Origin of the sequence: Sphingomonas antarctica, assembly GCF_965137005.1 — a bacterium.
In the GTDB taxonomy this organism is placed as follows: domain Bacteria; phylum Pseudomonadota; class Alphaproteobacteria; order Sphingomonadales; family Sphingomonadaceae; genus Sphingomonas_O; species Sphingomonas_O antarctica.
The window spans coordinates 111,799-220,058 of the sequence record NZ_CBCRXM010000004.1 but is presented as its reverse complement, the minus strand read 5'-3'; the positions used below and the strand labels follow the sequence as shown (position 1 = coordinate 220,058).

Sequence of the window (108,260 nt, the reverse complement as noted above, 5' to 3'; positions counted from 1 at the left end):
AAGCCCAGCGGCACTGGCGGGCTGCCGAGCACCGGCGACATGATCAGATCCTGATCGGCGAACCACGCATCATGCGCGCCGCCGAGGCCGGACAGCGCCTTGGTCGCGGCCTCGAGCGCACCCGGGGGTGCCCCGTTCACCGCCGCCGCCATCGCCAGGCTGAACGGTTCATAATCGTCGAGCCCGACCGGCCGTCCCAATGTCTCACTGGCGTCGGCAAGGAGTTTTGACGCCCCTGCCGACCAGATCGTCAGGAAATGCTCACCGATCGCGCGAAAGGCGTCGGGCCATTGCGTGTCGACCACTTGGTGACCGAGTTTACGCAAGGTGTCCGCCATCGCAGCGACCGTCGCCGCCACATCCGCATCGGGTTGCTGCCCGCCGACACCGGGCAGGACCATGCCGATGCGCAACCGGCGCGTCGCGGGGCCAGTGACATGGCCGATGCGCGGCAAGGCGTTGCCCTCGACCGCCGCGAGCAAGGCCGCGCTATCGCGCACGCTGCGTGACACGCAGAGCTGGACGGACAGGTCGATGCTGAATGCGCCCGGCGTCGTCGCGACGGTGCGATTGCGCGATGGCTTCAGTCCGAACAGCCCGCAACACGATGCGGGGATGCGGATCGATCCGCCGCCATCGCTGGCATGCGCGAATGGCACGACATGCGCCGCAGTCGCGGAGGCCGCACCACCTGACGAACCGCCCGAAGAACGCGCCGTATCCCACGGATTTCGCGTCGGTTCGAAACCGGTCGGTTCGGTCGTCGGCAAAAAGCCATGTTCCGGCGTGGAGCTCTTGCCCAGCGGGATCAGCCCGGCGGCGAGGAGCACATCGACGAACGCCGTCTGGCTCTCGGCGGGCGGAAAACCAGCCGTATGCCGCGATCCCTTCCGCGTCGGCAGTCCGCGATAATCGTCCAGATCCTTGATCAGAAACGGCACGCCGGCAAACGGCGCATTTCGATCCGCCTTGCCCGCCAGTTCGCGCGCGCGGTCGTAATCGGGCGTGACCATGAAGCCGAGCTTGGGGTCGAGCGCTTCCGCCCGCGCAATCGCGGCATCCACCGCTTCGAGCGCGGTGATGTCGCCGGACTTGACCGCCGCTGCCGTCGCCAGCGCGTCCATATCGCCCAAATTCACGCCTTCATCTCCCGCGCGATCGCCTTGTCGGCAGCCTTGCCATAAGGCGGCTTGAACCCCGCCAGCTTGGCGACGTCGATCTTCGGCTGGCGATAGATTGCGCGCGCGTGGCTGAATGTTCTGAACCCGTCGCGGCCGTGGTACGCGCCCATGCCCGACGGGCCGACGCCGCCGAACGGCAAATCCTCCATGCTGACATGAAACAGGACGTCGTTGACCGTGACGCCGCCCGATACGGTCCGGTCGAGCACCCGCCGCTCCTCCCCGCCATCGCTGCCGAAATAATACAACCCGAGCGGCCGATCGTGCGCGTTGACATACGCCACCGCCTCCTCGGTGCGGCCGTAGGTCTTGACCGGCAGGATCGGTCCGAAAATCTCCTCCTGCATCACCGTCATGTCGTCAGTCGGATTGCGGATTATCGTCAGTGGCAGCTTGTTGCCGTTCGTCGCCGCGAAATCCTCGTTCGCCGGGTTTATCTCGATCAGTTCGGCGCCCTTGGCCTTCGCGTCGTCGAGATAGCCCTTCAACCGGTCGCGGTGCCGCGCGTTGATGACGCTGGCATAATCGTCATTCGCCAACAGCTTCGGATAAAGCAGCGAGACCGCGGACTTCAGCCCGTCGATGACCTCACTCTCTTTTTCCTCCGGAACCAGCAAATAATCGGGCGCGAGGCAGATCTGCCCGGCGTTCATCATCTTGCCGATCGCGACGCGTTCGGTCGCGGCCTTCACATCGGCGCTGCGCCCGATGATCGTCGGCGATTTGCCGCCGAGTTCGAGCGTGACCGGCGTCAGATTGTCGGCGGCGGCATGAAGGATGTGTTTGCCGATCCCGGTCGCGCCGGTGAAGATCAAATGATCGAACGGCAATTTGGCAAAGGCTTGACCCACGTCCGGCCCGCCGCTGAACACCGCGACCTCGTCGGGCGCGAAGAATTCGGCGATCGAACTTTCGGTCAGCGCGGCGACGGCGGGCGTGAATTCGCTGGTCTTGATCATCGCGCGGTTGCCCGCGGCAAGCGCCCCGATGAGTGGGCCGAAGCTCAATTGCACCGGGAAATTCCACGGCGCGATAATGCCGATCACCCCCTTGGGCTGAAATTCGACGCGTGCCTTTGCGCCCAACAGGCCGAGCGGAAAGTCGAGCGGCCGCTTTTCCGGCTTCATCCACGCCGACAGATGCTTTTTGGCATGTTTGGCGGAGCGGATCGTCGCGACGATATCGGTGAGCAGCGACTGGACCCGGCTGCGATGGCCGAAATCCTCGCTCAACGCGGCGGCAAAAGCCTCGCCATGTTTGCGCATCAGCGCGATCACGCGGTCGATGCGTTCGCGGCGCACCGCCTCACTGACCGGCATGTCCGCCTCGAATGCCGCCCGCTGGCGCGCCAGCGCAGCCTCCATTGCTTCAGCCATCCCGCTCTCCTTTTTCGGGAGAGTGCGCGATCAGTGCAGCGCCGTCCAGTATATCGCGGGCAACGCCGCCGCCGCGAGCAACGTCCCGAACGGCAGTCGCGTCGTGGCCGCAACCCGCCGCCCGGCAACCAGCATCGCCGCCGCTACGGCAAGGCCGAGCACGCTGGCTCCGAGGAGAATGAACGGCAAAATTTGCCATCCGGTCCACGCCCCGATCGCACCGAACAATTTGCCGTCCCCCGCCCCCAGTCCCTCACGCCCACGCACCCGGCGATAGGCCAAGGCGACCAAAACAAGGCTCGCCCACCCCGCCACCAGCCCAACGAGTCGGTCCGCGATACCCGGCGCGCCGCTCGACGCCGCCAGCAGCCCGAGCCCCGCCAGCGACAGCGTCAAGCGGTCGGGCAGCCAGAAATGCCGCAGGTCCAGCAAGGCGAGCGTCAGCAACAGCAAAGACGCCCCCCCAACCCACGGCGCCACGGTCAGCGGCAAAACCGCAAACGCGAAACCCGCCAGTACGGCACTGGCCAGTTCCATGATCGGATGCACCGGATCGATCGGCGCATTGCAATCCGCGCACCGGCCACGTGCCACCGCATAACTGAGCAACGGGATCAGGCTCAACGCGCCGATCGGCTTGCCGCACTCGTCGCACGCCGAGCGCCCGCCCAAGCTACGCCCCGCCGGCCAGCGCACCACCAAAGTTGCCAGAAAACTGCCGAGGATCGCGCCCGCGACGGCCGCGAGCAGCACGATCAGGGGAGCTGCTCCCCGGGTGCCAGCCCCCACAGCCCGCCGCGCGGCACAAAACCGACCTTGCCCGCCGTCTCGAACCGGCACCAGCGGCTGTCGCATTCGCTGACCGCGCCGACCACGCCGGGTGCAACCCGCCAGGCGATCTTCGCCGTGTCGTCGGCGTGTTCGCGCATTTCGCGCGCGCTGCCGATGACCAAAGCGGTGCGTTTATCGCTGAGCATGTTCGACTGGATCCAGCCGGTAGCGCCGTCGGGATCGGTGATCTTGCGCCAATTGGGATAGGTCGCGATCACGCGCACCGGCAACCCGCTGCGCTGATACAGCCACGCCCCCGGAAAATTCCGTCCCGGGCCCGTCCGCGTCCGCGCCTTGTTCGGCACGATCGATGCCCAATAAGGCGGCGCTTTCTCAGCGGCCTGAGCCGGCAGCGCGACGGCCAGCGCGGCCATGACGAGAACGGCGCGCATCATTCGCCGGTCAGGATCCGGTCGACCAGCTGCTTCACGCTGGGGACGAAGCCATTGGAGTAGAACGGGTCCTTCTTGAACCGGAACGCCGAATGCCCGGCGAACATCAAATTTTCGTCGACCGGTCCGCCATGCGCGATGTCCTGCAGCGTTTTCTGGATACAAAAGCTGCGCGGGTCGGCGAGATAGCCGGTCGACCAATCGTCATGGTCCTTCCACGCCGAAAACGCGCAATGCGACAGGCAACCCATGCAATCCGCCTGATCCTTGCGGATCACGGTTTTCTCTTCGGGAGTCACGAAAACCAAGGTGTTATCGGGCGTTTTTAACGCATCGGTGTAACCCAAGCCAAACCACTCGCGGGCATGTTGCAGGTCGCCGAGCGTCACCCAGAAATTCTTGCCCTTCACGCCGACGTCGAGCTGGTGCGTGTGATCGCCGATCTGGTCCTTGGAAAAGGCGATCTGCCGCTGCGACCGCGCCTCGAGGTTGCGCAGAAACGGTGTGCGCACCGCACTCGAGTAAAATCCGGTCGGTGAGAAGCGGTGTAGGAGGATGTCGCCCTCCTCCAATGTCATCAGCCGGTCCTTCCAGCCTTGCGGGATGGGGCTTTCAGTCGTCAGCAGCGGCCGGGTGCCGAACTGGAACGCGATCTGGCCGAGTTCGGGATTGTCGATCCAGTGAACCCATTCGTCGAGGCGCCAAACGCCACCGGCCATCACGATCGGCGTCTCATCGGAAATGCCGCCTTCGCGCATGACGTCACGCAACGCCTTGACGCGCGGATAGGGATCTTCGGGCTTGAGCGGGTCTTCGGCGTTGGACAGGCCATTATGCCCGCCCGCCAGCCACGGGTCTTCATACACCACCGCCGACAACAGGTCCGCCGCCTTCGAATAAGCCCGCTTCCACAGCGCGCGAAACGCCCGGCCCGAACTGATGATCGGCAAATACGACACGCCGTGCTTCGACGCTATTTCGCTCAGGCGATACGGCATCCCGGCACCACAGGTGACCCCCGCGACCAACCCTTTGGTGCGTTCGAGGACCTGATCGAGAATGGTCTGCGCGCCGCCCATTTCCCACAACACGTTGATGTTGATCGCGCCCTTGCCGCCCGAAATGTCGTGCGCGCGCTTGACCTGTTCCACCGCGCCTTCGACGGCGAAGTGGATCAATTCCTGGTGCCGCTCCGCCCTGGTGCGCGAGATGTAGACCTGCGGAACGATCTTGCCGGTCGGGTCGTAACTGTCCGCATTGACCGCGCTGACGGTGCCGATGCCGCCCGCCGCGGCCCATGCGCCGGCCGACGCATGGTTGGTTGCCGACACCCCTTTGCCGCCCTCGACCAATGGCCAGACTTCGCGGCCCTGATAGACGATCGGCTTCAAACCCTTGAACAAACTGTCGCTCCCAAAGCTCGCTTCGCCTTATCGCAGGCGCTGAAGTTTACCTAATGTCGATCAACGCCGCGGCGGCATAAATGTCCCGAAATGCCGCGATCATCCGCGTGGCGTCATGCCCCGAAATCGCTGCCGCTCGATTGGCCTCGCCGATCCGCATGCGCAGGTCGCGATTGCCGGCCAGCCGCAGCAAATGGTCCCGCAGTTCGTCGGCACCGGCGTAACGCGGGTTTTCGGCCGGCAGCTCGGTTCCCGCGGGCGCGACGACGGGCAGACCCGTCGCCATCGCCTCGATCAGCGTGAACCGGTCGATCCCGCCCGATGGCACCGCCAGCAAATCGAACTGACGCAGCGCGCGGGCCGTGTCGCGCACACGCCCGGGCAAGACCAGCCGGCTGCCCAGGCCGGCGCGCCGCGCCTCGCCCGCCAACGCGTTGGCATCGGGCCCGCCCCCGACGACCGCCAGCTTGGCATTGGGAATCACCGCGACTGCGCGCACCAAGGCGGCGAGACCCAGCCCCGAACGCAGCGGGCTGATGCACCCGATCACGAAATCGCCACGATGGCGTTCCAGTCCCGCCAGCGCCGCACCCGGCTTGCCCGGCGCGAATGCTTTCAGATCGACCCCGTCCTCGATCAGGTCGCTATCGATCACGGTGGCAGCCGCGGGGATCACCAGCCACCGCACCAGCCGGTCGTAACCCGAACGGCGTGCATCGCTCGTTTCGTGATGGACCAGCGGCGGCATCTTGCGCCCGAAAATCCGCCGCGCGACCATGACGTCCAGAGTGTCGGGCCCATAGGTCAGGATCAGGTCCGCATCGGCAACCATCGTTGCGATACGGGTGTAACGCGACAGCGACGCCTTGCCGTGGAGCGGCAGTGCTTCACGCAACCCCGTCGCACCCGGCACGTCGAATATCGGCAGCAAAGTCTCATTATCGATCGTGTGCCGCAACGTGCGCGGCAATCCCCGGGCGACGCGCCCGGCACGCTCGACGATCCCCGGCGGCACATCCGCCCCGAACACGTGCAGCACCCGCATCACGCGGCCCGGGCGATCAGCGCGTCGATCGCTGCACGCGCCTCGGGTTCGTCGAGCGTCGGCGCATGACCGACACCGGGCACCGTCACCGCCGCGCCACCGCCACGCCGGATCATCTCGTCCAGCGTTGCAACCGACAGGATATCGGACAGCGCACCCCTCAGATACAGCGTCTGCACCGCGCGGACCGCCTCGAACAACGGCCACAAATCGACCCCCGCTTCGCCTCCCGGCGCGCGCAGCGGTTCGGCGATCGCCATGTCGTAATCGAACACGATCCGGCCCGAGGATTTGAGCCGACAGACCCGCTTGGCCATCGCGATCCAGTCGGGCAGCTCGAACTGCGGATACGACGCGGCATTCGTCCCGCCGATATCGCGCGCCGCATGAACCCAGGTCGGCCATGTCGCGCTTTTGCCGACATAGGACCGGATACGATCGAGCCCCGCCGCGTCGATCACCGGGCCGACATCGTTGAGCACCAGTCCCGCTAGCCGTTCGGGCCGGGCCGCGCCGAGGATCAGCGACACGATCCCGCCGAGCGACGTGCCGATCGCGATGAATGTGCCGATTTCCCGATCGGTCAGCAACGCCTCGACATCGGCGGCGTAGGTCATCGGCATATAGGTCGCCGGGTCCTTGGCATAGTCGCTGCCGCCCCGCCCGCGAAAATCGATCGCATAGACCTGGCGGTCATGCGCCAGATGCGCCGCCAGCGCGGCATAATCGCGGGCATTGCGCGTCAACCCGGGCAGGCACAGCACCGGCGCTTTCTCACTGGCGCGACCGTACAGCCGGTAATGCAGCCGCAGTCCGTCGGTCGATTGCCAGTAACCGTCGCTTGCCGCTTCGCCCATCGCATCGCATATCGCCGCATGGTGTCGCCCGATCAACCGTTCATCCCCGCGAAAGCTATCGATGAAATCGCGGACTTCCTCGCCGACCCCGTCGCGGCGGCGGATTTCCCTGAACATCGCCTGCGCTTTCGCAACGATCGCGCGGCGGCGGAGATCGGTCTGGCCACGATGTCCGACGATCGCTGGATCGATCATTTCGGGCGGTTTCAGCCATTTGACGGCAGTCTGCGGCAACCGCTCGCGCTGCGGTATCACGGGCATCAGTTTCGCAGCTACAACCCGCAAATCGGCGACGGTCGCGGGTTCCTGTTCGCGCAATGCCGCGACGGCGACGGCCGCCTGATGGACCTCGGCACCAAGGGGTCGGGCACCACGCCGCACAGCCGGTTCGGCGATGGTCGTCTGACGTTGAAGGGTGCAGTCCGCGAAATCCTCGCCACCGAAATGCTCCAGGCCTTGGGCGTGGAAACCTCGCGCACGCTGTCGGTGATCGAAACCGGCGAGCGACTGGTTCGCGGCGACGAACCCTCCCCGACCCGCTCCGCCGTGCTCGTCCGGCTGAGCCACGGGCATATCCGCATCGGCAGTTTCCAGCGCCTCGCGACGCTGGGCCTCACAGACGAACTCAGGCGCCTGACCGCTTATTGCCTCGAACATTATTTCGGCGAACAGGATGGCCCCGATGCGCCGCAGCGCCTGCTGGCGCACACCGTCCGGCGTACCGCGCGCCTCGCCGCCAGCTATATGGCGGCGGGCTTCGTCCACGGCGTGCTCAATACCGACAACATCAACATCACCGGCGAAAGTTTCGATTACGGCCCGTGGCGATTCGCGCCGGGCTTCGACCCGGACTTTACCGCCGCCTATTTCGACGAGCGCGGGCTCTATAGTTTCGGTCGCCAGGCCGAGGCGATACACTGGAATCTGGTGCAACTCGCCATCGCGCTCAACCCGATCTGCGATTCCGACGCGCTGGCCGCCGCCATCGAACCGTTTGGCGACCATTATGTCGATGCGCTGGTCGAACGCTTCCTGTGGCGTCTGGGCGCCGCATCGCAGGGCCGCGACGCCGATATCGCCCGTGTGCAACAGATCGAGCGCGACCTGACCGACAGCGGCGCGTCGATCGACCGTTATTTCTTCGACGCGCGCGAACGGCGCGACCATTCCTATTTGTCGAACCCCGAACCCTGTTCGATGCTGATCGAGGAGGTCGAGGCGCTCTGGGCACCCATTGCCGCCGACGACGACTGGTCGCCCCTGACCGCCAAGATCGCAGCGATCCGGTCTATGGGCGAAGCGCTGCGAACCGCCTAGAGTTCACACATGGCCGAACTGCAATCCTTCGAACCCGCGACCGGCGCATTGCTGTGGTCCGCCCCCATCGGCGATGTCGATGTGGAGGTCGCCCGTGCCCGCGCGGGCCAGCGCGCCTGGGCGATGCAGCCACCGACGTACCGCGCCGAAACGCTGCGCCGCTTCGTCAACGTCGTCCGCAACCGCCAGGTGGCGCTGGCCGACACCATCGCGCGCGAAACCGGCAAGCCGTTATGGGAGGCCGAAACCGAAGTCGCCTCGGTCATCGCCAAGGTCGACATCTCGATCCGCGCCTATAACGAACGCACCCCGACGCGGCGGCAGGATGGCGACATGGGCCTGCGCCAGGTGTTGCGCCACCGGCCACACGGCGTGCTCGCGGTGCTCGGCCCGTATAATTTCCCCGCGCATCTGCCCAACGGCCATATCGTCCCGGCCTTGCTCGCCGGGAACAGCATCGTCTTCAAGCCGTCGGAAAAAACCCCCGCCACCGCGATGATCCTAATCGAATGCTATCATGAGGCGGGGGTGCCCGAAGACGTCGTCCGCCTGCTGATCGGCGGGGCCGAGGAAGGCCGTGCGCTGGCCGGGCATCCCGACATCGACGGCCTGTTGTTCACCGGCTCGGCGCGCACCGGGGTGGCGCTCAACCGCCAGTTCGCCGACGATCCCGGCCGGATGCTCGCGCTCGAAATGGGCGGCAACAACCCGATCGTGGTGTGGGACGCGCCCGATGCCGACGCGGCGGCGAGCATCATCGTCCAGTCGGCCTATCTCTCCGCCGGACAACGCTGCACCGCCGCGCGCCGCCTGATCGTCCGCGACGGCGCGCATCAACCGCTGGTCGACGCGATCCGCAAACTGGTCGCGCGCATGATCGTCGATCACCCGCACGCCGACCCCAAACCGTTCATGGGGCCGCTGATCGACAACCCGGCGGCGGACGCGTTGCAGGATGCGGCGCTGGTGCTGGTCATGGCGGGCGGACAGCCGCTGATCCACATGCTGCGCCCCGACGCCTATAAACCGTTTCTCACCCCCGGGCTGATCGACGTCACCAACCTCGCCAACCGCAGCGACGACGAATTGTTCGGCCCGCTGCTGCAACTGGTCCGCGTCCCCGATTTCGACGCCGCGATTGCCGAAGCCAACGCCACCCGCTTCGGCCTCAGCGCCTCGCTGATCGGCGGATCACCCGAATTGTTCGACCAGTTCTGGTGGGGTGCCCGCGCGGGCATCGTCAACTGGAACCGTCCGACCAACGGCGCGTCGTCGGCGGCGCCGTTCGGGGGCGTAGGCTTGTCCGGCAATCACCGGCCCAGCGCCTTCTACGCCGCCGATTACTGCGCCTATCCGGTCGCGTCGGTCGAGGAGGACAATGCCCGGCGCGCCGGCATGATCGGGCTGCGCGACGGCTAGGCGGCGAGCGTCGGCCGCATCGGCAGGAAATCCTCGATCTTCAGATCGGGGTGCGGATAGTGAAATTCGTTGATGTTCATCGGCAGGACAAAGCCCTCCGGCGCCTCGGGCATGAAGTAATTGCCCTGATACTGGTTGGGCGCGGTGCGATTGTCCTCGAAAGCATAAGCGGCGCCGATCGGGGCATAATTCAGGTCGAGGCCGAACACCGCATACATCGCCATGTCGACGAAGTTCATGTGCTTCAGGGTGCCGCGCAAATGCGTGTCCTGGGCGATGATCGCGCACAGTCGTTCGCGCACGAATGACAGCGCCGCCATGTCGTGGACGACCTGATTGAAATCATGCGCGCCATCGTGATGGACGATGGTCCGGCACGCCCGCTCCGCCATGATCGCCTGAACGTAGGACGGCACGTCGCCATGAAACAACCGGATGCGCTTGGCCGCTTGCGGGTACATGCGGCGGACGCGCTCGTGCGCGAATTGCAGGCACTCGGCATTGATGTCGACCATGTCGAGGTCGAAGCCGAACGCGTCCATACACCCCGCGATCACCCCCGACGCCCCGCCGAGGTAGACGCCGACTTCGACCACCCGCTCAAACTCGCCGTTAAAGTCGCGCAACGTCCGGACCAGATCGAAATAATATTGCGGCGAACACTGATCTTCATACCGCAGGTCGAGAACTTGAGACCGGTCGAGAATCGTGTCGAAGAGGCGATTTTGCCCACGACAATGCGCCGCTTGGTCGAGCGCATGATATTCCGAATAAACCGGCAGCTCCAGCGTGCGAGCCGGGTCCGCATCGCCCGCAAGACCGGGATGAGGCTGAATGAAGGTGCCGAAAGTCATGGAAAGCGCGCTCCGTGAGGTCGGTGCAACGCTAAACCAGGATGGTTAACCCCCTGTTATCGACACCGCACGACGGTTGCGCGCCACCTGAAGTTCCACACGCGCCAAGACCTCGGTTGCGACCAGCGCGACGCCCGCGACCACCGCGCCGATGATCAGGTCGATCAGATAATGCGTCCCTTCGACCGGCGTCGCGACCAGCATCGCCACGTTGAGCGCGATCAACGGCCAGCGCAGCGCCCGCGCGCGCCACGCGAAATTGATGAACAGCACGGCGGCGGCGGCATGAAAGCTCGGTGCCGACACCAGCCCGCGCAGATGCGCCAGATCGACGACGCCCAGTTCGTGCGCGCGCAGCATCGGGATCAGCCCCGCCTGCCACATCTCGCTTTCGGGCAGATAGGGCGCCGCGCCACGCCACAGATAGGAAAACGGACCGACCGCGGGAAGGAACACATAACCGCCCAGCGTCAGGATCGCGGCGATCTGAAACGCGACGATCAACCGATATGCTTCGGTGCGCTGGCCCGTCCCGGCATACCAGGCGAGCAACAAGGCGGGCGTGACATAGATGCTGCGATACACCGCGACGCCAAGGGTCTGCAGCACCGGATGCGCCGCGACCACCCGATACCAGGCAAGCCAGTCGAACCCCATCAACTGGTCGATGCGGTTGAGCGTCTCGTCATGATAACCGTGGGTCAGCGCCGCGACCGGATAGCTCGCCACCGCGCCGATCAGCATCGTCAGCGTCAGCACGGCGTAATATTCGGCACCTTCGATCATTGCGCGACCATGCCGCCAACTGTCCGGCACACCGATGTAAATGGCAAAGGCCAGCGCCCCCGCCAGGTAATAAGGCAGATTGTCGAGCGCCCAGGGACTGATCCGCAAACCGGCGGCGAGCATCAGCAAGGCGAGAACGACGGCGCTGACGGCGAGATTGATCGCGACGATACGAGGCAACAACGTGTCGTGGCGGTCGGTGTCCATTATTCCCTTTCGCGCGGTGGCCGCGCTTCGCGTTGCGCCGCTTAAGCGGCAATGAACGGCGGCGCTATGACCCTGCGGACACAGGGTGCTGCTAAAGCGTTGCTAGCCCGGCCCAAAGCATCGCTCGCTTGAGCGCAGCTCTGCCACGCTGCATCGCAACTCTATGGCTAGTCTCCTTGATCCCGAAGCGCGCGGGCGCGTCATCCTGGTCGGCGCGGGTCCGGGCGACCCCGGCCTGCTGACCGTCAAGGCGGTCGAAGCGCTGCGCGAAGCCGATGTCGTCGTGCATGACGGCCTCGTCGGCGAAGGCGTGTTTGCCTATGTCCGCGCCGACGCGCAATTGATCTCGGTCGCCAAAAAGCGCGATCGCCACACCCTGCCCCAATCGGCGATCAACGCGCTGATCGTCGCGCACGTGAAGGCGGGCAGCATCGTCGTGCGCTTGAAGGGCGGCGACCCGTTCATTTTCGGACGCGGCGGCGAAGAGGTCGAGGCGGTGCGCGCCGCCAATTTGCCGGTCGAAGTCATACCCGGCGTGTCCGCGGCGCTCGGCTGCGCGGCCGAAGCGATGTTGCCCCTCACCCACCGCGACTGGTCGTCGGCGGTCAGCTTCGTTGCGGGCACGTGTCAGGGGCTGGCCGAACAAAGCTGGGCCGGGCTGGCGGGGGCCGGTCGCACCTTGGTCATCTATATGGGCGTCACCGCCGCACGCGCCATCGCCGACAAATTGATGGCCGAAGGGGTCGATCCCGGTACCAGCGTCGCGGTGCTCGAACGCGGCACCCTCCCCGGCAGCCGCGCGATGCGCACCTTGCTCGCCGACTTGGGCGATCTGGTCGAGCGCGAAAAAGTCCTCAGCCCGGCGATCCTCGTCGTCGGCGAGGTCGTTCGCCTGTCGGATGCCGAGGACAAGTTACGCGCCTTTGCGGTTCAAGCGGAGCAATTGGTGTGAAACTGTTGACTGGAAACGATCTGAAGTCGGGCGCCGTGACCTGGTGGACGGGCAGCAACTGGTCGATCCATGTCGAGGACGCTGTCGATGTTGGCGATCATGGCGACACCATTCTCGCCGCCGAAGAAGGCGCGCGCCGGGTCAACGTGCCGTATGCGATCGAAGCCATCGCCACGCCGGAAGGCCCCCGCCCGGCCCATATCAAGGATCGCGTCCGCGCGCTCGGGCCGACCGTGCGGCCTGACCTCACGCTGAAACCCGCCGATCCTGCGGCGGGCGAGTGGGTGATTTGATGGGCGCTCACCAATTCCCCGCCTCGAGGCGGGGTGGCGGCGAAGCCGACGGGGCGGTGCAAGCAACTCCGCGCGGCAGCGCGGATCGGCGCCTTCGCGCCGAGTTTACGCACCACTCCGTCAGCGCTGCGCGCTGCCACCTCGCCTCAAGGCAAGGATCGATGGACACAACCCATGTATAAATACGACCATTACGACCAGGCGATGGTCGATGCCCGCGTCGCCGAATTTGCCGATCAGGTGCGCCGCCGCATTTCGGGCGAATTGAGCGAAGACCAGTTCAAGCCGCTGCGGCTGATGAACGGACTTTACCTGCAACTCCACGCGTACATGCTGCGCGTCGCCATTCCCTATGGTACGCTCGACAGCCGCCAGATGCACACGCTGGCCACCATCGCGCGCAAATTCGACCGCGGTTACGGGCATTTCACCACGCGCCAGAACATCCAGTATAACTGGATCAAGCTGGAGGAGTGCGCTGACCTTTTGGCCGAACTCGCCAAGGTCGAGATGCACGCGATCCAGACCAGCGGGAATTGCATCCGCAACATCTCGTCGGATCAATATGCCGGTGCCGCGGCGGACGAGGTCGCCGACCCCCGTCCCTGGGCCGAATTGCTGCGCCAATGGTCGACCTTCCACCCTGAATTCTCGGCTCTTCCGCGCAAGTTCAAGATCGCGGTGATCGCCAGCGACGAGGATCGCGCGGCGATGCGGCTGCACGATATTGGCCTCCAACTGGTCGAGCGCGACGGACAGCTCGGTGCGCGCGTGTTCGTCGGCGGCGGCATGGGACGGACGCCGATGATCGCCCCTGAAATCAACGAGTTCGTCGGTGCGGACGACATCATCTCTTATGTCGAGGCGTGCCTTCGCGTGTACAATCGCTACGGCCGCCGCGACAACATCTACAAGGCGCGGATCAAGATCCTCGTCCACGAACTCGGGGCCGACGAATATCGCCGCCAGGTCGAGGAAGAATATGTTCATGTGAAGGCATTGGGCATCGACCCGCCCGCCGCCGAGCTCGCGCGCATCACCGCGATGTTTGCGCCGCCCGCCTTCGTCACCCCGGCGCAGGCCGGGGCCGCTGGCGACGGTCGCGCTGAATCGCTAACGGCCCCGGCCTCCGCCGGGGCGACGGACGAGCTGGATTTGTCCGACCCCGACTTCCGCCTCTGGGTCCAATCGAACGTCAAACCACACAAGCAACCCGGCTACGCCATCGCCAATATCAGCCTCAAACCCGTCGGCGGCATCCCCGGCGACGCCTCCGCTGATCAGATCGACGTCATGGCGGACTTGGCCGAACGCTACAGCTTCGACGAATTGCGCGTCACGCATGCCCAGAACATCGTCCTGCCGCACGTCCGCAAGGCCGATCTCTATGCCTTGTGGCAAGCCCTCGATGCAGCGGACCTCGCCAGTGCCAATCTCGATCTGGCGTCGGACATCATCGCCTGCCCGGGCCTGGACTATTGCAGCCTGGCCAACGCCCGTTCGATCCCAGTCGCGCAGAAAATCGCACAGCGCCTCGCGCCGCGCGAACTCGAAATCGGGGAGCTGAAGCTGAAGATCAGCGGCTGCATCAACGCCTGCGGCCACCATCATGCGGGCCATATCGGCATTCTCGGCGTCGATAAAAAAGGCACTGAAAACTATCAGTTGCTGCTCGGCGGATCGGGCGCGGAGGATGTCAGCCTCGGCAAGATCACCGGCCCCGGTTTCGACGAGGACGGCATCGTCGATGCGGTCGAACGCGTGACCGACAAATATCTGCAATCACGTGAAGCCGGCGAACGCTTCCTCGACACCTATCGCCGCCTCGGCTTCGCCCCGTTCAAGGAAGCCATTTATGGCTGAGCAACCCGCCGTGACCCTCGACGCCTTCCTCGCAGGGCAAACCGACGCCACCGCCGTGCGGCTGGAAGCGGGCGACGATGCGCGTGCGTTGATCCCTCATCTCGGACAGCTGGAAACGATCGAAATCGCTTTTCCCGGGTTCAAGGACGGCCGTGGCTATTCCGCCGCGCGTATCCTCCGCGAAGCCGGTTACACCGGCGAGCTCCGCGCGCAGGGCGATGTGCTGGTCGATCAGCTCGCTTTCATGCGCCGCTGCGGCTTCGACAGTTTTGCTCCCGAAAAACCGCTCGACGAAGCGGGGTCACATCCCTTCCCTTACGCCTATCAAGCGGCGGCCGACGACACCGTGCCGATCTGGAAGCTGCGTCATGGGTGAAGCCCTGCGCCGCGCCGACAGTATCGACACCGCTCCCGCTTTCACGGCCGCCGATGCCGCGGCGCTCGAGGCGCAATGGGCGGGCGTCGAGACCGCCGACATGCTGCACGGGCTGTTCGCCGATCCGCCCTGGGCCGACATCGCCCTGGTCAGCTCGTTCGGCTCGGAAAGCGCCGTCCTGCTCCATCTCGTCGCCGAAATCGACAAGACGGTGCCGTTGATCTTCATCAACACGCAAAAGATTTTCGGCGAGACGCTGGCCTATCGCGACGAACTCGCCGAACGCCTCGGCTATCTCGATCTGCGCGTGTTCCGCCCCGATCCATACCGCCTCGCGCTGAAGGATCAGACCTCATTGCGCTGGTCTTACGACCCCGACGGCTGCTGCGATCTGCGCAAGGTCGAGCCGCTGCGCCGTGCCCTTGCCCCATTCGACGCGTGGATCTCGGGCCGCAAGGCGTTCCAGGGCAAAACCCGCGGCGCCCTGCCCCGCTTCGAGGAAGACGAAGGACGCCTTAAAATCAATCCCTTAGCCGATTGGGACAAGGCCCGCCTCGACGCCTATTTCGAAGTACACAGACTCCCCCGACATCCTCTCGAAGCGCAAGGCTATCCCTCGGTCGGCTGCGCGCCGTGCACGTCGAAAGTGCTGCCGGGCGAAGACCCGCGCGCAGGGCGCTGGCGGGGTTGGGACAAGGACGAATGCGGCATCCATACCGGGCCACAAAGCGATGACCCGGTCTTCTAGCTAACTCCGGTCGGGGTAATATTGATCCTCGGCCAGATCGCTGAACTTGGTGATCTTGGCCTCGAAGGCGAGGTTGACCTTGCCGGTCGCGCCGTGGCGCTGTTTCGACACGATCAGTTCGCACTTGCCGAACACGCGTTCCATCTCGGCGGCCCATTTGGCGTGGTCTTCGAACACCTTGACGTCATCGCTCTGTCCCGCCGCCTTCGGCTCGCGCGCCGCGACGTAATATTCCTCGCGATACACGAACAGCACGATGTCGGCGTCCTGCTCGATCGAGCCCGACTCACGCAAGTCGCTCAGTTGCGGGCGCTTGTCCTCGCGTTGCTCCACCGCGCGGCTAAGCTGCGACAACGCCAGCACCGGGACATTGAGTTCCTTCGCCAAAGTCTTGAGACCGCGCGAAATCTCCGAAATCTCCTGCACGCGATTGTCGCCTGCATTGCGTCCCGATCCCTGCAACAGCTGGAGGTAATCGACGACGATCAGCCCGATGCCATGGCGTCGCTTCAACCGCCGCGCGCGCGTTCGCAACGCGGCGATCGTCAGACCGGCGGTATCGTCGATGAACAGCGGCAGCGTCTCCAAATCCGCCGCCGCACGCGCAAGATTGCGGAAATCGGTCTGCCCGATCTTGCCCATGCGCAGATCCTCGGACGAAATCCCCGATTGCTCGGCGAGAATACGTGTCGCCAATTGATCGGCGGACATTTCGAGGCTGAAAAAAGCCACCTTCGCGCCGACCGAGCGTTCCGGCTCTATACCGTCCTCATCGACATCCCGGACCCAGCGGCGCGCGGCGTTGAACGCGATATTGGTCGCGAGCGCGGTCTTGCCCATGCCCGGACGTCCAGCGAGGATCAGCAGATCGCTGTGATGCAATCCGCCGATCTTGGCATTGACCGTGTTCAGGCCGGTGGTGATCCCCGACAACCCGCCGCCTGCGTTGAGCGCCTTTTCCGCTTGTTCGACCGCCATCTTGGTCGCCTGGGCAAAGCTTTTGACCGTACCTTCGCTGCTGCCATCCTCGGCGACGCGATAGAGCTCAATCTCGGCCACCTCGATCTGACCGCGCGGGTCGACGTCCTCCGACGTGTCCATCGCGCGGTCGACCATGACCCGCCCAACACCAACCAGCGCACGCAGCATCGCCAGATCGTAGACCTGGTTGGCAAAATCGCGCGCGCCGATCAGCGCGGCGCTGTTGCCTGTCAATTGCGCCAGATAGGCCGGGCCGCCCAAGCCTTTGAGCGTTTCATCCGCCTCGAACAACGGCCGCAGCGTCACCGGATTCGCCACCATATTGCGGTCGAGGGTGCGTAGAATGGCGTCGTAAATCCGCCCGTGCACCGGCTCGAAAAAATGTTCCGGGCGTAGTTTTCCTTGGAAATCCTCGGCAATCCGGTTGTCGATCATTAGCGCGCCGAGCAACGCCGCCTCCGCCTCGACATTGTGCGGCAGCGACTGACCGGGGGTTTCGGCGGGGGGTGTGACGAGTCGGATCGGGTCGGCCATACCCAATGCCATGCGCGTCCCGGATCAGCGACGCCACCGCCGTTTCAAGTCGCCCCCGATATCCACAGCCAAATCGCGGGTTGATGCGTTGCACAAAAGGAACCAAGTGGAATTGACGTGAACGACAGCACCGCCATCGACACCGCGACCGCAATCGACGCCGTACCCGCGCGCCGCCCGTGGTGGCGCCTGCCGCTGATGTTCGGCGTGCCGGTGCTGATCGTGGCGGTCGGACTGTTCTTCTGGCTGACTTCCGGGCGAACGGTGACCACCGATAATGCCCTGATCGATGCTCCGGTTTCGAGCGTGGCCCCCGAAGTGACCGGGCGGATCGTCGACGTGCGGGTCAAGGAAAACGACGTCGTCAAGGCGGGCGACCTGCTGTTCACGATCGATCCTGCGCCTTTTCGTATTGCGGTGCTGCAAGCCGAAGCGGCGCTCGCCACTGCGCGCGTCAATTATGCGCAGCTTGAGGGGCAAGCGGCGGCGCGAGGCGCGGATATCGGCTCGAAGCAGGCCGACGTGACCGCCAATCACGCCGCAACCGCGCTGGCACACGACAATTTCGACCGTCAGGCGTCGCTTTTGAAGCGCGGCTTTACCACCCGCGCGGCGTATGACGCGGCCCAGGCCGCCTATGTCAAAGCGCGTCAGGACGAATTGGCGTCCAGCGCGGATATCACCGCAGCACGCGCCACGGCTCAGGCGGCAACTGCCGCGCTGGGCAATGGTGGTGGCAGCGTTCCACCTGCGGTCGCCGCGGCCATGGCTCAGCTCGAACGGGCGCGCCTCGACCTTGCGCGTACTCAGGTTCGCGCACCGATGGCGGGGCGGATCACCCAGACCGATCGCCTCGAACTCGGCAATCTCGCGCCTCAGCAATTACCGCTGATTTCGATTGTCGCCGACAAGGGCTATTGGATCGAAGCCAATTTCAAGGAAACCCAGCTCGCCAAAATTCGCCCGGGCCAACGCGCGACGGTCGAAATCGACGCGGTGCCGGGTCGCAAATTCGCGGCGCACGTCACCAGCATCGGCGCGGGCACCGGCTCGCAATTCTCGCTGCTGCCGGCGCAGAATGCGACGGGCAATTGGGTCAAGGTGACGCAGCGCGTGCCTGTGCGGCTGGTCCTCGACGAACAGCCCGACCGTCCGTTGGTCGCCGGATGGAGCGCCAACGTCACCGTCGACGTCCGTCAGTGAGCACGAGTGAAGGCGTTGGCGATCCGCGCCTGATCGCCATCGACCTCGACCAGCAATCGATCGTCTGGCGCAGTGCCGATATCGAACAGGAACGCCGGGTTGCGATTTTCGACCTGCTCGAAGGCAATCATTTTGCGCCGTGCAAACTCTATCCGGAGGGCTATGCCGGGCCCTACCGTCTGAAGCTGGCGGTTCAGGAGGGCCGCCTGTGCTGGCATATCGCCAGCGAGGACGGTCAGCATCTCGAAACGCTGATGCTGGCAATGGGCCGGTTCCAGCGCCCGATCCGTGAGTATTTCGCGATCTGCGACAGCTATTTCTCGGCGGTGAAAACGTCGACGCCGGCGACCATCGAGACGATCGATATGGCGCGGCGCGGCATCCATGACGAAGCCTCGCACCTGCTCAAGGAGCGGCTGGCGGGCAAGATCGACATTGATTTCGACACCGCGCGGCGGCTGTTCACGCTGATCTGCGTGCTGCATATCCGGGGCTGACATGACCGAAGCATTGTTCCAGGCCGCGCGCGACGCGGCGACCCGCGCTTATGCGCCCTATTCGCGGTTTCATGTCGGCGCGGCGTTGCTGATGACCGACGGCACGATCATCACCGGCGCGAATGTCGAAAATGCGAGCTATGGCCTGTCATTGTGTGCGGAGACCGTTGCGCTGGCCAAGGCGGCAAATGACGGGCGCCTGGCCGACGTGGTGGAGATCGCGGTGGTTGGTGGCGATGGTGCCGAGCCCTGCCGCCCGTGCGGACGATGTCGTCAGCTGATCAACGAGGCGGCGCAACTGGGCAAACGCGACATCCTGATTCACTGCCTCGCCGGCGGAAGCGACGCGACCGAGCAGCACCGGCTGTCGATCCTCCTGCCCCACGCGTTCGGCCCCGCGGATCTGGGTATCGGATGAGCTTGTCACGCGCTGAACGGTTGGCCGAACTCCACGCAGCGGAGGCGCGCGCCATGGCCCTGCTCGACGCGATCGAGGCACGCGGCTTCGTCGCTGCGGGCCGGACCGAACGTGAGGTCGAAAAGGATATTTACGCTCTTGCCGAACTGGATTTCGGCGTCACCGAGCATTGGCACAAGCGCATCTGCCGTGCGGGCGCCAACGCGAAATGTACCGCGCGCGACAACCCGCCGGTCCTGACGATCGCGGCCGACGATCTGGTCTACCTCGATCTCGGGCCGGTGTTCGAAAACTGGGAAGCCGATGTCGGACGCAGTTATGTCGTGGGCGACGATCCGCTCAAACACGCCTTGGTTGCCGATCTTTCGCGTGGCTTCGATGCGATGCAGGCGGCTTACCAAGGCAATCAAGACATCACCGGGGCCGCGTTATATGCCCTCGCAACCGACTGGGCGGAACAGCAAGGCTGGCGTTTCGGCGGCGTGATCGGCGGACACATCGTCGGCGAATTTCCGCACGCGCACTTGCCCGGCGAAAAGGACTTCTACCGCATCAATCCTGCGAACACCGGCCGGTTGCGCGATCCCGATCCATTGGGTCAGGACCGCTTATGGATCGGCGAAATCCACCTCGTCAGCGTGGACGGCAGTTTCGGCGGCTTTTACGAACGCCTGCTCGACTGATAGGCGCGCGCCATGACCATTCAATCCGACCGCTGGATTCGCGAACAGGCTCTGACCAACGGCATGATCGAGCCGTTCGTGGAGTCGCAAAAACGCGACGGCTGCATCAGCTATGGCCTGTCGTCTTACGGCTATGATGCGCGCGTGTCGGACGAGTTCAAGATCTTCACCAACATCGACAGCGTGATCGTCGATCCGAAGGACTTCGCCGCCAACAGCTTCGTCGATCGCAAGACCGATTGCTGCGTCATTCCGCCGAACAGCTTTGCCCTTGCCCGCACCGTCGAATATTTCCGTGTGCCGCGGGATGTGCTGGTCATCTGCCTCGGCAAATCGACGTATGCACGCTGCGGCATCATCGTGAACGTGACCCCGCTGGAGCCGGGCTGGGAGGGTCACGTGACACTCGAATTCTCGAACACCACACCGCTACCCGCCAAGATCTACGCCAATGAAGGCGCCTGTCAGTTCCTGTTTCTGCAGGGGAATGAACCCTGCGAAGTCAGTTACGCCGACCGCGCGGGGAAATATATGGGGCAGCGCGGGGTGACCTTGCCCAAGCTGTGACGGGGTCACAACGACGCAAGGTCACTGCCCAGGCTGTAATCGACTAACGAACCTGCCGTTTGTGGATCAGCGCAGTGCGAGCGTGACCGGCCGCGCCGTCACGTTCTGCGCCCAATCGTGCGTCCAGACGTCGTCGCCGAACTGGTTCTGCACGACCGCATTGCCGAGCGCCATCACGCGCTCGACGGCTTGCTGCGCTTCCGCTGTACGCCCGGCGTGTTTCTGAAGAATGGCGATGTTGAGCCACGCGGTCTCGTCGCCCGGCGTCGCCGCAACACGCGCCTGATACTGCGCAAGCGCCCCAGCCGTGCGTTCGCCGGTCACCGTGAGCGAGTTATCCACAGGCTGAGCAACGGCCGGGGACAATGGCATTATGATCGATACGCCGAGGGCAACTACCGCAAAAACAGCATTCCGCATGAGACGTCCCCTATCGTTATTGGGGAAAGCTATGCCTCTGTTTCACTAAAGTGAAGTGAAAATGTCATCGAAATGTCATTTTCTCTTTCCGCCCTTGTGACGGATGCCGGCGGGGCGACCGCGCTTGCCCATCGCGGGCCGCCGCCCGTCGCCCACTGGCCGACGCGGCGCCGACCCACCTTCGGGCAATTCGAAACGCAGCGATCCGCTGATCGGATCGGCCTCGGCCAGCCGCAACGGCAGGGTCATGCCCGACGCATATCGCGTGCCGCTATGGTCGCCGATCAATGTCCGCGCGCCTTCGTCGAAGCGATAATAATCGTCGCCCAGCGTCGAAACCGGCACCAAGCCATCACCACCGATACCGTCTACGGTTGCGAAGAACCCGAAACTCGCGACGCCCGTGATCCGCGTTTCGAGCACCGTCCCGACACGTTCGGAAAGATAGGCCGCGACATAACGATCAACCGTCTCCCGCTCTGCCTCCATCGCGCGGCGCTCGGCGGCGGAAATCGCTTCGCCGATGCGCGGCATCGACCCCGCTTCGTCGTCGGTCAGCCCGCCGGGGCCGAGCGCATAGCTGCGCACCAGCGCGCGATGGACGATCAGATCGGCATAGCGCCGGATCGGCGACGTGAAGTGCGCATAACTCCCCAATGCGAGCCCGAAATGGCCCAGATTGGCGGGCGCGTAATAGGCTTGGGTCTGCGTCCGCAGCACTTGCTCCATCACCTGTTGCCGGTGCTCAGCATCGCCGACCAGTTCGAGCAGCCGGTTGAACGTCGCGGGCGTGACGACTTGCCCCAGCGCGAAATTGACGCCGAAGGTGGCGAGATAATCCTTGAGCGTGACCAGCTTTTCGCGGCCCGGCACCTCGTGGACACGGTACATGACAGGCGATTTCTTGGCTTCGAGCGCCTTCGCCGCGGCGACGTTGGCCGCGATCATGAAGTCTTCGATCAACCGGTGCGCGTCGAGGCGTTCGCGGACGGCGACGCTGGTGATGCGCCCCGCGTCGTCGATCTGCACGCGGCGTTCGGGCAGGTCGAGGTTCAGCGGCGCGCGATTGTCCCGCGCCTTGGCCAGCAACGCCCAGGCCGACCACAAATCCTTCAGGTGCGGCTCGGCCTCGCCCGCATCCATGCGCCGCTGCGCCTCTTCGTAAGCCAGGTTTTCGCTCACCCGGATTTTCGCCCGCGTGAAACGCCATGACGCCAGCTTCCCCGCCTTGTCGATGACGAGATGGCAGGCGAGCGCCGCGCGATCCTTCCCTGCTTTCAGCGAGCAGATGTCCGCCGATAATTCCTCGGGCAGCATGGGCACGACGCGGTCGGGGAAATAAGCACTATTGCCGCGCTTGCGCGCTTCGCGGTCGAGCGGCGATCCGGTGCGGACGTAGAACGACACATCGGCGATCGCGACGATGGCGTCGAACCCGCCATCGTCGCGCGGCGACGCCCACACCGCATCGTCATGGTCACGCGCGTCGATCGGGTCGATCGCGACGATCGGCAGATGCCGCAGATCCTCTCGTTCGCCGAGATCGAGTTTGGCAACCTTGTGCGCTTCCTCGATCACGTCCTCGCCGAATACGTGCGCCAGGCCGTATTTGTGGATCGCGATCAGGCTGAAACTGCGCGGGGCGAATGGATCGCCCAGCACTTGCGTGACCCGCGCGGTGATCCGCGGTGGCCGCCCGGCTTTTTCCGCCAGCACCAGATCGCCGTCGCGCGCATCGCCCAGATCGGAGATCATCGTCTCGCGCCGCTCGCGCTTGTCGACGGGTTTCAGGTACGCCCGCTCGCCCTCCTTACGCACCACGCCGAGCATCATCTCCTCGCCTCGCGCGAGTTTCTTCATCGGGTGGGCGACCAGACCTCTGCCGGCCTCTTCCGTCCGCGCCAGAATACGGTCGCCGATCCCTAGCGCTGTCCGCCGCCCCTTCTCGACCACGCGTAGCCGTGGCGGCGGACCATCGCCTTGCCACTGGTCGGGCACCGCGAACACGCTATCGCCATCGCTGTCGACGACGCGCAGCACCGTCACCTTGGGCACCCCGCCCATCTTGTGGAACGCGCGGCCCGGCGCGGCGTCGATCAGCCCTTCATCGGCCATATCCTTGAGCAGCACCTTCAATGCGATCTTGTCCGCACCGTGCAACCCGAAGGCGCGGGCGATTTCGCGCTTTCCCGCCGGTTGATCCGACGACGCGATGAAATCCAGAATTTGCTGACGCGAAGGCATGCCGATGGGTTTGCGCATCTTGCCCATCTAGGGAGCGCAGGCGTTGCCGTCGATGCGCCGCGCCATTAGCGAGGCCGACATGAGAATCGGGAGGAATATCGATGCGTCTGTTTGCCGCTGTCTTGCTGCTGTCCACCGCCACCCCCGCGCTCGCCGCGTCGTTCGACACCGCGCCGCGCCTCAACCCGGCATCGGCTGACGAAGCCAAGGCCAATTGCGACCAGTTCCTCAACGAAGCCGTGCGCCTGCGCACCGCGTTCGAGACGGGCAAGCCGACCGGCGCCTACGCCACCGCGCACGAATTCGACGAGATTCAGCGCTTCCTCGACGATGGCGGCAACGACGCCGGCATGCTCGCTGAAATCGCCCCCGACGATGCCCGCCGCAACGCTGGCCGCGCCTGCCAAGCGCGTGCCTCGGACGCGCAGGACGCGTTGTATCTGTCGGTACCGGCTTATAAGCGGCTGAAGACCATCGACGGCAAACGGCTCGACGCCGCGGGTCAGGTCGCCCTCACCCGCGCACTCGGCCAATATGATCGCAACGGCGTGTCGCGCGACGAGGCAACCCGCGCCAAGGTGACGGCGCTGAAAAGCCGGATCAACGAACTCGGCATCGAGTTCGACAAGGCGATTGCCGACGGCCGCAAGACCGTCACCGCCAAGCCCGAGGATCTGGCCGGCCTGCCCGCCGACTTCATCGCCGCGCACAAGCCCGGCGCCGATGGGCTGGTGACCATCTCGACCGATTATCCCGATCTCGGCCCGGTCATGTCCTACGCGCAGAATGAAGACCTGCGGAAGCGGCTCTATTTCGCCAACCTGACCCGCGCCTATCCGGGCAATGACGCGATCCTGACCGAACTGTTCGCCAAGCGTGACGAACTCGCCAAACTCCTCGGCCGTCCCGACTTCGCCACGCTGGCGCTCGAGGACAAGATGATCGGCACGCCGACCAAGGCGCGGGAATTCCTCGCGCAGATCGACACCGCGGCCAAGGACGCCGCAACGCGCGACTTCGGCAAGATGCAGGCGCGTTATGCCCTGTTCAACCCCGGTGGCCAGATCAATCCGTGGAGCACCGGCTACGTCCAGCAGCTGATCCGCAAGGAAGCGTACACCGTCGATCCGCAGGAGGTGCGCCAGTATTTCGCATACAACAACGTCCGCGACGGCATCCTGCAATGGACCCGCGACCTGTTCGGCGTGGAAATCAAGCCGTGGAAGACCGCGACCTGGGATCCGTCCGTCGAACCGTATGAAATGTACCAGGACGGCAAGCTGATCGGCCAATTCTATTTCGATACGCACCCGCGCCCCGGCAAATATAATCACGCCAATGTCGTGCCGATCCGCATGGGCATTACCGGGCGGCAAATCCCGACCTTCGCGCTGGTGACGAACTTCCCCGCCGGCGATCACACCACCGGCCTGATGGAGCACCGCGACGTGGAAACGTTCCTCCACGAATATGGCCATCTGATCCACGGCATCTTCGCGGGACAGCAGAATTGGGAAGGCGCCAACCCGTTCAACATCGAATGGGATTTCGTCGAGGCGCCCTCGCAAATGCTCGAAAACTGGGTGTGGGATTACGGCACGCTCAGCAAATTCGCGGTCGACAAGAACGGCAAGACCATCCCGAAGGATTTGGTGGAGCGGATGAACAAGGCCCGGTATTTCGCGGAAGCCTATGGCGATCGCCGCCAGTTGGGCCTGTCGAACATCAGCCTCGGTTTCCACTCGGGTCCGCCCCAGGCCGACCTGAGCGCCGAAGCGCGCGAACTCGACCGGCCCTACACCTTCATGCCGTACCCCGAAGGCACGCACATGCAGGACAGCTTCGGCCACCTCAGCGGCTATAGCGCGTTTTATTACACCTACATGTGGTCGAAGGCGATTGCGGTCGACATGTACAGCCGCTTCGAAAAAGACGGCCTACGCAACACCAAAACCGCCGCCGCGTATCGCGCCGCGGTCCTCGCGCCCGGCAGTTCGAAGCCCGCCGCCGAACTGGTTTCGGGCTTCCTCGGGCGTCCGTTGTCGGTCGAGGCGTACAAGGCGCGATTGGCGAAAGGCAACTGACGAAACGCTGTCCTACAGGCGAGCGGATATGCGATGAGCCTTATATGCTGATCTCATCCTCACCGGCACGAACAATCGCGGAAAATTGCGGTGTGGCACGTGTGAACCGTGTGAATCGCTGGGCCGTTCGCGCATGACATTAGCAGATGTGAATCGTGTGAACCGGTCGGTGGATCTGCTCGTCGTCGGCGGGGGAATCAACGGCACCGCGATCGCCCGCGAAGCCAGTTTGCACGGGTTGAACGTGCTGCTGGTCGAGCGCGACGACCTTGCCAGCCACACCTCCTCCGCCTCGACCAAGCTGATCCATGGCGGGCTGCGCTACCTCGAATATTACGAGTTCGGGCTGGTGCGGGAGGCGCTGCAGGAACGAGAACGGCTGCTCAAGGCCGCGCCGCATCTGATCCGCCCGATGCATTTCGTGCTGCCGCATGAGCATTCGGTCAGACCGTGGTGGCTCGTGCGGCTCGGCCTGCTGCTGTACGACACGATCGGCGGCCGGAGTTCGCTGCCGCGTGCGCGGGGCCTGCGGAAGACCGACGCGAAATATCTCGCCCCCCTGAAGCGCAAGGGCAGCGGCTTCGTTTATTCGGATGCGTGGGTCGACGATGCCCGCTTGGTCGTTGCCAATGCCGTGGACGCGCATGCGCATGGCGCCGAAATCGCCACGCGCACCGCATTGGTTTCGGCGCGACGCGACGGCGGCGTGTGGCGTGCCGACCTGTCTGGTGGCGGGACGGTCGAGGCGCGGATGCTGGTCAACGCCGCCGGTCCGTGGGTTGCCGAAACTCTCGGCCTGACCGGCGCGAATGCGAAAGCGGGGGTGCGGCTGGTCAAGGGCAGCCATATCATCGTCCCCAGCCTGTTCGACGGTGACCACGCGTATATGTTGCAGCAGCCCGACAAACGCATCGTCTTCGCCATCGCTTACGAACATGGCTTCACCCTGATCGGTACGACCGACATCGCAGTCGAGCGACCCGAGGATGCGCGGATCAGCGACGATGAGATCGCCTATCTGTGCGACGCATCCAACCGGTATTTCACGACGCAGATCGCCGCGTCCGACGTCGTCCACACCTATTCGGGGGTCCGCCCGCTTTACGACGACGGCGCCAGTGAAGCCAAAGCGGTCACGCGCGACTATGTCCTCGAACTCGACACCAATGGCGCGCCGGTCCTGAGCGTGTTCGGCGGCAAGATCACTACCGCGCGGCATCTGGCCGAGGAAGCCTTGGCCAAACTCGGCTTCGACAAGCCCGTCTCTCGCAATGCCCCCTTCCCCTACGAGCCAATCCCGGTGGGCGGTGATGATTTTGGGGGCGGCCTGACTGCCGAGGCCATCGACTGGTATCGCGACAAAGAATGGGCGGTCAGCGCCGAGGATATATTGTGGCGCCGCACCAAGGTCGGCCTGCACATGACGCCTGCACAGCGCGATCGCGTCGCGGCTTACATGGAACCATCGCATGCCGGCTGAATTGCTCGCCATCGACCAAGGCACGACCTCGAGCCGCGCGATCCGCTTCGACCTCGACGGTCGCCCGCTGCAGACCGCGCAGCGCGAGTTCGCCCAACACTACCCCAGACCGGGCTGGGTCGAGCATGACGCCAACGAAATCTGGGAGACCACTCTCGCCACCGCGCGCGAAGTGATGAGCGATGACGTCAAGGCGATAGGCATCACCAACCAGCGCGAAACCGTCGTGCTGTGGGATCGCACCACCGGCAAGCCGGTCCACAACGCCATCGTCTGGCAGGACCGCCGCACCGCCGATTTGTGCGACGCGCTCAAGGCCGACGGACTTGAACCGATGGTTCAGGGGAAGACCGGCCTCGTCCTCGATCCTTATTTCTCGGCGACCAAGATCAAGTGGTTGCTCGACGCCGTTCCCAACGCGCGTGAAAACCGCGATCTCGCAATCGGCACGATCGATAGCTTCCTCCTGTGGCACCTGACTGGCGGCAAGGTCCACGCGACAGACTGGACCAATGCCGGGCGGACGATGCTCTATGATATCCACGCCCGCGCCTGGGACGCCGAACTTCTTAGCCTGTTCGACATCCCCGAATGGCTGCTGCCCAAGGTGCGCGACAATGTCGCGGAGTTCGGGGACACTGATCTGTTCGGCCGCTCAATTCCCATCCTCGGTATGGTGGGTGATCAACAGGCGGCACTGGTCGGTCAGGCCTGTTTCGAACGAGGCATGGTCAAGTCGACCTACGGCACCGGCTGCTTCATGCTAATGAACACTGGCGACCCGGTGGCGTCGCAAGCGCGACTGCTAACCACGCCGGCTTATGCCATCGGCGATCAGCGCGCCTACGCCCTCGAAGGTTCGATCTTCGTCGCAGGTTCGGCGATCAAGTGGTTGCGTGACAAGCTGAAATTGATCGACGACGCCGCCGAAACCGAAGCTCTCGCGAAATCCGCGCGCGCCGATCATGGCATCACCGTCATCCCCGCGTTCGTCGGCCTCGGTGCGCCGCATTGGCGCGCCAATCTGCGCGGCTCGATCCACGGCTTGACGCTTGACACGACCGACGCCGACCTTGTCCGCGCGACCCTCGAAAGCATCGCCTTCCAGACCCGCGACCTGACCGACGCCATGAAGGCGGACGGCGCAACCAAGCCTTCTGCGCTACGTATCGACGGCGGCATGTCGCAAAACGGCTGGTTCGCGCAATTGCTGGCGGACGTTCTCGATACGCCGGTCGAACGCCCCGCCAGCCACGAAACCACCGCACTCGGCGCCGCCGCACTCGCAGGCATCGGCGCTGGTCTCTACAGCGACGCTGCGGATTTCGGTCGTCGCTGGCAGGCCGGCGCGCGCTGGGAACCGCAATTGCCCGCCCAAGACCGCGATACGATGCTCGACAACTGGAAAGCCGTCCTCGAACGCGCGCTCGCTCAGTAAGTCCGCCCGATCAGGACACGCTCGACCGCAGGCGCCCCGGTGAACAGGCATGTGCCCTCCGCCGCCGGACCATCGACCGGCGTGTTGCGCACGGTGAGCTTGAGGCTCTTCAGCCGCTCGACGACCTTTTCTAGCTCGGCCCCCTCGGGCCGCGACCAACCCGTCGAGACCCAGCCCTTCACCTCGTCCTCACCGCCCTTGAAATAGGCGGCAATTTCGTCCCAGCTCGTCACCGGCTTGATCGCCGCATCGCGCCGCGTCTTCGCCGTCTCGAACAGCCCCTGCTGCATCGCCTCGAGCAATGCAGGCACGGCCGACAGTTCGCCACGCGGCATGATCCGCGATGCGAGCTTACCACCCTCGCCGTACAGCGCATCGCGGCGCAACAAGCTGACATTGCCACCCGCCATATCCCGCGGCCCTATTTCCAGGATGATCGGCGCGCCCTTCTTGACCCAGTTCCACCGCTTGGTGCTCGCCTTCACGGCCTTGATGTCGAGTAACACGCGCACCGGCTCACGCAGCGCGGTCATCGCGCGCAATTCGCCAGCGATCTCCTGACAATAGACCAGCAACGCATCGTCCTCGGGCGCATCGCGCAGCATCGGCACGATCACCACCTGCTGTGGCGCAATCGCCGGCGGCAGGCGCAGGCCGTCATCGTCGCCATGCGTCATGATGACGCCACCGATCAGCCGCGTCGACACGCCCCAACTGGTCGTCCACGCATGCGCCAGTTCGCCGTCCTTGTCCTGAAAGCGGATGTTCTGCGCCTTCGAAAACGTCTGGCCGAGCATGTGACTGGTGCCGGCCTGCAAAGCTTTGCCGTCCTGCATCATCGCTTCGATCGAATAGGTGTTGTCGGCGCCCGGAAAGCGTTCGTGCGCGGGCTTTTCGCCAGCGACCACCGGCATTGCCAGCACGTCTTCGGCAAACGCGCGATAGACTTCGAGCATCTTCAGCGTCTCTTCCACCGCCTCCGCTTTCGTCGCGTGCGCGGTATGCCCTTCCTGCCACAGGAATTCGCTCGTCCGCAGGAACATGCGCGTCCGCATTTCCCAGCGGACGACATTGGCCCATTGGTTGATCAGCACCGGCAGATCGCGCCACGATTGCACCCATCGGCTCATCGCCGCACCGATCACGGTTTCGGAGGTCGGCCGAACGATCAGCGGTTCTTCGAGTTTTGCCGCGGGATCGGGGGTCAATCCGCCCTGCCCATCTGAAATCAACCGGTGATGCGTGACCACCGCCATTTCCTTGGCAAAGCCTTCGACATGCTCGGCCTCCTTGGCGAAATAACTCAGTGGAATGAATAGCGGGAAATAGCAGTTCTCATGACCTGTCGCCTTGATCTGGTCGTCGAGCAGCCGCTGGATGCGTTCCCAGATGCCAAAGCCCCAGGGACGAATGACCATGCAGCCGCGCACGCCGGAATCCTCGGCGAGATCGGCCTCCGCAATGACGGCCTGATACCAGGCGGAGAAATCCTGGGCGCGGGTAATGTTGAGGGCGTGTTTCATCGTCGCGCGCTTTCGCCCGACTTGCGCCCGCCCGCAAGGGCGCTCTAGCGGCCACAATGTGACTGACGCACACTCCGATCGCCATTTGCTGGGCATATTGTGGCGGCTAGCGGCGATGGCTTTGCTCTCGGCCATGTATGCCGCGACCAAGGTTGCCGAAGCGCGCGGTGTTTCGCTGTGGGAACTGCTTTGGGCGCGTCAGGTTTTCGCTTTGCCCATCATTGCTGGTCTGGTCGCCGCAGGTCCTGGCTTTGCGTCCGTAAGAACGACGCGTATGAAGTCGCATGCCGTACGCAGTGCGATGGGCATGTTTGGCGTTGTGCTCAATTTCAGTTCGGTCGCGATGCTGCCGTTGGCGGAGGCAACGACGCTCAGTTTCACCGTACCGATGTTCGGGACGTTGCTCGCCGCAATGGTGCTCAAGGAGCGCGTTGGTATCCACCGCTGGGGCGCTGTAGTGGTGGGGTTCATCGGCGTGCTGATCGTCACGCAGCCGGGCTCAGGGCACTTGCCAGTGCTCGGCGCCAGCATCGGCATCGCGGCCGCGTTGTCAGTCGCCGGAACCTCGTTGATGATCCGCGATCTCGGACGAACGGAGGTGCCACTGACCACTGTGTTCTGGTTCACTTCGATATCGGCCGTGACGATGAGCCTAGCGGCGCCTTTCGTGCTTCACCGCCACGATCCGGGCGATTGGGCGATCATGGTGCTGGTCGGTGTCACCGGAGGCCTCGCGCAGGTCGCAGTGACGTCATCGCTGCGCCACGCGCCCGTCTCCACGGTGCTGCCGATGGATTATTCGGCGCTGATCTGGGCGAGCCTGCTCGGCTGGCTGTTGTTCGGCGCCTTGCCTGGGCAGAGCACTTGGCTCGGCGCGCCGGTCATCGTGGCGAGCGGCCTGTATATCGTCTGGCGCGAGCGGGTGCGCCATCGCCTCATCGCCATTGCCGCCGGTCGCGACGAATAATCTAGTCCTTGCGGCCCGGCCGCCGCTCCTCCGCCGTGCGCAACACTTCGAACGCGGCTTGCACCGACTGAAATCGCACCGCTGCCTGCGCATCGCCGGGCGTCACATCGGGGTGATTGGCCTTGGCCAAGCGACGCCATGACGCCTTGACCGCCTCGAACTCTGCATCGCTTTCGAGCTCCAGCACCGACAGCGCGCGCATTTCGTCACGGCTGCGCGTGCCATCGCCCTCCATGCCCCAGCCATAATGTTTGGCGTTGGCGAAGCCCGATGCATCGCGCAGGTCGTCCGCCTCACGCTTGGCAGCGTCTTCGGCGCTCAAGCCTTCGAAATAATTCCACCCCTGATTATATTCGGTCACATGCTGCAAGCAGAAATACCAACGCTCCGGGCTGTTGGGCGATTTCGGCGCGGGCCGATCGCCCGGTGCGGTGCAACCATAGCGATCGCAGATACGGACCTTGGTCGCCTCCTGCCCGGCACCATAGCCGCGCCAGCGGGGAAATCCCCAATCCACCGATCGTCCCGAACGCGCCATGTGTCTTCAAATAGTCCTTGAACGAAAAAGTGCCAGAAGGCCTGTAAGCCGGGTTCTGTCCGCCCCGAAGGGCTGGGCAACCATTCCTCTAGGCGACGCATTACTGCGCCGCTCCAGCAATCAACCCGGACGACGGACCCGAGCCGGGCCATGTGCCATCCCTATTCGATCTTGCTCCCGGCGGGGTTTACCTTGCCAGCCCTGTTACCAGGACCGCGGTGCGCTCTTGCCGCACCCTTTCTCCCTTACCGTGCCGAGGCCCGGCGGTCTGCTTTCTGTGGCACTGTCCCTTGAATCGCTTCAGCCGGGCGTTATCCGGCGCCGTTGCTCTGTGGAGCCCGGACTTTCCTCCCCCGTCTGCACGGCGGCGGCTGCCCGGCCTTCTGGCACGTCCGCGCCTTACTCCTCGCCCTGCGGCTTCGGCAAGAGCAGCGCAAGCAGGATGGCGCGACATTCGCCGTCGATCGTCCCGTCGAGCAATTCGGGGCGGAAACGCCGCTGAAACGCGACGGTCGCAGCCAACGGGTCGCTGACGTCGTAACCAAAGCGCTCGAGCGCCAGCAGGAACCCGGCATCGCCCCATGCCGGATCGATCAGGCTCTTGGTCGGGCGCGGTAACGCTAGTCTGAGCTTGGCGAGCCGGTTCCACGGGAACAACTCGCCAGGATCCTGCTTGCGCGAAGGCGCGATGTCCGAATGGCCGACAATATTACCGCGCGTGATGCCGTACCGTTTGACAATTTCGGCGACCAACGGGACCACCGCGTCGATCTGCGCTTCGGGAAATGGCCGATAGCCGAATTCGTGACCCGGATTGCAGATTTCGATGCCGACCGACGCAGAATTGATGTCGGTTGTCCCGCGCCAGTAACTTTTCCCCGCGTGCCATGCGCGCTTGTCTTCTGCGACAAGTCGCATGATTTGCCCGTCCTCGGCGACCAGATAGTGCGAGGAAACCTTCGCCTCCGGGTCGGTCAACCGCGCAACGGCCTCGGCGCATGTGGGCATGCCGGTATAATGGAGGACAAGCATCGTGACCGGCGCAGTGCGCGCGTCGAAATTGGGCGACGGCGTTTCGATGATGCGCAGATCGGCCATGCGTGCTCCATAACGCAGCCCAGCCGACCGGCAAGGTCACGCAGCGACGCTGAGCGCCTCATTGGCCATGTAGCACCCCTTGAGCATTGGATGCGGGCGGAAGTGACCCGTCTGTCCCAGCACCGTTTCGCCGGCGCCGAGCACCAACAACCCGCCCGGTGCCAGCGCGGCGGCCATCCGGTCGAAGCCCCGTGCGCGGTCGATCGTGGAAAAGTACATCAGCACGTTGCGGCAGAGGATCAGGTCGAACCGGCCGGGCGGCGGATCGAATAGGTGATGCTGGAGAAACCGTACGCGACGCCTGAGCTCCGCGCTGGCATGCCATTCCTCGCCCTCTTCGCGAAACCAGCGCAGCATCTGACGGATCGGCAGCCCGCGCTGAATCTCGAAGCGTGAGTAGCGCCCCGCTTTGCCGCGCGAAATAGCTTCGGCAGACACATCGGTCGCGACCACGGAAACGTCCCAATCCTTGAAATGCTCGTCCTCGGCCGTGGTCATGGCCAGCGAATACGGTTCCTGCCCCGTCGAACAGCCGGCCGACCAGATGCTGAGTTTCTTTAGCGGTCGAGTCTTGGCCAGCGCCGGCAGGACATCACGACCGATTGACGCAAAAGCTTCGCGGTCGCGGAAAAAGCTCGTCTCGTTGTTCAGCAGTGCTTCGACCACTCGCGTCGCCAGCGAGAAATCGCCGACGTACAAGCGTGCCGTCAACGCGTCGAGCGATGTGCAGTCGAGCTCGCGCATCAATGGACGCAGCGAGGTATCGATTCGCCAGGCACGCGAGGGCAAGAGCTGCTGGCCGGTGCGTGCCTCGATCAATGCGCCGAGAATACGGTGCGCTGCGCCATAATCGGTCATGCCGGTAGCCTCCCGACAAAACGCGCCAGAGCAGCGGGAGTGTCGAGACGACTGGCAAGTCCCGCGCGTGCCACAGCGCCCGGCATGCCCCAAATGGTGGCCGATCCCGCGTCCTGTGCCAGCACATGAGCACCAGCTTCGACCATCGCGCGCGCGCCGCAGCTGCCATCGCTACCCATGCCGGTCAGGACGACGGCCAGCGCTTCTTGTCCACAAGTTGCGGCGATATCGGTCAGCATAATGTCGAGCGAGGGGCAACAGCGCGACGCTACGACGTTGTCGCGCAAGACCACACGCAATGCGGATGTGACGCCGGTCAGTCCGAGATGTGCGTCGCCCGGCGCAACGGTGATCGTCCCCGGCCGGATCGGTTGCCCGTCGATTGCCACGCGCGCCAGACGGCTGGTGCGCTGCGCCAATTGCTGAGTGAAAAAGGGTACGAAGGCCGTTGGGAGATGCTGGGTGATCAGGATCGGAACCTCAAAATCCTCCGGCAACGCGGTGATGAACGACTCGAGAGCATGGATACCCCCGGTCGATGCACCCAGCGCCAGTAACCGCGGACGGGTCATTGGTGACGGCCTCAAGGCGACCGGCTCGCGCGTAACCGACGCGCGTGCGCGCCTACCGCGTGCCAACGCCATGGCACGACCGACCAGCAGAGCCTCGAATGCGGCATTGAAGCCGGAACTGGGCTTTTCGAGCGTGTCGGCGGCACCAAGCGCCAAACTGCGCACCGTCGCCTCGGCACCCGCTTTAGCGGCGGACGATACGATCAGAATAGGCGCGCCATTCGCCGCCGCGATCAGCGCAGGCATGGCGGAGAGGCCGTCGATGCCCGGCATGTTGATGTCGAGCATGATGACGTCGGCACGATTGAATTCCAGCCAAGCGATCGCGTGCGCGGCGCCCGCAAACGACGCTGCGCTCCGCAACCCATCTGCCCGCTCGATCATCCGTGTCAGCGCAGTACGAACGACCGCGGAATCGTCGATCACGACGACATCCGCAGGCCGAGTCACAATTGGGGCGGTCAGTGCCGTCGCCATCGTCAGCGGCTTTAAAGCGCGCCGACGATCTGGAGCTTGCTTTCAAGCGTATCGCGGTCGAACGGCTTCATGATATATTCGTCAGCCCCCGCCTCGATCGCTGCGCGAATATGCGCGCCCGAATTCTCGGTGGTGCAGAACACGACCTTCGGTTTGTCAGGATAGGCCATGGCGCCGAGCGCCCGCAGAAAATCCATTCCGCCCATCACCGGCATGTTCCAGTCGAGCAGGACGACGTCGGGTCGTTTGCCGGCGCACACTTCCAATGCTTCGGAACCATCGGCAGCTTCCTCGACGCTGAATTCGAGCGTCTCCAAGATGTGACGCGCAACTTTGCGGATGACCTTGGAATCATCGACCACCAGGCACGTCTTGGACATTGTGTATTCCTGTTGCTGTATGCGCCGACCCTAAACCGAAGGCGTCACTGACCGGTTAATCCGCAGCAGTGACGATCGCGCCGATATCCAGGCTGAGTGCGATGATGTTCTCCGCTTCGACCGTGCCACGCGCGGCGCGAGCCCAATTGGCGCTGAGCCCCGGGGGAATGTGTGCAGAGGCACTGAGCGGCGTGGTCACCTCCTCGACGGCATCGACCAGCAGGGCGTAGCGGTGCTTGTCGCGTGCCACGACCAGCGCGCGCCGACTGCCCATTTCTCCCGCTTCGCCCGACAATGCTGCTGCAACGTCAATTACGGTCAGAACGTGACTGCGCACCGCCGCGAGACCGCGCACATGCGGCGGCGCGAGTGGCACGGGGACGATCTCACCGAGGTCGATCACGGCCTCGACTCCGCTGGCATCGAACGCAACGCGCCGGTCGCCGATGCGCGCAAAGACCGCGAGCTCCGTCATGCCGCAAACCTCCGGTTGGTCGGGACCGCCGGTTCGAGCAGCGGCACGCCCTGCCCGTCGATCAGGATCAGTCCTTCATAGCCTAGCGTTGCCACACGCGTGACCGAGTCGATCGGCACGAGATCGCGCACCGCCGCAACGGGCCATGCGACCGGCCCATCGGGCGTGTTGATGCGCAGAGTCACCACCATGCCATTGTCGGGGAGCGCGCCCTCGACGATCGCCGGAATCATCGCGCCGTCGATCGTAACGAAATTTTCGTCTCCGACCGCGATGAAGGACGCGCGGGCGATATCTTCGATGCGGGCCACATAACTGGCGCGCACCGAGGCGACCGCGCCATCGAGCCGTTCGAACTGAAGCGCCGACGGACGGCGCACGGCCATCGGTTCGAGGACAGCAGCAGTACGCCGTTCGCCGCGCGCAATGCCCGCCGCCGCCGCGACCCCAAGTGCGTCGAGCAAGAGCAGGGGCTGACCGTCGTCAGACAGGCTTTGGCCCGCGAACAGACGGCTCGCCGCCCCAGGGGCAAGTGGGCGCGCCACCAGCTCTTCATGTTCGAGCGCAGCGTCGACCGGGAGCGCAAAGCGCGCACCCCCGGTCTCGATGATCACCAAGCGAGTCGGCGTCTGTTCGGGCAACCGCAGCAGTGTCGCCAGCGGCGCGACCGACAGCAGCGTACCGCGTACCGAGGCGATGTGGCTGTCGCCGATCGCTTCGTAGCGCACGCTGCTGCTCCCAATCGCGACCACCTTATCGATCGCCGCGCGTGGGATGGCAAAGCGCTGTCCCCCGGCTCGAACAATAAGACAGGTCAGAATCGACAGTGTCAAAGGCACGCGGATCAGCACGGTGAGGCCTTGGCCGGGCCGGTTGTCGAGACTGACACTGCCGCCGATCCCCTCGATGTTCGAGCGAACAACGTCCATCCCGACGCCACGGCCGGATACATCGCTGACTTGCGCGGCGGTGCTGAAGCCCGGTTCGAAAATCAGATTCGCGGCGTCGCCCAGAGGCGGCGCGATGTTGAGCACGCTGGCCTTTTCGATCAGGCGGGTGACGTCGATGCCGCGACCGTCGTCGCTGATCGCGATGGTTACCTGATTGCCGCTCTGGCGCGCGGCGACGTGGAGAGTGGCACGCTGAAGTTTTCCGACCTTGCTACGGTCGATCTCTACACCGTGGTCGATCGAATTACGGACGATGTGCGTCAGCGGATCCTTGAGTGCCTCCACCATTTCACGGTCGATTTCGACATCGTCGCCTTCGATGATCAGATCGACGTCCTTGCGCAGCGAAGCAGCCGTGTCGCGGACGAGGCGCGGAAGGCCACGAAACAGGCGCTCGATCGGCTGAAGCCGGGCGCGCCCGATACTGTCGCGCAGTTCGCCGACGACATTGGTGAGCGGCGTCAGGCTGGCGGTATATTCAGCATCATCGCGGACGCGGCGCGCCAAGTCGTTACGCGCGAGCACGAGGTCGGAAACTTGCGCCATAATTGTTTCGAGGAGGACGACCGGCACGCGGATCGTCGAGGATGCCGTACTGGGCGCTGCGACCACCTTTTCGGGGATTGATGCCTCATCGGATCCGGCACCGTCGAGGGCCGCAAGCAGGGGCTCGTCGGTTGCGAGATCGGGGATGACGCCGGTTTCGATACCTTCGACCAGCTGCGCGATATGGTCGATCAGGCGGAGCATGGCGTTGACAAGGCACCGGTCGGGCGTCCGCGTGCCGTCGCGAGCCGCCGCCAGAATTTCCTCCGCCGCATGCGCCAAGCCTCCGATGCGTGGCTGGTCGACGAAGCCGCAACTGCCCTTGATCGTGTGGACCAGACGGAACACTGCATCGATCGTCGCACGGTCGTCGGGATTGCCCTCCCACGCCAGCAAGTGGCTGCCAACGCCTTCAAGCATTTCACGCGTCTCCGCGACGAATTCCTGCGTTAGTTCATCGATTTCGGGTGCGCCCATGACCGTGCTCGTTGCACGATCGGAGTTAAGATGCGGCTAAACGCGGCCCAGTGTAGCCCCGAACAACAGCACGCCGTCTTCCGGCGAGACGACCTGCGCATGACCGCCGCTGGCCGCGGTCAGCGAATTGACCAGCCAGGCGGGCGCCAGTTTCGGCGTCGGCGTGGCGTGGCCGCCGGTCAGGGTCGCAGCGACCTCGGGGTCAAGTACCAACCGCGCGCCCTCTGCCCTAATCACCAGTTCGGTCGTATTCCCACCGGTTTCTGCCCCCACAGCGACGCGCCCGCCGCGAACCAGCGCCTCGCCAGCGAGCAATGCGAGATTGAGCATGACCTTGATCGCCGCCTTGTCGAGACTTGCATCCTCAACGAGCCAGTCGACCGCGATCTTGCCATCGTTGGTGAGCAAGCCCTCGATCGCCGAACGCGCTTCGCCGGTATCGACGCGGTCGCCGAAACCGCCCGCCGCACCAAAGGCCAGGCGAAAGAATTTGAGCTTGTTGGCGGACACCCGCGCGCTGTCGCCGAGCAAGCCCATGATCTGCCCGCGCGTTGCGTCGTCATTTTCGTCGGCAAGCAATTCCAGGCCGTTGGCCATCGCTCCGACCGGGCTCAACAGGTCGTGACACAGCCGCGAACAGAACAGGCTGGCGAGATCGATCGGGTCTGACGTCATGCCAGAATGCTCAATTTGCCGCTTTGGCGAGGCGGGTCTGGTTGCGGAAACGCCATGTGACCGTGCCTGCCGGCATCACTTCCTTCACGGCAATCACGACGTCGCCATCACGCGTCTCGGTCGTCCTGATCTGGGCCGCTTTGTCGCCATCCTCGCCCGCGCGTTCGTAAATGACTGTCCAGTGCGCCGCGTCGGTGAACCGCTGCGTCGACACGCGGTCGGTTTCATTTTCGACCGGACGGCCCTTGCGCAGAGAAGCCGTGGTCACCGTGCCGCCCGTCGAGTCGTAAAGACTTGCCGACGTGATGTAGACCTGGCCCACCTTTGGACCGTCGTCGAAAGCCGAAATCCGCAGCACCGTCACCGTATCCGGCAAGGCAAGAATTTCGGTTTTTACCGCCAGTTCGAACAGTTTGTCGCTCTGATAATCGCGGTAACCGAGCGCTCCGACCCACTTGCCAGCCAGACCCGCCTGCAACACCGCAGGAGCGGGTGACAGCGTTGCTGCCATCGGCGCGCCGGCGAGCGCACCAGCCAGGAGCAGCAAACAGATCAAGCGGCCGCTTTATCCTTCGAATAGACGCGGACCGGTTCCTTGGTCCCGGCGACGACATCCTTGTCGATCATCACTTCGTCGACGCCGTCCATGCCGGGCAGGTCGAACATGGTGTCCAGCAAGATCGTTTCGAGGATCGAGCGCAAGCCACGCGCGCCGGTCTTTCGCTCGATGCCCTTCTTGGCGATCGCGGCGAGCGCTTCGTCGGTGAAGCCGAGCTCGACGTCCTCCATTTCGAACAGTTTGCGATACTGCTTGACCAAGGCGTTCTTCGGCTCGGTCAGGATTTTCACCAGCGCATCGGTGTCGAGGTCCTCGAGCGTCGCGATCACCGGCAGGCGACCGACAAATTCAGGAATCAAGCCGAATTTGAGCAGATCCTCAGGCTCGGTCGATTGCAGGATCGCACCGGTGCGACGCTCGTCCGGCGCGGCAATATGTGCGCCAAAGCCCATCGATTTGCCTTCGAGGCGATCGGAAATGATCTTTTCCAGCCCCGAAAACGCGCCGCCGCAGATGAACAGGATGTTCGTCGTGTCAACCTGCAGGAATTCCTGCTGCGGATGTTTGCGGCCGCCCTGCGGTGGCACCGAAGCGGTGGTGCCTTCCATCAGTTTGAGCAGCGCCTGCTGAACACCCTCACCCGACACGTCGCGCGTGATCGACGGGTTTTCAGCCTTGCGCGAAATCTTGTCGATCTCGTCGATATAGACGATGCCGCGCTGCGCCCGTTCGACGTTGTAATCGGACGCCTGGAGCAGTTTCAGGATGATGTTCTCGACATCTTCACCGACATAACCGGCCTCGGTGAGCGTCGTCGCATCGGCCATCGTGAAAGGCACATCGAGTATCCGCGCCAGCGTCTGCGCGAGCAACGTCTTGCCGCAGCCGGTCGGCCCGACGAGCAGGATGTTCGACTTGGCGAGTTCGACATCGGCGCCCTTGGCACCGTGATTCAGCCGCTTGTAATGGTTATGCACCGCGACCGAGAGGACACGCTTCGCCTTTTTCTGGCCGATGACATAATCGTCGAGCACGTCGCAGATTTCCTGCGGCGTCGGCACGCCCCCGTCCTTCTTGCTGACCAACGCCGCCTTGGTCTCTTCGCGGATGATGTCGTTGCACAGGTCGACGCATTCATCGCAGATGAACACCGTCGGCCCCGCAATGAGCTTGCGCACCTCGTGCTGCGACTTGCCGCAGAACGAGCAATAAAGCGTCGACTTCGAGTCCGAACCGCTGAGTTTCGTCATTCAAACCTGTCCTGTCGGGGCGAGCAAGCCCGCCGCCATGTTACTGTAATGACCTTAACGGGCAATGGCGAATTTTCGTCCCCGACCGCCCTTAAGGTGACAAAGGTGACACACCGTCTACCGATGTTACGCGGTTGGTGGCGTGATGCCATCCTCGGTTGCCGCGGGCCGCTTGTCGTAAACTTTGTCGATCAAACCAAACTTCAGGGCTTCGTCGGCCTCTAAGAAATTGTCGCGGTCCATAGCGCGCTCGATCTCCTCGATCGTCTTGCCGGTGTATTTGGCATAAAGCGTGTTGAGGCGATGACGCATGCGGAGGATTTCCTTCGCCTGGATTTCGATATCCGACGCCATGCCCTGCGCGCCGCCCGAAGGCTGATGGATCATGATGCGGCTGTTAGTCAGCGCAACGCGCTTGCCCGGCTCACCCGCCGCCAGAAGGAAACTGCCCATCGATGCCGCCTGACCGATGCACACCGTGCCGACTTCGGGACGAACATATTGCATCGTGTCGTGAATCGCGAGACCCGCCGTCACCACGCCGCCCGGCGAGTTGATGTACATGTAAATGTCCTTCTTGGGGTTCTCGGACTCCAGGAAGAGCAATTGCGCGGTGATGAGCGAGGCCATTTGGTCCTCGACCCCGCCGACGATGAACACGATCCGTTCGCGCAACAGACGCGAATAGATGTCGAAGCTGCGTTCGCCGCGGCTCGACTGTTCGATGACGATGGGAACGAGGCCGCCGATAATGTCGGCGTGGTCTGGCGTGCTCATGAAAAGTCCTTAGTTTTGCCCTGCCGCCTATGTTGGCGGTCGCAGCGAGCGGTTCAAGCCCCGTTTACGAAACCGATCCGGGCGCCGGTTGGGCGAGATAGGCGAGCCGCTTGGCCTCACGTCGACCGCGCACCACCGTATCGAGGATCAGGCCGGTGAAGAGACTGAGCGCCGAGAGCAGCACAAGGCCGGTGGCGAGGATCGCCGTCGGGAAGCGTGGAACCAGGCCGGTCGCGGCGTAGGTTACGGCGAGGGGTTCGGCGAGAACCAGCGCGGCAACGAGCAGCAACAATGCAAAACCGCCGAAGAAAGCGAGCGGTCGTTCAAGTCGGAACAGCATCGCGATCGTTTTCAGGATTCGCCAGCCGTCGCCATAAGTGTTGAGTTTCGACACCGAACCTTCGGGCCGCGCGGCATAAGCTGTCACGACTTCGGCGACGGGCATGCGCATTTCGAGCGCGTGGACGCTGATTTCGGTTTCGATCTCGAAACCCGATGACAGCAACGGGAAGGATTTGACGAAGCGGCGCGAGAAGACGCGATAGCCGCTGAGGATGTCGGTGAAGCTGCGCCCGAAGGTCCAGGCGAGCATCCCCGTCAGCAGGCGGTTACCGAGGCGGTGACCCCGGCGATAGGCGGCCTCGATCTCGGATTTCCGCGCGCCGACGACCATGTCCAGGCGTTCGTCGAGCAAACGCCGGACGAGTTCGGGTGCGGCGGCCGCCTCATAGGTCGCGTCCCCGTCCGCGAGGATGTAAATGTCGGCATCGATGTCGGCAAACATGCGACGGACGACGTGTCCTTTGCCCTGCATCCGTTCGGTGCCAACCGTCGCCCCTGCCCCGCGCGCCACCGCGACGGTACCGTCGGACGAGTTGTTGTCGTAAACATGGATCACCGCGTCGGGCAGCGCCGCGCGAAAATCCGCGACGGTCCGCGCGATCGCCGCCTCCTCATTATAACATGGCAGGAGGACGGCGATCTTCATGCGCGGAATCGCTTAGGCTTTCTTCGCAGCTGCCTTCTTGGCAGGCGCCTTTGCCGCCGGAGCCGCCTTCTTTACCGGTTCGGCCTTCACCGCGTCGTCCACAACAGCCTTCTTCGCAGCGGGCTTTTTGGCGGCAGGTGCCTTCTCTGCAGGAGCAGCCTCAGCCTTTTCAGCCTTGGGCGCAGCGGCTTTCTTGGCAGCAGGCTTTTTAGTCTGCTTTTCGTCATGATCGTGGCCGCAGCCGGGACCATGGACGTGCCCACCGGTATCGTCTTCCTCGATCGCCGCTTCGAGTTCGGCGCGCGATGACGTGCGGTCAGTGATCTCGGCCTTGCTGAACAGGAAATCGACCACCTTGTCCTCGTACAGCGGCGCCCGCAGCTGCGCGGCGGCCATCGGTTCGTTCTGGACATACTGCACGAAGCGCTCGCGCTCCTTGGGATCATATTGCTGCGCGGCTTGGGCGATCAGGCGCTGCATTTCCTGGTTGGAAACCTCGACGCCATTGGTCTGGCCGATTTCACTCAGCAACAGGCCGAGGCGCACGCGACGCTCGGCGATGCGGCGGTAATCGTCGCGTTCGGCTTCCATTTCGGCCAAGGCCGCCGCAGGATCGGCTTCGTGGCTCGCTTCATGCTCCAGCTGACGCCAGATCTGGTCGAATTCGGCTTCGACCATCGACGGCGGCACGTCGAAGCTGTGACCCTCGGCCAATTGGTCGAGGAGTTTGCGCTTCATGTGCGTGCGTGTGAGTCCGTTCAGTTCCTGCTCCGCCTGACCCTTGAGCAGGCCCTTGAGCTGCTCGAGACCCTGCAGGCCGAGCGATTTGGCGAACTCGTCGTCGATCTTCGCTTCTGCGGCAGTACGGACTTCGTTGATCACCAGGTCGAAGGTCGCGGGCTGACCGGCGAGATCCTTGACGTTGTAATCGGCGGGGAAACTGACGTTGATCGTCTTTTCGTCGTTCGCCTTCACGCCGACCAATTGATCCTCGAAGCCCGGGATCAGGCGACCGGTGCCGATTTCGACTTCCATGCCCTGTCCAGTGCCGCCGTCGAACGCCACACCGCCGACTTTGCCGACAAAGTCCATGACGACGAGGTCGCCAATGACCGCTTTGTGCTTGGCCGGCGCGGCTTCGAACCGCTTATTGCTGCCCGCCAGCTGTTGCAACTGGATATCGATCGCCGCGTCATCGGCTTCGACGGTCAGACGCTCGAGTTTGAGACCGTCGATCGACGGCGTCGGCACCTGCGGAAGGACTTCGAGCGCGATGCTGACCTTGGCATCCTTGCCGGGTTCATAGCCGTCGCCTAATTCGACCGAAGGCTGCATCGCGGGGCGCAGGCCATTGTCGCCAATGACCTTTTGCACGCCATCCTGGATCGCGGTGTTGAGCGCATCCTGCATCAGCGAGGGGCCGTGCATCTTCTTGACCAGGTTCGCGGGAACCTTGCCGGGGCGGAAACCGGGCATACGGATCTGCGGCGCGACCTTGGTCACTTCCGCATCGACACGTGCCTCGATCTCCTTGGCGGGGATGGTCAATGTGTAGGCGCGCTTCAGGCCTTCGTTCACAGTCTCGGCGATCTTCATCGGTTTTCTTCGTCTTTCGTTTCGTTCGACCTCGGTCACGACCCCTTCGCATACGCTCGGGAGTGACCGCGCCGAACCCGTCCGCCGGACAGGTTCAAGTCGTGGTCACTGGTGCGGGCGAAGGGACTCGAACCCCCACATCTTGCGATACCAGAACCTAAATCTGGCGCGTCTACCAGTTTCGCCACGCCCGCGGCCGGACTGTTCGGCAAGCGCGCGGCCTTAGCAGCGAGGTCGCGAAAGGCAAGGGAGCGCAGATGCCGGGTCGCGCGTTATCTTTCCTGCAAAGGAGAAGTTACATGGCGACCATTCCTCCCCCCGACCCGCAGCCTGACACCGGCCCGGTCGAAACCCCGCAGCCGAGCGCACCGCCCGCGGAAGTTTCGCCCATGCCCGGCGACGTCGACGTCCCCGATCCGGGCGCGGCCTGACCGATCAGTTGTTGTAACGGTAAAAGCGTTCGTTGCCGACAAAGCCGAATTTCGAAACACCGCTGCGCTTCACCGTCGCGAGCACGTGATCGACGGTGTCGAAGCGCGCGGCAGCTTCGGGCTGAAAATGCAATTCGGGTTCGGGCGTCATTGCACGCGTCCGGTCGAGATACGTGCCGAGCGTCGTCAGATCGATCGGTGCGCCGTTCCAGCCAATAATGCCGGAGCGGCTCACGGTCAGGGTGTTGACGACCGGGTCGGGCGATGCCGGCAACGGATGCGTAACGCCCGGCAAGTCGATTTTGACCGCGTGCGTTTGCAGCGGGATCGTCACGATGAACATCACGAGCAGGACGAGCATCACATCGATTAGTGGCGTCGTGTTCAGTTCCATGAGCGGTTGATCGTCGGCACGTGACATTGCCATAGCCATCGGACATCTCCTTGCAGGAAATGTGATGATGTCACATGTCTTTCGAATTGCAAGGGCCAGACAGTAAAAAGGCGGGAGTTACCCCGCCTTTTCTTCGTTCTCGCTCGCGCGCGCCGACGACGACATCGACGGGACGAGGCTAACGTTTGCTCGCTTGCGCTACGCTCTTGTCAGGCCCTGCCAGCGTCACTTGTCGTAATTATAATAGTTTTCGTTGCCGACGAATCCGAACTTCGAAACCTGGCTGCGCTTCACCGTCGCCAGCACGCGATCGACCGTGTCGAAGCGTGAATAGGCATCGGGCTGAAAATGCAGCTCGGGTTCGGGCGTCATGACGCGGGTGCGGTCGAGGTAGACGCGCAGCGTCGCCATATCGATCGGCGTGCCGTTCCACAGGACCTGCGCCGCTGGGCTGATCGTCAGGTTATTCACCACCGGATCGATCGGAGGCTTGGGTTGGTTCGGCGGCGTCGCCGCGGGAAGATCGATCTTTACCGCGTGCGTCTGAATCGGGATGGTGATGATGAACATCACGAGGAGAACGAGCATGACGTCGATCAACGGCGTCGTGTTCATTTCCATCATCGGCTCGTCTTCGCCGCGGCCTGTACTCATTGCCATGAGGCGTAACTCCTAGAAAAGTCGATTAGAGACGTTCGACGCCTTCACCCGGCGGTGGTTCGGAAATGAAGCCCACGCGTACGAAGCCCGCGCGTTGCATCACGTAAATCGCCCCGCCGACGCACTTGTACGGCGTGTTGATGTCGGCACGAATATGCGCTTCCGGCAATTCAAGGCCCACTGCATTCACGCCGCCCTGCTTGGCGATTTCCAGCTTCAGCTTGGCCACCGCGCGGTCTTCAAGTTCCTGGGGTCCGACCTTGGTCTGGTTCCAGTACACTTCGCATGTCAGGCTATTGGCCCCGACACCGCGCACCGACAGGTTGACGTTTTCCGGCTTGGTCGTCGTCGCGTCGAACCGCACTTTGGGCAGCGACACCTTCACGTTCTGCAACACGACCGGGATCGTGATCAGGAAGATGATCAGAAGCACCAGCATGACGTCGACGAGCGGCGTCGTGTTGATGTCCGACATGGGGGGAAATTCGTCGCCCTCGTCCATTGTTGAACTGATCGCCATGAAATCTTGATCCTTGGAAAGTCGGCGGCGGCGGGGTTTGTGACCCCGCCGCCAATCCGCTTAGGCCTTGCTGGTCGGAACGCCGCCAACCTGGCCGGCCGTGGTCGTCGTCGCACCCGGACGAGTGGTCGTGCCGGTACCCGTGGTGTTGGCACGTGCGACCGGAGCAGCCGATGACGACACCGGCTTCACCGATCCGCCCGACGCCATGAAGCCGTGCACGTCGTTCGAAAACGTCGTCAGGTCTTCCATGATCGCCTTGTTGCGCGCCTGCAGCCAGTTGAACGCGAGAACCGCGGGAACCGCCACGGCGAGGCCGATGGCGGTCATGATCAGCGCTTCACCGACCGGACCGGCGACGGCGTCGATCGATGCCTGACCGGCGGCACCGATCTTCACCAGCGCGCCGAGAATACCGATAACGGTACCGAACAGCCCGATGAACGGTGCGGTCGAACCGGTCGTCGCGAGGAACGAAAGGCCCTTGTTGAGCTTGGCGCCGATCTGGCCGCGGGTGCGGGCCAGTGCGTTGAGCGTCCAGTCATGCTGGTCGACCTCGTTGGTCAGCAAGGTATGCTGGTCTTCTGCGCGCAGGCCGTCGTCGACGATCTGGCGATAGGCCGAGTCCTTCTCGAGCTTGCTCGAGCCGTCCTTCAGGCTCGACGTGCTCCAGAACGAGGCGCGGATCTTCTTGCCCTGCTGCATGATGCGGTTCTGTTCGAACAGCTTCGCGAACAGCACGTAGAACGACCCGACCGACATGATCACGAGGATCACGAAGACCGCGATGGTCAGTGGACCACCCTGCTGGAGTGCCGGAATGAGGCCGTACGGGTTGCCACCATGAGCAGCCGCTCCATTGGCGGCAGCGGCGGCTGCGAATGTGATCAACATAGCTCGGTCTTCCCTCTAAAAATTTGAATTAGTTTTTCGGCAATTGCCAGCGAATACGGCTGCTGAACGACCCGCCTATCGCCTGACCCGACGTATCCTTGGCAGGCGAGAACCTGGCCCGTCGGGTAATCAGACGACACGTCGTCGTGTCCAGCTCACTGTTGCCGCTCGATACGGTCACACTGCAGGACTGAACTCGACCGTCAGGACCAACGACAACGCTAAACCCAGTGGTGCCCTGCGCCTCTGCACGCGCAGCTCCCGGCGGATAGTCGTCGGTCGTCGCCCAATCCTGCGGACTGCCGCGCGGCTGCGCTTTCACTGCTTCAACCACCCGCGCAGGCGGAGGAGGCGGCGGAGCTGGTGGCGGAGGCGGCGACAACGGCGGAGGCTGCGGCACGAACGCCGGCTGCAGGTTCACGGTCGGCGTCTGCACGATCGGCGGCGGCATGGTGACCGGCGGCGGCGGCAGCGGCTTGTCCGGCGGCGGCGGCGGCGGCAATTCCTCCGGTGGTGGCGGCTCTTCCTGCACGTCGAACGTCTTCAGGTCCTTGGAGACCTTCTTGACGACATCATACGCCAGGCCGGTGATGAACGCGTATCCTAGGAAAATATGAATGATAACGACGATCGCGATCGCCCAAAGGCGACCGGCCGTCATACCTTTCCGGTCTGTGTACGCCATTCGGCTCTAAAACTCCCTCGCCAAGACCGTGGTGACAAGGGCGTCGCGCAACCGCTTCGCCCTTCCCATGAACCCCATATGCTGTGTTTTCAGGGTCAACTAACGCAAGTCCTAACGGCGCGCTAAGTTCCGTGCAATCGCTTTGTCGGCGGGTTGTCTCGGTCTGACGCGATGGCTGCTTGCCAATGGGGGCCGGACAAGAAAGACAAGTACCCATGGATAGGCATGTATCTCACTTCGTCGTCGCCATTGCGGCTGTAAGTGTTTGTATTACGAGTGAAAAGACGTCTGCACAGAGCTATAATGCGCTGGCCAAAAGCTTTGCCGACGCGTCGTTGATTGCCCATGTCGCGGTGACGAGCGCGGCGCCGATCAAGGCCGATACCGAACCGGGCACAGCGAGATTCTATGTGGAGTCGAAGGTCGTGGCGCTGGTGAAAGCACCAGCCCCGCAGCCGCCGGCGCTTGCGCTGGTGGTCGATCTGCCGCGCGATTCGCAGGGAAAAGCGCCAAAGGTGAAAAAGGCCGAGTGGCTGATCGCCGCACGCGGGGTGGCGGGGCAAGTGCAGCTGACCGCGCCGCCGGTCGTCTGGACGCCCGACGTCGAGAAGCGCGTGCGGGCGATTGTTACGGAACGAAGCGCGGCGGGTGCGCCGGGTGCGATCCGCCGGGTCAGCGGCGCGTTCTACTCGCCCGGAAACGTGCCGGGCGAAAGCGAGACGCAGATCTTCTTCGATCAAGCGGGCGGCGGGCGCGGCTCGCTATCGGTGCTGCGGCGTCCGGGGATCGGCCCGGCCTGGTCGGCATCGTTCGGCGAAGTGGCAAGCGAGGGTCCGCCGCCCGCCAAGGACACGCTCGGCTGGTATCGACTGGTATGCGGCTTGCCCAAGACGTTGCCTGATACGGCGATTGCCGAACTAGATGAGACCGGGCGCAGCGCAGCGCGCGCGGATTACGGCTTCGTTGTCACACAGCTGGGGCGCTGCGACGGTTAGAGATTGCCGAAGTCGCGCTCAAAACCGCGCAGGCTGGCACCGCCATCGACGAACAGGGTCTGACCGGTGACGGCCTGCGCCCGAGCAAAGTAGAGTGCGGCGTCGGCCACATCGTCGGGCGACGGCAGGCGTTCGAGCGGCATCAGTTTACGGGTCTTCGCCAGCACACTCTCGTCATGCGCGGGTGATGGGAGGGTCAGACCGGGGGCAATGGCATTGACCCGCCAGCGCGGCGCGAGCGCCACGGCCAGCGTGCGGGTGGCCGATGCGAGAGCCGACTTGCTCAGCGAGTAGCTCAACTGATCGCGCACGGGATTGCGGACGCGCTGATCGAGGATGTTGACGATTGCGCCGCCCTGCCCTTGTCGCGCCAAGGCAAGCGCCAGGGCCTGCGGCGCCAGCGCATTGACCGCGTGAAAGCGCGCGAGGCTGACGGCATTGGCGATCATGGCATCGTCGTCGTCGAACAAGGACGCACAGTTTACGAGCAAGGTCGGCGCACGATCGAAGGCGGAGACGACTTGCGGGACGAGCCTCTCGACAGCGTTGTGATCGCCCAAATCGGCGACGAAACCGCGCCAGTCGCCCAGCGCCGCCGCAAGTTCGCCTTCGGGTTCAGCGGCATGATGGCTGTGCAGCGCGAGCGTCCAGCCGTCACGCGCCAATGCCGTCGCAATGGCCGCGCCGATGCGTCGGTAGCCGCCGGTGATCAATGCGAGTTTCATGGGCGATGCCTGACGCGGCGGATGCCGATCGATTCGCCGTGTTCGGCGATAGCCAGCTTCACGATGCGAATATCCACGCGACTCACACGCGCGTCGGACGTGAACAGAGTGTCGGCGATGTGATCCGCCACCGCTTCGACCAACGTGAAATGCTGACCCGCGGGCAGCGCGGTCGCGGCACGTTTGATATCCATATAGTTCTTCGACGCGGCCAACGATGTGTCGGGCGTAAAGGGCGCGGCAACATCGAGATCGACCGTAATCGAGATGCGCAGCGGTTGCGGCAAATGCGTTTCTTCGGAGAAGATGCCGGTGAGCACCGGAACTTCGAGGTCGTGCACTTCGAGTTGGAGGAGATCGTCCATCGGGCGAGCGCTTAAACGCTTCCATTCCCCCCGCCAATCGTTATGGGCGCGCGCCCCATGACTGTCCGTATCGCCCCTTTGGCAGCAGCCGCCCCCGATCGCGTCGAAGCGTTGCTCGACGCCGCATTTGGCGCGGACCGGCGTGGGCGCACGGCGTATCGGTTGCGCGAGGGGTTGAGCCCCCTGCCCGCGCTGAGTTTTGCGGCGTTCGATGACGCCGCGCTGGTTGGGGTGTTGCAGAGCTGGCCGGTGGCGCTCGACGACGCGCCGTTGGTGTTGGTCGGGCCGGTGGCGGTACTGCCCGATGTGCAGCAAGGCGGAATTGGGCGGACGATGATGGACGCGCTGATTGCAGCGGCTGGCCCACAGCCGATGACGATGATCGGCGACCCCGAATATTATGGACGGTTTTTCGGCTTTTCGGCCGATGCGACCGGCGAGTGGGCGTTGCCGGGCCCGGTCGAGCGGCGGCGATTGCTGGCCAAACATGCCGCACACTTGACGCGGACGGGGCGGTTGCATGCCTTTGCGCCGGAGACCTTGTCGGCCTAGGCAGTCGCGATGCCGATGCCGCCGCCACCCGATCTCGACACCATGTCGCTGGCCGACGTGGCCAAGGCGCTGGCCGAAAAGCGCCTGCCGCCGGTCGAGAACTGGCATCCGACGCATTGCGGCGACAGCGAAATGCGCATCGCCCGCGACGGGACGTGGTTTCACCAGGGATCGCCGATTGGACGCCCCGCCATGGTTGCTTTGTTCTCGACGATTCTGAGGCGCGAGGCGGATGGCGGATACGTTCTCGTCACGCCGGGGGAGAAACTCGACATCGTGGTCGAGGACGCGCCGTTCGTCGCCGTCGAGGTCAAAAGCGAGGGTGCGGGCCGTACGCGCGAACTGGCGTTCCGGCTGAACACCGGCGATCTGGTGGTGGCGGACGCCGCACATGCGCTGCGATTCGAGGAGCATGATGGCGAGCCGCGGCCGTATCTGCACGTGCGCGCCGGCCTCGAGGCACTGGTCGCGCGGCCGGTGTTTTACGAGCTTGCGGACATGGCGTTGGCCGATGGCGAACCGCTGGGCGTGTGGAGTGCCGGCACATTCTTTCCGATGGCGGCTGCGTGACCCTCACCGAGCGGTTGCGCGCAAGGCTGGCGGAGACCGATGGCGAGGCACCGCTGTCGGCGGGTGACGACAGTATAATGAGCGGGGCGTCGGTCGCGGCGGCGGTGCTGATCGCGATTACCGACCGGGCAGAGCCGGGACTGATCCTGACGCAACGGCCCGACACGATGCGGCGGCACCCGGGGCAAGTGGCGTTCCCCGGCGGGCGAGTCGATCCCGAAGATGCCGACGACATCGCCGCGGCGTTGCGCGAGGCGGAGGAGGAGATCGCCCTGCCCCGCCATGTCCCCGAAATCATCGCGACGCTGCCCGCGTATCGCACGATCACCGGCTTTGCGGTGACGCCGGTGGTGGCGGTGATTCCGCCGGACCTGCCGCTGGTGCCGCATGATGCCGAAGTGGCGGCGGTCTTCGAAGTGCCGCTGAGCTTTGCGCTCGATCCCGCGAGTTGGACCGAGCGGACGGTGATGTTCCAAGGCACTGAACGGCGCTATCGCGAGGCGATGTGGGCGGATCGGCGGATCTGGGGAGCAACGGCGGCGATGCTCGCCAATCTGGCGTTGCGGCTCAAATGGTGACGCTTCCGCCAGGCGGCTGGCGGTCGCGCGCGAGCCTGGTCGAACTGGTCGAGCTGCTCGGCGGCGATGCGGAAACGCGCGCGGTGGGCGGCGCGGTGCGCGATACGCTGCTCGACCTGCCCGTCGCCGACATCGATCTGGCGACGCGGTTGCGGCCCGACGAGGTGATGACGTGCGTGCAGGCGAGCCGGTTCAAGGCGGTACCGACCGGCCTGAAGCACGGCACGGTGACGGCGGTCACGCCCGACGGACCGGTCGAGGTAACCACCTTGCGCCGCGACGTCGCGACCGACGGGCGCCATGCCGAGGTTGCGTTTACCGACGATTGGCGGGCCGACGCCGCACGACGCGATTTCACGATCAATGCGCTGTATGGCGACATCGGCGACGGGCGGGTCAGCGATTATTTCGACGGTCTGAGCGATCTGGACGCGCGGCGGGTCCGGTTCATCGGCGAACCGCTGGAGCGCATCGCCGAGGATCATTTGCGGATCCTGCGCTTTTTCCGCTTTCACGCGCGGTTCGGGAACGGGCTGCCCGATGCCGCCGGGTTGGCGGCATGCATCGCGCGCGCCAACGATCTGATGGCGCTGTCGCGAGAGCGGATCGCCAGCGAATTGCTGCGTTTGCTCGCGAGCGACGATCCCGCGCCGACGCTTGCGGTGATGGTGGCGCAGGGGATTTTACGATCGGTGCTGCCAGAAATCGATGCCGCCGGAGTAGCGCGGCTGGCGGCCCTGGCTCTGATCGAAAGCGATCCGTCGGCGATAAGGCGGCTGGCGGCGTTATTGGGTCCCGATGAGGCGCTGGCCTCCGGCGTGGCGGCGCGCCTGAAGCTGTCGAAGGCGCAGAGCAAGCGACTGACGCTGGCCGCAGGCTGGACCGAAGCGGGCGCGCCGCCGGCAATGGCTTATCGGCTGGGTGTCGAGAGCGCCGCAGACCGTTTGTTGTTGCGCGGCGATGCCGAGGCGGCGGCGACACTGGCTCCGCCACCGTCATTGCCGATCCGTGGCGCCGACCTGATTGGGCGTGGGCTGGCTTCGGGGCCCGATGTCGGTCAGGCGCTGGCGCGGATCGAAGCGGCATGGATCGCAGCGGGTTTTCCGCAGGGACCCGCGCTCGATGCGCTGGTGGCGGAACAGCTCGAGCGTTGACCGCGCGCTCGGTCCGCCTTAGCGGCGGCAGGCATGCGGGTGTAGCTCAATGGTAGAGCAGAAGCCTTCCAAGCTTACGACGAGGGTTCGATTCCCTTCACCCGCTCCAAATGACCTTCGAGTTTGCGTCCGTCAGTCCGCCGGCGTCCGGAACCGCGGCGGGCCGGTGCTCGTGGTCGATACGCTCACGCCGACCATGCCGCACCCGGCGAGGATCGCGCCGATGCCGCATTTGAGCTTTGGCGCGCTGGCCAAACGGTTGCGTTCCATCGAAACTGTTTCGGCGTGCGGATCGCCCGGCAGCCGCCCGATCAGCGGCAGTCGCCACTGATCGGCGGCGCGCCGGCCGCAAACCTGAATTTCATTGGGTGAGCTCGGTTGTGCGCAGCCGCGCACCGCAACTTGGGTCAGCTGGTGATAGCGGGCCATCGGTTCGGCCTGCGCCGGAAGCGCGATTGCTGCGACGATCAGACCGACCATTCTCGACAGTGTCATCCGGCTCCCCTATCGGCGCGCGTATTCCCGGGAGCTATCACAAATCATGACTACCGCCAGCGCCGTTCTCGACCGCGTCCTCGTTATGGAAATGGTGCGCGTCACCGAAGCGGCGGCGATCGCTGCCTCCACGCTGATCGGGCGCGGCGACGAAAAGGCCGCCGATGCCGCCGCCGTCGAAGCGATGCGCGCCGCACTCAACGAATTGGCGATGGACGGCACCGTGGTCATCGGCGAAGGCGAGCGCGACGAAGCGCCGATGCTGTACATCGGCGAAAAGGTCGGCTCCGCGCAGGGCACCGGGCCCAAGATCGACATCGCGCTCGACCCGCTCGAGGGCACTACGATTACCGCCAAGGCCGGGCCGAACGCGCTCGCCGTGCTGGCGGTGGCGGAGCACGGCAACCTGCTCAACGCGCCCGACGTTTACATGGACAAGCTCGCGTGCGGGCCGGGCTATCCCCCCGGTGTGATCGACCTCGCCAAATCGCCGAGCGAAAATGTGCGCGCGGTGGCGATGGCCAAGGGGGTTCAGCCCGACGAGATCATCGTCTGCGTACTCGACAGGCCACGCCACGAATCGCTGATCGCCGAATTGCGCGGCCTCGGGTGCGGCATCATGCTGATCCCCGATGGCGACGTGGCCGGGGTGATCGCGACGACCAATCCCGACACCACGATCGATATGTACATGGGGTCGGGCGGCGCGCCCGAGGGGGTTTTGGCCGCGGCGGCGCTGCGTTGCGTCGGCGGGCAGTTCAAGGGGCGGCTGCTGTTCCGCAACGACGACGAGCGCAGCCGCGCGCGCAAATGGGGCATCGAGGATCTCGACCACATTTACGATCTCGAGGAACTGGCCAAGGGCGATTGCATCTTTGCCGCGACGGGGGTCACTGATGGTTCGCTGCTCGACGGCGTCAAGCGCATGAAGGGCGGCCTGATGACCACGCACACCGTCGTGATGCGCGCGAGCTCGGGAACGGTGCGCTGGGTCAAGGGCGAGCACCGCAAGGGCCTGCGCGGCTAAAGCGCGTCCTTCAGCCGATCGAGCAACTGGTGCGCCGGGTTGGATCCGGCGGTCTTGGCGTCGAGGCTGTCGTCGAGGCGCTGCACACGGCGATAAAGTTCGATGCTCCCCTCGGCCAACGCGCGTGCTTCATCGGGCAATGCCGCGACGATCGCGGGATCGCTGTCGATGGCCGGCGCCAAGCGGTGCGTCTGGGCCAGTGCCATCTGCGGCGAAATCTCACCCGCATCGACCGCGCGCTGGGTCAGCAGCCACGACAGGATGTGCATCAGGCGCGTGGTGATCTTCAGCGCTTCGATACTGAAATGCATCCGGTCGAGCGCCAGCAGCGCGTCACGCGCGGTGTGGCAAGGCTCGCCGAAATAGCCCCGCGCCTCGTCGCCGAGCAGCATGGCTTCGGTATACAGACTGTCGATCAGGCGGCGTTCGAGCATAAAGTGGGATTACCCGCTAAATTCTTAGCTAGGCGATAATGTCGGGGATCAACTGGTCGCGAATCGCCCCGATCTGATCCTTCAGTTGCAATTTGCGTTTCTTGAGGCGGGCCATTGCCAGTTGGTCCGCGCTCCCCTGAAACGCCATCGCGTCGATCGCCGCATCGAGATCGCGGTGTTCGGTGCTGAGAATTTCGAGCTTCGCGATCAGTTGCGATTCATCCATACCGCTCCGGTAGCGCAACGCCCCGTCGCGTGGAAAGACCGGCTTTCCGATACGCTAACGAAATTTGTGGAGACTTTTGCCGCTGAAAGTGATCCACTCTGGACCACGACACTGGCGAAGGAGATCACTCGATGGACAGCGCACACGTTTCGGCCCTCAACACCAAACATGCGGATTTTGACCGGCGGATCGCCGAGGAACGCAGCCGCCCACGCCCCGACAACGCGCTGCTGTCGATGCTCAAAAAACAGAAAATGAAGGTAAAAGAAGCGCTGTCGCGCTTTTAGACCGCCGTGAGACGGGGGCGGCGGGCGCGCGTCGGATCGACCGGCGCATCGAACGCCATCCCCGCACGGTCCTCCTGAGTCCAGGCGATGCGCCCCGGGACTTTGCCCAGGCCGGCAATTTCGGCAACCACAGCTTCATCCACCGTTAGGGGCGTTTCGCCCTCCACCATCATTCCCACAGCCGACAGATTGCGAACGGTGACGGCAAACGCCGCGCTGCCGACGCGCTTCAAGCGCGCCGTGAGAATGAGGGTCTCGCGCTCAGCCTGGCGCGAATCTGCCGTAACGGCCTTCAAAATTGTCATGGTACGCATCTTGGTTGCGCCGATGCATAGCGCAAGGGTTTATATGAACCCTTAATTACTCGTCGCGGGACACTTTTTCCTGACGCTCATGGCGTTCCTGCGCTTCGACCGACATCGTCGCGATCGGCCGTGCTTCGAGACGCCCCAGCGAAATCGGTTCGCCGGTCACTTCGCAATAGCCATATTCGCCCTCGTCGATCCGCCGAATCGCGGCTTCGATCTTGGCGATCAGCTTGCGCTGGCGATCGCGGGTGCGCAGTTCGATCGACCAGTCGGTCTCGCTCGACGCGCGGTCGGTGGCGTCGGGTTCGCGCAGCGGTTCGGATTTGAGCGTGGCCAGCGTCCCCGCGCCTTCGCGCAAAATGTCTTCTTTCCAGTTGAGCAGCTTGTCGCGGAAATATGCCTGTTGGCGCGGACCCATAAATTCTTCGTCCGCGCTGGGGCGATAGCTGGCGGGAAGCGGAGGAACCGCACCGTCCACGACTGTCGCCACACTCGCCATGCAAAATCTCCGCCGGTCGCGGCCCCCGCCCTGACCTCAACCGCGCCTATAGCAGCGCGCCAAGGCGGCACAAGCGACCGACTCACCGTGCGCCCCTTTGCGAAAATCCAGTTAAATGAAGGGTTAACGGGTGCGAAGGTCAGGCGGCGGCACCGGCGCGCGTGCGAATCAGGCCGAGGGCGATGAAGCTCATCACCTTTTGATCGTCCTGATTGAACACCGTCGTGCGGCTGCGGAACGAACCCATTTCCGGGCGGCTGCGCGACGGCGTCTTGTCGAGCAATTCGGTTTCGCACCTGAGCACATCGCCCGGATAGACCGGTTTGAGCCAGCGCAGCTCGTCGATCCCCGCCGCGCCGAGACCGGCCTGTTGCTGCTCTCCCATCGCCGCGACGTTCATCGCCATGGTCATTGCGCAGGTGTGCCAGCCCGACGCCGACAAGCGGCCGAAATGCGTCGCCGCCGCTGCATCGTCATCGAGATGGAAGGGTTGCGGATCGAAGCGCGAGGCGAACTCGATCACCTCGTCGCGCTTCACTTCATACCGACCGAACGACCGCTTCGCGCCAATTTCCAGATCTTCGAAATATTGCATCGATCCAATCCTCAGACGTTGAAGCGGAACAGCAGGACGTCGCCGTCATGGACGACGTAGTCTTTGCCTTCGGAACGCAATTTGCCGGCATCGCGCGCGCCCGATTCGCCGCCGAGCGCAACATAGTCGGCATAGGCGATGGTTTCGGCGCGGATGAAGCCGCGTTCGAAGTCCGAATGGATCGCGCCCGCCGCCTGCGGTGCCTTCGATCCCTTGGTGATGGTCCAGGCGCGCGCCTCCTTGGGGCCGCAGGTGAAGAAGGTCAGCAGATCGAGCAGCGTATAGCCGGCGCGGACGACGCGGTTGAGGCCCGTCTCGCTGAGACCCAGGTCCGACAGGAATTCGGCGCGGTCCTCGTCGGCCAGGGTGGCGATCTCGGCTTCGATTTCCGCCGAGACGACGACCGCTTGTGCACCTTCGGCCTTGGCGCGTTCGAACACGCGGGCCGACAATGCGTTACCCTCGGCGGCCGAGCCTTCGTCGACGTTGCAGACGTAGAGCACCGGTTTGGCGGTCAGCAGTTGCGCCTGATCGAGCGCGCGTTCCTCCTCCTCGCCATTCGCCTCGACGCCGCGCGCGGGCTTGCCTTGGCGCAGCAGTTCGAGCGCGCGGCCGAGAACGATCGCGGCGGCCTTGGCATCCTTGTCGCCCGACTGGCCTTTCTTGGCGAGCGCGGGAACGCGTTTTTCGAGGCTTTCCAAGTCGGCGAGCATCAACTCGGTTTCGACGGTTTCAGCGTCGGCGATCGGATCGACCTTACCCTCGACGTGCGTCACTTCGCCTTCGAAACAGCGCAGGACGTGGACGATGGCATCGACTTCGCGGATGTTGCCGAGGAACTGGTTGCCCAGTCCCTCCCCCGTCGACGCGCCGCGAACCAGCCCGGCAATGTCGACGAACGCCAGTTGCGTCTCGATCTTCTTCGCGCTGCCCGCGATCTCGGCCAATTTGTCGAGACGCGGATCGGGGACCGCGACTTGGCCGACATTGGGCTCGATCGTGCAGAACGGATAATTCGCCGCCTGCGCCGCTGCGGTTTGCGTCAGCGCATTAAACAGAGTGGACTTGCCGACATTGGGCAGCCCGACGATCCCGCATTTGAAACCCATTAGATGCCTTCAGCTTTCTGGTCTGTCTTGATCTCGTCCGCACGGAGCAGGAGCAGCGCCGCGAGCGCCGCCCCGGCCGCCGCCGCCGCCGAAGCGGCCAGCGCGGCGAGATGGAATGCGTTGGTCAGATCATCACCTTTGGCGGCGAGAACGCTGCCGAGCAATGCCGTTGCAATCAGCCCGCCGGTGCGCGCCACCGCCGAGTTGAAGCCGTTGGCCGTACCGACATGATCGCCATCGACCGATGCCATCACTGCGGTGGTCAGCGGCGCGACGGCACCCGCCATGCCGATCGAAATGACCAGCAAAGCGGGCAGCGTCGAAGTCCAGTAGCTCGCCTCGGGCGTGACGCGGATCATCAGCGCGAAACCGATCGCGACGATCGCCGGGCCGATGGTCAGTGGCAGGCGCGGCCCGATCCGGCCGGCAACCCCGCCCATGATCCGTCCCGAAATACCGAGCACGGCGGGGAGTGGCAACAAAGCCGCGCCAGCCTGTGTCGGGGAATAGCCCTGATTTTCGATCAGCATGTAGGGCAGCACGACGAACAGCCCGCCGAGCGCCGCGTAGAGCAGGAAGGTCAGGAGCGTCAGACCAGCAAAGCTCTTGGTCCCGAACATGGCAAGCGGCATGATCGCATCGTCGCCGCGATGCTTTTCGAGCCAGACGAACAGGATGAAGGCGAGCAGGCCGCCACCCACCACAGCCCCGCCAAGCGCGGGCTGCGGATGATCGCCGCCTGCGGTTGTCAGTCCCCAGGTGATCGCGCCAAGCGCCAGCGTGGCAATGGCGACGCCGGCCCAATCGATCGCGCGCAAGATATCTTCGCGCTTTTCGGCGACCTTGAACCAGCCAATCAACAGGGCACCGGCAGCGAGCGGCAGGTTGACGTAGAAGATGGCGCGCCAGCCGACGGTCTGGACCAGCCAGCCGCCCGCCAGCGGGCCGAGCGCTCCGGCAATTGCCCCCGCTGCGGCCCAGGTGCCAATCGCCCTGCCCCGTGCTTCGCCGTCGAAAGCACCACCGAGCAAAGCGAGACTGTTGGGCATGAGCATCGCTGCGCCAACACCCTGCACGATGCGGCCGGCGAGGAGGACGCCGAGGCTTGGCGCGAGGGCGCAGGCGACCGAGGCGATGGCGAACAAAACGATACCGCCGAGGAACATGCGCCGGCGTCCAAAACGGTCGCCCAAGGCTCCACCCAGCAATAGCAGCGCAGAGAGCGGCAGGAGGTAGGCGTTGACAACCCATTGCAGCCCGACCGCGCCGGTCTGTAGGTCGGCCTTGATCGCTGGCAGCGCGACGTTCGTCACCGAGCCGTCGACGAAGGCAAGACTCGAAGCGAGGATCGAACCGGCGAGCGTCCAGTTCTGGGCGCCCCTATCGGCCTGGCGAGCGGTCAAGCGCCCAAATCCCGCATCCGCATCGCCACGTCGTTCATAAAGCGCACGTCATCGCCCTTGGCCAACCATTCGGCTTCGGCGGCGATGGCGGCGAGAAGGTCGCTCAGCGGTTCGATCTCGGACTTGGCGTAATTGCCGAGGACGTAGCCGGTCACGCGGTCCTTGTGGCCCGGATGGCCGATGCCGATGCGGACGCGGCGGAAGGGGTTGCCGATATGCGCCTCGGTCGAGCGCAGGCCGTTATGGCCTGCGGTGCCGCCGCCGGTGCGGACCTTGAGCTTCATCGCGGCGATGTCGAGTTCGTCGTGGAACACTGTCACGTCTTCGACCTCGGCCTTGTAGAAGCGCATCGCGTCGCCGACGCTCGCGCCGCTGTCGTTCATGAAGGTTTGCGGCTTGAGGAGTAGGACGGTCTCGCCGCCGATACGGCCTTGCGCGGCCACGCCCTTGTGCTTCACGCGCCACGGATCGAAGCCGTAGCGATCGTGAATCACGTCGGCCGCCATGAAGCCGACATTGTGCCGCTGCATCGCGTGCAGCGGACCCGGATTACCGAGGCCGACCCAGAGCTGCATCGTCTAAAGCCCCTCCCGCGAACGGGAGGGGCCCAGGATCACGCGTCGCCCGAAGGGGCTTCGGCTGCGTCAGCCGCACCGTCTTCGTCGGTATCGCCGTCGCTCGACTTGAGCGCCGACGGCGCGACGATCGTGGCGATGGTGTAATCGCGATCGGTGATCGTCGATTCGGCACCCTTGGGCAGGGTGACGTTCGAGATGTGGATCGAATCGCCGACTTCGTATCCGGTCAGGTCGATGCGAATCTCGTCGGGCATTTCCGCCGCGTCGCAGGTCAGTTCGAGCTCGTGACGCACGATGTTCAGCACACCGCCGCGCTTCAGGCCCGGTGAGTCTTCCTCGTTATCGAAATGCACCGGCACGTTGATCGTAACCTTGGCGTGTTCCGAAATGCGCAGGAAATCCACGTGCAGCGGACGATCCGTCACCGGGTGGAAGGCGACGTCCTTGGGCAGCGTGCGGACATTGCCGCCGCCGACACCGACCATCACCACTGAATTCATGAAGTGGCCCGTGTGCAGCGCCTTCATCAGCGCCTTTTCCTCGACGTGAATCGACTGCGGGTCTTCGTTGTTGCCGTAGATTACGCACGGCACGCGGCCTTCGCGACGCAGGGCACGAGAGGCTCCCTTGCCTGCTCGTTCGCGCGCTTCGGCCGACAGCGTCAGCTGATCGCTCATATGATAACTCCAGTTTGCCTAAACCCGCACGCCTCCAGGGATGACCATGCGGGGTGGCGCGCCTGTAACGAGAGGGGCGCGGAAAGGCAAATTGGCGGCTTACGTTGTATTATGTTGACGCGGAGGCGGTACGCGTGATGTCCCACCCCAGCTCCCGGCGGGAGGGGACCGGAGATTCATGCTGATTCATGTTCGATCGCATAAGATTGCGCAATTGATTCATGGTGATTCATGCCTGTGGAGCGTCAGGTGCCGCGCCCGGTCTCCTGTTGAAGCTCGTCGATGCGCTTCGACGCATCAGCCTTGGTCAGGCTGTCGTCGAATTCGGCATGCGCCTCTTCGGACAGCGTTTTGAGATAGGACGCCTTGGCGCCGGTCATCGGCTCGTCGCCCGTCGTCCAGTCGTCGGGATCCTTCTCGGCATTGCCGGTCGGATGGTCTTTGGGGTTTTCTGTTTGGGTCATGTGCAAGGTAACGCACATGTTCTCCTATTGTTCAATCGAAAAGGGGAAAGCTGGAGCCCAGATCAAGTCCGGAGTGACGATGGTGGCGTTGGATATTCACGCGTCGCCCCGGCGGAGGCCGGGGCCGCTATCGAGGGAGGACGACCGCCTCGAGCGACCCCGGCCTGTGCCGGGGTGACGTAGAAGACTAAAATGGCACGTATTCGTGGCCGAGCGCTTCGGCGACCGCCTGATGGCGGATCTTGCCGGCCATGACGTTGAGGCCGTTCGCGAGATGCGGGTCGGCCCTCATCGCCGCTTCGGCACCCAGATTGGCGAGACGCAGCGCGAACGGAAGCGTGGCGTTGTTGAGCGCGAAGGCCGAGGTGCGCGCGACCGCGCCGGGCATGTTGGCGACGCAATAGTGGATGACGCCGTCGACTTCGAACACCGGGTCCTCGTGCGTCGTCGCGTGGCTGGTTTCGAAACAGCCGCCCTGATCGATGGCGATGTCGACCAGCACCGAGCCGCGCTTCATCGTCTTGACCATGTCGCGCGTGACCAGCTTAGGGGCGGCAGCACCGGGGACAAGCACCGCGCCGATGACGAGGTGGGCGTTCTTCACCGCCGCCGCGATGGCCGCGCTGGACGCATATTGCGTCTTGATCTGGCTGGAGAAGAACATGTCGAGCTCGGCAAGGCGATCGTTCGAAATGTCGTAGATCGTGACGTCGGCGCGCATGCCGACGGCCATTTGCGCGGCGTTGACGCCGGAGACGCCGCCGCCGAGGATCGCGACCTTGGCTGGCGCAACGCCCGGAACGCCGCCGAGCAGAACACCACGTCCGCCCTGTTCCTTTTCGAGGTAATGCGCGCCGACCTGCACCGACATGCGGCCCGCGACTTCGGACATTGGTTTCAACAACGGCAGCGCGCCGGTGCGCGAGGTCACGGTTTCATAGGCGATACAGGTCGCGCCCGACTTCATCAGCCCTGTCGCCTGGTCGGGATCGGGGGCGAGGTGGAGATAGGTGAAGAGGACGTGGCGCGGTTCGAGCAGCGCGATCTCGCTCGCCTGCGGCTCCTTGACCTTGACGATCATGTCGCTGTCGCGGAACACGGCGGGCGCGTCGGGCAGGATCGTCGCACCGACCGCCTGATAATCCCGATCGGAAAAATCGATGCCGAGGCCGGCACCGGTTTGAATGTTGACGGTGTGACCGGCGGCGGTCAGCTCCGCGACCGACCCGGGGGTCAGGCCGACGCGATATTCGTGATTCTTGATCTCTTTCGGGACACCGACGCGCATTGCGCTCTCTCCTGAATTTTATGGATGGCGTTCCTATATCGCGGTCGTATCCATCTGTCTCGATTGCGCGTTGCAGGGGGCGGTGCTACCGGCCCGCGGCTTCGCGCTGGGTCGCCGAGTGAAACGAAAGGCTGGGGTTGACGCCCGCATGACAGCGACCGCATCCGTGGAAGCACCCTCCGCACCCATCGAGGAGGAATCGCATCCGCACGTCCACGGCAGTTTGAAGAAGCTGGCGCTGGGCGCGGTCGGCGTGTGTTACGGCGATATCGGCACCAGCCCGCTGTACGCGATGAAGGAAGTGTTCGTCGGGCATCACCCGCTGGCGCGCGACCTGCTGCACATCTTCGGGGTGCTGAGCCTGATGTTCTGGTCGCTGCTGATCGTGGTCAGCATCAAATATATCGGCATCATCCTGCGCGCGGACAATAAGGGCGAAGGCGGCAGCCTGGCGCTCCTCGCGCTCATTCAGCGCAAGACCGGTGGCGGTCGATGGTCGCACAGTCTGGTCATGCTCGGTGTCCTGGCGACGGCGTTGTTCTTTGGCGATTGCATGATCACCCCGGCGATTTCGGTGCTGTCGGCAGTGGAGGGGCTGGTCGTCGTGCAATCGGGCTTTGCGCCGTTCGTCCTGCCGCTGGCCGTCGCGATCCTGATCGGCCTGTTCGTGGTGCAGTCGCGCGGCACGGATACGATCGGCAAGTTTTTCGGGCCGATCATGGTGGTGTATTTCCTGGTCCTCGCCGGACTGGGCGTGATGAGCATCGTCCGCGCGCCGGAAATTCTGGGCGCGGTCAATCCAGTGTGGGCGGCGCGGTTCGTGATGCACGATCCCAAATTGGCGTTCCTCGCGCTGGGGTCGATCGTGCTGGCGCTGACGGGCGCAGAGGCGCTGTACGCCGACATGGGGCATTTTGGCCGTCGTCCGATCCAGCAGGCATGGGTGTGGTTGGTGTTCCCCGCGCTGTTGCTCAATTATTCGGGACAGGCAGCGCTTTTGATCCATACGCCCAGTGCCGCTGAAAACCCGTTCTTCCTGATGGCGAGCGAAAGCTGGCGCCTGCCGCTCGTGATCCTCGCCACCGTCGCGACGGTCATTGCCAGCCAGGCGGTGATCACCGGCGCGTTTTCGGTCATCCAGCAGGGTGTGCAGCTCGGCCTGATGCCCCGGTTCAAGATCGAGCATACCAGCGCATCGGCGCACGGGCAGATCTATGTCCCGACGGTCAATTGGGCGCTGATGGTGATGGTCATGCTGTTGGTGCTGGCGTTCCGCGAATCGTCGGCGCTGGCGGCCGCTTATGGCATTGCGGTGACCGGCACGATGTTCATCACCACATGCATGATGACGGTGCTGGTGTTCCGCGTGTGGAAGTGGCCGGTTTGGGTGGCGGTGCCGATGTTCACGGTGTTCTTCACGATCGATGCGCTGTATTTCGCCTCGAACCTGACCAAGGTGCCCGATGGCGGCTGGTTCCCGCTGCTGGTCGCGTTGGTCGCGTTCACGCTGCTGACGACGTGGGCCAAGGGCCGCCAGTTGATGATCGCACGCATGCGCGAAGCGGCGATGCCGTTGCAGGTGTTCATCAAATCGGCGGCGCAATCCGCGAGCCGCGTCCCCGGCACGGCAGTGTTTATGACGTCCACCCCGGACGGCGTGCCGCACGCGCTGTTGCACAACCTCAAGCACAACAAGGTGCTGCACGAGCGGGTCATTCTGTTGACGGTCAAGATCAAGGATGTGCCGGTGGTCGCCGAGGACACGCAATGCGGGCTCGACCCGCTGGGCGAGGGGTTCTTCCGCCTGATGCTGTATTACGGATTCATGCAGGAACCCGATGTTCCAGCGGCCCTGAAGCGCGTGACCGCGTGCAACGGCGAGTTCAAGATGATGGACACGAGTTTCTTCCTCGCGCGCCAGACTCTCCTTCCCTCCAGCCGTCCGGGGATGGCGATCTGGCGTGAAAAGCTGTTCGCCTGGATGCTGCGCAACGCGGAAAGCGCGATGGAGTTTTTCCGCCTGCCGACCAACCGCGTTGTCGAATTGGGATCGCAGGTCGAGATTTAGCCCGCGAGCAGGACGACGCCGCCGATTAGGACAGCGCATCCGGTCAGACGCCATTGGCCGACGCGTTCTCCCAGAAACGCGAGGCCGAACAGCGCGCCGACCATCATCGACATTTCGCGCGTCGGCGCGACGATGTGCAGCGGCGCGCCCCAGCCGAGCGCGGTCAGCACGAAGATGTAGCCGAGCGGTGAGATCAGGCCGACGATGATTGCGCTGCGCCAATGGCCGGTCATGGCCGCGCGCCAATTTCCACCGCGCAGTGCCGGGAGCAACAGCGTGGCGCGCACTGTGTTCGAACACCAGTCGAGCACCAAAGGCGCGATCAGCAATGCCTTCACTGCATAACCGTCCGCGACGGTATAGGCCGCGATCATCACGCCGATGGTCAGGCCCCAGTTGATGCCGTGCATCGCGCCGGGCTCACGAAAGCGTGCGAGGCGACCGTCGGTGGCGATGAGCGCGATACCGGCAATCACCGCACATAGCCCGGCGATCCCCCGTGCTTCGGGTATTTCGCCGAGGAGGATGAAGGCGCCCACGCTCGACAGCGCCGGGCCGGTGCCGCGCGACGGGATAGACCACGGACAGATCGGCGGCGCGATAGCCGCGCTGGAGCGTCAGGCTGTAGACGAAGTGCAGTGCGCCGCTGAGCAGCAGAAAGCCGAAGACAGTTACGCTCCATGCTTGGTTCCCGTTCGCAATCTGCCAGATCGCGAAGGGCGCATAAGCCAAGGCGGAAATCGCGCTATAGACGAGGACGAACACGGCCCCCGCCCCGGCGGCGCGCTTGGCGAACAGATTCCACGTCGCATGGATCAGCGCGGCGAGGACGACGAGGCCGAGCGATGCGGGCGGCAATCCCCTATTGGCCCGCGAGTTTCTTGGCCCGTTCCTTGGCGTCGCGTTTGGCGTGGCGTTGCGCGACCAGCACGGCGGCGCGCGACGGGTTCCAGGTGAGTCCGCCAGCGGCCTTCGCATCGGCGGAGATCAGCACGCCCGCAGGCGCGACGCGGGCATCGCGGATCGCCGCCCCGACCAGATGGCCGTTGAACACGAACCCTTCGAACGGTTGTTCCTTGAGCCACGCATCCGCCTTGGTCAGGCCGGACTGATAATCCCTGGCGAAATCGTAACGCAGCGACGTCGTCAGCTGATCGTGCAGGCTGGTATCGTTGATCGCGGCGACAAGCGCGTTGAACACCGCGCTGTCGGTGCGACCGACGAGGGTCAGGTCGCGCACCGACAAGATGCGGCCTGGAATGTCGAGCACCGGCGTTGCCACGAACCACACCGTGCCGCTGGGCGCGACGAGACCACCGACCGCATCGAGCAGCAGGTCGAGTCCGACTGCCAGTTTTCCGCCCGTCGATCCATAAACGGTCACATGGCGCACGGTCACATCGACGCTATGACCGTTTGTGAGTTTGAGGGTGCGCTTGCCGGGTTTGATCAGCGCGTCGCCCGCCGCGCCTTCGAGGATGCCATAGGGGACGAAAGCGGGCACGTGCATGTTGATGCCCTGTTCCGCCATCGGCCCTTCGAGGCGCGGCAGCGGGGTGACCGGGGGGTCGGCGGGCTTGTTGCCGAAGATCGTCTCGGTCTTCATACGCGCGGACAGGCCGACAACGAGCTGATTGCCGATAACGCGATAGCCCGAAAAGCCGATCGCCTGAGGCGTGAAGCGCGCCCATATCAGCGGTTCCGATTTGACTCGTTCGGCGCGGAAGCCCTTGGCCCAGATGCCCGCCGCCTTGTCGCGCACACCGGCCTTTGCGAGTTTTGCGGGCAGCTGGCGTTCGAGCTGGGCCAGAATCTGATGGAGTTTGGGATCGACCTTCGATTCGAAGGTGATGCGCTGCCCGAGAAAGTCCACGCCGATGGGGTTGGTCCAGCGATAATTCGCATCGACCTTGGCCGTCGGGGTCCAATCGGGGTGCAGGCCGAGGCGCAGGCGCGTGGTGACGACGACCGCGCCGGTCGCGGTTTCATGCTTGATCAGCTTGCCGATGTTTTCGGCGCGCACGGTCGCGGACACCGGGATGGTCAGGGTGATGACGTCACCCGCGCCCGTGAGGCCGATGGGTCCGCGCGTGACCTGTCCGCGCAGGCGGCAGGTGAGATCGGGCAACAGTTTCGACTTGGTCTTGATGCACACGCGGGGCGGTTCGTCGATCACCTGCAGCACGCGCGGCACGGCCCCTTCGATCTCGCGGCGCAGATCGGCCAGCGGCACGGCGATGGGCATGCGAATCGTCGAAGGCTGATCGGCGACCGTCACCGGCGCGGTCAGGCGCGGCGGCGCGGGCTGGACGATCTCCACCGCCTTTTTGCACCCGGCGATCAGGACGAGCCCGGCCAGCGTCATCGCGCGATACATCACGCGACAGGCGCGAAGGTGCCGACGCTTTCGTCGAGGACGTGGAGGCAGCCGTCGGCGATGGCGAACAGCGCGCCCTTGAGCTTGAGCGTGCCCGCGGCCTCCGCTTCCCGCACGAACGGAAAGGTGCGGAGATTGGCCAGACTGGTCTTCACCGCCTCCAGTTCAAGCGCGCGGATGGCGTCGGGTCCGGTGCCGTGCTGCGCGATCACCCGGTCGCGCGCCTCATCCAGCATGTCGATCCAGTGCGCGATGAACCCGCCCTCCCCGGCCTTTGCCCCATCGAAGGTCTTGTTGAGCGCCGCCGCGACGCCGCCGCAGGCGCCGTGGCCCATGACCACGATTTCCGCGACCTTCAGCTGAGTCACCGCGAATTCCAACGCCGCCGACACACCGTGCCGCCCGCCGCCGACTTCATAAGGCGGCACGAGGTTGGCGATGTTGCGAACGACGAACACCTCTCCCGGAACGGTGCCGAAGATCGTCGCCGGATCGACCCGGCTGTCCGAACAGGCGATGATCATGGTCTGCGGCGACTGGCCTTGCGCCAGTTCGCCCCAGCGCGCGCGTTCGTTGACCCAGCCTTCGCTGCGCCAACGGCGATATCCTTCCACGAGCTTGTCCATCGTCACTCGCTAGGTTTGCGTGTCGAGGGTGGCAAGCGCGACGTCACATCGCTATCTGGCCGCTATGGCCACCATCCTTCCCTCCGAGACCCCCGTTCGTCAGCGCAAGCCCGACTGGATTCGCGTCAAGGCGCCGATGGGCGTGGCGTTCGCCGAGACCAAGGCGCTGATGCGCCGGCTGAACCTCGCCACGGTGTGCGAGGAGGCGGCTTGCCCCAATATCGGCGAATGTTGGACCAAGAAGCACGCGACGGTGATGATCCTGGGCGACACGTGCACGCGCGCCTGTGCGTTCTGCAACGTCAAGACCGGCATGCCGCGCGCGGTCGACCCGCTGGAGCCGCAGCACACCGCCGATGCCGCCGCCGAACTGGGCTTGGAACACATCGTCATCACCTCGGTCGACCGTGACGATTTGAAGGACGGTGGTGCGAGCCAGTTCGTCAAGGTGATCGAAGCCCTGCGCCGCACGACGCCGCAGACGACGATCGAAATCCTGACCCCTGATTTCCGCAACAAGCATGAAGCCGCGGTCGAGGCGATCGTCGCCGCGCGGCCCGATGTATACAACCACAACCTCGAGACCGTGCCGCGGCTGTACCCTACGATCCGCCCCGGCGCGCGTTATTATGCGTCGCTGCGGTTGCTGGAACAGGTCAAGCGGCTCGACCCGTCGATCTTCACCAAATCGGGGATGATGATGGGCCTGGGCGAAGACCGGCTCGAAGTGCATCAGGTGATGGACGACATGCGTTCGGCGGGCGTCGATTTCCTGACCTTGGGCCAATACCTCCAGCCCACGCCGCGTCACGCCAAGGTCATGGATTTCGTCACCCCGGCGACGTTCAACGCTTATGCGTCGATCGCGCGGGCCAAGGGGTTTTTGCTGGTCGCGAGTTCGCCGCTGACGCGGTCGAGCTATCACGCGGGTGACGATTTCGCGAAGCTGCGTGCGGCGCGAGAGGCGCAGCTGGCGCGCGCCTGATGCCCCGGCACCACGAACATCGCATCCTGCCGTACACGCCGGAGCAGATGTTCGACATGGTTGCCGACGTTTCGCGTTATGCCGAATTCCTGCCGTGGGTTTCGGCGGTGCGGGTGCGGTCGGATACGCCGACGTTGGCGGTCGCGGACCTCATTGTCGGTTTCAAGGGATTGAGCGAGCGCTTCACCAGCCGGGTGAAAAAGGACCGCCCGGGCGCGATCGATGTCGAATATGTCGAAGGGCCGTTGAGCCGCCTCAGCAATTGCTGGCGCTTCAAGCCGCATCCCGAAGGTTGCGAGGTCGATTTCTCGGTCGATTTCGCGTTCAAGAACCGCGTGTTCGAAGCCATTGCCGGGCAGATGTTCGACCTGGCGCTGCGCCGCATGATCGGCGCGTTCGAAGCGCGCGCGGCGGTGCTTTACGGCAGCAGCAGTTCGAGCGCCTTGAGCGCCGCCTGAAGCCGCACACCGCCGCGACCGAGGTCGCCGAACTGAAGCTTGTCGGCATGCATGTCGTCGGGGTCCTGCCCTTTTAGCGCACAGGCAAAGACCACGGTGCCCACCGGCTTCTTCTCGCTGCCGCCCCCCGGACCCGCGATGCCGGTGATCGCGACCGCGACGTCGGCGCCGCTCCTCTTCAAGGCCGCTTGCGCCATCGCCCAGCCCGTCGCGATCGACACCGCGCCGAAGGTTTCGACGATATCACTGCCCACGCCGATGCTGGTCTTGGCATCGTCGGCATAAGTCACGAAGCCCGCGAGGAAGACGTCGGATGAGCCGGGCAATTCGGTCAGCGCCGCCGAAACCAGCCCGCCGGTGCAGCTTTCGGCGACGGCAACGGTGCGCCCGGCGGCGCGATTGGCATCGATCGCCCGACGCGCCGCCTCAACCAGTTCGGTGGGCAGGAGCGTGAGGATCGGCGTGTCGTTCATTGCACGGGCGGGCAGATGATCGGCGGGCGCGGCTTGCCGTCGGGGGTTTTGGCGGGCTTTCCCTTGTTGAGCCGAACAAAAGTCGTGATCAGCGCGACCATGTTTTGCGGCGGCAAGGGATCGAGGTTCGCGGCGATGGCATCGGCGATCGCACAATCTTCGGCCTTGAACTTTTGCTTGGTCAGGCCTTCGTTGAGCATCGGCAACAGCATGCCCCGCACCGTCGTCTCATCCATCGCCGCGAACATCTTTAGATCGGGTTGGCCTTTGAGGGCGGTCTGCACGTCGGGCCATGCCGTTGCCGCACCGGGGCGGTAGCGCGCCGCAAGTGAGGCTCCGTTGCGGGCGAGATAACTGTTGGCCGGAAGCAGCGCGGCGCACTTGCCCGCGCCCGCCTGGATCAAATCGGGCGCGACGAAGCGGACCGCCGCCGAAAACTGAGCTTCGGTAAGGCACGCCGCGCTCGCGCTCCCTGCCTGAAACACGGTCACCGCCGCCATCAGTGCCGCGCCAAATCTGCCCTGTTTCACTGCCAATGCCACAACTCCACCGTCGCTGCGGCCTGCGCCGCGATGCCCTCACCCCGCCCGGTAAAACCGAGTCGTTCGGTCGTCGTCGCCTTCACGCTGACGCGACCGATGTCGAGTCCCAAAAGCGCCGCGATCGATGCGCGCATGGCGTCGCGGTGCGGACCGATCTTGGGCGCTTCGCAGACCAATGTGACATCGACGTGAACGATACGACCGCCCTGTGCCGCGATCAGGGCGCGGGCGTGTTCGACGAATTGTCCTGAGCGCGCGCCGCGCCATTGCGGATCGCTGGGCGGGAAGTGGCTGCCGATATCGCCGGCGGCGATGGTCCCGAGCAATGCATCGGTCAGCGCGTGGAGCGCGACGTCGGCGTCGGAGTGCCCGCTGAGGCCGTGGGTGTGCGCGATCTCGACGCCACCGAGGCACAGGCTTTCACCCGGTTCGAGGCGGTGGACGTCGAATCCGCTGGCGGTGCGCGGCTGCCAGCGGCCGAGCGTGGTTTCGGCACGTGCGAAGTCGGCCGGGTGAGTCAGTTTGTCCAAGGCAGCGTCGCCGGGGACCAGCGTGATCTCGATGCCTTGGGCGCGGGCAACCTGAGCGTCGTCGGTGGGTGCATCGCCGGTCCATACATCGTGTGCGGCAATGATGGCGTCGAGGCGGAAGGCCTGCGGGGTCTGGATGCGATGGAGGGTCGCGCGATCGATGGTATCGCCAAGGGTGGTCGTGCCGCGGGCCAGTGTATCGACGACCGGCAGCACGGGGACGGCGCCATCGGCGGTGTGGAGCGCGGTCAGCAGGCGGTCGATGACCGCGCGCGGTAGCAAGGGTCTGGCGGCGTCATGGATTAGGACATGCGACACTCCCGATGCCGCCGCTGCTGCCAGTCCCGCGCGAACCGAATCGCGGCGTTCGGCACCGCCGGTGGTCACGCTGGCGACCGCGCGGCTGCCCAAGGCTGCGGCAAGTTCGGCTTCCTGCCCCTCGCCGATGACGATATGGACCGGGATGCCGGCGAATGCATCGACGGCGCGGGCGATGACGGGGATGCCACCAAGCAGGCGAAACTGCTTTGGCACATCGCCGCCGGCGCGTTCGCCCTTTCCGGCAGCGACGATCAGGGCGGCGACTTGCATCGTCATCGCCTAGCCCGCCGCTCACCAATCTGTCGACAAATCAAGCTGCCCAAATTATAGGCAAATCCATGCCCCGCATTCAGCCCATCCAGATCGGCCCGGTCCGCATTGCCGCGCCGGTGATCCTCGCGCCGATGACCGGCGTGACCGACATGCCGTTTCGCACACTCGTCCGACGCTTCGGTTCGGGTCTCAACGTGACCGAGATGATCGCAAGCCCGGCGATGATCCGGCAAACGCGGCAGTCGCTGCAAAAGGCCGCCTGGGCGCCTTTGGAAGAGCCAGTGTCGATGCAGTTGGCGGGCTGTGACCCGCGCGAAATGGCCGAAGCCGCCAAGCTCAATGCCGATCGCGGGGCGGCGATTATCGACATCAACATGGGATGTCCGGTCAAGAAGGTCGTCAATGGCGATGCGGGATCGGCACTGATGCGCGACTTGCCGCTGGCCGCGAGCCTGATCAAGGCGACGGTCAAAGCGGTCGACGTGCCGGTGACGGTCAAGATGCGAATGGGCTGGGATCATTCGCGGCTCAACGCGCCCGAACTGGCGCACATCGCCGAGGATCTGGGCGCGCAGATGATCACCGTGCACGGGCGCACGCGGTGCCAGATGTATCGCGACAGCACCGACTGGGCGTTCGTCCGCAAGGTCAAGGACGCAGTGTCGCTGCCGGTGATCGTCAATGGCGACATCTTGACGCCCGAGGATTCGGTGACCGCGCTCGATCAATCGGGCGCGGACGGGGTGATGATCGGGCGCGGCGCCTATGGCAAACCGTGGCTGCTGGCGCAGACCATCGCGCATCTGACCGGCGCGACGCCCCTGCCCGCGCCGTCGATCGAGGCGCAATATCATCTGATCGCCGAACATTATCGCGCGATGCTCGATCATTATGGCGACCAGGTCGGCGTCAACATGGCGCGCAAACATATCGGCTGGTACACCAAGGGACTGACGGGATCGGCCGAGTTCCGCAATGCGGTGAATCAGGTTTCCGATGCGCGCACGGTGCTCGACATGCTCGCGCGTTTTTATGAGCCCTGGCTGAGCCGCGCGGCGGCGTGAGCCTCGCGCCCGCGGCCGCGCTGATCGAGGCGAGTCCTGTCGGCATGCTGCTGACCGACGATGAGGGCTACATCAGTTTCGCCAATCCGGCGGCGCAGGTCATCGTCAACCTGAGCGCACGGGCGCTGCTCGATGCGCCGGCGGCAAAATTGCTCGGGCTGCCCGCGTCGTTCAGCCGCGCCGTCGCATCGGGAGAGGCGCTGTCGCTCTACGATATGTCGGTCGCCGGGACGTCTGTCGATGTGCATCTGACGCCGCTGGGCGATGCCGGCGGCGGGCGGCTGGTGTCGCTCTATGCATCGGGCAGCGCGCGACCGATTGCCGAAGGCTATGACACCGGGCGGTCGGTGGTCGGCGTCGCAGCGATGCTGGCGCACGAGATCAAGAATCCGCTCGCAGGCATCCGTGGGGCAGCGCAATTGCTGGAGGGCGGCAGCGGCGATCAGGCGCGCTTCACGCAGTTGATCCAGACCGAGGTCGATCGAATCACGCGCCTGATCGATCGGATGGAAAGTTTCACCGACGATCGCCCGCTCGATCGCGCGGCGCACAACGTCCACGCGATCGTCGATCATGCGCTGGGTCTTGCCGAAGCGGCTCGCGCGCGGGGCGTCGCGGTGGAGCGGCTGTTCGATCCATCGTTACCGCCCGTCTTGGTCGAGCCCGACAGCATGGCGCAGGCTTTGCTCAACCTGATCATCAACGCGGTCGAAGCCTCTCCCGAAGGCGGCACGGTCACCGTCGAGACGCGCTATCGCCACGGCGTCAGCATGTTGGGCGCGGACGGGCGCCGCCGCAATCTGGGCGTCGAAGTGCGTGTGATCGACGAAGGCGACGGACCGCCGCGCGAGTTGGTCGATCATTTGTTCCAGCCGTTCGTATCGTCCAAGGCCACCGGGCGCGGGATCGGCCTCGCGCTTGTCGACAAGCTGACTATCGACAATGGTGGCCGCATCCAGTTCGCCCGCGAAGGCACGCCGCCGCGTACCGTGTTCCGCCTGCTGCTGGAGGTGGCGCCATGACCAAGAAGATTCTCGTCATCGACGACGATGCGGCGATCCGCATGGTTATCGTCGAAACGTTGAAACGCGACCGGTACGATGTGCGCGAAGCCGCGACGATTGCCGAGGCGCGCGAGATGTTGGGGCGGTCGATGCCCGATCTGCTGGTGACCGACGTGGTGTTGCCCGACGGCAATGGGCTCGATCTGTTGCCGGTGGTGCTGGCCAAGCGGCCCGAACTGCCGGTGATCGTCGTCTCGGCGCAGAACACGTTGACGACCGCGATCCGGGCGACGGAGCGCGGTGCGTTCGAATATCTGCCCAAACCATTCGACCTCGACGAACTGCGGCGCGCGGTACGCGAGGGGCTGGCGCGCGATGCCGGTGGGGTCGAGGCCGCTGCCGACGACGAGTTGCCGCTGATCGGGCGGTCGCCGGCGATGCAGGACGTTTACCGCGTCGTCGCGCGAATCGCGCCGACCGACCTGACCGTGCTGATCCTGGGCGAATCGGGCACTGGCAAGGAATTGGTGGCGCGCGCATTGCACGATTTCGGCGCGCGGCGTGGCAAGGCGTTCGTCGCGATCAACATGGCGGCGGTGCCGCGCGATGCGATCGAGGCCGAATTGTTCGGACAGGAGCGCGCGGGCTTTGCGGGCGGCACACGGTTCCCCGGGCGATTCGAGCAGGCCGCAGGTGGGACGCTGTTCCTCGACGAAATCGGTGACATGCCGCTGGAGGCGCAGACGCGGCTGCTGCGCGTGCTGGAGACGGGCGAATATAGCAGCGCGGGTGGGCGGCTGCGCAAAGTCGATGTCCGCGTGATTGCCGCGACGCATCAGGATCTGCCGCGGGCGATTGCGGAGGGGCGGTTTCGCGAAGACCTTTATTACCGGCTCAACGTGGTGCCGCTGGCGCTACCGCCGCTCCGCGCGCGCGAGGGCGATGTGACGTTGCTCGCGCAGCATTTCCTCGACCGCGCAAGCGATGGCGGGAGTCCGCGAAAGACGCTGGAAGACGCGGCGGGCAAACGGTTGGGCGAGCATGACTGGCCGGGCAACGTCCGCGAGCTGGAAAATTTGATGCGCCGGCTGGCTGCGGTGACGCGCGACCGGACGATCACCGCCGACGATATCGAGGCGCAACTGGCGATTCGATCGACCGAGGGGGAGATTGCGGCTCCGTCTCTGGAAGGTCGCGTCGAAGCGTGGTTGCGTGACCATTTCCGGCGTTCGGGGGACATGCTGCCCCCGCCGGGGCTGTACGAGCGGTTGCTGGCGGAGGTTGATGCGGCCGTGCTGCGAACGACACTGGCAGCGGTTCGAGGCAATCAGTTGCGCGCGGCGGCGATCCTCGGGATCAACCGCAACACGCTTCGCAAACGCCTCACGGAACTGGGGATCGCGCCCAAGGGCTGATCAGGCGGCGGCCGCTCTTTTCGCCTTCTTGTCCGCCCAGATCCCCTTGTACGAGAAATAGGCGAAGCCGGTGCCGACCAGCAGGAAGATCACCGCCGCCCAACCGGTGCGGTGGCGCTGTTCAAGCTTCGGCTCGGCCGCCCACATCAGGAACGCCGCGACGTCTTTCGCCATCTGATCGACCGTCGGCTTGGGATTGCCCGGCGCGTAGGTCACCTGACCATCGGCGGCCAGGGGTGGCGCCATGGCGAGGTTCAGATTGGGGAAATACGGATTGTAGTGCAGCCCCTCAGGCGTTTTCGCATCGGGAAAATGCTTGAGCAATTCGGCCGGTTGCTCCTGATAGCCGGTCAGCAACTCATAGATGTAATGCGGGCCGCCCTCACGCGCCTTGGCGAGCAGCGACTGGTCCGGCGGGACGGCATTGTTGTTCGCGGCGCGCGCGGCAATGTCGTTGGGGAATGGCGACGGGAAATAGTCCGACGGCAGGCCCTTGCGCGTCGAGGGTTCACCCGTGTCGGGGTTAAGCGACGGCACGTCCTTCGACTTGGCGATTGCCTTCACCTGGGCCGGCGAGAAACCGATAGCTTCGAGATCGCGGAACGCGACGAGCTTCATCGAGTGGCAGGCGGAGCAGACTTCCGAATAGACCTGATAGCCGCGCTGAAGCTGCTGGCGGTCATACTTGCCGAGCGGTCCGTCGAACGAGAAGCTGACATGCTTTTCGACGCGATGTTCCTCGACCCAATGCGCGGCGGTTTCCGGCGTTGGCTCGCTCACCGCGCTGATGATCGTGCCGACCAGCGAAAAGATGAGCGCCGCGACAAACCCCAGGCCGACGAGAGCGCCGATCGGACGTACCATGGTCTTCTACCCTCTTATTCGGCCGGAGCCGCGACGGGAGTCGCAACACCGTAAGGCGCGCTCTCCTGAGCCTCGCCATGCAAAACGCTTTCACTGATCGAATTGGGCAGCGGCAGCGGCCGTTCGATCATCGACACCAATGGCAGGATCAGCAGGAAGTGCGCGAAATAATACATCGTGCAGATCTGCGAGACGATCACGATCGTGTTCGACGGATGCGCGCCTCCGCAATAGCCAAGGACGATCACGTCGACGACCAACAGCCAGAAGAACTTCTTGTACAGCGGACGATAGTTTGCCGAACGCACCGGCGAGCGATCGAGCCACGGCAGGAAGAAGTGCAGCAGGATCGACCCGAACATCGCGAGCACACCCCACAGCTTTGCCGGGATCCACAGGAAGTTCGCGGTGAACGATTTGAGGATCGCGTAGAATGGCAGGAAATACCATTCGGGGACGATGTGCGCGGGGGTCGAGAGCGGGTTCGCCGGAATGTAATTGTCCGGGTGGCCGAGATAATTGGGGATGAAGAACATGATCGCCGCAAACACGATCAGGAACACACCCAGCCCGAAGCCATCCTTGGCGGTGTAATAAGGGTGGAACGGCACGGTGTCGGCCGGCCCCTTGACCTCCACACCCGTCGGGTTGTTCGACCCCGGAATGTGCAGCGCCCAGATGTGCAGGATGATCACGCCGAAAATCACGAACGGCAGGAGATAATGGAGCGAGAAGAACCGGTTGAGCGCGGCAGCGTCGGGTGCATAGCCGCCCAGCAACCACACGCGGATGCCTTCGCCGACGACCGGGATCGCCGAGAAGAAGCCGGTAATGACCTGCGCGCCCCAGAAGCTCATCTGGCCCCAAGGCAGCACATAACCCATGAACGCGGTCGCCATCGTCAGCAGGAAGATGACCACGCCGAGCAGCCAGACGACTTCACGCGGCGGCTTGTACGACCCGTAATACAGGCCGCGGAAGATGTGGGTGTACAGCACGATGAAGAACATCGAGGCACCCGTGGCATGCGCGTAACGCAGGAACCAGCCGGCATTGACGTCGCGCATGATCGATTCGACCGAGTTGAACGCGCCCCCGGCATCGGCGTGATAATGCATCGCCAGCACGATGCCGGTGATGATCTGGATGACCAGAGCGACGCCCGACAGGACGCCGAAGTTCCAGAAATAATTCAGGTTGCGCGGCACCGGATAACCCGCGCCGACCGCATTGTAGATGAGCCGCGGCAGTGGCAGCTTTTCATCCAGATAGCGCGTCAGCGGATGCTTTGGCGCGTAATTTTCGGCCCAGGGAAAGCTCATGCCTTCGCTCCGACTTCGATGGTGGTGACGGTGCGGAAGACGTAATCCGGCACCTGGAGATTCTTCGGCGCGGGGCCTTTGCGGATGCGCGCGGCGGTGTCGTAGACCGACCCGTGGCACGGGCAGAAATAACCGCCGAACTCACCCTTGTTCTCGCCCTCGCCGGCACCCAGCGGCACGCAGCCGAGGTGGGTGCACACGCCCATGGTGATCAGCCACTGAGTCTTGCCGGGCTTGGTCCGTTCGGCGAGCGTCTGAGGATCGCGCAGCGTCGAAATCGGCACGGCATTGGCCTGGGCGATCTCGGCCGGGGTCAACTGGCGCACGAACAGCGGCGATTTGCGATACACCGCCTTGATCGCCTGTCCCGGCAGAATCTTGGACAGATCGATTTCGGTCGTCGCGTCAGCGAGCACGTCGGCCGATGGCGCCATCTGCATGATCAGCGGTGCAACGACCGCGACGGCACCGACGCCCGCGAACGCGACGGCGCCGATATTGATAAAGTCACGGCGGCGGACGGTCGGCTCAGCGCCCAACGTCTCGCCTTCGATCATCGGCGCTTCGGCCATAGAACGCATAGTCCCTAGAATACGAAATCGCCCCGGAGGACGGGGCTGCTGGCCTGATAGCGTTTGCCGCCGTTCATGCAAACGTCATTTTGAGCCCGCTTGCAGCAAATGTCCGGTCGGGCCAAAGCGCCGCGGTGCGCATCGCCCTGTACCAGCCCGAAATCGCCGGAAACGTGGGCGCGGTGCTACGGATCGCCGCGTGTTTTGGAGTGCCGGTCGACGTGATCGAGCCAACCGGCTTCGTATTTTCTGACGCCAAGCTGAAACGCGCGGGGATGGATTATATCGAGCGGGTCGATCTTACACGGCACATTAGCTGGGACGCATTTGTCCGGACGAACCCGCGGCTGGTGCTGTTGACGACACACGGGGACGAGACTTTGTACGGACATTCGTTCGAGGAGAGTGACACTTTGCTGTTCGGTCAAGAAAGTGCGGGGGTGCCAGCAGCGATCGCAGCACAGTGCGCCGGGCGCGTGCGAATTCCGATCGCCGAGAGCGCGCGCTCGCTGAACCTGTCGGTCGCGTGCGGCATCGCGGTGGCAGAGGCGCTGCGCCAGACCGGTGGCCTGCCATGCTGACCCTCGACAGCGAACAACAGGCAGCGCGCGACTGGTTCGAGAGCTTGCGCGACCGGGTCTGCGCGGAGTTCGAGGTCATCGAAGGCGAAGCGGGCAGCGATTCGCGCTTCGCCTACACGCCGTGGAACCGCGACGACGACGCCAGCGGCGCGTCGGGCGGCGGGGTGATGGGCACGATGAAGGGCCGCGTGTTCGAAAAGGTCGGGGTCAATGTCTCGACCGTCGGCGGCGCCTTCGAAGGCGAATTCGCCAAGTCGATCCACGGTGCGGGCGACGATCCGCGATTCTTTGCGACCGGCATCAGCCTTGTCGCGCATATGGCCAACCCACACGCGCCGGCGATCCACATGAATTGCCGCTTTCTGCGGACGACCAAGCAATGGTTCGGCGGCGGTGCCGACCTCAATCCACCCATCCCCTATGCCGAGGATACGGCGGACTTCCACGCGCGCATGAAGGCGGCGTGCGATGCGCATGACCTGGACTATCATGCGCGTTTCAAGGCGTGGGCCGACGAGTATTTCTACATCCCGCACCGCCAGATCCATCGCGGTGTCGGCGGGATTTTCTTCGACCATCTGGAAGGCGGCTTCGACACCGACCTGGCCTTTGTGCGCGATGTCGGGGAGGCGTTTCTGGACACCTTCCCGGCTTTGATCCGGCGGCGGATGGGCCAGTCGTTCACCGAGGCCGACCGCGCGCGTCAGCTCGAATGGCGCGGGCGCTATGCCGAGTTCAACCTGGTCTATGATCGCGGAACGTTGTTCGGTCTCAAGACCGGCGGCAATATCGATGCGATCCTGATGAGCCTGCCGCCGCTGGCGACCTGGAGTTAATAGGTTGCGCGCTGATAGTAGCGCGCGACAAACACCGTGATCACCGTTTGAAACGCGGTCGCGACCAGCGCGGCGATCAACGCGGGCACCAGTTGCGCGACGATTGCCGATTCGATGGCGCGTCCGACGATCAGGAATACGGCGCCGAACGCCGTGGTGATGGCCCAGTCGACCAGCTGAGTGACCAATCCCGCCAGCAGCACCAGTCCGAATAGCGACCAGAATCGGCCATGCGTGAGCGCCCAGCTCTGCTTGAGCGCGTCGATCGGGCGACCGCCGATGGTGATGGCCGGTTTCCACAGGATCAGCCGGATGAAGACGAAGCAACAAACGGCGAAAAATGCGAGCAGATAGACGCTGGCCCAAGACGGCAGCGCTTCAGCGAGTTTCATCATCTGCACTTGGTCGGCCATCACCGCCGGCATGTTTTCAGCGGTATAGCCAGCCTGCATGATCGCAAAGATCAACGGCAGCGACAGCAGCATCAACAGCGCGCCGATCATCACGTAGACTAGGATTGCCGGGGGCAACGTCCGCGCGCCCTTGCCCAACGCTTCGCGCACCGACCGCTGCGGTTTAAGCACCAGGTCGATCAGCGCGAACTGCCCGATGATGCCCCAGGCCGAGGCCAGGATGATCGGCAAACCACGCACGGTCGGCGCCAGCATCAGGCTCGCGGAAATCGCAATGACCGAGGCAAGATAGATCGTCCCTAGCGCCACGGGCACGACCAGCGCGCGTTCCGCCCGGAGGAACGCCAGCGTATCGTCCCAAACCTCGTTGACGCTGACCTTCATCGCGATCTCCCTTGCCTGCCGTCTAGCCGTGCGTCCGTGCGGGTGGCAAGGAACCGGCATGGACAACGGCGAGATCGAATGGCGGGTCAGCGACGCGACCGTTCCTTATCCCGAAGCGTTGGCGTGGATGGAGGCGCGCGCCACCGCGATCGCGGCAGGCAAGGCGCAGGAGTGTATCTGCCTGCTCGAACATCCGCCGGTTTACACTGCCGGCACTAGTGCCGTCGAAGACGAGTTGCGTGACCCGCAATTTCCCGTGGTCCGTGCCGGGCGTGGCGGGCGATACACCTATCACGGGCCGGGACAGCGCGTCGGTTATGTCATGCTCAACCTCGGCCAGCGCGGGCGCGATGTGCGTTGTTATGTCCACGCACTCGAAGGCTGGGTCATCGCGGCGCTCGCCGAATGCGGCATTCGCGCTTACCGGGCGGAGGGCCGGATCGGGATATGGACCGACACGCCATCCGGCGAAGCAAAGATCGGCGCGATTGGGGTGCGCGTGCGTCGGTGGGTCACGCTGCACGGTTTTTCGGTCAACCTGGACCCCGATCTGTCGCACTTTGGCGGCATCGTGCCGTGCGGCATTTCCGATTATGGCGTTACCAGCGCAGCGGCCTTGGGAGTCTCGATCTCACCCGCGCAATTCGATGCGGCCCTGGCTGGAACGCTGCCGAAAATGTTGGCTGCAATCGCGGTGCAACAATCCGCTTGAGCGCGGCGAAAAGAAAAGCTAAAGCCCACCTCGATTTGGGTATTAAGGCCAGAAGCCACCCCGGGTCCTTTTTTTCAGGGAGCATAAGATGCGCAAGATTGTCACTCTTTCGATGGTTGCTGCGGCAGCGCTGGCGGTTTCGGCCTGCAGCAAGACCGAGAACACGAACACGACCGAAGTCAACGTCACGGACGTCAATGCGACCGACGCGATGGCCGGCACGACCAACGACGCGATGACCACCAACGACACGTCGATGGGCACCATGGACAACTCGACCACGACCAACACGGTTGCGGAAAACGGTGCGATGTCCTCGACCACGACGAACACCACGAACGCGATGTAATTTCGCGTTCGGCGGTTTCGCTGAATATCGAAGGGCCGTCCGGGCGACCGGGCGGCCCTTTTATTTTGCGCCGGACCGTGGCGCGGGCGAGTCAGTCCGTTGTGGCGCAGGTGTCCGCGCATGTTATGGCGCGCCAAGTCTTTGAGGATGTTGCTGTGATCCGTTTGCTTATTACCGGCCTGGCCCTTGCAACAGCCCTGCCCGCTTCGGCGCAGATATTCTGGAAGTCGCCCGATTATTCGGGTGCGCCGATTACGCTCGAGGAACCGGGGATCGGCGTTGCGCTGCCCGGGGCCACGCCCGCCGAACAGCGCGCCAATCTAGTGTGGCAATTGCGCGCCGGACTCAACGTCGCGGCGCTGCAATGCCAGCGTTTTCCAACCCTGATGTCGCGCGACGTGTATGGCGGCGTGCTGATCAACCACAAGGAAGAGCTGGCGAAGAGCTACGCCACGCTCGCCAATTATTTCAAACGCACCGAAAAAACGGTGAAGGCGGGGCAGCAGGCGCTCGATCGCTACGGCACCAAGACCTATATCGGCACATCGACGGTGCAGGGCATCCTCGGTTTCTGCCAGACGTCGGCGCATGTCGGACGTTCGGCGCTCTATGCGCCGCGCGGCAGCCTTTATATCGTGGCGCTGGAGCGGCTGCGCGAGTTTCGCAACAGCTTGCTTCCGGGGCGCGAGCAGCAATTCAATGTCGGCCATAACCCGCCGACGATGACGTTTCCCAACCTCGCCAAGGCGTGCTGGAACCGCAAGACCGATGCCTATGACGTGCGGTGTGGGCTGAACCCGATCTAACGCAGACCCAAAGCCTTGTGCGCCTGAAGCGTCAGGCGCCATTTGGGGCGGGCCATCGCCAGTGCGATTGCGGCGGTTTTCGCCGCTTCGCCATCCGCGCAGTCCATAGGCTGTACGAGGAAATGCCGAAAATCCAGGCGTTCGAGGATGTCGAGATCGATGTCCGCTTGTGGCCAGACCAGCTTGAGTTCGTCACCGGATTTCTGGGCCAGCACGTTGACGCCCTTGGGACTGATGCACAGCCAATCGATGCCCGGCGGTGCCTCGAGTGTGCCGTTGCTTTCGACGCCGATCTCGAAGCCACGCGCATGCAGCGCATCGATCAGGGGGGTGTCGAGCTGAAGCATGGGCTCGCCGCCGGTGATCACGGTGTAGCGCGCCTCTCGCCCGGCGCCCCAGCTGGCCTCGACGGCTTCGGCCAAGGCTTCGGCATCGGCAAACTTGCCGCCGCCATCGCCGTCGGTGCCGACGAAATCGGTGTCGCAGAAATTGCAGGCGGCGGTGGCGCGGTCCTGCTCGCGACCGCTCCACAAATTGCAGCCGGCAAAGCGCACGAACACCGCGCGGCGCCCGGCCTGAACCCCCTCGCCCTGAAGCGTCAGGAACAATTCCTTGACGGCGTAGGTCATGCGAGTGCGGGGTCGGTCAGGCCCGCTTCGGCATAGCCCTTGGCGCGCAGTCGGCACGAATCGCAAATGCCGCAAATCCGTCCATTTTGCGGATCGTAGCACGACCAGGTTTGCCCGGCGTCGAGCCCCAGCCGCGCCGCCTCCAAGGCGATAGCCGCCTTCGACATGTCGATCAGCGGGGTGAGAATCTTGAAACCGCCTTCCCTTGTGGCGACACCGGCCATCCCTTCGAACGCGGCAATGAATTCGGGGCGGCAATCGGGATAGCCCGAATAATCGAGCGCGTTGACTCCGATGGCGAGGCGCGTGGCACCGACGGCTTCGGCCCACCCCAGCGCAAGGCTGAGGAAGATCGTGTTACGCGCGGGCACATAGGTGACCGGGATACCCGGCATGACGCCGTTTCCCGGCACCGCGATCGAATCGTCGGTCAGCGCCGATCCGCCGAAGCGGGTCAGATCGAGCGGCATGACGACATGGCGTTCGGCATCGAGCATCTTCGCGACCCGCGCCGCAGCTTCGAGTTCGATGCGGTGACGCTGATTGTAATCGATGGTCAGCGCGAAGATGCGATAACCGGCTTCGCGCGCCATGCCGCCCGCGACCATCGAATCGAGGCCGCCTGAGACGAGCACGACGGCGGCTTCGCCCGGCTTGGCCTTGTCCATTTGCATGACAGCGCAGCTATGAGCGGCCCCGCACAAAAACAATGGGCCGCCCCGAAGGACGGCCCAGTTTTGGCCTGTCGGCCATCTAGGGAGGAAGCGCACGAGAGCTCGTTCGCTGGAAACCCTTCTACGCGCGGTAGGGTTAACGTCCGGTTACTGGTGCAAGATCGCCGGGCGAAAATTCGAAGACGTGGCTGCAAAAGGCGCAGTCGACGCTGACCAACCCGCGTTCGTCGGCCATCTCGACCTTTTCGCTTTCGGGAAAGCGCGACAGCACGTCACGAACATAATCGCGGTCGCAGCGGCAGCCGCGCGCGAGTTCTACCCCCGGCAGCGTGCGAACTTCATCCTCCTCGTTGAACAGGCGCCATACGATCGTATCGAGTTCGAGATCGCGGGCGAGCAATTCGCTGTCGCGGATCGAGCCGCCCATGATCGCGACATGCTCCCATTCGGGATGGTCGAGGCGCGTGTGCAGGCGTTCGCGACCCTCCTCGCCCTCGGGCAGATGCTGGATGAGGATACCGCCCGCGACCAAGCCGGTGCCGTCATCGGCGGTGGCAATACGGATCAGGCTGGGGATTTGTTCGGACTGCGCGAAATAGCTTTCGGCGGCGCGGCCCAGCGAATCGCCTTCGAGCGGAACGATGCCCTGATAGCGTTCGCCGGACGTGGCTTGATCGAAGGTGATCGCCAGATAGCCCTTGCCGAACAGGGCTTCGAGACCCGGGCTGTCGCCCAGTTCATCAAGGCGTTCGGCATCGAACTTCACATAACCGCGCAGCTTGCCGTCCTGAAAGTCGCAGACCAACAGGCTGACGACGCCGTCTTCGGTTTGCGCCTGCAGCGTCATCTGCCCGGCCGAGTCCTTGAGCGTGCTGCCGAGCAGAGCGGTCAGCGCCAGAGCCTCGGTGAGCAGTCGTTCGATCGTCGGCGGGTAAGCATGCGCGGCGGCAATCGCGTCGATCGTCGCGGCGAGGCGCACGACACGACCGCGCGCGTGGCGCGACGGGATGATGAAGCCGAGACTGCGGTCTACGGCCGATCCAAGGTTCAAAGCTGTCATGGTCGCAACCAGATGGTGACGATCACGATCGATCTCAACCGATCAGGCCGAAGCACCATAACAGGATCGATTTCTGCGCGTGGAGGCGGTTTTCGGCTTCATCCCACACGGCGGATTGCGGACCGTCGATGACCTCCGCAGTCATTTCCTCGCCACGGTGGGCAGGGAGGCAGTGCATGAACGTCGCGCCCGATTTGGCCGTGGCCATCAGCCCGGCATCGATCCGGAACGGCGTCAGCGCGGCGACACGCGCGTCGGCATCGGCCTGGCCCATCGACACCCAGCAGTCTGTTACGACGACATCGGCATCGGCGGTCGCGCGCGCCGGATCGCGCTCGATGGTGATGCGCGCGTTGCTGTCGGCGAGGCGTTCATTGGCCTGGCTGACGAACGCCGGATCGGGATCATAGCCTTCGGGACACGCGACCGAGACCGAAAAACGCATCAACCCGGCCGCTTCGATCAGCGAATTGACGACGTTGTTGCCGTCGCCCGACCAAGCCCATTTGCTGCCCGGCAGCGCGATGCCGCGATCAAGCGCGGTCAACAGATCGGCCGTGATCTGGCAGGGGTGCGAGCGGTCGCTTAGTCCGTTGATCACCGGGACGCTGGCATAGTGCTCCATCTCGTCTAGCTTGGCCGGATCGTCGGTGCGCAGCATGATCGCATCGACATATCGGCTGAGCACACGCGCGGTATCGGCCACCGTCTCGCCTCGTCCGAGTTGGGTCGATCCCGCGTCGAGAATCAGCGAAGAGCCACCCAATTGCCGGATCGCGGCGTCGAAGCTGGCACGGGTGCGCGTCGAGTTCTTCTCGAACACCATCGCCAGCGTATGTCCGGCAAGCGGGGCATCCGCATCGACTTTGCCCTTGGGCCAGCCCTTGCGCGCAGCCTTGCGGTCGAGCGCATCGGCAAGGATTGCCGCAATGCCATCGCCGCCGGCGTCCGACAGGTCGAGGAAGTTCCGGATCACGCGACGGCCAGCACCGGCGAAAACGTCCGCGCTCCCTCGCTCAACCGTTCGATACACTCGGCAATATGGCTGTCATCGATGATCAGGGGCGGAAGCACGCGAAACACGTTTTCGCCTGCGGCGACGGTCAGCAGCCCATGATGATCTCGCAAATGCGCGACGAAATCGCGGCTGACCGCCGTGTCTTTCATCTTGATGCCGAGCATCAGACCCTTGCCGCGGATTTCTTCGAACAGATGATCGTAATTGGGAATCAATTGCTCGAATGCCTGACGCAACCGGTCACCCATAGCGGTGACATGCGGCAGGAAATCCGGTTCGAGCATCACGTCGAGGATTGCCTGCCCCGCCGCCATGGCCAGCGGATTGCCGCCATAGGTCGAGCCGTGCGTGCCGATGACCATGCCCTTGGCCGCTTCCTCGGTCGCGAGACACGCGCCCAACGGGAAGCCGCCGCCAATACCCTTTGCTGCGGTCATGATGTCCGGCGTGATGCCGTAATGCTCATACGCCCACATCTTGCCGGTGCGGCCGTAACCGCACTGGATTTCGTCGAGGATGAGCAACAGGCCGTGTTCATCGCACGCCTTGCGCAGACCGGTGATGAACTCTTGCGAACCGGCGGTCATGCCGCCTTCGCCCTGGATCGTCTCGACAAGGAAGCCAGCGGTCTCGGCGTCGATCAGCGCCAGCGCTCCTTCGAGATCGTTGAACCGCGCATAATCGAAGCCGGGCAGGAGCGGCTCGAACCCGTCGCGCATCTTGGCCTGATCGGTAGCCGAAATCGCGCCGAGCGAGCGTCCGTGAAACGCATTCTTGAACGTGATCAATTTGTAGCGTTCGGGATTGCCGTTGACGTCGTGATAGCGGCGCGCGGTCTTGATCGCGCACTCGATCGCCTCGACGCCCGAATTGGTAAAGAACACTGTATCGGCAAAGCTGTTGTCGACGATGCGCTGCGCCAGCGCTTCCCCCTGCGGCGAGCCATAGAGGTTGGAGACGTGCATCAGCGTCGCCGCCTGTTCGGCAATCGCCTTGGTCAGATGCGGGTGGCCGTGCCCCAGTGCATTGACCGCGATACCGGCGGCGAAATCGAGGTATTTCTCGCCGCGCTCACCATAAAGATACACGCCCTCGCCTCGCACCGGCCGAACCCCGCAACGGGGATAGACGGGCATGAGCGGCGTGATCGGCATGGCGAAACTCCCAAAGCAAAGAGGCGACCCGGTCAGGGCCGCCTCTATGCACCGTTTATAATGGAACGGCGGGCTTCAGGTCAATTTAACGACGATATGGATCGTTGTCGTACCGGTCATACTGGTTCGGCACGCCGTCGCGATCGCGATCGTTATAGCCATTGCGGTCATAGCGACGGTCGCCATCGCGCGCCTCATAACGAACGCGCTGTTCAAGCCGGGCTAGCCGGTTCCACAGCTCGCGCTGCTCGCCGCGGTCATAGCCCGAACGATAATCGTCCCAGCGATATCGCTGCGCGCGCTTTGAGACATAGCCAAGCTCGCGACGCAGTGAGCGCTGTTCGGAATAATTCAGCGCGCCACGTTGCGACAATCGGTCGATCTGGAACGACACGGCTCGGATACGCTGGTCGATGCCACCACCATTATATTGGCTATAGCCCTGGCCCTGATTCCCGCCCCAATATTGAGCGGTGGCAGGGGCCGCGGCGGCAATACTCGCCAGCGCGATGATCGGAACAAGAAACTTACGCATCGGTACCTCCTATTGGTTCGATGCTTCGCTGCTAGGCGATTTGACTTGCGCGATGGCTGAACGCGCTTGTTATCGCGGGTTCAGTTCTTAAGCTTCCACCCCGTCCGCAATAGGACGTAGCACAGGATGGCAAGGACGATATCGATCGCCAGAATGACCGCGCCGCCGATCATCACGGGCGAATCCGCAACGCCGATAAACCCGTAGCGAAAGCCGGAAATGACGTAGTGAAACGGGTTCAAGCGGCTGAAGATTTGGAACGCCGGATGCAGCTTGTCGATCGCGTAGAACGTGCCCGACAGCAACGACGCGGGTGCGATGACGAAATTGCTGATCGTCGCAGCATGATCGAATTTTTCCGCCCAGATCGACGTCAGCACGCCCATCAACGCGAGCATCGCCGAGCCGAGCAGGCCGAACCACAACACCGCGCCCAGATGCGCGATACCGATGTGCACGCCGGGCCAGAACAACATGGCGAGGTAGATCGCCATGCCGACCATCAGTGCGCGAGTCACGGCGCCGCCGACCATCGCGGCGAGGAGTTCGCCGCTGGACAGCGGCGGCATCAGGTAATCGACGATCGTCCCCTGAATCTTGCCGACGAGCAGAGAGAAGCTGGAATTGGCAAAGGCGTTCTGCATCATGCCCATGACGATCAGCCCGGGGGCGATGAAATCGGCGAAAGCAACCTGCTGTCCGCCGACCGTTACCGGCGTACGCCCACCCGTCGCGACGGTGAAAATCACCAGAAACAGCAGCGTCGTCACCGCCGGCGCCCACACCGTCTGGAGCTGAACCTTGAAAAAGCGGCGCACCTCCTTCACATAGAGCGTCTTCAAACCGCCCCAATTCACGTTGCGGATGATCGGCTCGCCCGGCTCGTGCCGGATCGCGGTGCTGTCGTTCATGCCATGCGATTAGGGTCGGAGCCACGAGCGAGCAAGGATTACGATGGCCTGGACCGACGAGCGGATCGATAAGCTCAAGACCATGTGGGAAGGCGGCAAGACCGCCAGCGTGATCGCCGAGGAGCTGGGCGGCGTCAGCCGTAACGCGGTGATCGGCAAGGCGCACCGCCTGGGCCTGCAATCGCGCCCGTCGCCGGTGACCGCGAAGGAGACCGAAAGTCCGGCCGCTGTGCCCGCCGTCAAACAGGCTGCGCCGCCCGCTGCCGTCCCGGCGCCGCCGTCGCAGCCCGCGCCGCCCCGGCGATTGGTGCCCGCGCGGCCTTCGCCGGAGATCGCCGGCAAGACGACATTGCTCGAACTCAGCGACAAGGTCTGCAAATGGCCTGTCGGTCATCCGGGCGAACCGGATTTTCACTTCTGCGGCGACACGGTGAACCCCGGCTTCCCGTATTGCGTGCAACATTGCGGGCAAGCATATCAGGCGCAAATGCCGCGCCGCGACCGCCGCATGCCACCGCCTTTGCCGTTCGGTGGGCCACGCGTGCGATAAGGCTTGGCGTTCGCCGAACAAAAAAAGGGGGAGGACGCTCACGCGCCCTCCCCCTTTTTTGTCTCAATCGATGCTAGAAGCGGAACGCGGCTGTCACGCGCATCGAGTGCCAGCGAAAGTTCGGATCGCTGCGCGCGATCGTCGTCCCGCCGCCGTTCAAGATGAACGGGTTGGTTGCCGGGGCGGTACCTGCACCCACCGCAACGCGCGTGTCGTTGTCACGCAGGCTGGTGTAGAGATATTCAAGGCCGATCGAAAAAGCGCCAATGCGCTGTTCGACACCGCCGCCCGCGCTATAACCCCAGGCGTCGTGACTGCCGTTCGTCACGAATGTGTTGGCCGTGTTCGACGTCGTGAAATTGTTGCGCAGCTTGCCGTAAGCAACACCGCCGGTGCCGTAGAACAAGGTCGTGCCGTTGGGCGTGAACCCGACCCGGCCACGCGCACCCGCGTCGTATTTCAAGCTGCGTGTCAGCGTGTAACTCGCTGGTGTCGTGCTGAACCCGGACGTCGAATCGCTAATTCGCGTTTTGCCTAAATCACCAACAAAGCCGACGACGATATGCTTGCCGAACATGGTGTCACCACCGATACGCGCTTTGTACTCGATGCCATCCTTGTCGTTGCGGCAAGCATTGTTTCCGGTGCTGGTTGCCGAACCATTGCAGAAACCCGGGGAGAAGGCGTTGGCACCAGCCGCCGTCGGGATGCCGTTGCTGAAGGTCGTGCCGTTACGGCTGAACAGCAGAATAGAGCCGCCGTCGTTCGGCTGAACCGCACCGCCGAAGGATCCGCCGACGTAGAAGCCGTCATAGCCGCCACGCGCTTCACTATCCTGGGCGAAGGCCGGGGCGGCAATCGCCATTGCCGCAGCCCCGGCGAGAATCAAATTACGCATTATAATCTCCGTGTTTTCCGGAACTAGAAACGAAGCGCCCCACCCTTCGGATGCATCATCCCGCGGATCCCGCGCGTGCTGTGGCAATTATGTCACCCGCTTGCCGCGAGGACTCGCGCATCGCAAAGGAAGGCATGAGCGATTTGTTCGACGCTGCGCCGGGGAGCGCGGGTTCCGGTGATTACGATGCATCCTCGATCGAGGTGCTGGAGGGGCTCGAACCCGTTCGGCGCCGACCGGGCATGTATATCGGCGGGACCGACGAACGCGCGCTGCACCACCTTGCCGCCGAAGTGCTCGACAATGCGATGGACGAAGCCGTAGCGGGGCATGCGTCGCGGATCGAGGTGACGCTGGACGCGGGCAACCGCCTGACGGTCATCGACAATGGCCGCGGCATTCCGGTCGATCCGCACCCCAAATTTCTGGAGAAATCCGCGCTCGAAGTGATCATGTCGACGCTCCATTCGGGCGGAAAGTTCGACGGCAAGGCCTATGCCACCAGCGGCGGCCTGCACGGTGTTGGTGTCAGCGTGGTCAATGCCCTGTCGAGCGACACGGTGGTCGAAGTGGCGCGCAACAAGGAACTGTTTCGTCAGCGATTTTCGCGCGGGCAAACCCTGGGCGCGCTCGAAAAGCTGGGGCCGACGCAGAATCGTCGCGGCACCAGCGTCGCGTTCACGCCCGACGAGGAGATTTTCGGCGAACTGAGCTTCAAGCCCGCGCGGCTGTACCGTTTGGCGCGGTCCAAGGCATATCTGTTTGCGGGTGTGGAAATCCGCTGGAAGTGCGACCCCGCGCTGATTTCGGATGGATCGAGCGACAGCTCGGTCCCCGCCGAAGCCGTTTTCCAGTTTCCGGGCGGTCTCGCCGATCATCTGCGCGAACAGGTCGCGGGCCGCGAATGCGCCACCGCCGAATTCTTTACCGGCAGCCAGGATTTCCCCGGCGAACAACAGGGTCGCGTCGAATGGGCGGTGGCGTGGCCACTTTGGTCCGACGGCAGCTTCAGCTGGTATTGCAACACCATCCCGACGCCCGACGGCGGCACGCACGAAGCGGGCCTGCGCGCGGCATTGGTCAAGGGACTGCGCGCATTCGGCGCGCTGGTCAGCCAGAAGAAAGCGGCGGATCTTCAGCCCGAAGACGTCATGGCGCCCGCCGAGCTGATGCTCAGCGTGTTCATCCGCGATCCGCAATTCCAGTCGCAGACCAAGGACCGCCTGACCTCACCCGAAGCCGCACGGCTGGTCGAAAATGGGGTGCGCGACCATTTCGACCATTTCCTGACCGACAATATGGATCGCGGCCGCGCGCTGCTGGCCTATGCCACCGACCGGATGGACGAGCGCCTCGCCCGCCGGGCCGAGCGTGAGATCAAACGCAAGACGGCGACGTCGGCGCGCAAGCTACGCCTGCCGGGGAAACTGACCGATTGCTCGGCGAATGACCCTAAGGGCACAGAGCTGTTCATCGTCGAAGGCGACAGCGCCGGCGGCAGTGCCAAACAGGCGCGCGACCGTAAGGTGCAGGCGATCCTGCCGATCCGCGGGAAGATCCTCAACGTCGCCAGCGCCACGCTCGACAAGATCAAGGCCAATAGCGAAATCGCCGACCTGACGCTCGCGCTCGGTTGCGGCACGCGCGACCGGTGCGATGCCGACGCGCTGCGTTACGAACGCGTGATCATCATGACCGACGCCGACGTCGATGGCGCGCATATCGCCACGTTGCTGATGACTTTGTTCTTTCAGGAAATGCCCGAGATCGTCCGGCGCGGGCATGTCTATCTCGCCCAGCCGCCGCTCTATCGCATCACCGCCGGGGCCAAATCGCTCTACGCGCGCGACGATGCGCAACTGGAAGAGATCAAGCGCGGCGCGTTCAAAGGCCGCAATGTCGAGGTATCACGATTCAAGGGCCTAGGCGAAATGAACCCCGGCCAATTGCGCGAAACGACGATGGACCCGAAAACCCGCACGCTGATCCGCGTCACGCTGCCGCAGGAATATGAAGACCGCGCGGGCGTGCGCGATCTGGTGGAGCGCCTGATGGGCAAGCACCCCGAACACCGCTTCAATTTCATTCAAGAGAATGCGGCGCGCGTGGATGGTGAGACGATCGATGCGTGAAGCAGATGAGCCAAATGAGCGGGAGCTCGACCTCTATTACAAACTTGAGGCCTGGACGAAGGCAGCCATCGAAGTCGTAGATCTCGTCTACAAAATTACGGCCATTGCTGTGCTTTTGTCGGTCGTCACGTATGCGGCCAGAATCCGGCCGCTATTTGAGATTCATCTGATGGTCTTTGCCCTCATCGGCTGCATCTCAGTTCTTAGCTTGGCTATTCCGCTACGAATTGCCAGTATTATGAACGCGCATCGGGCGGCCTTATTCACTGTGCGAGGGAGAGTTATATTCCTACTGTCCGCAGCTGTAGTCATATTTTACGTGAGCGGTATCGCGAATGGTGCCCCGGTAATCGCTGAAAAACTCGCGGATGCTGTTCACCCCGAAGTGGGCAAAGCAGGACATTAGAGGTTAGCACCGCCACATCGAACGTCGGCCTTAGATAGATAGTGCTCCCACCAACGCCCTGACCTTCTTCTGTCGCCATTGGGGCAGTGGGGCTACGAGCCAATAGCCGCGCGGGTCTTCGCTGGTCGGTTCGGCGGCGGCGATCAGGGCGGGGATGAGGGCTTGGCCCAGCCCTGCAAGCGCGGCGTCGAAGGCGAGGCCGGCGTCAGCCACGGTCAGCGTCGCGCCTTCGACTTCCGGCCCGTCACGCCAGGCGATCGCCGCGCCCTTGCCCACGGTGGCGAAACCGCGCGGGCCGATGGGCATGCCCTCATGCTCGCCCGGCCCGTCGGCCCAGCAGATGGCGAGGTCGAGATTGGCTTCGGTGAAATCGAGCCCGTTTTCGCTGGCAATCAGATGCAGGCGCAGATCAGGATTATCCTGGCGATACGCTGCCAGCCGCGGTGCTAACCAGCGCGCGGTCAGATCACGCGGCGCGGCGATGGTCAGCGATTGCGACGATTGCCCCGCCTGCATCGCGCGAACCGCTTCCTCGAAATTAAGAAACCCCTTGCGCAGTTCGACCAGCCCCGCTTCTCCCTCCGGAGTCAGTTCGAGCCCCTTGGGCGTACGGCGAAACAGCACGAGGCCCAGCGTGTCCTCAAGCGCGCGAATCTGTTGCCCGACCGCTGCGGGCGTCACCGCCAGCTCGTCCGCCGCGCGGGTAAACGACAAATGCCGCGCGGCAGCGTCGAACACGCGCAGTCCGTTGAGCGGGAGGTGCGTACGTTTCATGGTTTCACGCTCAACCCGCCGTCACCGGTGCGGTCAGCGCGAATTTGGGGATGACGACGTCGAAGCTCGATCCGTCCTCGCCGACCATGCGGTAACTGCCCTGCATCGATCCCGTCGGCGTCGCCAACGGACAGCCCGAGACGTAATCATAGGATTCGCCCGGCGCGATGACCGGTTGCTCACCGATCACGCCGTCGCCCTCGACCGTGTGGTGCGCGCCGCGTCCGTCGGCAATGTCCCAGCGGCGGGTCATTAATTGCGCCGCCATTGCCCCGCCGTTCTCGACGCGAATGTGATAGGCCCAGAACCATTGACCCCGGTCGGGCGTGGATTGTTCGGGGAGAAAGCTCACCGATACGCGGACGGTGATGTCCCTGGTCGTGGCGGCATAGGGGAACAGCGCGTTCATGATATTGGGCACCGTCACAGGCCTGCCGCCCGCAATGCCTGATCGAGATCGTCGATCACATCCTGCGGGTCTTCCAGCCCGATGCTGATCCGCAACATGCCCTCGTCGATGCCCATTTGCAGCCGCACCTCCTCGCTCAGCCCGCTATGAGTCGTCGATGCCGGGTGCGTCATCAAGCTGCGCGAATCACCGATATTGTTGCTGATGTCGACCAGTTCGAGCGCGTCGAGGATCGCATGCGCCTGACTCCGCCCGCCGTCGACGTTGAGCGCGAAAATGCACCCCGCCATATCCATCTGGCTCATCGCCAGATTGTGCTGCGGGTGACTGGGCAGGCCGGGGAACAGCACGCGCGGCACGCGGCCTTCGATGAACTTCCCGACTTTGAGCGCATTTTCCGACTGCCGCCGGATGCGCAGGTCGAGTGTCTCGAGCCCCTTCAACACCACCCAGGCATTGAACGGCGACAGGTTCGGCCCCGTATTGCGCTGAAACGGCAGCAGCACGTCGTCGATGAACGCCTTCGTTCCACAGACTGCGCCGGCAAGGACGCGCCCCTGTCCGTCCATCATCTTGGTCGCCGAATAGGCCACGACATCCGCGCCGAATTCCAGCGGGCGTTGAAGCGCGGCGGTCGCAAAAGCATTATCGACGACGCTGGTAATCCCCCGCTCGCGCGCCAGCCCGCAGACGAAGCGCAGATCGACCACGTCCATCGTCGGGTTGGCGGGGGTTTCGAAGAAGAACACCTTGGTTTCGGGCCGGATCGCATCGACCCACGCATCATTGTCGCGTGCGTCGATGATCGTCGTCGCGATGCCGAATTTGGGCAGCAACGTGTCGGTCAGCCAGCGGCACGATCCGAATGCCGCACGCCCGGCGACGACGTGGTCACCAGTCTGCAACTGACAAAGCAAAGACGCGGTCATCGCCGCCATGCCGCTGGCCTGAACGCGGCAGGCTTCGGCGCCCTCCATCAGCGCGATGCGTTCTTCGAGCATCTCGACCGTCGGGTTTTGCAACCGCGAATAGGTCATGCCCCGCTGCTCGCCCGCAAACCGCGCGGCGGCATCGGCAGCCTTGTCGTATGTGAAGCCCGACGACAGGATCAACGGTTCGGACGTCTCGCCCCACTCGCTGCGCGCAGTCCCGCCGCGCACCGCGAGAGTTGCGGGCCGCCAATGCTGGGTGATCGACCGGTCTTGGCCGCTGCGCCGTTTCATGTCTCCGCCCTATGAGGCAGCAGCGCGCGCCGCAACCGCTCGACGAGCCGTTCGCGCGCATCGAGCACTTGTGTTGCGCGTCCGGTGAGCAGATCGTGTTGCAATCGACGCTGATTTTCCGCGAGGGCCGCGAACAGTCCTTCGGCTGCGCTCTCCGCACCATAGCCCAGCGCATCGAGCACCCCACGCTCATAGTGCATCAGCGTACCCGCCCAGTTGCGCGCCGCCGGCGATGCGGCAATTGCGGCAATCATCGCATCCAACGCGTCGTACAACAGCGGATAGGGGTGAGCCTCGGGCAACGCGGTCGCCGCCAACACCGTAACCCATTCGATCGCCGCGGCGGGCAAGGGTTCGGCGAGCAACCCTGCCCGGCTCTCGACCAGTTCGGCGGTCATCGCCGGCAGTTGCGTCTCTACCCGCGCGCGCAGTTCGACGACGACGCGATTCGCGGGCATCAGCACCGGCCTCAGCCGCCGCGAGCGTCCGCCGCGCACATATCCGGCGACCAGCCCGTGTTCGCGCGTCATCACGCGGACGATCGTCCCCGTTTCGCCATGCGTCCGCACCGCGCAGACGATCGCGTCGGCGCGGATCAGCATTATTGCGCCACGGCGGCGTCGGCGTGGAAATGGTCGTAGACAAGGCCGGCCACGGCATCGCTGACCCCCGGCGCGGTCCGCAGATCCTCCAGACTCGCCGCCTTGACCGCGCGCGCGGTGCCGAAATGCATCAGCAGCGCGCGTTTCCGCGCGGGCCCGATGCCGGGCACTTCGTCGAGACTCGACGTCACCAGCGCCTTGGCGCGCTTGGCGCGGTGCGTGCCGATGGCGAAGCGATGCGCCTCGTCGCGCAACCGCTGGAGGAAGAACAGCACCGGATGGTTCATCGGCAGCTTGATTTCGCGCCCATCGGACAAGTGAAACACCTCGCGCCCGGCATTGCGGTCCGGCCCCTTAGCGACGCCGACGATCGCGACTTCCTCGACGCCCATCGATTCGAGCACCTGCCGCACCGCCGAGACCTGTCCCTTGCCGCCGTCGATCAGCAGCAGATCGGGCCACACGCCGCGTTCGCGATCCGGATCTTCCTCGATCGCGCGGGCGAAGCGGCGTTCGAGGACTTCGCGCATCATTCCGAAATCGTCGCCGGCGATGGTCTCGGGGCGCTTGATGTTGAACTTGCGATACTGGCCCTTCACGAAGCCCTCGGGCCCGCCGACGATCATCGCGCCGACCATATTGGTGCCCATGATGTGGCTGTTGTCGTACACTTCGATCCGCGCCGGCGGAGCGTCGAGCTCGAACAATTCGGCGACGTCGCGCAGCAGCTTGGCCTGGGTCGAGCTTTCCGCGGCGCGCCGGTCGAGCGCTTCTTCGGCATTGCGGATCGCCTGTTTGACCAGGCGGACGCGGTCGCCGCGCACCGGCTGGGCGATGGCGACCTTGCGCCCGGCTTTCTCGCTCAAGGCCTCCTCGATCAACGCCTGTTCAGGCAGTTCGCGGTCGGTCAGGATCGTGCGCGGCGGCGGCACTTCCTCGTAGAATTGCAGCATCGTCGCGGCGAGCACGTCTTCCTCGGAAATGTCGCCGGTATGCGCCGGGAATACCGCACGATGTCCCCAATTCTGCCCGCCGCGGATGAAAAAGGCCTGGACGCAATGGACACCCGATTTGCAGGCGAGCGCAAAGATGTCCGCATCGCCCACGCCCTCGGCATTGATGAACTGGCTACCCTGAATGAAGGTCAGCGCGCGGAGACGGTCGCGCAGCATCGCCGCGCGTTCGAAGTCCATGGCCTCGGCAGCTTCGCCCATCGCACTTTGGATCTTTGTCTGGACGCTGGTCGCCTTGCCCGCGAGGAAATCCTTCGCATCGCCGACCAGTTCGGCATAGCCAGTCGGGTCGATGCGGTCGACGCACGGCGCCGAACAACGCTTGATTTGATACAGCAGGCATGGCCGGTCGCGATTAGCAAAAAAGCTGTCGGTACAGCTTCTTAAGAGGAACAACTTCTGCAGTGCGTTAAGCGTGGTGTTAACCGAACCTGCGCTGGCGAAGGGTCCGTAATAGTCGCCCTTGGCGCGCCGCGCGCCGCGATGCTTCTGGATGCGCGGATATTTGTGATCGGCGCGGATCAGGATGAACGGGAAGCTTTTGTCGTCGCGCAGCAGGACGTTGTAGGCGGGACGGAAGCGCTTGATCAGCTGCGCTTCGAGCAACAGCGCCTCGGCCTCGTTGTTCGTCGTGACGATGGTCATGCCCCGAGTCTGCGCAACCATGCGTTGCAGCCGCTTCGACAGGCGCGCGACCTGGGTATAGTTCGAAACGCGGTTCTTCAGCGTGCGCGCCTTGCCGACATAAAGCACGTCACCACGCGCGTCGGTCATGCGATAGACGCCGGGCTTGGCGGGGAGCGTCCGCAACACGTTACGGATCGCCGCCACCCCCGCGTCGAGATTGGGCTGGTCCGACCCACGCACGGCGAACGTCGCCTTCTCCTCGAGAAAGCGCGTTTCACCGCGTGGGGTATCAGGACGTCCGGCCGGAGTTCGCGCCATAGCTTCGATTTAGGAGTTGTGCGGGCAAACGCCAATCAACCCGCAGCGACATCCTTGGGCTCGGGCAGCGCGATGACGTTATCGACGGCGACATGGCTCGCGAGCGCTTCGACTCCCGACAGGTCGTCGAGGTCGCGGCCGCCCGTATCGACGTTGAGATCGCGAAACCGCTTGCCCGTCGACAACAACCGCGTGTTGTAGGAATTCGTCGCCTTGTTGAACGAGCCGACCGCGCGATTGAGATGCGTCCCGGTGCTGGCAAGATGTTCGCCGACCACCGACAGCCGCTCGTACAGTTCCTTGCCGAGCAAACCGATCTGGCGCGCTTCCTTGGCCAGTTTTTCCTGCCGCCACACCGCGGCGACGGTGCGCGCGATGGCGACGAGGTTGGTCGGGGTCGCGAGAAGCACGCGCCGCTCGAAGGCAAAATCCCATAGGCCCGGATCGTGCTCCAACGCCGCGGACAGGAAATGTTCGCCGGGGACGAACATGATGACGTAATCGGGTGCGTCCTCGAACTGGTTCCAATAGGCCTTGTTGCCCAATGCGTTGACGTGGTTGCGCATCGAGGTCGCGTGCGCGGCAAGACCGAGCTTGCGCGCGTCGTCGTCGACCGCGTTGAACGCATCCTGATAGGCGTTGAGCGACACCTTGGCGTCGATCACCAACGCCTTGCCTCCAGGAATGTTGACCACCGCGTCGGGGCGCAGGCGTCCGCCGTCATGCTCGACACTGACTTCGGTCTTGAAGTCGGTATGTTCGGCGAGGCCGCAGCTTTCGAGGACGTTCTTCAACTGCTGCTCGCCCCAGCGTCCCCGCGCCTTGGGGGCATTGCGCAACGCGTTGACGAGGTTCGCGGCCTCGGCCGAGACGCGTTCGGTGCCGGTACGCATCGCTTCGATCTGCCCCTGCAGGACGCCAAAGGCATCGCGCCGTTCGGCCTCGACCTTGGTGACCGATTCTTCGTAGCGCTTGAGCGTGTCCTGCACCGGACGGATCAGCGCGGTGACGCCGAGTTTGGTGGTTTCCTCGGATTGCTTGAAGCGTTCGTCGGCGCGTTCGAGGAATTTGGTCTGCGCGGCGTCGAGCGTGGTCTGGGCGATCGCCTTGAATTGGATCGGAAGTGACTCGCGGACGTCCTTCAATTCGGCGAGCAAGCGCGCCTGCGCCGCCGCCTGTTCCTCGCTGCGCGCGGTCAGATCGGCAATTTTAATCCTTAGCGAGCCGCACTCGCCGACTGCATTGTCGCGCTCGGCCTCCAGCGTTTCGCGCAGGGCGCGCAGCATTTCACCCTGGGCCACGCTTGCGGCATGTTCGGCGCGCACTGCCGACGTTCCGCGACCGCCGAGCAGCCAGCCGATCGCCAGTCCGGCCAGCAACGCGACAATGCCGATGACGATCAATTCCAACTTTATGCCCCTGCTCGATTCACGCGATTCACACGTGCCATTGCGCGGTGTGAACCCGCCTCATGACCGAGGGGAACATGCCATGAACTTGCCGCGGTAGGAAAGCTAAATCTGAGGGCGGTCGTCGCGCAGTCCCGTCGCCTTGATGATGATCAGCGCCACCGCGATCGCCAGCGTGTCGGCGAGCCAGTCCTTCGGGTCGCAATCGCGATGCAGTGCGGGGATCGACTGGAACACTTCGATCAACGCGCCGAGGAACGACAGACGCTCGCCGATGCGCAGAAGCGGCGTCTGCCGCCAGCCAAACGCCGCGAGGCCAACGAGCACGCCAAACGTCAGTGCATGCTTCAGCTTGTCCCAAAGGTTGGCGAACGGGTCGTCCACCGCCGGTAACAGCGCGAGCACAACGGCCAGCACCATCGCAGCGACGAAGAGGACGCGAAACGCGCGTGTGACGTGCGCATTCGCCAATAGTCTATTGAGCATGGTCAGGCGGCGCGGCGCAGCTTGTCGAGTTTTTTAAGAATCATCCCACGTTTCAGGCGGCTGAGGTGATCGATGAACAGGATTCCCTCGAGGTGATCCATCTCGTGCTGCAAACACGTCGCCAGCATGCCCTCGATCCGCTCGTCATGCTGTTTGCCGTCCAGATCCATCCAGCGCGCGCGGCACGACGCCGGGCGATCGACCTCGGCATATTGGTCGGGGACCGAGAGGCAACCTTCGTTATAGATGTTGCGGTCTTCGGCGGGTTCGAGGATTTCGGGGTTGATGAACACGCGCGGGTCGCGGATCGGCTTGCCCTCTTCGTTATCCTCTTCCTGCAAGTCGATCACCAGGATGCGCTGTGGCACGCCGACCTGAACCGCGGCGAGGCCGATGCCCGGCGCGTCGTACATCGTTTCGAACATGTCGGCGACCAGCGTGCGGACGCCATCGTCGATGGCCTCGACGGGCTTGGAAATCACGCGCAGCCGCGGGTCGGGTGCTTCGAGAATGGGGCGTATGGCCATCGACCCGAATTAAGCCGCCGGTGCGTCGCTTTCAACCGCCGGTGCTTCCCACAATTCGATCGGGTTGCCTTCGGGATCGTAAATACGTGCGAAACTGCCTGTTGCCGGGTCGTTCCATTCGGCTTTGGTGATCACATCGATCCCCGCCGCGCGCAACTTGCCGAGCAAGTCGTCAAGCCCTACGACGCGGTAATTGAGCATGACCTGACGATCGATGGGGAAGTGATCCGAATCGCGAGCGAACGGCGAGAACACCGTGGTGCCAGCTTCCTGTTCCCACATCCCCCATTGGCCATCACCGATACCGAGATGCGTAGCGTACCATGCGCTCAACGCCTTCGGGTCGTTCGCCCGCAGGAAGATGCCGCCCACACCTGTTACGCCCATGATCACCTCCTCAAGAAACCGGTCGTCGCGCCCTCAATGCCTGAGCCAGGGTGCCGTCGTCCAGCCAGTCCAGCTCACCGCCGACCGGCAAGCCGTGCGCCAGCTGGGTGAGGCGCACCGGCAAGCCCTCCAGCCGATCGGCGATGTAGTGCGCGGTGGTCTGCCCCTCCAGCGTGGCGTTCATCGCCAACACGACCTCATCGATCCCGCCCGCCGCGACGCGCGTGACGAGGCGATCAATGGTCAGGTCCTCGGGCCGCACCCCATCAAGCGCCGACAGCCGCCCACCGAGGACGTGAAACCGCCCGGGGAACAGCCGCGAGCGTTCGAGCGCCCACAAATCGCTGACTTCCTCGACCACCGCGATGGCGCGTTGATCGCGGCGCGGGTCGGCGCACACGCCGCAGGGATCGCTGGTGTCGATATTGCCGCACGTCGCGCATTCGGTGAGCCGTCGATCGACCGCTTCGAGCGCCGCGAGCAGGGGCACCAGCGCCGCTTCTCGCCGCTTCATCAGGTGCAGCACCGCGCGCCGCGCCGATCGTGGGCCGAGCCCCGGCAGCCGCGCCAGCGCCTGGGTCAGCGCGTCGAGTTCGGGGGATGCCATCGTGTGGAACAGATAGGGGGTTGCGCGGGCAAACGCCACCGCCGCATGGGGGCGCATGCGGATCGTTTTCATGGGCACGCCGGATTTCGCGGTGCCGAGCCTAAACGCGCTGGTCGCGGCGGGGCACGAAGTCGTATGTGTCTATACCCAACCGCCGCGGCCAGCTGGTCGTGGCAAGCGGTTGCACCCTTCGCCGGTGCAGGCGCGGGCGGGGACACTGGGTATTGCGGTGCGATCGCCCGTAAGGCTGCGGGACGCAGAGGCGCAGGCCGAATTTGCCGCGCTCGATGCCGATGTGGCGGTGGTCGCGGCTTACGGGCTGATCCTGCCGCAGGCGGTGCTCGATGCGCCGCGTCGCGGCTGTATCAATGTCCATGCGTCACTCCTGCCGCGCTGGCGCGGCGCGGCGCCGATCCAGCGGGCGATTCTGGCAGGCGATGCGGTCACCGGCGTGACCATCATGCAGATGGAGGCCGGGCTCGATACCGGGCCGACAATGGCCAGCGGGGAGTTAACTGTCGGCGGTAGCGATGCCGGGCAAGTCACTGAGAATCTTGCAACACTCGGTGCGACCTTGCTCGTCGATGTTCTTGCCGATCTCGACAGCCATCCGCCGGTCCCGCAGCCCGAAGATGGCATCACCTATGCCGCGAAGATCGACAAGGCGGAGAGCCGCCTCGACTTCAACCTGTCGGCCACGCAGGTCGTCCGCCAAATCCGCGCCTTCGCACCCACCCCCGGCGCGTGGTTCGAGCATGCCGGCGAACGGTTCCGCATTCTGGAGGCGCAGGCCCTCCTCACCCCCGAACCCGCCAGACCGGGCACGATCATCGACGATCGTCTGACGGTCGCCTGCAACCCCGGGGCGATCCTGCCCCTGTCGGTGCAACGCGCCGGGCGCGGCGTCATGACTGCGGAAGACCTGTTGCGGGGGTGCGCGCTGCCGCCCGGAACGCTACTCGCGTGACGCGCTTTCGCCTGACCGTCGAATATGACGGCCGCCCGTTCATGGGGTGGCAGCGGCAGAGCAACGGCCCCAGCGTGCAGGCCACCATCGAACGCGCGATCCGCACGACGATGCGCGAAGACGTAGCGGTCCATGCGGCGGGGCGTACCGACGCCGGCGTCCATGCCCGCGCGATGGTTGCGCATGTCGATATTGACCGCTCGATCAGCGCCGAACGCTTGATCGGCGCGCTCAATGCCGGAGTGCGACCCGATCCGGTGTCGGTGATCGAGTGCCGGCAAGTCGATCCACAGTTTCACGCGCGTTTCTCGTGCGTTGCGCGTCATTATGAATATGTGATCGTCAATCGCCGTGCGCCGCTCGCGATCGAGCGCGGACTGGCATGGCGGGTCGGGCCACAGCTCGATGCGGCGGCGATGCATGACGCCGCGCAGATCCTGGTCGGCCATCACGATTTCACCACCTTCCGCTCGGCGCATTGCCAGGCGGATTCGCCGGTCCGCACGCTCGACCGGCTCGACGTGGCGCGCGTTGGCGAGCGCATCTCGATCCAAGCTTCGGCGCGCAGTTTTCTCCACCATCAGGTGCGCTCGATGACCGGGTGCCTGGCGATGGTCGGCGAGGGCAAATGGAGCGCCACCGACCTTGCCGATGCGCTGGCGGCGAAGGATCGCGCCGCATTGGGCTTCAACGCCCCGCCCGACGGGCTGTACTTCGTCCGCGCAGATTACTGACCGATCAGGATTTCGCGCGCGGGGGTGTGGCCGAGGAACGCCGTAGGGCTGGCGGTTGCGCCATAAGCGCCTGCCATGAAGATCGCGATGACGTCACCCACATCGGCACGCGGCAACTGCACCTGATCGGCCAGCCGGTCGAGCGGCGTGCACAGCGCGCCGACGACGCTGACGGTTTCGAGCGCGCCCTCTCCGCCGACCACCGCCACAGGGTAATTGCGGCGCACGACGGTGCCGAAATTACCGCTCGCCGCGAGTTGGTGATGCAGCCCGCCATCGACCACGAGGAAGGTTTCGCCGCGGCTCTCCTTTCGGTCGATCACGCGCGTGAAGTATATCCCGACCTCGCCGACCAGCCAGCGGCCGAGTTCGAGCGCGAAGCGCGTTTCGCGCAAGATTGCTGGACGGTTGGCGAGGGTTTCGCCGAGCCGCGCGCCGATCGCCGCCACATCGAGCGCACGATCGCCCGCGAAATACGGAATGCCGAACCCGCCGCCGAGGTTGACCAGTGGCGGCGTGACGCCAACCGCCTCGGCAATCTCCGCGGCCAGCGTCACGGTCGCCGCCTGCGCCTCGGCAACGGCATCGCCGTCGAGGCTCTGACTGCCGGCAAAGATGTGCAGCCCGCGCCAATCGGCACCGGCGTCGATCAGGCGGCGCACCAATGCGGCCGCGCGATCGGCATCCACGCCGAAGGGCGACGCCGCGCCGCCCATCTTCATCCCCGATCCCTTGAGCGCGAACGGCGGATTGACCCGCACGGCGAGCTTTGGCGTCACGCCCAGCCGCGCCGCGATGTGCAGCGCGCGACCGGCTTCGCCTTCGCTTTCGAGATTGAGTGTGACACCGGCAATAATCGCCTGTTCGAGTTCGGCATCGGTCTTGCCCGGCCCGGCAAAGCTGATGTGCGTCGCTCCCGCTGCAATCGCCGCCGCCAGTTCGCCGCCCGACGCCACGTCGACGCCGTCGACCTGGCCCACCATCGCGCTCAGCAGCGGCGCGAACGGATTGGCCTTCATCGCATAATGGATCGAAACAATGCCTGGCAAGCTGTTGCGAAGATACGCTATCTTTGTCTCGACCTGCCCCAGATCATAGACGAACAACGGGGTGCCGGCATCGGCCATGGGCAGCAACGCGGCTAAGCGCTCCGCGGTCCACCAGTCCGGAATCGGGCCATAAGGCTTCATGACAGTGTCCTCACCGCGACGCGGTCGAGCTTGCCATTGGCATTGCGCGGCAGGTCGGCGCGGCGTTCGATCATCGCCGGAACCATGTACGACGGCAATTCGCGTTTGAGGTGGGTCATCAGTCGAGCATCGTCGCCCGCACCGCTCACCGCCAGCCGGATCAGCGCACCCGCCGCCGCATCGGCGACACCCCAGGCAACGGCCTCGACGGCCTCACCGCTGTCCAGCGCCGCCGCCTCGACCTCGAACGGGCTGACGCGCTGGCCCATCGTTTTGATCATCTCGTCGTCACGACCCGCGAAGAAGAACCGCCCTTCGGCGTCGCGCCGCACGGTATCGCCCGACCATACCGCCATGCCGCCCGAGGTCGCCCAATCGGGCGTGGGGCGAAAGCGCTGGGCGGTGCGGTCGGGATCGCGCCAATAGCCCTGTGCGACCAGCGGCCCGGCATGAACCAGCTCGCCCGGCTCACCCGCCGCCGCCGCGTTCCCGTCGGGACGGACCGCCATCACCTCGGCGAACGGAATAGCGCGCCCCATCGATGTCGGATGCGACCTTACCTCCGCCGGGTCGAGATAGGTCGAGCGAAACGCCTCGGTCAGCCCGTACATCGGAAAGATATCGGCATTGGGGAAGCACAAGCGCATCCGGTCGATCATCGCGGGAGTCAGCGCGCCACCGGTATTGGCGATCCGCCGAACGCTCGCGCCAGTGTCGCCCCAATCGAGCGCGAGCAATTGCGTCCATAAAGGTGGCACGGCAGTGATCGACGTAATCTCAAAGCGTTGCACTGCCTTCATGACGTCACGCGGCAGCAGATAGTCGAGCGGCACCGCCGTCGCGCCCGCGCGCCATGTGGAGAGCAATTGGCTCTGACCGGCGTCGAAGCCGAGCGGGAGGACCGCCAGCACATGCTCGTCGGGCGTCACTTCGAGGTAATGCGCCACGCTGACCGCGCCGAGCCACAAATTCGCGTGGCTCAGCATCACGCCCTTGGGCCGCCCCGTCGAACCCGACGTGTACATCAACGCCGCGAGCGCGTGCGGGTCGGCATTCGAAGGCGGCAACGCCTCGCCCCGCCCCGCTTCGGTCGCCACCTTGCAATCCTCGGGTGCATCGCCCGCGGCAAGTGTCGCAGCGCGCGCCGCGGCGGTGAGGAGCAGCGACGCGTCGCTGTCCGCCAGGATATGCGCCACCTGTGCGCGCTTGAGCACCGGATTGACCGGCACATGCACCAGGCCGGCACGCGGCGCGGCGAGCGGCATAAGGCACGCCTCGAGCGTTTTGGGCAGCCAGGTCGCGACGCGTGCGCCGGGTGCGAAACCGAATGACGCCAGCCATCCGGCCAATTCGCCGACACGTCGTTCAGCCGCGGCATAACTCAGCGTATCGCGCGCCATGACCAATGCGTCGCCGCTGCCAAAGCCCAGCAGATGATCGATCGGGCGCGGCACGGGATCGAGCGGGACCATCACCGCCCTCTAGCCGCTCCCCCCCGCGCTTGCGACCCCGCGTCCGCTCGTCTAGCTGCACTGCAACATGGGGGCCGCAGCCGAAACTATCGTTCGCGAAACACTGCGCGACAGCCTGTCGATCGATCAGGCGCGCGTGGATGCGATGGACGGCGACACGCCTTTGTTCGGCGCATTGCCCGAACTGGATTCGATGGCGGTGGCGACGTTGCTGACCGAACTTGAAGATCGCCTCGGTACGATCATCGACGATGACGAGGTCGACGCGGAAATGCTGGAGACGTTCGGCGCGCTGGTGGCGTTCGCCGAGAAGAAGTTGGGTTAGTCGCCCGTCACCTTGGGCGGCCCCAAATCGCCCTGCCCCACCGTCGCACCGGCCATTTCCAGCATGCGGTCCAGACTCTTCTTCGCCCGCACGCGCAAGCCTTCGTCCATCTCGATGCGCGGCTCGAGGTCGCGCAGCGCGACGTAGAGTTTCTCCATCGTGTTCAGCGCCATGTACGGACAGATATTGCAATTGCAGTTGCCGTCCGCGCCAGGCGCGCCGATGAAGTTCTTGAGCGGCAACGCCTTGGTCATCTGATGGATGATGTGGGCCTCGGTCGCGACGATCAGCGTGTCACCGGGCAGCGCCTTGGCATATTCGAGGATGCCGCTGGTCGATCCGACATAATCGGCGTGGTCGAGGATGTGCGCGGGGCATTCGGGGTGCGCCGCGACGGGGGCGCCCGGATGCTGCGCCTTCAGCTTGATCAGCTCGGTTTCCGAAAACGCCTCGTGGACGATGCACACGCCCGGCCACAACAGCATGTCGCGCCCGGTCTTGCGCTTGAGATAGCCGCCGAGGTGCTTGTCGGGCCCGAAGATGATTTTCTGGCTCAACGGAATTTGCGACAGGATTTTTTCGGCGGACGAACTGGTGACGATGATGTCGCTCAGCCCTTTCACTTCCGCCGAACAGTTGATGTACGTCAGCGCGATGTGATCGGGATGCTCGGCGCGGAATTTGGCGAACGCCTCTGGCGGGCAGGAATCCTCGAGGCTGCACCCCGCGTCCATGTCCGGCAGCACGACGATCTTTTCGGGGGACAGGATTTTCGCGGTCTCGGCCATGAAACGCACGCCGCAGAATGCGATGACGTCTGCATCGGTCGCTTGCGCCTTACGTGCCAGATCGAGCGAATCGCCGACGAAATCGGCAATGTCCTGCAATTCGGGACGCTGGTAATAATGCGCGAGAATGACCGCGTTGCGCTCCTTGCGGAGGCGTTCGATCTCGACGCGAAGGTCGAGGCCTTTGAGGCTGCCCGGCTGGTAAGTCATAACCGCTATGTGGCGCGCGGCACGGCGCCGATCAAGCGATCACTCGGGTCGCGCCATGATGATATCCAGCGGGGTCGATTCATCCCATAATTCGGCGCTGCGCCCGGTGCCTTCGGAAGCGTAGCGGACCGCGACCTTCACATCGCCGACACCCGCGGCCGCGAGCGGCGCGCGGACAAGCTGCGCCATGGCGTCACGACCGCTTTCACGCGCCTTGGCGATCCAGGCGGGATCGTTGGCGGTCTTGCTGACCACGCCTGTCGCGCGTCCCGAAATTTGCTGCTGCAGCCGTTGCATGCTGCCGCGCGGGACGATCAGCCCCTTGGGCGCTTCCATGGTCCCGCGCGCCTCGTCCACATTGGGCACGGCGGGCATGACGTCGGGCACGGTCACGACCATCGTCTTCGTCGCCGCGTTCCAGCGCATGTCGCTTTTGCCGAAGCGGCGCAGGTCGACGAAATAATCGACGCTGTACGGAAACGTGCGCGACTGGGTGTTGACGATGCGCCCGAACAGCACCGCATCGCTGGCGCTGCTCCGCACCTGGCCGGACAATGTCGCGACCTTGAGGCTGACCGCCTTGTCGAACGTCGCATCGATGATCCTGGCGGATTCGAACGGCACGTTGGTCTCGGCGGTTTTGCGCGCACCATGTTCGCGCCACAACGCGACGGCGAGGATGAATGCGAGCAGCGCAACCACCGCGAACGCCCAGCGCGGCACCTGCCTCATGCCGCGCGGCGCCAGTCGTCGCCCGTCTGCGCGACCACGCCGCGCTGCTGAAGATCGATCAGGTGCGCCAGCACCGAACGCCCCGCCGCGCCGTGCAGGCGCGGATCGATGCCGGCGTACATTTTCGGGACCATCGCTTCGATGGTGCCGGTCCCGCCGTCGATCAGGCGCAGGATCTGCCCTTCGCGCTGACGCCGGTGCCCTGCCAGCGAGCGCACGAAACGCTGCGGCTTTTCGACCGGATCGCCATGCGCGGGATAATAAATTGCGTCCTTGCGCGCCTCGAGCTTCGCCAAACTCGCCATGTAATCGGCCATGTCGCCGTCGGGCGGGCTGATCACGGTGGTCGACCAGCCCATGACATGGTCGCCGGTGAACAGGCCGCCCTCCTCCTCCAGCGCGAAGCACAAATGGTTGGACGTGTGCCCGGGCGTCGCCACCGCGGTCAGCGTCCAGCCTGTGCCCGTGGCGGTTTCTTCGTCCGACAGCACGCGGTCGGGCGCATACGTTCTGTCGAACGACGCGTCGGCGCGCGGGCCGGCATCTTCGAGCACCAACGGCGCGCAGCCGATGATCGGTGCGCCCGTCCGCTCGGATAATGGCGCGGCGGCGGGCGAATGATCCTTGTGCGTATGCGTGCACAGGATCGCGACGATGCGCTCCTCCGCCGTCGCCGCGAGGATTGCGTCGATATGCCCCGGCTCGTCGGGGCCGGGGTCGATCACCGCCACCTCGCCGTGCCCGACAAGATAGGTCTGCGTGCCGGTAAAGGTGAATGCGGACGGGTTGTCCGCCGTGATGCGGCGCACCAGCGGGGACAATTGCACCGAGTTTTCCGAAGTCATGGACGGTGGTGTAGCATCGCGCCCCCGACTTTCCAGACTTAGTGCGTGTCGCCCAGCCCCGACTTGGTTAGTGCGTCGCGAACGCGCGCGGCGGTGGTGCGCGCGATGTCGGCCTGGGCCAGCGCTTCGGCGACGCGTGCGTCCACATTGGCTTCGGCGATCGCCTTGTGGACGCTGTCGTTGGTGGTCAGCGCAATGGCGCGCTGGACGTCGGCCTGTTTCATCACGTTGCGCGCGAAGTCGTTGGCGCGGCGTGATACGTCGTCGCTCATCACCTTGACGTACGGGTCATCGACCGTGCGCCCGTCGGGACAGATCATCACATTGTTCTGAATGTTCAGACTGCGCTGGTGGTCATCGACATCGACGCCGCATTTGGCCTGGATGAAGGCCTTTTGCTCCGGCGTGAACCAGCTTTTCGGCTCGTGCCGTTCTATGGCGGTGCATATCGCATCGTGCGCGGTTGCAGGGGCAGCAGTCGCCGCGAAGGCGAGGCCGAGCGAGAGGATTATTGCGTGCTTCATGAGCGCCGGGTAACCGACGCTACATTTGTAGTCAACTACAATTGTAGCGACGTCAGTTCGCGGGCTTTTCGCCGCCGAACATTTCGTGGAGCTCGCCCGCCTCGTACATCTCCATCATGATGTCCGATCCGCCGACGAATTCGCCATGGACGTACAGCTGGGGGATGGTCGGCCAATCCGAATAGGCCTTGATGCCCTGACGAATGCCCTGGTCCTGCAACACGTCGACGGTCTCGAATTCGACGCCGATATGTTCGAGGATCGAGATCGCGCGGCTCGAAAAGCCGCATTGCGGGAACAGGGGCGTACCCTTCATGAACAGCACGACGGGGTTCGTCTTGACGATCCCTTCGATCCGGGCGGTGGCGTCGTCGGTCATCGCTTGCATCCCTCGAATATCAGGCAGCGGAAGTGGGCACGGCGGTGGTCAGTTGCAAGGCGTGGAGTTCGCCGCCCATCCGCCCGCCAAGCGCCGCGTAAACCGCCTTTTGCTGCGCGATGCGCGTTTGCCCGCGAAAACTCTCCGCGACGACCCGCGCGGCCCAATGGTCATTGTCCCCCGCCAGATCGGTCAGTTCGACCGACGCATCGGGGATTCCCGCCAGGATCAGCGCCTCGATATCGGCAGCGGCCATCGGCATCGGCTTATTCCGGATCCATCAACTGGCGGCGTGCCTCGACGGCCTTGTCGTCAAGCATCGTGCGGATCGCGGCATCGTCGATCTCGACTTTCGCCGCGGTCAGGTCACCCAGCAATTTGCGGATAACATCCTCGTCGCCCGCCTCCTCGAATTCGGCCTGGATCACCGCCTGGGCATAGGCGTCGGCTTCCTCCGCGCTCAGGCCCATCTTGTCGGCGGCCCACAGCCCGGCGAGCTTGTTGCGGCGCGACACGATGCGGAACATCATGTCCTCGTCCCGCGCGAATTTGGTTTCAAACGCACGCTCGCGATCGTCGAAAGTCGTCATGCAATACCTCGTGTTTCGTCCAGACTAGGGCGTCAGTTCGCGACCGTCACCACCATTTTGCCTACCGCCTTGCGCGCGGCCATGTCGGCGATCGCCTGACCACCCTGTTCGAACGGATAGGTCATGGTGACACGCGGCGAAATCTTGCCCTCGTCCCACAACTTGAACAGCGTTTCGACATGGCGCGCATGCGCCGCCGGATCGCGCGCGGTGAACGCGCCCCAGAACACGCCGCACACGTCGCAGCTTTTCAGCAGGGTCAGATTGAGCGGCAATCTGGGAATGCCGGCCGGGAAGCCGACGACGAGGTAGCGCCCTTCCCACGCGATCGACCGCAGCGCCGGTTCGGCATAATCGCCGCCGACGCCGTCATAGATCAGGTTGAAACCGCCCTTGCCGCCCGCCGCCTTGAACTGTTCGGCGAGCGCCTTGGACTGGTCCTTGTCGAACGGTGCCGCGCCATAGATCACGACATCGTCCGCTCCGGCCTCGCGCGCGGCCTGCGCCTTGTCCTCGCTCGACACCGCGCCGACGACGCGCGCGCCATAGGCCTTGCCCAGCTCGATCGCCGCAAGACCGACACCGCCCGCGGCGCCAAGAACCAGCAAGCTGTCGCCCGCCTTGATGTGCCCGCGATCGACCAGCGCGTGGATCGACGTGCCATAGGTCATCATGAACGCCGCGCCCTCGGCAAACGAGCGTCCCTTGGGGATTTTCATCGCGCGGCTCGCATCGACCGCGATCTGTTCGACCAGCCCGCCATGCCCGGTGACCGCAAACACATGGTCGCCGACCGCAAAGCCGCTGACACCCTCGCCCAGCGCCGCGACGACGCCCGCAATCTCGCTGCCCGGCGCGAACGGGCGCTGTGGCTTGAATTGATATTTGTCCTCGATAATCAACACGTCGGGATAATTGATCGCGCACGCCTTCACGTCGATCAGCAACTGGCCTGGCCCGGCGGTCGGCGCGTCGATGTCGCTCATCACCAGCGTATCGGGGCCGCCCGGGGCGGTCGAGAGCAAGGCCTTCATGCGATCTCCTTGGGACTGAGCCAGTCGGGCTGGCGCGCTTCGTGGCGGGCGATGCTGGTATCGCTGCCCAGCGTCAAG

At 64.3% G+C, this 108,260-nt stretch carries 126 protein-coding genes, 2 tRNA genes and 1 other RNA gene (2 of these 129 only partly in view); 42 read left to right on the top strand and 87 right to left on the bottom strand.

The features are described 5' to 3' along the window. The 7 genes in view from ACM9ME_RS06595 to ACM9ME_RS06565 are tightly spaced (at most 46 nt apart) and all read right to left on the bottom strand, a layout consistent with a single transcriptional unit that may run on beyond the window. Positions 1–1,139 carry the 5' portion of an amidase family protein gene (locus ACM9ME_RS06595; RefSeq protein WP_415642641.1) on the bottom strand. 244 nt of this gene lie to the left of the window's left edge, so only the first 1,139 of its 1,383 coding nucleotides appear in the window; the start codon lies at positions 1,137–1,139; its stop codon lies beyond the left edge, outside the window. Beyond that, positions 1,136–2,557 (bottom strand): coniferyl aldehyde dehydrogenase, encoded by a 1,422-nt coding sequence (locus tag ACM9ME_RS06590; RefSeq protein WP_415642640.1) that lies wholly within the window; start codon positions 2,555–2,557, stop codon positions 1,136–1,138. Before ACM9ME_RS06590 ends, ACM9ME_RS06595 begins: the two co-directional genes overlap by 4 nt. A 30-nt stretch (positions 2,558–2,587) precedes the next feature. Further along, positions 2,588–3,310 carry a prepilin peptidase gene (locus ACM9ME_RS06585; RefSeq protein ID WP_415642639.1) on the bottom strand — a complete coding sequence of 241 codons (723 nt, stop codon included), beginning with the start codon at positions 3,308–3,310 and terminating at the stop codon, positions 2,588–2,590. A 2-nt stretch (positions 3,311–3,312) separates the two neighbouring features. Then, positions 3,313–3,780, bottom strand: a complete 468-nt coding sequence (locus ACM9ME_RS06580) for an SH3 domain-containing protein (RefSeq protein ID WP_415642638.1) — start codon at positions 3,778–3,780, stop codon at positions 3,313–3,315. Then, entirely contained in the window at positions 3,780–5,183 is a 1,404-nt protein-coding gene (locus ACM9ME_RS06575; protein ID WP_415642637.1) for an NAD(P)H-dependent flavin oxidoreductase, read from the bottom strand. Before ACM9ME_RS06575 ends, ACM9ME_RS06580 begins: the two co-directional genes overlap by 1 nt. 46 nt (positions 5,184–5,229) lie before the next feature. Further along, positions 5,230–6,228 carry a glycosyltransferase family 4 protein gene (locus tag ACM9ME_RS06570; RefSeq protein WP_415642636.1) on the bottom strand — a complete coding sequence of 333 codons (999 nt, stop codon included), beginning with the start codon at positions 6,226–6,228 and terminating at the stop codon, positions 5,230–5,232. Further along, positions 6,228–7,085, bottom strand: coding sequence for an alpha/beta fold hydrolase (locus tag ACM9ME_RS06565; protein WP_415642705.1), 858 nt, complete (start codon positions 7,083–7,085; stop codon positions 6,228–6,230). The genes ACM9ME_RS06570 and ACM9ME_RS06565 overlap by 1 nt, the downstream gene beginning before the upstream one ends. Before the next feature lie 18 nt (positions 7,086–7,103). On the opposite strand from ACM9ME_RS06565, the gene ACM9ME_RS06560 reads away from it, so the two are divergent. Together ACM9ME_RS06560 and astD are read left to right on the top strand one after the other, a co-directional pair. Continuing rightward, on the top strand, positions 7,104–8,402 hold the full coding sequence (locus ACM9ME_RS06560) for a protein adenylyltransferase SelO family protein (protein ID WP_415642635.1): 1,299 nt from the start codon (positions 7,104–7,106) through the stop codon (positions 8,400–8,402). A 9-nt stretch (positions 8,403–8,411) separates the two neighbouring features. Then, complete coding sequence (gene astD / locus ACM9ME_RS06555) at positions 8,412–9,821, top strand: succinylglutamate-semialdehyde dehydrogenase (protein ID WP_415642634.1); 1,410 nt, start codon at positions 8,412–8,414, stop codon at positions 9,819–9,821. Here astD and ACM9ME_RS06550 read toward each other — a convergent pair. Next, a complete protein-coding gene (locus tag ACM9ME_RS06550) occupies positions 9,818–10,675 on the bottom strand; it encodes a class I SAM-dependent methyltransferase (protein ID WP_415642633.1) in 858 nt (285 codons plus the stop codon). The two genes, astD and ACM9ME_RS06550, sit on opposite strands and share 4 nt — an antisense overlap. A gap of 45 nt (positions 10,676–10,720) precedes the next feature. Beyond that, complete coding sequence (locus tag ACM9ME_RS06545; RefSeq protein ID WP_415642632.1) at positions 10,721–11,668, bottom strand: phosphatase PAP2 family protein; 948 nt, start codon at positions 11,666–11,668, stop codon at positions 10,721–10,723. A gap of 163 nt (positions 11,669–11,831) precedes the next feature. Between ACM9ME_RS06545 and cobA the strand changes: the two genes are divergently transcribed. The 5 genes from cobA to ACM9ME_RS06520 all read left to right on the top strand — a co-directional run bounded on the left by cobA (position 11,832) and on the right by ACM9ME_RS06520 (position 15,900). Next, positions 11,832–12,620 carry a uroporphyrinogen-III C-methyltransferase gene (gene cobA / locus ACM9ME_RS06540; protein ID WP_415642631.1) on the top strand — a complete coding sequence of 263 codons (789 nt, stop codon included), beginning with the start codon at positions 11,832–11,834 and terminating at the stop codon, positions 12,618–12,620. After that, the gene (locus tag ACM9ME_RS06535) at positions 12,617–12,913 is read left to right on the top strand and encodes a DUF2849 domain-containing protein (protein ID WP_415642630.1); all 297 of its coding nucleotides are present in this window, start codon (positions 12,617–12,619) and stop codon (positions 12,911–12,913) included. Before cobA ends, ACM9ME_RS06535 begins: the two co-directional genes overlap by 4 nt. Positions 12,914–13,087: 174 nt before the next feature. Next, complete coding sequence (locus ACM9ME_RS06530; protein WP_415642629.1) at positions 13,088–14,776, top strand: nitrite/sulfite reductase; 1,689 nt, start codon at positions 13,088–13,090, stop codon at positions 14,774–14,776. Then, on the top strand, positions 14,769–15,152 hold the full coding sequence (locus tag ACM9ME_RS06525) for a DUF934 domain-containing protein (RefSeq protein ID WP_415642628.1): 384 nt from the start codon (positions 14,769–14,771) through the stop codon (positions 15,150–15,152). The genes ACM9ME_RS06530 and ACM9ME_RS06525 overlap by 8 nt, the downstream gene beginning before the upstream one ends. Further along, a complete protein-coding gene (locus ACM9ME_RS06520) occupies positions 15,145–15,900 on the top strand; it encodes a phosphoadenylyl-sulfate reductase (protein WP_415642627.1) in 756 nt (251 codons plus the stop codon). The genes ACM9ME_RS06525 and ACM9ME_RS06520 overlap by 8 nt, the downstream gene beginning before the upstream one ends. Here ACM9ME_RS06520 and ACM9ME_RS06515 read toward each other — a convergent pair whose 3' ends face one another. Continuing rightward, on the bottom strand, positions 15,901–17,415 hold the full coding sequence (locus ACM9ME_RS06515; RefSeq protein WP_415642626.1) for a replicative DNA helicase: 1,515 nt from the start codon (positions 17,413–17,415) through the stop codon (positions 15,901–15,903). A 117-nt stretch (positions 17,416–17,532) separates the two neighbouring features. Here ACM9ME_RS06515 and ACM9ME_RS06510 point away from each other — a divergent pair, with 117 nt between their 5' ends. Genes ACM9ME_RS06510 through dcd form a run of 5 tightly spaced genes read left to right on the top strand, consistent with a single transcriptional unit; the run spans position 17,533 to position 20,783 of the window. Next, entirely contained in the window at positions 17,533–18,618 is a 1,086-nt protein-coding gene (locus ACM9ME_RS06510; protein ID WP_415642625.1) for an HlyD family secretion protein, read from the top strand. After that, the gene (locus ACM9ME_RS06505; RefSeq protein ID WP_415642624.1) at positions 18,582–19,115 is read left to right on the top strand and encodes a UPF0262 family protein; all 534 of its coding nucleotides are present in this window, start codon (positions 18,582–18,584) and stop codon (positions 19,113–19,115) included. Before ACM9ME_RS06510 ends, ACM9ME_RS06505 begins: the two co-directional genes overlap by 37 nt. A 1-nt stretch (position 19,116) precedes the next feature. Continuing rightward, the gene (locus tag ACM9ME_RS06500) at positions 19,117–19,533 is read left to right on the top strand and encodes a cytidine deaminase (protein ID WP_415642623.1); all 417 of its coding nucleotides are present in this window, start codon (positions 19,117–19,119) and stop codon (positions 19,531–19,533) included. After that, on the top strand, positions 19,530–20,216 hold the full coding sequence (locus tag ACM9ME_RS06495) for a M24 family metallopeptidase (RefSeq protein ID WP_415642622.1): 687 nt from the start codon (positions 19,530–19,532) through the stop codon (positions 20,214–20,216). The genes ACM9ME_RS06500 and ACM9ME_RS06495 overlap by 4 nt, the downstream gene beginning before the upstream one ends. A 12-nt stretch (positions 20,217–20,228) precedes the next feature. Further along, positions 20,229–20,783, top strand: a complete 555-nt coding sequence (gene dcd, locus ACM9ME_RS06490; protein WP_415642621.1) for a dCTP deaminase — start codon at positions 20,229–20,231, stop codon at positions 20,781–20,783. A gap of 66 nt (positions 20,784–20,849) precedes the next feature. Here the strand turns inward: dcd and ACM9ME_RS06485 are convergent, their stop codons facing one another. Continuing rightward, entirely contained in the window at positions 20,850–21,203 is a 354-nt protein-coding gene (locus ACM9ME_RS06485) for a hypothetical protein (protein WP_415642620.1), read from the bottom strand. 75 nt (positions 21,204–21,278) lie between these two features. Next, positions 21,279–23,474, bottom strand: coding sequence for a ribonuclease R (rnr, locus tag ACM9ME_RS06480; protein WP_415642619.1), 2,196 nt, complete (start codon positions 23,472–23,474; stop codon positions 21,279–21,281). A 74-nt stretch (positions 23,475–23,548) separates the two neighbouring features. Here rnr and ACM9ME_RS06475 point away from each other — a divergent pair, with 74 nt between their 5' ends. The 3 genes from ACM9ME_RS06475 to glpK all read left to right on the top strand — a co-directional run bounded on the left by ACM9ME_RS06475 (position 23,549) and on the right by glpK (position 28,449). Beyond that, positions 23,549–25,531: a M3 family metallopeptidase gene (locus tag ACM9ME_RS06475; protein WP_415642618.1), complete on the top strand. Its 1,983-nt coding sequence runs from the start codon at positions 23,549–23,551 to the stop codon at positions 25,529–25,531. Positions 25,532–25,700: 169 nt separating this feature from the next. Beyond that, complete coding sequence (gene glpD, locus ACM9ME_RS06470) at positions 25,701–27,011, top strand: glycerol-3-phosphate dehydrogenase (RefSeq protein WP_415642617.1); 1,311 nt, start codon at positions 25,701–25,703, stop codon at positions 27,009–27,011. Next, positions 27,001–28,449 (top strand): glycerol kinase GlpK, encoded by a 1,449-nt coding sequence (gene glpK, locus ACM9ME_RS06465; RefSeq protein ID WP_415642616.1) that lies wholly within the window; start codon positions 27,001–27,003, stop codon positions 28,447–28,449. Before glpD ends, glpK begins: the two co-directional genes overlap by 11 nt. Here glpK and proS read toward each other — a convergent pair. Beyond that, complete coding sequence (proS, locus tag ACM9ME_RS06460) at positions 28,443–29,972, bottom strand: proline--tRNA ligase (RefSeq protein ID WP_415642615.1); 1,530 nt, start codon at positions 29,970–29,972, stop codon at positions 28,443–28,445. The genes glpK and proS overlap by 7 nt on opposite strands. A 58-nt stretch (positions 29,973–30,030) precedes the next feature. Between proS and ACM9ME_RS06455 the strand changes: the two genes are divergently transcribed. Continuing rightward, positions 30,031–30,939, top strand: coding sequence for a DMT family transporter (locus ACM9ME_RS06455; RefSeq protein WP_415642614.1), 909 nt, complete (start codon positions 30,031–30,033; stop codon positions 30,937–30,939). 1 nt (position 30,940) lies between these two features. Here ACM9ME_RS06455 and ACM9ME_RS06450 read toward each other — a convergent pair whose 3' ends face one another. The 15 genes from ACM9ME_RS06450 to ACM9ME_RS06380 all read right to left on the bottom strand — a co-directional run bounded on the left by ACM9ME_RS06450 (position 30,941) and on the right by ACM9ME_RS06380 (position 43,349). Continuing rightward, a complete protein-coding gene (locus tag ACM9ME_RS06450; protein ID WP_415642613.1) occupies positions 30,941–31,477 on the bottom strand; it encodes a J domain-containing protein in 537 nt (178 codons plus the stop codon). A gap of 28 nt (positions 31,478–31,505) precedes the next feature. Beyond that, positions 31,506–31,864: RNase P RNA component class A (gene rnpB / locus ACM9ME_RS06445), an RNA gene on the bottom strand. Positions 31,865–31,876: 12 nt separating this feature from the next. Continuing rightward, positions 31,877–32,575: an N-acetylmuramoyl-L-alanine amidase gene (locus ACM9ME_RS06440; protein ID WP_415642612.1), complete on the bottom strand. Its 699-nt coding sequence runs from the start codon at positions 32,573–32,575 to the stop codon at positions 31,877–31,879. Positions 32,576–32,611: 36 nt separating this feature from the next. Further along, on the bottom strand, positions 32,612–33,433 hold the full coding sequence (locus tag ACM9ME_RS06435) for a CheR family methyltransferase (RefSeq protein WP_415642611.1): 822 nt from the start codon (positions 33,431–33,433) through the stop codon (positions 32,612–32,614). Then, positions 33,430–34,431 (bottom strand): chemotaxis protein CheB, encoded by a 1,002-nt coding sequence (locus ACM9ME_RS06430; RefSeq protein WP_415642610.1) that lies wholly within the window; start codon positions 34,429–34,431, stop codon positions 33,430–33,432. Before ACM9ME_RS06430 ends, ACM9ME_RS06435 begins: the two co-directional genes overlap by 4 nt. A gap of 62 nt (positions 34,432–34,493) precedes the next feature. Continuing rightward, the gene (locus ACM9ME_RS06425; protein WP_415642609.1) at positions 34,494–34,862 is read right to left on the bottom strand and encodes a response regulator; all 369 of its coding nucleotides are present in this window, start codon (positions 34,860–34,862) and stop codon (positions 34,494–34,496) included. 55 nt (positions 34,863–34,917) lie between these two features. Next, on the bottom strand, positions 34,918–35,337 hold the full coding sequence (locus ACM9ME_RS06420) for a chemotaxis protein CheW (RefSeq protein WP_415642608.1): 420 nt from the start codon (positions 35,335–35,337) through the stop codon (positions 34,918–34,920). Further along, positions 35,334–37,310, bottom strand: a complete 1,977-nt coding sequence (locus ACM9ME_RS06415) for a chemotaxis protein CheA (RefSeq protein WP_415642607.1) — start codon at positions 37,308–37,310, stop codon at positions 35,334–35,336. Before ACM9ME_RS06415 ends, ACM9ME_RS06420 begins: the two co-directional genes overlap by 4 nt. A 36-nt stretch (positions 37,311–37,346) precedes the next feature. Continuing rightward, positions 37,347–37,985, bottom strand: coding sequence for a histidine phosphotransferase family protein (locus ACM9ME_RS06410; protein ID WP_415642606.1), 639 nt, complete (start codon positions 37,983–37,985; stop codon positions 37,347–37,349). Positions 37,986–37,995: 10 nt separating this feature from the next. Beyond that, the gene (locus tag ACM9ME_RS06405; protein ID WP_415642605.1) at positions 37,996–38,541 is read right to left on the bottom strand and encodes a hypothetical protein; all 546 of its coding nucleotides are present in this window, start codon (positions 38,539–38,541) and stop codon (positions 37,996–37,998) included. Continuing rightward, positions 38,538–39,794 carry an ATP-dependent Clp protease ATP-binding subunit ClpX gene (gene clpX / locus ACM9ME_RS06400; protein WP_415642604.1) on the bottom strand — a complete coding sequence of 419 codons (1,257 nt, stop codon included), beginning with the start codon at positions 39,792–39,794 and terminating at the stop codon, positions 38,538–38,540. Before clpX ends, ACM9ME_RS06405 begins: the two co-directional genes overlap by 4 nt. A gap of 126 nt (positions 39,795–39,920) precedes the next feature. Continuing rightward, entirely contained in the window at positions 39,921–40,571 is a 651-nt protein-coding gene (clpP, locus tag ACM9ME_RS06395; protein WP_415642603.1) for an ATP-dependent Clp endopeptidase proteolytic subunit ClpP, read from the bottom strand. Between the two features lie 64 nt (positions 40,572–40,635). Further along, complete coding sequence (locus ACM9ME_RS06390) at positions 40,636–41,559, bottom strand: glycosyltransferase family 2 protein (protein WP_415642602.1); 924 nt, start codon at positions 41,557–41,559, stop codon at positions 40,636–40,638. A gap of 12 nt (positions 41,560–41,571) precedes the next feature. Continuing rightward, complete coding sequence (gene tig, locus ACM9ME_RS06385; protein ID WP_415642601.1) at positions 41,572–43,155, bottom strand: trigger factor; 1,584 nt, start codon at positions 43,153–43,155, stop codon at positions 41,572–41,574. Between the two features lie 109 nt (positions 43,156–43,264). After that, positions 43,265–43,349, bottom strand: a tRNA-Leu gene (locus ACM9ME_RS06380). A gap of 105 nt (positions 43,350–43,454) precedes the next feature. Here ACM9ME_RS06380 and ACM9ME_RS06375 point away from each other — a divergent pair. After that, positions 43,455–43,586 carry a hypothetical protein gene (locus tag ACM9ME_RS06375; RefSeq protein ID WP_415642600.1) on the top strand — a complete coding sequence of 44 codons (132 nt, stop codon included), beginning with the start codon at positions 43,455–43,457 and terminating at the stop codon, positions 43,584–43,586. 4 nt (positions 43,587–43,590) lie between these two features. Here the strand turns inward: ACM9ME_RS06375 and ACM9ME_RS06370 are convergent, their stop codons facing one another. From ACM9ME_RS06370 to ACM9ME_RS06350, 5 genes are all read right to left on the bottom strand, one after another. After that, a complete protein-coding gene (locus tag ACM9ME_RS06370) occupies positions 43,591–44,019 on the bottom strand; it encodes an ExbD/TolR family protein (protein ID WP_415642599.1) in 429 nt (142 codons plus the stop codon). Positions 44,020–44,205: 186 nt separating this feature from the next. Further along, on the bottom strand, positions 44,206–44,640 hold the full coding sequence (locus ACM9ME_RS06365) for an ExbD/TolR family protein (protein ID WP_415642598.1): 435 nt from the start codon (positions 44,638–44,640) through the stop codon (positions 44,206–44,208). A gap of 25 nt (positions 44,641–44,665) precedes the next feature. Then, a complete protein-coding gene (locus ACM9ME_RS06360; RefSeq protein ID WP_415642597.1) occupies positions 44,666–45,160 on the bottom strand; it encodes an ExbD/TolR family protein in 495 nt (164 codons plus the stop codon). Between the two features lie 60 nt (positions 45,161–45,220). After that, the gene (locus ACM9ME_RS06355) at positions 45,221–46,054 is read right to left on the bottom strand and encodes a MotA/TolQ/ExbB proton channel family protein (protein WP_415642596.1); all 834 of its coding nucleotides are present in this window, start codon (positions 46,052–46,054) and stop codon (positions 45,221–45,223) included. A 28-nt stretch (positions 46,055–46,082) separates the two neighbouring features. Next, a complete protein-coding gene (locus tag ACM9ME_RS06350; RefSeq protein WP_415642595.1) occupies positions 46,083–46,739 on the bottom strand; it encodes an energy transducer TonB in 657 nt (218 codons plus the stop codon). 215 nt (positions 46,740–46,954) lie between these two features. Between ACM9ME_RS06350 and ACM9ME_RS06345 the strand changes: the two genes are divergently transcribed. Beyond that, entirely contained in the window at positions 46,955–47,734 is a 780-nt protein-coding gene (locus tag ACM9ME_RS06345) for a hypothetical protein (RefSeq protein WP_415642594.1), read from the top strand. Here the strand turns inward: ACM9ME_RS06345 and ACM9ME_RS06340 are convergent. After that, complete coding sequence (locus ACM9ME_RS06340; protein WP_415642593.1) at positions 47,731–48,459, bottom strand: SDR family oxidoreductase; 729 nt, start codon at positions 48,457–48,459, stop codon at positions 47,731–47,733. The two genes, ACM9ME_RS06345 and ACM9ME_RS06340, sit on opposite strands and share 4 nt — an antisense overlap. Beyond that, positions 48,456–48,824, bottom strand: a complete 369-nt coding sequence (locus ACM9ME_RS06335) for a dihydroneopterin aldolase (RefSeq protein ID WP_415642592.1) — start codon at positions 48,822–48,824, stop codon at positions 48,456–48,458. Before ACM9ME_RS06335 ends, ACM9ME_RS06340 begins: the two co-directional genes overlap by 4 nt. 57 nt (positions 48,825–48,881) lie before the next feature. Between ACM9ME_RS06335 and ACM9ME_RS06330 the strand changes: the two genes are divergently transcribed. The 5 genes from ACM9ME_RS06330 (at position 48,882) to ACM9ME_RS06310 (ending at position 51,787) form a co-directional block, all read left to right on the top strand. After that, positions 48,882–49,376 (top strand): GNAT family N-acetyltransferase, encoded by a 495-nt coding sequence (locus tag ACM9ME_RS06330; RefSeq protein WP_415642591.1) that lies wholly within the window; start codon positions 48,882–48,884, stop codon positions 49,374–49,376. A gap of 9 nt (positions 49,377–49,385) precedes the next feature. After that, positions 49,386–49,946 (top strand): DUF1285 domain-containing protein, encoded by a 561-nt coding sequence (locus tag ACM9ME_RS06325; protein WP_415642590.1) that lies wholly within the window; start codon positions 49,386–49,388, stop codon positions 49,944–49,946. Then, positions 49,943–50,524 carry a CoA pyrophosphatase gene (locus tag ACM9ME_RS06320; RefSeq protein WP_415642589.1) on the top strand — a complete coding sequence of 194 codons (582 nt, stop codon included), beginning with the start codon at positions 49,943–49,945 and terminating at the stop codon, positions 50,522–50,524. Before ACM9ME_RS06325 ends, ACM9ME_RS06320 begins: the two co-directional genes overlap by 4 nt. Beyond that, the gene (locus tag ACM9ME_RS06315; RefSeq protein WP_415642588.1) at positions 50,518–51,678 is read left to right on the top strand and encodes a CCA tRNA nucleotidyltransferase; all 1,161 of its coding nucleotides are present in this window, start codon (positions 50,518–50,520) and stop codon (positions 51,676–51,678) included. The genes ACM9ME_RS06320 and ACM9ME_RS06315 overlap by 7 nt, the downstream gene beginning before the upstream one ends. Positions 51,679–51,713: 35 nt before the next feature. Beyond that, a tRNA-Gly gene (locus tag ACM9ME_RS06310) sits at positions 51,714–51,787 on the top strand. Positions 51,788–51,810: 23 nt separating this feature from the next. Here the strand turns inward: ACM9ME_RS06310 and ACM9ME_RS06305 are convergent. Further along, the gene (locus tag ACM9ME_RS06305) at positions 51,811–52,173 is read right to left on the bottom strand and encodes a hypothetical protein (RefSeq protein WP_415642587.1); all 363 of its coding nucleotides are present in this window, start codon (positions 52,171–52,173) and stop codon (positions 51,811–51,813) included. 46 nt (positions 52,174–52,219) lie between these two features. Between ACM9ME_RS06305 and glpX the strand changes: the two genes are divergently transcribed. Further along, on the top strand, positions 52,220–53,200 hold the full coding sequence (gene glpX, locus ACM9ME_RS06300; protein WP_415642586.1) for a class II fructose-bisphosphatase: 981 nt from the start codon (positions 52,220–52,222) through the stop codon (positions 53,198–53,200). On the opposite strand, the gene ACM9ME_RS06295 is transcribed toward glpX, so the two are convergent. Then, a complete protein-coding gene (locus ACM9ME_RS06295; RefSeq protein WP_415642585.1) occupies positions 53,197–53,634 on the bottom strand; it encodes a DUF1465 family protein in 438 nt (145 codons plus the stop codon). The two genes, glpX and ACM9ME_RS06295, sit on opposite strands and share 4 nt — an antisense overlap. A gap of 28 nt (positions 53,635–53,662) precedes the next feature. Beyond that, positions 53,663–53,860 carry a YdcH family protein gene (locus ACM9ME_RS06290; RefSeq protein ID WP_415642584.1) on the bottom strand — a complete coding sequence of 66 codons (198 nt, stop codon included), beginning with the start codon at positions 53,858–53,860 and terminating at the stop codon, positions 53,663–53,665. A gap of 131 nt (positions 53,861–53,991) precedes the next feature. Here ACM9ME_RS06290 and ACM9ME_RS06285 point away from each other — a divergent pair, with 131 nt between their 5' ends. Then, positions 53,992–54,147, top strand: coding sequence for a YdcH family protein (locus ACM9ME_RS06285; RefSeq protein WP_415642583.1), 156 nt, complete (start codon positions 53,992–53,994; stop codon positions 54,145–54,147). Here ACM9ME_RS06285 and ACM9ME_RS06280 read toward each other — a convergent pair. From ACM9ME_RS06280 to ald, 9 genes are all read right to left on the bottom strand, one after another. Beyond that, complete coding sequence (locus ACM9ME_RS06280) at positions 54,144–54,452, bottom strand: PilZ domain-containing protein (protein WP_415642582.1); 309 nt, start codon at positions 54,450–54,452, stop codon at positions 54,144–54,146. The two genes, ACM9ME_RS06285 and ACM9ME_RS06280, sit on opposite strands and share 4 nt — an antisense overlap. A gap of 55 nt (positions 54,453–54,507) precedes the next feature. Next, complete coding sequence (dksA, locus tag ACM9ME_RS06275) at positions 54,508–54,954, bottom strand: RNA polymerase-binding protein DksA (RefSeq protein ID WP_415642581.1); 447 nt, start codon at positions 54,952–54,954, stop codon at positions 54,508–54,510. Between the two features lie 139 nt (positions 54,955–55,093). Continuing rightward, positions 55,094–55,549, bottom strand: a complete 456-nt coding sequence (locus ACM9ME_RS06270; protein ID WP_415642580.1) for a MaoC family dehydratase — start codon at positions 55,547–55,549, stop codon at positions 55,094–55,096. 11 nt (positions 55,550–55,560) lie between these two features. Next, a complete protein-coding gene (gene ychF, locus ACM9ME_RS06265; protein WP_415642579.1) occupies positions 55,561–56,658 on the bottom strand; it encodes a redox-regulated ATPase YchF in 1,098 nt (365 codons plus the stop codon). Beyond that, positions 56,658–58,061: an MFS transporter gene (locus ACM9ME_RS06260; RefSeq protein WP_415642578.1), complete on the bottom strand. Its 1,404-nt coding sequence runs from the start codon at positions 58,059–58,061 to the stop codon at positions 56,658–56,660. Before ACM9ME_RS06260 ends, ychF begins: the two co-directional genes overlap by 1 nt. Continuing rightward, positions 58,058–58,636 (bottom strand): aminoacyl-tRNA hydrolase, encoded by a 579-nt coding sequence (gene pth / locus ACM9ME_RS06255; RefSeq protein ID WP_415642577.1) that lies wholly within the window; start codon positions 58,634–58,636, stop codon positions 58,058–58,060. The genes ACM9ME_RS06260 and pth overlap by 4 nt, the downstream gene beginning before the upstream one ends. 38 nt (positions 58,637–58,674) lie before the next feature. Next, positions 58,675–59,316 (bottom strand): 50S ribosomal protein L25/general stress protein Ctc, encoded by a 642-nt coding sequence (locus ACM9ME_RS06250; RefSeq protein ID WP_415642576.1) that lies wholly within the window; start codon positions 59,314–59,316, stop codon positions 58,675–58,677. Positions 59,317–59,561: 245 nt separating this feature from the next. Continuing rightward, positions 59,562–59,780, bottom strand: coding sequence for a DUF3072 domain-containing protein (locus ACM9ME_RS06245; protein WP_415642575.1), 219 nt, complete (start codon positions 59,778–59,780; stop codon positions 59,562–59,564). 187 nt (positions 59,781–59,967) lie between these two features. Further along, a complete protein-coding gene (ald, locus tag ACM9ME_RS06240) occupies positions 59,968–61,068 on the bottom strand; it encodes an alanine dehydrogenase (protein ID WP_415642574.1) in 1,101 nt (366 codons plus the stop codon). 148 nt (positions 61,069–61,216) lie between these two features. Between ald and ACM9ME_RS06235 the strand changes: the two genes are divergently transcribed. Then, positions 61,217–63,136: a potassium transporter Kup gene (locus tag ACM9ME_RS06235; RefSeq protein ID WP_415642573.1), complete on the top strand. Its 1,920-nt coding sequence runs from the start codon at positions 61,217–61,219 to the stop codon at positions 63,134–63,136. On the opposite strand, the gene ACM9ME_RS06230 is transcribed toward ACM9ME_RS06235, so the two are convergent. Genes ACM9ME_RS06230 through ACM9ME_RS06215 form a run of 4 tightly spaced genes read right to left on the bottom strand, consistent with a single transcriptional unit; the run spans position 63,133 to position 66,139 of the window. Then, positions 63,133–63,612, bottom strand: coding sequence for a hypothetical protein (locus ACM9ME_RS06230; protein WP_415642572.1), 480 nt, complete (start codon positions 63,610–63,612; stop codon positions 63,133–63,135). The two genes, ACM9ME_RS06235 and ACM9ME_RS06230, sit on opposite strands and share 4 nt — an antisense overlap. Then, the gene (locus ACM9ME_RS06225; protein WP_415642571.1) at positions 63,557–63,994 is read right to left on the bottom strand and encodes a hypothetical protein; all 438 of its coding nucleotides are present in this window, start codon (positions 63,992–63,994) and stop codon (positions 63,557–63,559) included. Before ACM9ME_RS06225 ends, ACM9ME_RS06230 begins: the two co-directional genes overlap by 56 nt. 4 nt (positions 63,995–63,998) lie before the next feature. Continuing rightward, complete coding sequence (locus ACM9ME_RS06220) at positions 63,999–65,513, bottom strand: DUF4403 family protein (protein ID WP_415642704.1); 1,515 nt, start codon at positions 65,511–65,513, stop codon at positions 63,999–64,001. Further along, a complete protein-coding gene (locus ACM9ME_RS06215) occupies positions 65,513–66,139 on the bottom strand; it encodes a carbonic anhydrase (RefSeq protein WP_415642570.1) in 627 nt (208 codons plus the stop codon). The genes ACM9ME_RS06220 and ACM9ME_RS06215 overlap by 1 nt, the downstream gene beginning before the upstream one ends. Positions 66,140–66,203: 64 nt before the next feature. Here ACM9ME_RS06215 and lipA point away from each other — a divergent pair, with 64 nt between their 5' ends. Together lipA and ACM9ME_RS06205 are read left to right on the top strand one after the other, a co-directional pair. After that, complete coding sequence (gene lipA, locus ACM9ME_RS06210) at positions 66,204–67,124, top strand: lipoyl synthase (RefSeq protein ID WP_415642569.1); 921 nt, start codon at positions 66,204–66,206, stop codon at positions 67,122–67,124. Beyond that, the gene (locus tag ACM9ME_RS06205) at positions 67,124–67,582 is read left to right on the top strand and encodes a type II toxin-antitoxin system RatA family toxin (RefSeq protein WP_415642568.1); all 459 of its coding nucleotides are present in this window, start codon (positions 67,124–67,126) and stop codon (positions 67,580–67,582) included. The genes lipA and ACM9ME_RS06205 overlap by 1 nt, the downstream gene beginning before the upstream one ends. On the opposite strand, the gene ACM9ME_RS06200 is transcribed toward ACM9ME_RS06205, so the two are convergent. Genes ACM9ME_RS06200 through ACM9ME_RS06190 form a run of 3 tightly spaced genes read right to left on the bottom strand, consistent with a single transcriptional unit; the run spans position 67,543 to position 69,718 of the window. Then, entirely contained in the window at positions 67,543–68,055 is a 513-nt protein-coding gene (locus tag ACM9ME_RS06200) for a CinA family protein (RefSeq protein ID WP_415642567.1), read from the bottom strand. The two genes, ACM9ME_RS06205 and ACM9ME_RS06200, sit on opposite strands and share 40 nt — an antisense overlap. Then, complete coding sequence (locus tag ACM9ME_RS06195) at positions 68,052–68,585, bottom strand: hypothetical protein (protein ID WP_415642566.1); 534 nt, start codon at positions 68,583–68,585, stop codon at positions 68,052–68,054. The genes ACM9ME_RS06200 and ACM9ME_RS06195 overlap by 4 nt, the downstream gene beginning before the upstream one ends. Next, complete coding sequence (locus ACM9ME_RS06190; RefSeq protein ID WP_415642565.1) at positions 68,582–69,718, bottom strand: bifunctional 2-C-methyl-D-erythritol 4-phosphate cytidylyltransferase/2-C-methyl-D-erythritol 2,4-cyclodiphosphate synthase; 1,137 nt, start codon at positions 69,716–69,718, stop codon at positions 68,582–68,584. The genes ACM9ME_RS06195 and ACM9ME_RS06190 overlap by 4 nt, the downstream gene beginning before the upstream one ends. 68 nt (positions 69,719–69,786) lie before the next feature. Between ACM9ME_RS06190 and dusB the strand changes: the two genes are divergently transcribed. Genes dusB through ACM9ME_RS06175 form a run of 3 tightly spaced genes read left to right on the top strand, consistent with a single transcriptional unit; the run spans position 69,787 to position 73,204 of the window. Further along, a complete protein-coding gene (gene dusB, locus ACM9ME_RS06185) occupies positions 69,787–70,785 on the top strand; it encodes a tRNA dihydrouridine synthase DusB (protein WP_415642564.1) in 999 nt (332 codons plus the stop codon). Continuing rightward, the gene (locus ACM9ME_RS06180) at positions 70,782–71,807 is read left to right on the top strand and encodes a two-component system sensor histidine kinase NtrB (RefSeq protein WP_415642563.1); all 1,026 of its coding nucleotides are present in this window, start codon (positions 70,782–70,784) and stop codon (positions 71,805–71,807) included. Before dusB ends, ACM9ME_RS06180 begins: the two co-directional genes overlap by 4 nt. Further along, positions 71,804–73,204 carry a sigma 54-interacting transcriptional regulator gene (locus tag ACM9ME_RS06175; RefSeq protein ID WP_415642562.1) on the top strand — a complete coding sequence of 467 codons (1,401 nt, stop codon included), beginning with the start codon at positions 71,804–71,806 and terminating at the stop codon, positions 73,202–73,204. The genes ACM9ME_RS06180 and ACM9ME_RS06175 overlap by 4 nt, the downstream gene beginning before the upstream one ends. Here the strand turns inward: ACM9ME_RS06175 and ACM9ME_RS06170 are convergent, their stop codons facing one another. Genes ACM9ME_RS06170 through petA form a run of 3 tightly spaced genes read right to left on the bottom strand, consistent with a single transcriptional unit; the run spans position 73,205 to position 75,962 of the window. After that, on the bottom strand, positions 73,205–74,068 hold the full coding sequence (locus ACM9ME_RS06170) for a cytochrome c1 (protein WP_415642561.1): 864 nt from the start codon (positions 74,066–74,068) through the stop codon (positions 73,205–73,207). A gap of 14 nt (positions 74,069–74,082) precedes the next feature. After that, positions 74,083–75,390, bottom strand: coding sequence for a cytochrome b (locus ACM9ME_RS06165; protein WP_415642560.1), 1,308 nt, complete (start codon positions 75,388–75,390; stop codon positions 74,083–74,085). Further along, positions 75,387–75,962, bottom strand: coding sequence for a ubiquinol-cytochrome c reductase iron-sulfur subunit (gene petA, locus ACM9ME_RS06160; protein WP_415642559.1), 576 nt, complete (start codon positions 75,960–75,962; stop codon positions 75,387–75,389). Before petA ends, ACM9ME_RS06165 begins: the two co-directional genes overlap by 4 nt. Before the next feature lie 134 nt (positions 75,963–76,096). On the opposite strand from petA, the gene ACM9ME_RS06155 reads away from it, so the two are divergent. Then, a complete protein-coding gene (locus tag ACM9ME_RS06155; RefSeq protein WP_415642558.1) occupies positions 76,097–76,543 on the top strand; it encodes a tRNA (cytidine(34)-2'-O)-methyltransferase in 447 nt (148 codons plus the stop codon). Next, a complete protein-coding gene (gene hemF / locus ACM9ME_RS06150) occupies positions 76,537–77,379 on the top strand; it encodes an oxygen-dependent coproporphyrinogen oxidase (protein ID WP_415642557.1) in 843 nt (280 codons plus the stop codon). The genes ACM9ME_RS06155 and hemF overlap by 7 nt, the downstream gene beginning before the upstream one ends. On the opposite strand, the gene ACM9ME_RS06145 is transcribed toward hemF, so the two are convergent. After that, positions 77,376–78,176, bottom strand: coding sequence for a hypothetical protein (locus ACM9ME_RS06145; RefSeq protein WP_415642556.1), 801 nt, complete (start codon positions 78,174–78,176; stop codon positions 77,376–77,378). The genes hemF and ACM9ME_RS06145 overlap by 4 nt on opposite strands. Positions 78,177–78,234: 58 nt before the next feature. Here ACM9ME_RS06145 and lipB point away from each other — a divergent pair, with 58 nt between their 5' ends. The 3 genes from lipB to ACM9ME_RS06130 all read left to right on the top strand — a co-directional run bounded on the left by lipB (position 78,235) and on the right by ACM9ME_RS06130 (position 80,043). Then, the gene (lipB, locus tag ACM9ME_RS06140; protein ID WP_415642555.1) at positions 78,235–78,888 is read left to right on the top strand and encodes a lipoyl(octanoyl) transferase LipB; all 654 of its coding nucleotides are present in this window, start codon (positions 78,235–78,237) and stop codon (positions 78,886–78,888) included. A gap of 88 nt (positions 78,889–78,976) precedes the next feature. Then, positions 78,977–79,237, top strand: coding sequence for a hypothetical protein (locus ACM9ME_RS06135; RefSeq protein WP_415642554.1), 261 nt, complete (start codon positions 78,977–78,979; stop codon positions 79,235–79,237). A gap of 155 nt (positions 79,238–79,392) precedes the next feature. Further along, positions 79,393–80,043 (top strand): hypothetical protein, encoded by a 651-nt coding sequence (locus tag ACM9ME_RS06130; RefSeq protein ID WP_415642553.1) that lies wholly within the window; start codon positions 79,393–79,395, stop codon positions 80,041–80,043. On the opposite strand, the gene queE is transcribed toward ACM9ME_RS06130, so the two are convergent. From queE to ACM9ME_RS06095, 7 genes are all read right to left on the bottom strand, one after another. Next, a complete protein-coding gene (gene queE, locus ACM9ME_RS06125; protein ID WP_415642552.1) occupies positions 80,040–80,672 on the bottom strand; it encodes a 7-carboxy-7-deazaguanine synthase in 633 nt (210 codons plus the stop codon). The genes ACM9ME_RS06130 and queE overlap by 4 nt on opposite strands. After that, positions 80,669–81,346: a 7-cyano-7-deazaguanine synthase QueC gene (gene queC, locus ACM9ME_RS06120; RefSeq protein WP_415642551.1), complete on the bottom strand. Its 678-nt coding sequence runs from the start codon at positions 81,344–81,346 to the stop codon at positions 80,669–80,671. The genes queE and queC overlap by 4 nt, the downstream gene beginning before the upstream one ends. A gap of 136 nt (positions 81,347–81,482) precedes the next feature. Then, positions 81,483–82,406 carry an Hsp33 family molecular chaperone HslO gene (gene hslO, locus ACM9ME_RS06115; RefSeq protein WP_415642550.1) on the bottom strand — a complete coding sequence of 308 codons (924 nt, stop codon included), beginning with the start codon at positions 82,404–82,406 and terminating at the stop codon, positions 81,483–81,485. A 34-nt stretch (positions 82,407–82,440) separates the two neighbouring features. Continuing rightward, positions 82,441–83,382, bottom strand: a complete 942-nt coding sequence (gene argF / locus ACM9ME_RS06110; RefSeq protein ID WP_415642549.1) for an ornithine carbamoyltransferase — start codon at positions 83,380–83,382, stop codon at positions 82,441–82,443. Beyond that, complete coding sequence (locus tag ACM9ME_RS06105) at positions 83,379–84,578, bottom strand: aspartate aminotransferase family protein (RefSeq protein WP_415642548.1); 1,200 nt, start codon at positions 84,576–84,578, stop codon at positions 83,379–83,381. The genes argF and ACM9ME_RS06105 overlap by 4 nt, the downstream gene beginning before the upstream one ends. 85 nt (positions 84,579–84,663) lie before the next feature. Then, a complete protein-coding gene (locus tag ACM9ME_RS06100) occupies positions 84,664–85,113 on the bottom strand; it encodes a hypothetical protein (RefSeq protein WP_415642547.1) in 450 nt (149 codons plus the stop codon). Between the two features lie 80 nt (positions 85,114–85,193). Continuing rightward, positions 85,194–86,024, bottom strand: a complete 831-nt coding sequence (locus ACM9ME_RS06095; RefSeq protein ID WP_415642546.1) for an ABC transporter permease — start codon at positions 86,022–86,024, stop codon at positions 85,194–85,196. A gap of 43 nt (positions 86,025–86,067) precedes the next feature. On the opposite strand from ACM9ME_RS06095, the gene ACM9ME_RS06090 reads away from it, so the two are divergent. Further along, on the top strand, positions 86,068–86,574 hold the full coding sequence (locus ACM9ME_RS06090; protein ID WP_415642545.1) for a GcrA family cell cycle regulator: 507 nt from the start codon (positions 86,068–86,070) through the stop codon (positions 86,572–86,574). A gap of 73 nt (positions 86,575–86,647) precedes the next feature. Here the strand turns inward: ACM9ME_RS06090 and ACM9ME_RS06085 are convergent, their stop codons facing one another. Continuing rightward, on the bottom strand, positions 86,648–87,472 hold the full coding sequence (locus ACM9ME_RS06085; protein WP_415642544.1) for an outer membrane protein: 825 nt from the start codon (positions 87,470–87,472) through the stop codon (positions 86,648–86,650). A gap of 134 nt (positions 87,473–87,606) precedes the next feature. Between ACM9ME_RS06085 and parE the strand changes: the two genes are divergently transcribed. Both parE and ACM9ME_RS06075 read left to right on the top strand, forming a co-directional pair. Further along, entirely contained in the window at positions 87,607–89,604 is a 1,998-nt protein-coding gene (parE, locus tag ACM9ME_RS06080) for a DNA topoisomerase IV subunit B (RefSeq protein WP_415642543.1), read from the top strand. Then, positions 89,597–90,010 carry a hypothetical protein gene (locus ACM9ME_RS06075; protein ID WP_415642542.1) on the top strand — a complete coding sequence of 138 codons (414 nt, stop codon included), beginning with the start codon at positions 89,597–89,599 and terminating at the stop codon, positions 90,008–90,010. Before parE ends, ACM9ME_RS06075 begins: the two co-directional genes overlap by 8 nt. A gap of 30 nt (positions 90,011–90,040) precedes the next feature. Here the strand turns inward: ACM9ME_RS06075 and ACM9ME_RS06070 are convergent, their stop codons facing one another. From ACM9ME_RS06070 to recR, 10 genes are all read right to left on the bottom strand, one after another. Then, positions 90,041–90,784 carry a LysR family transcriptional regulator gene (locus ACM9ME_RS06070; RefSeq protein WP_415642541.1) on the bottom strand — a complete coding sequence of 248 codons (744 nt, stop codon included), beginning with the start codon at positions 90,782–90,784 and terminating at the stop codon, positions 90,041–90,043. 10 nt (positions 90,785–90,794) lie between these two features. Then, positions 90,795–91,193: a Co2+/Mg2+ efflux protein ApaG gene (gene apaG, locus ACM9ME_RS06065; RefSeq protein ID WP_415642703.1), complete on the bottom strand. Its 399-nt coding sequence runs from the start codon at positions 91,191–91,193 to the stop codon at positions 90,795–90,797. 14 nt (positions 91,194–91,207) lie between these two features. Next, on the bottom strand, positions 91,208–92,416 hold the full coding sequence (locus tag ACM9ME_RS06060; RefSeq protein WP_415642540.1) for a trans-sulfuration enzyme family protein: 1,209 nt from the start codon (positions 92,414–92,416) through the stop codon (positions 91,208–91,210). Then, positions 92,413–93,018, bottom strand: coding sequence for a DNA repair protein RecO (gene recO, locus ACM9ME_RS06055; RefSeq protein WP_415642539.1), 606 nt, complete (start codon positions 93,016–93,018; stop codon positions 92,413–92,415). Before recO ends, ACM9ME_RS06060 begins: the two co-directional genes overlap by 4 nt. Next, positions 93,018–94,976 carry an excinuclease ABC subunit UvrC gene (gene uvrC, locus ACM9ME_RS06050; protein ID WP_415642538.1) on the bottom strand — a complete coding sequence of 653 codons (1,959 nt, stop codon included), beginning with the start codon at positions 94,974–94,976 and terminating at the stop codon, positions 93,018–93,020. The genes recO and uvrC overlap by 1 nt, the downstream gene beginning before the upstream one ends. 35 nt (positions 94,977–95,011) lie before the next feature. Then, on the bottom strand, positions 95,012–96,391 hold the full coding sequence (locus ACM9ME_RS06045; RefSeq protein ID WP_415642702.1) for a DNA recombination protein RmuC: 1,380 nt from the start codon (positions 96,389–96,391) through the stop codon (positions 95,012–95,014). Between the two features lie 99 nt (positions 96,392–96,490). After that, positions 96,491–96,871 (bottom strand): VanZ family protein, encoded by a 381-nt coding sequence (locus ACM9ME_RS06040; protein WP_415642537.1) that lies wholly within the window; start codon positions 96,869–96,871, stop codon positions 96,491–96,493. A 2-nt stretch (positions 96,872–96,873) separates the two neighbouring features. After that, positions 96,874–97,398 (bottom strand): peptide deformylase, encoded by a 525-nt coding sequence (def, locus tag ACM9ME_RS06035; RefSeq protein WP_415642536.1) that lies wholly within the window; start codon positions 97,396–97,398, stop codon positions 96,874–96,876. Between the two features lie 9 nt (positions 97,399–97,407). Next, complete coding sequence (locus tag ACM9ME_RS06030; protein WP_415642535.1) at positions 97,408–97,785, bottom strand: VOC family protein; 378 nt, start codon at positions 97,783–97,785, stop codon at positions 97,408–97,410. 10 nt (positions 97,786–97,795) lie between these two features. After that, on the bottom strand, positions 97,796–98,392 hold the full coding sequence (gene recR, locus ACM9ME_RS06025; RefSeq protein ID WP_415642701.1) for a recombination mediator RecR: 597 nt from the start codon (positions 98,390–98,392) through the stop codon (positions 97,796–97,798). A 55-nt stretch (positions 98,393–98,447) separates the two neighbouring features. Between recR and fmt the strand changes: the two genes are divergently transcribed. Further along, positions 98,448–99,359 (top strand): methionyl-tRNA formyltransferase, encoded by a 912-nt coding sequence (gene fmt, locus ACM9ME_RS06020; RefSeq protein ID WP_415642534.1) that lies wholly within the window; start codon positions 98,448–98,450, stop codon positions 99,357–99,359. Beyond that, a complete protein-coding gene (gene truA / locus ACM9ME_RS06015) occupies positions 99,356–100,093 on the top strand; it encodes a tRNA pseudouridine(38-40) synthase TruA (protein ID WP_415642533.1) in 738 nt (245 codons plus the stop codon). The genes fmt and truA overlap by 4 nt, the downstream gene beginning before the upstream one ends. Here truA and ACM9ME_RS06010 read toward each other — a convergent pair. After that, the gene (locus tag ACM9ME_RS06010; protein WP_415642532.1) at positions 100,087–101,283 is read right to left on the bottom strand and encodes a pyridoxal-dependent decarboxylase, exosortase A system-associated; all 1,197 of its coding nucleotides are present in this window, start codon (positions 101,281–101,283) and stop codon (positions 100,087–100,089) included. The genes truA and ACM9ME_RS06010 overlap by 7 nt on opposite strands. After that, positions 101,280–102,755, bottom strand: a complete 1,476-nt coding sequence (locus tag ACM9ME_RS06005) for an AMP-binding protein (protein WP_415642531.1) — start codon at positions 102,753–102,755, stop codon at positions 101,280–101,282. Before ACM9ME_RS06005 ends, ACM9ME_RS06010 begins: the two co-directional genes overlap by 4 nt. A gap of 67 nt (positions 102,756–102,822) precedes the next feature. Between ACM9ME_RS06005 and ACM9ME_RS06000 the strand changes: the two genes are divergently transcribed. Continuing rightward, positions 102,823–103,080 carry an acyl carrier protein gene (locus ACM9ME_RS06000; RefSeq protein WP_415642530.1) on the top strand — a complete coding sequence of 86 codons (258 nt, stop codon included), beginning with the start codon at positions 102,823–102,825 and terminating at the stop codon, positions 103,078–103,080. Here the strand turns inward: ACM9ME_RS06000 and nadA are convergent. The 9 genes in view from nadA to leuD are tightly spaced (at most 52 nt apart) and all read right to left on the bottom strand, a layout consistent with a single transcriptional unit that may run on beyond the window. Next, the gene (gene nadA / locus ACM9ME_RS05995; protein ID WP_415642529.1) at positions 103,077–104,078 is read right to left on the bottom strand and encodes a quinolinate synthase NadA; all 1,002 of its coding nucleotides are present in this window, start codon (positions 104,076–104,078) and stop codon (positions 103,077–103,079) included. The two genes, ACM9ME_RS06000 and nadA, sit on opposite strands and share 4 nt — an antisense overlap. 39 nt (positions 104,079–104,117) lie before the next feature. Continuing rightward, the gene (locus ACM9ME_RS05990) at positions 104,118–104,810 is read right to left on the bottom strand and encodes a hypothetical protein (RefSeq protein WP_415642528.1); all 693 of its coding nucleotides are present in this window, start codon (positions 104,808–104,810) and stop codon (positions 104,118–104,120) included. Then, entirely contained in the window at positions 104,807–105,655 is an 849-nt protein-coding gene (locus ACM9ME_RS05985; RefSeq protein WP_415642527.1) for an MBL fold metallo-hydrolase, read from the bottom strand. Before ACM9ME_RS05985 ends, ACM9ME_RS05990 begins: the two co-directional genes overlap by 4 nt. Positions 105,656–105,693: 38 nt before the next feature. After that, positions 105,694–106,179 (bottom strand): hypothetical protein, encoded by a 486-nt coding sequence (locus tag ACM9ME_RS05980; RefSeq protein WP_415642526.1) that lies wholly within the window; start codon positions 106,177–106,179, stop codon positions 105,694–105,696. Between the two features lie 52 nt (positions 106,180–106,231). Continuing rightward, complete coding sequence (gene grxD / locus ACM9ME_RS05975; RefSeq protein WP_415642525.1) at positions 106,232–106,558, bottom strand: Grx4 family monothiol glutaredoxin; 327 nt, start codon at positions 106,556–106,558, stop codon at positions 106,232–106,234. Between the two features lie 19 nt (positions 106,559–106,577). Beyond that, complete coding sequence (locus tag ACM9ME_RS05970) at positions 106,578–106,820, bottom strand: BolA/IbaG family iron-sulfur metabolism protein (RefSeq protein ID WP_415642524.1); 243 nt, start codon at positions 106,818–106,820, stop codon at positions 106,578–106,580. A 4-nt stretch (positions 106,821–106,824) separates the two neighbouring features. Next, entirely contained in the window at positions 106,825–107,148 is a 324-nt protein-coding gene (locus tag ACM9ME_RS05965; RefSeq protein WP_415642523.1) for a DUF1476 domain-containing protein, read from the bottom strand. Between the two features lie 32 nt (positions 107,149–107,180). Then, complete coding sequence (locus ACM9ME_RS05960) at positions 107,181–108,182, bottom strand: NADPH:quinone oxidoreductase family protein (protein WP_415642522.1); 1,002 nt, start codon at positions 108,180–108,182, stop codon at positions 107,181–107,183. Then, positions 108,179–108,260, bottom strand: partial view of a 3-isopropylmalate dehydratase small subunit gene (gene leuD, locus ACM9ME_RS05955; RefSeq protein ID WP_415642521.1) — the 3' portion only. It continues 509 nt past the right edge of the window; 82 of the gene's 591 nt are visible here — the last part of the coding sequence; its start codon lies beyond the right edge, outside the window; the stop codon is at positions 108,179–108,181. The genes ACM9ME_RS05960 and leuD overlap by 4 nt, the downstream gene beginning before the upstream one ends.

Coding starts and splice junctions, on each gene's coding strand:
- ACM9ME_RS06590 (WP_415642640.1), bottom strand. CDS start 2,557: ATGGCTGAAGCAATGGAGGCTGCGCTGGCGCGCCAGCGGGCGGCATTC.
- ACM9ME_RS06580 (WP_415642638.1), bottom strand. CDS start 3,780: ATGCGCGCCGTTCTCGTCATGGCCGCGCTGGCCGTCGCGCTGCCGGCT.
- ACM9ME_RS06570 (WP_415642636.1), bottom strand. CDS start 6,228: ATGCGGGTGCTGCACGTGTTCGGGGCGGATGTGCCGCCGGGGATCGTC.
- ACM9ME_RS06565 (WP_415642705.1), bottom strand. CDS start 7,085: ATGGGCGAAGCGGCAAGCGACGGTTACTGGCAATCGACCGACGGACTG.
- ACM9ME_RS06560 (WP_415642635.1), top strand. CDS start 7,104: ATGGTGTCGCCCGATCAACCGTTCATCCCCGCGAAAGCTATCGATGAA.
- astD (WP_415642634.1), top strand. CDS start 8,412: ATGGCCGAACTGCAATCCTTCGAACCCGCGACCGGCGCATTGCTGTGG.
- ACM9ME_RS06550 (WP_415642633.1), bottom strand. CDS start 10,675: ATGACTTTCGGCACCTTCATTCAGCCTCATCCCGGTCTTGCGGGCGAT.
- ACM9ME_RS06545 (WP_415642632.1), bottom strand. CDS start 11,668: ATGGACACCGACCGCCACGACACGTTGTTGCCTCGTATCGTCGCGATC.
- cobA (WP_415642631.1), top strand. CDS start 11,832: ATGGCTAGTCTCCTTGATCCCGAAGCGCGCGGGCGCGTCATCCTGGTC.
- ACM9ME_RS06530 (WP_415642629.1), top strand. CDS start 13,088: ATGTATAAATACGACCATTACGACCAGGCGATGGTCGATGCCCGCGTC.
- ACM9ME_RS06525 (WP_415642628.1), top strand. CDS start 14,769: ATGGCTGAGCAACCCGCCGTGACCCTCGACGCCTTCCTCGCAGGGCAA.
- ACM9ME_RS06520 (WP_415642627.1), top strand. CDS start 15,145: ATGGGTGAAGCCCTGCGCCGCGCCGACAGTATCGACACCGCTCCCGCT.
- ACM9ME_RS06515 (WP_415642626.1), bottom strand. CDS start 17,415: ATGGCCGACCCGATCCGACTCGTCACACCCCCCGCCGAAACCCCCGGT.
- ACM9ME_RS06505 (WP_415642624.1), top strand. CDS start 18,582: ATGGAGCGCCAACGTCACCGTCGACGTCCGTCAGTGAGCACGAGTGAA.
- ACM9ME_RS06500 (WP_415642623.1), top strand. CDS start 19,117: ATGACCGAAGCATTGTTCCAGGCCGCGCGCGACGCGGCGACCCGCGCT.
- ACM9ME_RS06495 (WP_415642622.1), top strand. CDS start 19,530: ATGAGCTTGTCACGCGCTGAACGGTTGGCCGAACTCCACGCAGCGGAG.
- dcd (WP_415642621.1), top strand. CDS start 20,229: ATGACCATTCAATCCGACCGCTGGATTCGCGAACAGGCTCTGACCAAC.
- ACM9ME_RS06485 (WP_415642620.1), bottom strand. CDS start 21,203: ATGCGGAATGCTGTTTTTGCGGTAGTTGCCCTCGGCGTATCGATCATA.
- rnr (WP_415642619.1), bottom strand. CDS start 23,474: ATGGGCAAGATGCGCAAACCCATCGGCATGCCTTCGCGTCAGCAAATT.
- ACM9ME_RS06475 (WP_415642618.1), top strand. CDS start 23,549: ATGCGTCTGTTTGCCGCTGTCTTGCTGCTGTCCACCGCCACCCCCGCG.
- glpK (WP_415642616.1), top strand. CDS start 27,001: ATGCCGGCTGAATTGCTCGCCATCGACCAAGGCACGACCTCGAGCCGC.
- proS (WP_415642615.1), bottom strand. CDS start 29,972: ATGAAACACGCCCTCAACATTACCCGCGCCCAGGATTTCTCCGCCTGG.
- ACM9ME_RS06450 (WP_415642613.1), bottom strand. CDS start 31,477: ATGGCGCGTTCGGGACGATCGGTGGATTGGGGATTTCCCCGCTGGCGC.
- ACM9ME_RS06440 (WP_415642612.1), bottom strand. CDS start 32,575: ATGGCCGATCTGCGCATCATCGAAACGCCGTCGCCCAATTTCGACGCG.
- ACM9ME_RS06435 (WP_415642611.1), bottom strand. CDS start 33,433: ATGACCGATTATGGCGCAGCGCACCGTATTCTCGGCGCATTGATCGAG.
- ACM9ME_RS06425 (WP_415642609.1), bottom strand. CDS start 34,862: ATGTCCAAGACGTGCCTGGTGGTCGATGATTCCAAGGTCATCCGCAAA.
- ACM9ME_RS06420 (WP_415642608.1), bottom strand. CDS start 35,337: ATGACGGAGCTCGCGGTCTTTGCGCGCATCGGCGACCGGCGCGTTGCG.
- ACM9ME_RS06415 (WP_415642607.1), bottom strand. CDS start 37,310: ATGGGCGCACCCGAAATCGATGAACTAACGCAGGAATTCGTCGCGGAG.
- ACM9ME_RS06410 (WP_415642606.1), bottom strand. CDS start 37,985: ATGACGTCAGACCCGATCGATCTCGCCAGCCTGTTCTGTTCGCGGCTG.
- clpX (WP_415642604.1), bottom strand. CDS start 39,794: ATGACGAAACTCAGCGGTTCGGACTCGAAGTCGACGCTTTATTGCTCG.
- clpP (WP_415642603.1), bottom strand. CDS start 40,571: ATGAGCACGCCAGACCACGCCGACATTATCGGCGGCCTCGTTCCCATC.
- ACM9ME_RS06390 (WP_415642602.1), bottom strand. CDS start 41,559: ATGAAGATCGCCGTCCTCCTGCCATGTTATAATGAGGAGGCGGCGATC.
- tig (WP_415642601.1), bottom strand. CDS start 43,155: ATGAAGATCGCCGAGACTGTGAACGAAGGCCTGAAGCGCGCCTACACA.
- ACM9ME_RS06375 (WP_415642600.1), top strand. CDS start 43,455: ATGGCGACCATTCCTCCCCCCGACCCGCAGCCTGACACCGGCCCGGTC.
- ACM9ME_RS06370 (WP_415642599.1), bottom strand. CDS start 44,019: ATGGCTATGGCAATGTCACGTGCCGACGATCAACCGCTCATGGAACTG.
- ACM9ME_RS06365 (WP_415642598.1), bottom strand. CDS start 44,640: ATGGCAATGAGTACAGGCCGCGGCGAAGACGAGCCGATGATGGAAATG.
- ACM9ME_RS06360 (WP_415642597.1), bottom strand. CDS start 45,160: ATGGCGATCAGTTCAACAATGGACGAGGGCGACGAATTTCCCCCCATG.
- ACM9ME_RS06355 (WP_415642596.1), bottom strand. CDS start 46,054: ATGTTGATCACATTCGCAGCCGCCGCTGCCGCCAATGGAGCGGCTGCT.
- ACM9ME_RS06350 (WP_415642595.1), bottom strand. CDS start 46,739: ATGGCGTACACAGACCGGAAAGGTATGACGGCCGGTCGCCTTTGGGCG.
- ACM9ME_RS06345 (WP_415642594.1), top strand. CDS start 46,955: ATGGATAGGCATGTATCTCACTTCGTCGTCGCCATTGCGGCTGTAAGT.
- ACM9ME_RS06340 (WP_415642593.1), bottom strand. CDS start 48,459: ATGAAACTCGCATTGATCACCGGCGGCTACCGACGCATCGGCGCGGCC.
- ACM9ME_RS06335 (WP_415642592.1), bottom strand. CDS start 48,824: ATGGACGATCTCCTCCAACTCGAAGTGCACGACCTCGAAGTTCCGGTG.
- ACM9ME_RS06330 (WP_415642591.1), top strand. CDS start 48,882: ATGACTGTCCGTATCGCCCCTTTGGCAGCAGCCGCCCCCGATCGCGTC.
- ACM9ME_RS06325 (WP_415642590.1), top strand. CDS start 49,386: ATGCCGATGCCGCCGCCACCCGATCTCGACACCATGTCGCTGGCCGAC.
- ACM9ME_RS06315 (WP_415642588.1), top strand. CDS start 50,518: ATGGTGACGCTTCCGCCAGGCGGCTGGCGGTCGCGCGCGAGCCTGGTC.
- ACM9ME_RS06305 (WP_415642587.1), bottom strand. CDS start 52,173: ATGACACTGTCGAGAATGGTCGGTCTGATCGTCGCAGCAATCGCGCTT.
- glpX (WP_415642586.1), top strand. CDS start 52,220: ATGACTACCGCCAGCGCCGTTCTCGACCGCGTCCTCGTTATGGAAATG.
- ACM9ME_RS06295 (WP_415642585.1), bottom strand. CDS start 53,634: ATGCTCGAACGCCGCCTGATCGACAGTCTGTATACCGAAGCCATGCTG.
- ACM9ME_RS06290 (WP_415642584.1), bottom strand. CDS start 53,860: ATGGATGAATCGCAACTGATCGCGAAGCTCGAAATTCTCAGCACCGAA.
- ACM9ME_RS06285 (WP_415642583.1), top strand. CDS start 53,992: ATGGACAGCGCACACGTTTCGGCCCTCAACACCAAACATGCGGATTTT.
- ACM9ME_RS06280 (WP_415642582.1), bottom strand. CDS start 54,452: ATGACAATTTTGAAGGCCGTTACGGCAGATTCGCGCCAGGCTGAGCGC.
- dksA (WP_415642581.1), bottom strand. CDS start 54,954: ATGGCGAGTGTGGCGACAGTCGTGGACGGTGCGGTTCCTCCGCTTCCC.
- ACM9ME_RS06270 (WP_415642580.1), bottom strand. CDS start 55,549: ATGCAATATTTCGAAGATCTGGAAATTGGCGCGAAGCGGTCGTTCGGT.
- ychF (WP_415642579.1), bottom strand. CDS start 56,658: ATGGGTTTCAAATGCGGGATCGTCGGGCTGCCCAATGTCGGCAAGTCC.
- pth (WP_415642577.1), bottom strand. CDS start 58,636: ATGCAGCTCTGGGTCGGCCTCGGTAATCCGGGTCCGCTGCACGCGATG.
- ACM9ME_RS06250 (WP_415642576.1), bottom strand. CDS start 59,316: ATGAGCGATCAGCTGACGCTGTCGGCCGAAGCGCGCGAACGAGCAGGC.
- ACM9ME_RS06245 (WP_415642575.1), bottom strand. CDS start 59,780: ATGACCCAAACAGAAAACCCCAAAGACCATCCGACCGGCAATGCCGAG.
- ald (WP_415642574.1), bottom strand. CDS start 61,068: ATGCGCGTCGGTGTCCCGAAAGAGATCAAGAATCACGAATATCGCGTC.
- ACM9ME_RS06235 (WP_415642573.1), top strand. CDS start 61,217: ATGACAGCGACCGCATCCGTGGAAGCACCCTCCGCACCCATCGAGGAG.
- ACM9ME_RS06220 (WP_415642704.1), bottom strand. CDS start 65,513: ATGTATCGCGCGATGACGCTGGCCGGGCTCGTCCTGATCGCCGGGTGC.
- ACM9ME_RS06215 (WP_415642570.1), bottom strand. CDS start 66,139: ATGGACAAGCTCGTGGAAGGATATCGCCGTTGGCGCAGCGAAGGCTGG.
- lipA (WP_415642569.1), top strand. CDS start 66,204: ATGGCCACCATCCTTCCCTCCGAGACCCCCGTTCGTCAGCGCAAGCCC.
- ACM9ME_RS06205 (WP_415642568.1), top strand. CDS start 67,124: ATGCCCCGGCACCACGAACATCGCATCCTGCCGTACACGCCGGAGCAG.
- ACM9ME_RS06200 (WP_415642567.1), bottom strand. CDS start 68,055: ATGAACGACACGCCGATCCTCACGCTCCTGCCCACCGAACTGGTTGAG.
- ACM9ME_RS06190 (WP_415642565.1), bottom strand. CDS start 69,718: ATGCAAGTCGCCGCCCTGATCGTCGCTGCCGGAAAGGGCGAACGCGCC.
- dusB (WP_415642564.1), top strand. CDS start 69,787: ATGCCCCGCATTCAGCCCATCCAGATCGGCCCGGTCCGCATTGCCGCG.
- ACM9ME_RS06175 (WP_415642562.1), top strand. CDS start 71,804: ATGACCAAGAAGATTCTCGTCATCGACGACGATGCGGCGATCCGCATG.
- ACM9ME_RS06170 (WP_415642561.1), bottom strand. CDS start 74,068: ATGGTACGTCCGATCGGCGCTCTCGTCGGCCTGGGGTTTGTCGCGGCG.
- ACM9ME_RS06165 (WP_415642560.1), bottom strand. CDS start 75,390: ATGAGCTTTCCCTGGGCCGAAAATTACGCGCCAAAGCATCCGCTGACG.
- petA (WP_415642559.1), bottom strand. CDS start 75,962: ATGGCCGAAGCGCCGATGATCGAAGGCGAGACGTTGGGCGCTGAGCCG.
- hemF (WP_415642557.1), top strand. CDS start 76,537: ATGCTGACCCTCGACAGCGAACAACAGGCAGCGCGCGACTGGTTCGAG.
- ACM9ME_RS06145 (WP_415642556.1), bottom strand. CDS start 78,176: ATGAAGGTCAGCGTCAACGAGGTTTGGGACGATACGCTGGCGTTCCTC.
- lipB (WP_415642555.1), top strand. CDS start 78,235: ATGGACAACGGCGAGATCGAATGGCGGGTCAGCGACGCGACCGTTCCT.
- ACM9ME_RS06135 (WP_415642554.1), top strand. CDS start 78,977: ATGCGCAAGATTGTCACTCTTTCGATGGTTGCTGCGGCAGCGCTGGCG.
- queE (WP_415642552.1), bottom strand. CDS start 80,672: ATGACCTACGCCGTCAAGGAATTGTTCCTGACGCTTCAGGGCGAGGGG.
- queC (WP_415642551.1), bottom strand. CDS start 81,346: ATGCAAATGGACAAGGCCAAGCCGGGCGAAGCCGCCGTCGTGCTCGTC.
- hslO (WP_415642550.1), bottom strand. CDS start 82,406: ATGACAGCTTTGAACCTTGGATCGGCCGTAGACCGCAGTCTCGGCTTC.
- ACM9ME_RS06105 (WP_415642548.1), bottom strand. CDS start 84,578: ATGCCGATCACGCCGCTCATGCCCGTCTATCCCCGTTGCGGGGTTCGG.
- ACM9ME_RS06100 (WP_415642547.1), bottom strand. CDS start 85,113: ATGCGTAAGTTTCTTGTTCCGATCATCGCGCTGGCGAGTATTGCCGCC.
- ACM9ME_RS06095 (WP_415642546.1), bottom strand. CDS start 86,024: ATGAACGACAGCACCGCGATCCGGCACGAGCCGGGCGAGCCGATCATC.
- ACM9ME_RS06090 (WP_415642545.1), top strand. CDS start 86,068: ATGGCCTGGACCGACGAGCGGATCGATAAGCTCAAGACCATGTGGGAA.
- ACM9ME_RS06085 (WP_415642544.1), bottom strand. CDS start 87,472: ATGCGTAATTTGATTCTCGCCGGGGCTGCGGCAATGGCGATTGCCGCC.
- parE (WP_415642543.1), top strand. CDS start 87,607: ATGAGCGATTTGTTCGACGCTGCGCCGGGGAGCGCGGGTTCCGGTGAT.
- ACM9ME_RS06075 (WP_415642542.1), top strand. CDS start 89,597: ATGCGTGAAGCAGATGAGCCAAATGAGCGGGAGCTCGACCTCTATTAC.
- ACM9ME_RS06070 (WP_415642541.1), bottom strand. CDS start 90,784: ATGAAACGTACGCACCTCCCGCTCAACGGACTGCGCGTGTTCGACGCT.
- apaG (WP_415642703.1), bottom strand. CDS start 91,193: ATGAACGCGCTGTTCCCCTATGCCGCCACGACCAGGGACATCACCGTC.
- ACM9ME_RS06060 (WP_415642540.1), bottom strand. CDS start 92,416: ATGAAACGGCGCAGCGGCCAAGACCGGTCGATCACCCAGCATTGGCGG.
- recO (WP_415642539.1), bottom strand. CDS start 93,018: ATGCTGATCCGCGCCGACGCGATCGTCTGCGCGGTGCGGACGCATGGC.
- uvrC (WP_415642538.1), bottom strand. CDS start 94,976: ATGGCGCGAACTCCGGCCGGACGTCCTGATACCCCACGCGGTGAAACG.
- ACM9ME_RS06040 (WP_415642537.1), bottom strand. CDS start 96,871: ATGCTCAATAGACTATTGGCGAATGCGCACGTCACACGCGCGTTTCGC.
- def (WP_415642536.1), bottom strand. CDS start 97,398: ATGGCCATACGCCCCATTCTCGAAGCACCCGACCCGCGGCTGCGCGTG.
- ACM9ME_RS06030 (WP_415642535.1), bottom strand. CDS start 97,785: ATGGGCGTAACAGGTGTGGGCGGCATCTTCCTGCGGGCGAACGACCCG.
- recR (WP_415642701.1), bottom strand. CDS start 98,392: ATGGCATCCCCCGAACTCGACGCGCTGACCCAGGCGCTGGCGCGGCTG.
- fmt (WP_415642534.1), top strand. CDS start 98,448: ATGCGGATCGTTTTCATGGGCACGCCGGATTTCGCGGTGCCGAGCCTA.
- ACM9ME_RS06010 (WP_415642532.1), bottom strand. CDS start 101,283: ATGAAGCCTTATGGCCCGATTCCGGACTGGTGGACCGCGGAGCGCTTA.
- ACM9ME_RS06005 (WP_415642531.1), bottom strand. CDS start 102,755: ATGGTCCCGCTCGATCCCGTGCCGCGCCCGATCGATCATCTGCTGGGC.
- ACM9ME_RS06000 (WP_415642530.1), top strand. CDS start 102,823: ATGGGGGCCGCAGCCGAAACTATCGTTCGCGAAACACTGCGCGACAGC.
- nadA (WP_415642529.1), bottom strand. CDS start 104,078: ATGACTTACCAGCCGGGCAGCCTCAAAGGCCTCGACCTTCGCGTCGAG.
- ACM9ME_RS05990 (WP_415642528.1), bottom strand. CDS start 104,810: ATGAGGCAGGTGCCGCGCTGGGCGTTCGCGGTGGTTGCGCTGCTCGCA.
- ACM9ME_RS05985 (WP_415642527.1), bottom strand. CDS start 105,655: ATGACTTCGGAAAACTCGGTGCAATTGTCCCCGCTGGTGCGCCGCATC.
- ACM9ME_RS05980 (WP_415642526.1), bottom strand. CDS start 106,179: ATGAAGCACGCAATAATCCTCTCGCTCGGCCTCGCCTTCGCGGCGACT.
- grxD (WP_415642525.1), bottom strand. CDS start 106,558: ATGACCGACGACGCCACCGCCCGGATCGAAGGGATCGTCAAGACGAAC.
- ACM9ME_RS05970 (WP_415642524.1), bottom strand. CDS start 106,820: ATGCCGATGGCCGCTGCCGATATCGAGGCGCTGATCCTGGCGGGAATC.
- ACM9ME_RS05965 (WP_415642523.1), bottom strand. CDS start 107,148: ATGACGACTTTCGACGATCGCGAGCGTGCGTTTGAAACCAAATTCGCG.
- ACM9ME_RS05960 (WP_415642522.1), bottom strand. CDS start 108,182: ATGAAGGCCTTGCTCTCGACCGCCCCGGGCGGCCCCGATACGCTGGTG.